112 protein-coding genes (1 of these 112 cut by a window edge) are annotated in these 115,343 nt (G+C 53.7%); 58 read left to right on the top strand and 54 right to left on the bottom strand.

The features are described 5' to 3' along the window. Positions 1-97, top strand: partial view of an arginyltransferase gene (locus tag DFR30_RS07705; RefSeq protein ID WP_132972106.1) — the 3' portion only. 674 nt of this gene lie to the left of the window's left edge; only the last 97 of its 771 coding nucleotides appear in the window; its start codon lies beyond the left edge, outside the window; it ends in the stop codon at positions 95-97. 91 nt (positions 98-188) lie between these two features. Then, positions 189-407, top strand: coding sequence for a translation initiation factor IF-1 (infA, locus tag DFR30_RS07700; protein ID WP_132972105.1), 219 nt, complete (start codon positions 189-191; stop codon positions 405-407). A 34-nt stretch (positions 408-441) separates the two neighbouring features. On the opposite strand, the gene clpA is transcribed toward infA, so the two are convergent. Together clpA and clpS are read right to left on the bottom strand one after the other, a co-directional pair. Further along, positions 442-2,703, bottom strand: coding sequence for an ATP-dependent Clp protease ATP-binding subunit ClpA (gene clpA, locus DFR30_RS07695; RefSeq protein ID WP_132972104.1), 2,262 nt, complete (start codon positions 2,701-2,703; stop codon positions 442-444). A gap of 40 nt (positions 2,704-2,743) precedes the next feature. Then, positions 2,744-3,064: an ATP-dependent Clp protease adapter ClpS gene (gene clpS / locus DFR30_RS07690; protein WP_132972103.1), complete on the bottom strand. Its 321-nt coding sequence runs from the start codon at positions 3,062-3,064 to the stop codon at positions 2,744-2,746. A gap of 294 nt (positions 3,065-3,358) precedes the next feature. Here clpS and DFR30_RS07685 point away from each other — a divergent pair, with 294 nt between their 5' ends. Continuing rightward, a complete protein-coding gene (locus DFR30_RS07685) occupies positions 3,359-3,583 on the top strand; it encodes a cold-shock protein (protein ID WP_132972102.1) in 225 nt (74 codons plus the stop codon). A 68-nt stretch (positions 3,584-3,651) separates the two neighbouring features. Here the strand turns inward: DFR30_RS07685 and icd are convergent, their stop codons facing one another. From icd to DFR30_RS14440, 3 genes are all read right to left on the bottom strand, one after another. Beyond that, positions 3,652-4,908: an NADP-dependent isocitrate dehydrogenase gene (gene icd / locus DFR30_RS07680; protein WP_132972101.1), complete on the bottom strand. Its 1,257-nt coding sequence runs from the start codon at positions 4,906-4,908 to the stop codon at positions 3,652-3,654. Between the two features lie 121 nt (positions 4,909-5,029). Further along, positions 5,030-5,608 (bottom strand): hypothetical protein, encoded by a 579-nt coding sequence (locus tag DFR30_RS14445; RefSeq protein ID WP_207891845.1) that lies wholly within the window; start codon positions 5,606-5,608, stop codon positions 5,030-5,032. Then, positions 5,541-5,951: a hypothetical protein gene (locus DFR30_RS14440; protein WP_207891844.1), complete on the bottom strand. Its 411-nt coding sequence runs from the start codon at positions 5,949-5,951 to the stop codon at positions 5,541-5,543. Before DFR30_RS14440 ends, DFR30_RS14445 begins: the two co-directional genes overlap by 68 nt. A gap of 331 nt (positions 5,952-6,282) precedes the next feature. Between DFR30_RS14440 and DFR30_RS07670 the strand changes: the two genes are divergently transcribed. The 5 genes from DFR30_RS07670 (at position 6,283) to purB (ending at position 12,795) form a co-directional block, all read left to right on the top strand. Beyond that, entirely contained in the window at positions 6,283-6,726 is a 444-nt protein-coding gene (locus DFR30_RS07670; RefSeq protein ID WP_132972100.1) for an NUDIX hydrolase, read from the top strand. Further along, positions 6,719-7,819 (top strand): tRNA 2-thiouridine(34) synthase MnmA, encoded by a 1,101-nt coding sequence (gene mnmA, locus DFR30_RS07665; RefSeq protein ID WP_132972099.1) that lies wholly within the window; start codon positions 6,719-6,721, stop codon positions 7,817-7,819. The genes DFR30_RS07670 and mnmA overlap by 8 nt, the downstream gene beginning before the upstream one ends. Then, the gene (gene hflD / locus DFR30_RS07660) at positions 7,816-8,451 is read left to right on the top strand and encodes a high frequency lysogenization protein HflD (protein WP_132972098.1); all 636 of its coding nucleotides are present in this window, start codon (positions 7,816-7,818) and stop codon (positions 8,449-8,451) included. The genes mnmA and hflD overlap by 4 nt, the downstream gene beginning before the upstream one ends. Before the next feature lie 305 nt (positions 8,452-8,756). Next, positions 8,757-11,420 (top strand): aconitate hydratase AcnA, encoded by a 2,664-nt coding sequence (acnA, locus tag DFR30_RS07655; protein WP_132972097.1) that lies wholly within the window; start codon positions 8,757-8,759, stop codon positions 11,418-11,420. Positions 11,421-11,427: 7 nt separating this feature from the next. After that, positions 11,428-12,795, top strand: a complete 1,368-nt coding sequence (gene purB, locus DFR30_RS07650) for an adenylosuccinate lyase (protein WP_132974412.1) — start codon at positions 11,428-11,430, stop codon at positions 12,793-12,795. 59 nt (positions 12,796-12,854) lie between these two features. Here the strand turns inward: purB and DFR30_RS07645 are convergent, their stop codons facing one another. Next, positions 12,855-14,555 (bottom strand): putative bifunctional diguanylate cyclase/phosphodiesterase, encoded by a 1,701-nt coding sequence (locus DFR30_RS07645; RefSeq protein WP_132972096.1) that lies wholly within the window; start codon positions 14,553-14,555, stop codon positions 12,855-12,857. Between the two features lie 456 nt (positions 14,556-15,011). Between DFR30_RS07645 and DFR30_RS07640 the strand changes: the two genes are divergently transcribed. From DFR30_RS07640 to DFR30_RS07625, 4 genes are read left to right on the top strand one after another with little or no spacing between them, the layout of a single operon-like run. Next, entirely contained in the window at positions 15,012-15,542 is a 531-nt protein-coding gene (locus DFR30_RS07640; RefSeq protein ID WP_132972095.1) for a DUF7931 domain-containing protein, read from the top strand. Next, complete coding sequence (locus DFR30_RS07635; RefSeq protein WP_132972094.1) at positions 15,542-16,393, top strand: hypothetical protein; 852 nt, start codon at positions 15,542-15,544, stop codon at positions 16,391-16,393. The genes DFR30_RS07640 and DFR30_RS07635 overlap by 1 nt, the downstream gene beginning before the upstream one ends. 26 nt (positions 16,394-16,419) lie before the next feature. Then, positions 16,420-17,352 (top strand): SPFH domain-containing protein, encoded by a 933-nt coding sequence (locus DFR30_RS07630; RefSeq protein WP_132972093.1) that lies wholly within the window; start codon positions 16,420-16,422, stop codon positions 17,350-17,352. Then, positions 17,349-17,789: an NfeD family protein gene (locus DFR30_RS07625; RefSeq protein ID WP_132972092.1), complete on the top strand. Its 441-nt coding sequence runs from the start codon at positions 17,349-17,351 to the stop codon at positions 17,787-17,789. The genes DFR30_RS07630 and DFR30_RS07625 overlap by 4 nt, the downstream gene beginning before the upstream one ends. Positions 17,790-17,821: 32 nt before the next feature. Here DFR30_RS07625 and DFR30_RS07620 read toward each other — a convergent pair whose 3' ends face one another. Next, positions 17,822-18,628 carry a DUF4412 domain-containing protein gene (locus tag DFR30_RS07620; RefSeq protein WP_132972091.1) on the bottom strand — a complete coding sequence of 269 codons (807 nt, stop codon included), beginning with the start codon at positions 18,626-18,628 and terminating at the stop codon, positions 17,822-17,824. A gap of 137 nt (positions 18,629-18,765) precedes the next feature. On the opposite strand from DFR30_RS07620, the gene DFR30_RS07615 reads away from it, so the two are divergent. From DFR30_RS07615 to DFR30_RS07595, 5 genes are all read left to right on the top strand, one after another. Then, entirely contained in the window at positions 18,766-20,808 is a 2,043-nt protein-coding gene (locus DFR30_RS07615) for a DUF3857 domain-containing transglutaminase family protein (protein ID WP_132972090.1), read from the top strand. Between the two features lie 49 nt (positions 20,809-20,857). Beyond that, the gene (locus DFR30_RS07610) at positions 20,858-22,024 is read left to right on the top strand and encodes a hypothetical protein (protein ID WP_132972089.1); all 1,167 of its coding nucleotides are present in this window, start codon (positions 20,858-20,860) and stop codon (positions 22,022-22,024) included. Between the two features lie 70 nt (positions 22,025-22,094). Then, positions 22,095-25,799 carry a methionine synthase gene (gene metH, locus DFR30_RS07605; protein WP_132972088.1) on the top strand — a complete coding sequence of 1,235 codons (3,705 nt, stop codon included), beginning with the start codon at positions 22,095-22,097 and terminating at the stop codon, positions 25,797-25,799. 219 nt (positions 25,800-26,018) lie between these two features. Then, on the top strand, positions 26,019-26,879 hold the full coding sequence (gene tcmP / locus DFR30_RS07600; RefSeq protein ID WP_132972087.1) for a three-Cys-motif partner protein TcmP: 861 nt from the start codon (positions 26,019-26,021) through the stop codon (positions 26,877-26,879). A gap of 18 nt (positions 26,880-26,897) precedes the next feature. Continuing rightward, positions 26,898-27,638 carry a DUF5131 family protein gene (locus tag DFR30_RS07595; RefSeq protein ID WP_132972086.1) on the top strand — a complete coding sequence of 247 codons (741 nt, stop codon included), beginning with the start codon at positions 26,898-26,900 and terminating at the stop codon, positions 27,636-27,638. Positions 27,639-27,730: 92 nt separating this feature from the next. Here the strand turns inward: DFR30_RS07595 and DFR30_RS07590 are convergent, their stop codons facing one another. Genes DFR30_RS07590 through DFR30_RS14430 form a run of 3 tightly spaced genes read right to left on the bottom strand, consistent with a single transcriptional unit; the run spans position 27,731 to position 29,215 of the window. Beyond that, complete coding sequence (locus tag DFR30_RS07590) at positions 27,731-28,522, bottom strand: DUF4824 family protein (RefSeq protein ID WP_132972085.1); 792 nt, start codon at positions 28,520-28,522, stop codon at positions 27,731-27,733. Further along, positions 28,519-28,836 (bottom strand): hypothetical protein, encoded by a 318-nt coding sequence (locus tag DFR30_RS14435; protein WP_207891843.1) that lies wholly within the window; start codon positions 28,834-28,836, stop codon positions 28,519-28,521. Before DFR30_RS14435 ends, DFR30_RS07590 begins: the two co-directional genes overlap by 4 nt. Continuing rightward, a complete protein-coding gene (locus tag DFR30_RS14430; protein WP_207891842.1) occupies positions 28,820-29,215 on the bottom strand; it encodes a DUF2157 domain-containing protein in 396 nt (131 codons plus the stop codon). Before DFR30_RS14430 ends, DFR30_RS14435 begins: the two co-directional genes overlap by 17 nt. Before the next feature lie 235 nt (positions 29,216-29,450). Here DFR30_RS14430 and DFR30_RS07580 point away from each other — a divergent pair, with 235 nt between their 5' ends. From DFR30_RS07580 to DFR30_RS07570, 3 genes are read left to right on the top strand one after another with little or no spacing between them, the layout of a single operon-like run. Continuing rightward, positions 29,451-29,693: a type II toxin-antitoxin system RelE/ParE family toxin gene (locus tag DFR30_RS07580; RefSeq protein ID WP_341539294.1), complete on the top strand. Its 243-nt coding sequence runs from the start codon at positions 29,451-29,453 to the stop codon at positions 29,691-29,693. Between the two features lie 9 nt (positions 29,694-29,702). Beyond that, positions 29,703-29,999, top strand: coding sequence for a HigA family addiction module antitoxin (locus DFR30_RS07575; RefSeq protein WP_132972083.1), 297 nt, complete (start codon positions 29,703-29,705; stop codon positions 29,997-29,999). Positions 30,000-30,008: 9 nt separating this feature from the next. Continuing rightward, positions 30,009-30,614 carry a DUF6940 family protein gene (locus tag DFR30_RS07570; protein ID WP_132972082.1) on the top strand — a complete coding sequence of 202 codons (606 nt, stop codon included), beginning with the start codon at positions 30,009-30,011 and terminating at the stop codon, positions 30,612-30,614. On the opposite strand, the gene DFR30_RS07565 is transcribed toward DFR30_RS07570, so the two are convergent. Continuing rightward, on the bottom strand, positions 30,598-30,957 hold the full coding sequence (locus DFR30_RS07565) for an HVO_A0114 family putative DNA-binding protein (RefSeq protein WP_132972081.1): 360 nt from the start codon (positions 30,955-30,957) through the stop codon (positions 30,598-30,600). The genes DFR30_RS07570 and DFR30_RS07565 overlap by 17 nt on opposite strands. 2 nt (positions 30,958-30,959) lie before the next feature. Beyond that, positions 30,960-31,247 (bottom strand): toxin-antitoxin system TumE family protein, encoded by a 288-nt coding sequence (locus DFR30_RS07560; RefSeq protein WP_132972080.1) that lies wholly within the window; start codon positions 31,245-31,247, stop codon positions 30,960-30,962. Between the two features lie 116 nt (positions 31,248-31,363). Between DFR30_RS07560 and DFR30_RS07555 the strand changes: the two genes are divergently transcribed. Continuing rightward, a complete protein-coding gene (locus DFR30_RS07555; protein ID WP_132972079.1) occupies positions 31,364-32,275 on the top strand; it encodes an amidohydrolase family protein in 912 nt (303 codons plus the stop codon). Positions 32,276-32,342: 67 nt separating this feature from the next. Then, complete coding sequence (locus tag DFR30_RS14785; RefSeq protein ID WP_165869137.1) at positions 32,343-32,498, top strand: HVO_A0114 family putative DNA-binding protein; 156 nt, start codon at positions 32,343-32,345, stop codon at positions 32,496-32,498. 41 nt (positions 32,499-32,539) lie between these two features. On the opposite strand, the gene DFR30_RS07550 is transcribed toward DFR30_RS14785, so the two are convergent. After that, positions 32,540-33,655, bottom strand: a complete 1,116-nt coding sequence (locus tag DFR30_RS07550; protein WP_132972078.1) for a tetratricopeptide repeat protein — start codon at positions 33,653-33,655, stop codon at positions 32,540-32,542. A 422-nt stretch (positions 33,656-34,077) separates the two neighbouring features. Here DFR30_RS07550 and DFR30_RS07545 point away from each other — a divergent pair, with 422 nt between their 5' ends. The 4 genes from DFR30_RS07545 to DFR30_RS07530 all read left to right on the top strand — a co-directional run bounded on the left by DFR30_RS07545 (position 34,078) and on the right by DFR30_RS07530 (position 35,709). After that, positions 34,078-34,374 (top strand): HigA family addiction module antitoxin, encoded by a 297-nt coding sequence (locus DFR30_RS07545; protein WP_132972077.1) that lies wholly within the window; start codon positions 34,078-34,080, stop codon positions 34,372-34,374. Between the two features lie 116 nt (positions 34,375-34,490). Further along, complete coding sequence (locus DFR30_RS07540; RefSeq protein ID WP_132972076.1) at positions 34,491-34,670, top strand: hypothetical protein; 180 nt, start codon at positions 34,491-34,493, stop codon at positions 34,668-34,670. Positions 34,671-34,695: 25 nt separating this feature from the next. Beyond that, complete coding sequence (locus tag DFR30_RS07535; protein WP_132972075.1) at positions 34,696-34,902, top strand: DUF2905 domain-containing protein; 207 nt, start codon at positions 34,696-34,698, stop codon at positions 34,900-34,902. Between the two features lie 108 nt (positions 34,903-35,010). After that, a complete protein-coding gene (locus DFR30_RS07530; protein WP_165869136.1) occupies positions 35,011-35,709 on the top strand; it encodes a ParA family protein in 699 nt (232 codons plus the stop codon). Positions 35,710-35,798: 89 nt separating this feature from the next. On the opposite strand, the gene DFR30_RS07525 is transcribed toward DFR30_RS07530, so the two are convergent. The 3 genes from DFR30_RS07525 to DFR30_RS07515 form a co-directional block, all read right to left on the bottom strand. Beyond that, the gene (locus tag DFR30_RS07525; protein WP_132972073.1) at positions 35,799-36,542 is read right to left on the bottom strand and encodes a Mut7-C RNAse domain-containing protein; all 744 of its coding nucleotides are present in this window, start codon (positions 36,540-36,542) and stop codon (positions 35,799-35,801) included. A 130-nt stretch (positions 36,543-36,672) separates the two neighbouring features. Further along, positions 36,673-37,182: a DUF4124 domain-containing protein gene (locus DFR30_RS07520; protein ID WP_132972072.1), complete on the bottom strand. Its 510-nt coding sequence runs from the start codon at positions 37,180-37,182 to the stop codon at positions 36,673-36,675. Positions 37,183-37,265: 83 nt separating this feature from the next. Further along, positions 37,266-37,676, bottom strand: a complete 411-nt coding sequence (locus tag DFR30_RS07515) for a TusE/DsrC/DsvC family sulfur relay protein (RefSeq protein ID WP_132972071.1) — start codon at positions 37,674-37,676, stop codon at positions 37,266-37,268. A gap of 204 nt (positions 37,677-37,880) precedes the next feature. Between DFR30_RS07515 and ahr the strand changes: the two genes are divergently transcribed. Then, positions 37,881-38,882 (top strand): NADPH-dependent aldehyde reductase Ahr, encoded by a 1,002-nt coding sequence (gene ahr / locus DFR30_RS07510; RefSeq protein ID WP_132972070.1) that lies wholly within the window; start codon positions 37,881-37,883, stop codon positions 38,880-38,882. Between the two features lie 68 nt (positions 38,883-38,950). Here ahr and DFR30_RS07505 read toward each other — a convergent pair whose 3' ends face one another. After that, on the bottom strand, positions 38,951-40,441 hold the full coding sequence (locus DFR30_RS07505) for an ABC transporter permease/substrate-binding protein (protein WP_132972069.1): 1,491 nt from the start codon (positions 40,439-40,441) through the stop codon (positions 38,951-38,953). Further along, positions 40,438-41,190 (bottom strand): ATP-binding cassette domain-containing protein, encoded by a 753-nt coding sequence (locus DFR30_RS07500; protein ID WP_132972068.1) that lies wholly within the window; start codon positions 41,188-41,190, stop codon positions 40,438-40,440. The genes DFR30_RS07505 and DFR30_RS07500 overlap by 4 nt, the downstream gene beginning before the upstream one ends. A 105-nt stretch (positions 41,191-41,295) precedes the next feature. On the opposite strand from DFR30_RS07500, the gene DFR30_RS07495 reads away from it, so the two are divergent. Further along, a complete protein-coding gene (locus DFR30_RS07495; protein WP_132972067.1) occupies positions 41,296-42,084 on the top strand; it encodes a class I SAM-dependent DNA methyltransferase in 789 nt (262 codons plus the stop codon). 42 nt (positions 42,085-42,126) lie between these two features. On the opposite strand, the gene DFR30_RS07490 is transcribed toward DFR30_RS07495, so the two are convergent. After that, complete coding sequence (locus DFR30_RS07490) at positions 42,127-43,137, bottom strand: D-alanine--D-alanine ligase family protein (RefSeq protein ID WP_132972066.1); 1,011 nt, start codon at positions 43,135-43,137, stop codon at positions 42,127-42,129. Between the two features lie 298 nt (positions 43,138-43,435). Between DFR30_RS07490 and DFR30_RS07485 the strand changes: the two genes are divergently transcribed. The 3 genes from DFR30_RS07485 (at position 43,436) to DFR30_RS07475 (ending at position 46,321) form a co-directional block, all read left to right on the top strand. Further along, positions 43,436-44,467: an asparaginase gene (locus tag DFR30_RS07485; RefSeq protein WP_132972065.1), complete on the top strand. Its 1,032-nt coding sequence runs from the start codon at positions 43,436-43,438 to the stop codon at positions 44,465-44,467. Between the two features lie 277 nt (positions 44,468-44,744). Then, complete coding sequence (locus DFR30_RS07480; protein ID WP_132972064.1) at positions 44,745-45,440, top strand: SDR family oxidoreductase; 696 nt, start codon at positions 44,745-44,747, stop codon at positions 45,438-45,440. A 116-nt stretch (positions 45,441-45,556) separates the two neighbouring features. After that, positions 45,557-46,321, top strand: a complete 765-nt coding sequence (locus tag DFR30_RS07475; RefSeq protein ID WP_132972063.1) for a M90 family metallopeptidase — start codon at positions 45,557-45,559, stop codon at positions 46,319-46,321. A 17-nt stretch (positions 46,322-46,338) separates the two neighbouring features. Here the strand turns inward: DFR30_RS07475 and DFR30_RS07470 are convergent, their stop codons facing one another. Continuing rightward, positions 46,339-47,193, bottom strand: a complete 855-nt coding sequence (locus DFR30_RS07470) for a DUF4824 family protein (RefSeq protein ID WP_132972062.1) — start codon at positions 47,191-47,193, stop codon at positions 46,339-46,341. Next, a complete protein-coding gene (locus DFR30_RS07465) occupies positions 47,190-48,272 on the bottom strand; it encodes a DUF2157 domain-containing protein (RefSeq protein ID WP_132972061.1) in 1,083 nt (360 codons plus the stop codon). Before DFR30_RS07465 ends, DFR30_RS07470 begins: the two co-directional genes overlap by 4 nt. A gap of 206 nt (positions 48,273-48,478) precedes the next feature. On the opposite strand from DFR30_RS07465, the gene DFR30_RS07460 reads away from it, so the two are divergent. After that, positions 48,479-48,910, top strand: coding sequence for a hypothetical protein (locus DFR30_RS07460; protein WP_132972060.1), 432 nt, complete (start codon positions 48,479-48,481; stop codon positions 48,908-48,910). Positions 48,911-49,092: 182 nt separating this feature from the next. Here DFR30_RS07460 and DFR30_RS07455 read toward each other — a convergent pair whose 3' ends face one another. Then, complete coding sequence (locus DFR30_RS07455) at positions 49,093-49,941, bottom strand: NmrA family NAD(P)-binding protein (RefSeq protein ID WP_132972059.1); 849 nt, start codon at positions 49,939-49,941, stop codon at positions 49,093-49,095. 144 nt (positions 49,942-50,085) lie between these two features. On the opposite strand from DFR30_RS07455, the gene DFR30_RS07450 reads away from it, so the two are divergent. Then, positions 50,086-51,057 (top strand): AraC family transcriptional regulator, encoded by a 972-nt coding sequence (locus DFR30_RS07450; RefSeq protein ID WP_132972058.1) that lies wholly within the window; start codon positions 50,086-50,088, stop codon positions 51,055-51,057. A gap of 63 nt (positions 51,058-51,120) precedes the next feature. Then, positions 51,121-51,504, top strand: coding sequence for a Z-ring associated ZapG family protein (locus DFR30_RS07445; protein ID WP_132972057.1), 384 nt, complete (start codon positions 51,121-51,123; stop codon positions 51,502-51,504). An 8-nt stretch (positions 51,505-51,512) separates the two neighbouring features. Here DFR30_RS07445 and DFR30_RS07440 read toward each other — a convergent pair whose 3' ends face one another. Both DFR30_RS07440 and DFR30_RS07435 read right to left on the bottom strand, forming a co-directional pair. Beyond that, entirely contained in the window at positions 51,513-52,010 is a 498-nt protein-coding gene (locus DFR30_RS07440) for a YchJ family protein (protein WP_132972056.1), read from the bottom strand. A gap of 368 nt (positions 52,011-52,378) precedes the next feature. Beyond that, a complete protein-coding gene (locus tag DFR30_RS07435) occupies positions 52,379-52,792 on the bottom strand; it encodes an HvfA family oxazolone/thioamide-modified RiPP metallophore (RefSeq protein ID WP_132972055.1) in 414 nt (137 codons plus the stop codon). Positions 52,793-53,119: 327 nt separating this feature from the next. Here DFR30_RS07435 and trhA point away from each other — a divergent pair, with 327 nt between their 5' ends. From trhA to DFR30_RS07415, 4 genes are all read left to right on the top strand, one after another. Further along, complete coding sequence (trhA, locus tag DFR30_RS07430; protein WP_132972054.1) at positions 53,120-53,737, top strand: PAQR family membrane homeostasis protein TrhA; 618 nt, start codon at positions 53,120-53,122, stop codon at positions 53,735-53,737. Positions 53,738-53,859: 122 nt separating this feature from the next. Beyond that, positions 53,860-54,885: an HDOD domain-containing protein gene (locus tag DFR30_RS07425; protein ID WP_132972053.1), complete on the top strand. Its 1,026-nt coding sequence runs from the start codon at positions 53,860-53,862 to the stop codon at positions 54,883-54,885. 113 nt (positions 54,886-54,998) lie between these two features. Continuing rightward, positions 54,999-55,541: a hypothetical protein gene (locus DFR30_RS07420; RefSeq protein WP_132972052.1), complete on the top strand. Its 543-nt coding sequence runs from the start codon at positions 54,999-55,001 to the stop codon at positions 55,539-55,541. A gap of 22 nt (positions 55,542-55,563) precedes the next feature. Next, positions 55,564-56,445: an alpha/beta fold hydrolase gene (locus DFR30_RS07415; protein ID WP_132972051.1), complete on the top strand. Its 882-nt coding sequence runs from the start codon at positions 55,564-55,566 to the stop codon at positions 56,443-56,445. A gap of 103 nt (positions 56,446-56,548) precedes the next feature. Here DFR30_RS07415 and DFR30_RS07410 read toward each other — a convergent pair whose 3' ends face one another. The 3 genes from DFR30_RS07410 to DFR30_RS07400 are packed head-to-tail and all read right to left on the bottom strand — an operon-like array spanning position 56,549 to position 58,713. Further along, positions 56,549-57,301 carry a DUF4197 domain-containing protein gene (locus DFR30_RS07410; RefSeq protein WP_132972050.1) on the bottom strand — a complete coding sequence of 251 codons (753 nt, stop codon included), beginning with the start codon at positions 57,299-57,301 and terminating at the stop codon, positions 56,549-56,551. 30 nt (positions 57,302-57,331) lie between these two features. After that, positions 57,332-58,267: a PA2778 family cysteine peptidase gene (locus tag DFR30_RS07405; protein ID WP_165869134.1), complete on the bottom strand. Its 936-nt coding sequence runs from the start codon at positions 58,265-58,267 to the stop codon at positions 57,332-57,334. Between the two features lie 59 nt (positions 58,268-58,326). Next, on the bottom strand, positions 58,327-58,713 hold the full coding sequence (locus tag DFR30_RS07400) for a PA2779 family protein (protein ID WP_132972048.1): 387 nt from the start codon (positions 58,711-58,713) through the stop codon (positions 58,327-58,329). Positions 58,714-59,035: 322 nt separating this feature from the next. Here DFR30_RS07400 and DFR30_RS07395 point away from each other — a divergent pair, with 322 nt between their 5' ends. Continuing rightward, positions 59,036-60,478, top strand: a complete 1,443-nt coding sequence (locus tag DFR30_RS07395) for a hypothetical protein (RefSeq protein WP_132972047.1) — start codon at positions 59,036-59,038, stop codon at positions 60,476-60,478. A 68-nt stretch (positions 60,479-60,546) separates the two neighbouring features. Continuing rightward, the gene (gene yciA, locus DFR30_RS07390) at positions 60,547-60,951 is read left to right on the top strand and encodes an acyl-CoA thioester hydrolase YciA (RefSeq protein ID WP_132972046.1); all 405 of its coding nucleotides are present in this window, start codon (positions 60,547-60,549) and stop codon (positions 60,949-60,951) included. Between the two features lie 8 nt (positions 60,952-60,959). Here the strand turns inward: yciA and DFR30_RS07385 are convergent, their stop codons facing one another. Together DFR30_RS07385 and DFR30_RS07380 are read right to left on the bottom strand one after the other, a co-directional pair. Continuing rightward, complete coding sequence (locus DFR30_RS07385; protein WP_207891841.1) at positions 60,960-61,175, bottom strand: SlyX family protein; 216 nt, start codon at positions 61,173-61,175, stop codon at positions 60,960-60,962. Next, a complete protein-coding gene (locus tag DFR30_RS07380) occupies positions 61,175-61,687 on the bottom strand; it encodes a peroxiredoxin (protein ID WP_132972044.1) in 513 nt (170 codons plus the stop codon). Before DFR30_RS07380 ends, DFR30_RS07385 begins: the two co-directional genes overlap by 1 nt. 139 nt (positions 61,688-61,826) lie before the next feature. Here DFR30_RS07380 and DFR30_RS07375 point away from each other — a divergent pair, with 139 nt between their 5' ends. Continuing rightward, positions 61,827-62,321 carry a hotdog fold domain-containing protein gene (locus DFR30_RS07375; RefSeq protein ID WP_132972043.1) on the top strand — a complete coding sequence of 165 codons (495 nt, stop codon included), beginning with the start codon at positions 61,827-61,829 and terminating at the stop codon, positions 62,319-62,321. After that, positions 62,311-63,288, top strand: coding sequence for an NAD(P)H-dependent flavin oxidoreductase (locus DFR30_RS07370; RefSeq protein WP_132972042.1), 978 nt, complete (start codon positions 62,311-62,313; stop codon positions 63,286-63,288). Before DFR30_RS07375 ends, DFR30_RS07370 begins: the two co-directional genes overlap by 11 nt. Here DFR30_RS07370 and DFR30_RS07365 read toward each other — a convergent pair. The 10 genes from DFR30_RS07365 to DFR30_RS07320 all read right to left on the bottom strand — a co-directional run bounded on the left by DFR30_RS07365 (position 63,285) and on the right by DFR30_RS07320 (position 77,493). Further along, positions 63,285-63,692, bottom strand: coding sequence for a c-type cytochrome (locus DFR30_RS07365; RefSeq protein WP_132972041.1), 408 nt, complete (start codon positions 63,690-63,692; stop codon positions 63,285-63,287). The genes DFR30_RS07370 and DFR30_RS07365 overlap by 4 nt on opposite strands. 15 nt (positions 63,693-63,707) lie before the next feature. Next, positions 63,708-64,178, bottom strand: coding sequence for a hypothetical protein (locus DFR30_RS07360; RefSeq protein ID WP_132972040.1), 471 nt, complete (start codon positions 64,176-64,178; stop codon positions 63,708-63,710). Positions 64,179-64,210: 32 nt separating this feature from the next. Continuing rightward, a complete protein-coding gene (locus tag DFR30_RS07355) occupies positions 64,211-64,879 on the bottom strand; it encodes a thiol:disulfide interchange protein DsbA/DsbL (protein WP_165869133.1) in 669 nt (222 codons plus the stop codon). A gap of 51 nt (positions 64,880-64,930) precedes the next feature. Beyond that, on the bottom strand, positions 64,931-67,387 hold the full coding sequence (locus tag DFR30_RS07350) for a fused MFS/spermidine synthase (RefSeq protein ID WP_132972038.1): 2,457 nt from the start codon (positions 67,385-67,387) through the stop codon (positions 64,931-64,933). A gap of 6 nt (positions 67,388-67,393) precedes the next feature. Beyond that, on the bottom strand, positions 67,394-70,531 hold the full coding sequence (locus DFR30_RS07345) for an efflux RND transporter permease subunit (protein WP_132972037.1): 3,138 nt from the start codon (positions 70,529-70,531) through the stop codon (positions 67,394-67,396). A 13-nt stretch (positions 70,532-70,544) separates the two neighbouring features. Beyond that, complete coding sequence (locus tag DFR30_RS07340; RefSeq protein ID WP_132972036.1) at positions 70,545-71,852, bottom strand: heavy metal-binding domain-containing protein; 1,308 nt, start codon at positions 71,850-71,852, stop codon at positions 70,545-70,547. A 6-nt stretch (positions 71,853-71,858) separates the two neighbouring features. Beyond that, a complete protein-coding gene (locus DFR30_RS07335) occupies positions 71,859-72,845 on the bottom strand; it encodes a glutaminyl-peptide cyclotransferase (RefSeq protein ID WP_165869132.1) in 987 nt (328 codons plus the stop codon). A gap of 113 nt (positions 72,846-72,958) precedes the next feature. Beyond that, positions 72,959-75,010, bottom strand: a complete 2,052-nt coding sequence (locus tag DFR30_RS07330; protein ID WP_132972034.1) for a hypothetical protein — start codon at positions 75,008-75,010, stop codon at positions 72,959-72,961. Positions 75,011-75,113: 103 nt separating this feature from the next. After that, complete coding sequence (locus tag DFR30_RS07325; RefSeq protein ID WP_132972033.1) at positions 75,114-75,746, bottom strand: SCO family protein; 633 nt, start codon at positions 75,744-75,746, stop codon at positions 75,114-75,116. A gap of 52 nt (positions 75,747-75,798) precedes the next feature. Then, positions 75,799-77,493: a multicopper oxidase family protein gene (locus DFR30_RS07320; protein ID WP_132972032.1), complete on the bottom strand. Its 1,695-nt coding sequence runs from the start codon at positions 77,491-77,493 to the stop codon at positions 75,799-75,801. Between the two features lie 455 nt (positions 77,494-77,948). Here DFR30_RS07320 and DFR30_RS07315 point away from each other — a divergent pair, with 455 nt between their 5' ends. The 4 genes from DFR30_RS07315 (at position 77,949) to DFR30_RS07300 (ending at position 80,642) form a co-directional block, all read left to right on the top strand. Further along, positions 77,949-78,623 carry a Crp/Fnr family transcriptional regulator gene (locus DFR30_RS07315; protein ID WP_165869131.1) on the top strand — a complete coding sequence of 225 codons (675 nt, stop codon included), beginning with the start codon at positions 77,949-77,951 and terminating at the stop codon, positions 78,621-78,623. Positions 78,624-78,879: 256 nt separating this feature from the next. Continuing rightward, positions 78,880-79,584: a Crp/Fnr family transcriptional regulator gene (locus tag DFR30_RS07310; RefSeq protein ID WP_132972030.1), complete on the top strand. Its 705-nt coding sequence runs from the start codon at positions 78,880-78,882 to the stop codon at positions 79,582-79,584. A 178-nt stretch (positions 79,585-79,762) separates the two neighbouring features. Then, positions 79,763-79,966 (top strand): cold-shock protein, encoded by a 204-nt coding sequence (locus DFR30_RS07305; protein ID WP_132972029.1) that lies wholly within the window; start codon positions 79,763-79,765, stop codon positions 79,964-79,966. A gap of 409 nt (positions 79,967-80,375) precedes the next feature. Beyond that, positions 80,376-80,642 (top strand): EF-hand domain-containing protein, encoded by a 267-nt coding sequence (locus DFR30_RS07300; protein ID WP_132972028.1) that lies wholly within the window; start codon positions 80,376-80,378, stop codon positions 80,640-80,642. Between the two features lie 39 nt (positions 80,643-80,681). Here DFR30_RS07300 and DFR30_RS07295 read toward each other — a convergent pair whose 3' ends face one another. Next, positions 80,682-81,635 (bottom strand): PDC sensor domain-containing protein, encoded by a 954-nt coding sequence (locus DFR30_RS07295; RefSeq protein WP_132972027.1) that lies wholly within the window; start codon positions 81,633-81,635, stop codon positions 80,682-80,684. Then, entirely contained in the window at positions 81,635-82,156 is a 522-nt protein-coding gene (gene moaB, locus DFR30_RS07290; protein WP_132972026.1) for a molybdenum cofactor biosynthesis protein B, read from the bottom strand. Before moaB ends, DFR30_RS07295 begins: the two co-directional genes overlap by 1 nt. 148 nt (positions 82,157-82,304) lie before the next feature. Between moaB and DFR30_RS07285 the strand changes: the two genes are divergently transcribed. Further along, positions 82,305-83,228 carry an ABC transporter ATP-binding protein gene (locus DFR30_RS07285; protein ID WP_132974411.1) on the top strand — a complete coding sequence of 308 codons (924 nt, stop codon included), beginning with the start codon at positions 82,305-82,307 and terminating at the stop codon, positions 83,226-83,228. After that, positions 83,225-83,998: an ABC transporter permease gene (locus DFR30_RS07280; RefSeq protein WP_132972025.1), complete on the top strand. Its 774-nt coding sequence runs from the start codon at positions 83,225-83,227 to the stop codon at positions 83,996-83,998. Before DFR30_RS07285 ends, DFR30_RS07280 begins: the two co-directional genes overlap by 4 nt. Here the strand turns inward: DFR30_RS07280 and DFR30_RS07275 are convergent. The 3 genes from DFR30_RS07275 to DFR30_RS07265 all read right to left on the bottom strand — a co-directional run bounded on the left by DFR30_RS07275 (position 83,995) and on the right by DFR30_RS07265 (position 86,306). After that, positions 83,995-84,279: a hypothetical protein gene (locus DFR30_RS07275; protein ID WP_132972024.1), complete on the bottom strand. Its 285-nt coding sequence runs from the start codon at positions 84,277-84,279 to the stop codon at positions 83,995-83,997. The genes DFR30_RS07280 and DFR30_RS07275 overlap by 4 nt on opposite strands. A 135-nt stretch (positions 84,280-84,414) precedes the next feature. Then, positions 84,415-85,608 carry a ribonuclease D gene (gene rnd / locus DFR30_RS07270; RefSeq protein ID WP_132972023.1) on the bottom strand — a complete coding sequence of 398 codons (1,194 nt, stop codon included), beginning with the start codon at positions 85,606-85,608 and terminating at the stop codon, positions 84,415-84,417. An 8-nt stretch (positions 85,609-85,616) separates the two neighbouring features. Further along, positions 85,617-86,306, bottom strand: a complete 690-nt coding sequence (locus tag DFR30_RS07265; RefSeq protein WP_132972022.1) for a hypothetical protein — start codon at positions 86,304-86,306, stop codon at positions 85,617-85,619. A gap of 354 nt (positions 86,307-86,660) precedes the next feature. Between DFR30_RS07265 and DFR30_RS07260 the strand changes: the two genes are divergently transcribed. Together DFR30_RS07260 and DFR30_RS07255 are read left to right on the top strand one after the other, a co-directional pair. Further along, positions 86,661-88,367 (top strand): putative Ig domain-containing protein, encoded by a 1,707-nt coding sequence (locus tag DFR30_RS07260; RefSeq protein WP_165869130.1) that lies wholly within the window; start codon positions 86,661-86,663, stop codon positions 88,365-88,367. Positions 88,368-88,758: 391 nt separating this feature from the next. Next, positions 88,759-89,154: a fibronectin type III domain-containing protein gene (locus DFR30_RS07255; protein ID WP_132972020.1), complete on the top strand. Its 396-nt coding sequence runs from the start codon at positions 88,759-88,761 to the stop codon at positions 89,152-89,154. A 13-nt stretch (positions 89,155-89,167) separates the two neighbouring features. Here DFR30_RS07255 and DFR30_RS07250 read toward each other — a convergent pair whose 3' ends face one another. The 3 genes from DFR30_RS07250 to DFR30_RS07240 are packed head-to-tail and all read right to left on the bottom strand — an operon-like array spanning position 89,168 to position 93,699. Then, complete coding sequence (locus DFR30_RS07250; RefSeq protein ID WP_132972019.1) at positions 89,168-90,487, bottom strand: porin family protein; 1,320 nt, start codon at positions 90,485-90,487, stop codon at positions 89,168-89,170. Between the two features lie 43 nt (positions 90,488-90,530). Continuing rightward, positions 90,531-91,208: an XrtA/PEP-CTERM system exopolysaccharide export protein gene (locus tag DFR30_RS07245; RefSeq protein WP_207891840.1), complete on the bottom strand. Its 678-nt coding sequence runs from the start codon at positions 91,206-91,208 to the stop codon at positions 90,531-90,533. Next, entirely contained in the window at positions 91,189-93,699 is a 2,511-nt protein-coding gene (locus DFR30_RS07240) for an AAA family ATPase (RefSeq protein ID WP_132972018.1), read from the bottom strand. Before DFR30_RS07240 ends, DFR30_RS07245 begins: the two co-directional genes overlap by 20 nt. Positions 93,700-94,196: 497 nt before the next feature. On the opposite strand from DFR30_RS07240, the gene DFR30_RS07235 reads away from it, so the two are divergent. Both DFR30_RS07235 and DFR30_RS07230 read left to right on the top strand, forming a co-directional pair. After that, on the top strand, positions 94,197-95,393 hold the full coding sequence (locus DFR30_RS07235) for a LamG-like jellyroll fold domain-containing protein (protein ID WP_132972017.1): 1,197 nt from the start codon (positions 94,197-94,199) through the stop codon (positions 95,391-95,393). Positions 95,394-95,543: 150 nt separating this feature from the next. Next, positions 95,544-96,536, top strand: coding sequence for a VanZ family protein (locus tag DFR30_RS07230; protein ID WP_132972016.1), 993 nt, complete (start codon positions 95,544-95,546; stop codon positions 96,534-96,536). Between the two features lie 20 nt (positions 96,537-96,556). Here the strand turns inward: DFR30_RS07230 and DFR30_RS07225 are convergent, their stop codons facing one another. Genes DFR30_RS07225 through DFR30_RS07215 form a run of 3 tightly spaced genes read right to left on the bottom strand, consistent with a single transcriptional unit; the run spans position 96,557 to position 102,458 of the window. Then, complete coding sequence (locus DFR30_RS07225) at positions 96,557-97,495, bottom strand: glycosyltransferase (protein WP_132972015.1); 939 nt, start codon at positions 97,493-97,495, stop codon at positions 96,557-96,559. Between the two features lie 2 nt (positions 97,496-97,497). Beyond that, entirely contained in the window at positions 97,498-98,529 is a 1,032-nt protein-coding gene (locus DFR30_RS07220; RefSeq protein WP_132972014.1) for a glycosyltransferase family 2 protein, read from the bottom strand. Positions 98,530-98,573: 44 nt separating this feature from the next. Continuing rightward, positions 98,574-102,458, bottom strand: a complete 3,885-nt coding sequence (locus tag DFR30_RS07215) for an FG-GAP repeat domain-containing protein (protein ID WP_132972013.1) — start codon at positions 102,456-102,458, stop codon at positions 98,574-98,576. A gap of 503 nt (positions 102,459-102,961) precedes the next feature. Here DFR30_RS07215 and DFR30_RS07210 point away from each other — a divergent pair. Both DFR30_RS07210 and DFR30_RS07205 read left to right on the top strand, forming a co-directional pair. Continuing rightward, positions 102,962-104,662: a glycerol-3-phosphate dehydrogenase/oxidase gene (locus DFR30_RS07210; protein WP_132972012.1), complete on the top strand. Its 1,701-nt coding sequence runs from the start codon at positions 102,962-102,964 to the stop codon at positions 104,660-104,662. Positions 104,663-104,729: 67 nt separating this feature from the next. Continuing rightward, positions 104,730-105,719: an NAD-dependent epimerase/dehydratase family protein gene (locus tag DFR30_RS07205; RefSeq protein ID WP_132972011.1), complete on the top strand. Its 990-nt coding sequence runs from the start codon at positions 104,730-104,732 to the stop codon at positions 105,717-105,719. Positions 105,720-105,731: 12 nt separating this feature from the next. On the opposite strand, the gene DFR30_RS07200 is transcribed toward DFR30_RS07205, so the two are convergent. Next, positions 105,732-106,466, bottom strand: a complete 735-nt coding sequence (locus DFR30_RS07200; protein WP_132972010.1) for a class I SAM-dependent methyltransferase — start codon at positions 106,464-106,466, stop codon at positions 105,732-105,734. A gap of 205 nt (positions 106,467-106,671) precedes the next feature. Between DFR30_RS07200 and DFR30_RS07195 the strand changes: the two genes are divergently transcribed. The 3 genes from DFR30_RS07195 to asnB are packed head-to-tail and all read left to right on the top strand — an operon-like array spanning position 106,672 to position 110,623. Next, entirely contained in the window at positions 106,672-107,832 is a 1,161-nt protein-coding gene (locus DFR30_RS07195; RefSeq protein WP_165869129.1) for a glycosyltransferase family 4 protein, read from the top strand. Positions 107,833-107,858: 26 nt separating this feature from the next. After that, positions 107,859-108,608, top strand: a complete 750-nt coding sequence (locus DFR30_RS07190) for an acyltransferase (RefSeq protein ID WP_243640696.1) — start codon at positions 107,859-107,861, stop codon at positions 108,606-108,608. 50 nt (positions 108,609-108,658) lie between these two features. Further along, positions 108,659-110,623, top strand: coding sequence for an asparagine synthase (glutamine-hydrolyzing) (gene asnB / locus DFR30_RS07185; protein WP_132972008.1), 1,965 nt, complete (start codon positions 108,659-108,661; stop codon positions 110,621-110,623). A gap of 6 nt (positions 110,624-110,629) precedes the next feature. Here asnB and DFR30_RS07180 read toward each other — a convergent pair whose 3' ends face one another. Further along, positions 110,630-112,093 carry an oligosaccharide flippase family protein gene (locus tag DFR30_RS07180; RefSeq protein WP_132972007.1) on the bottom strand — a complete coding sequence of 488 codons (1,464 nt, stop codon included), beginning with the start codon at positions 112,091-112,093 and terminating at the stop codon, positions 110,630-110,632. Positions 112,094-112,261: 168 nt separating this feature from the next. Here DFR30_RS07180 and DFR30_RS07175 point away from each other — a divergent pair, with 168 nt between their 5' ends. After that, the gene (locus tag DFR30_RS07175) at positions 112,262-113,785 is read left to right on the top strand and encodes a GMC oxidoreductase (RefSeq protein ID WP_132972006.1); all 1,524 of its coding nucleotides are present in this window, start codon (positions 112,262-112,264) and stop codon (positions 113,783-113,785) included. Here DFR30_RS07175 and DFR30_RS07170 read toward each other — a convergent pair. Together DFR30_RS07170 and DFR30_RS14300 are read right to left on the bottom strand one after the other, a co-directional pair. Then, the gene (locus DFR30_RS07170; RefSeq protein WP_165869128.1) at positions 113,754-114,755 is read right to left on the bottom strand and encodes a DUF4185 domain-containing protein; all 1,002 of its coding nucleotides are present in this window, start codon (positions 114,753-114,755) and stop codon (positions 113,754-113,756) included. The genes DFR30_RS07175 and DFR30_RS07170 overlap by 32 nt on opposite strands. Positions 114,756-114,998: 243 nt before the next feature. Next, a partial coding sequence (locus DFR30_RS14300) for a dockerin type I repeat-containing protein (protein ID WP_207891839.1) occupies positions 114,999-115,343 on the bottom strand: 345 nt, incomplete at its 5' end.

Raw genomic sequence — 115,343 nt, 5'->3', positions numbered from 1 at the left:
CCGGTTCAGGCCCCTGCAGGTATTTCGCAATGGACGCTGGGAGAATTTCGACCCTGAAGCGAGCTACTCGGTGGCGCCGGAAACGCCCGATCGGTAGCCGCCGCTATCTCCAATGGGATAAATACCCCCACGGGGTGGAATTCGGTTATACTTCGCGGCTGATTCAGACAGCGTACGAGTGAGGAAAGGTGGCAAAAGAAGATCACATCGAAATGGAAGGCACCGTCGTCGAGACCCTGCCGAACACCATGTTTCGGGTAGAACTCGAAAACGGGCACGTCGTTACCGCACATATTTCAGGTAAAATGCGCAAGCACTACATCCGCATTCTGACCGGTGACAAGGTGACGGTTCAACTGACACCTTATGATCTGACCAAAGGTCGTATCACCTACCGGGCACGCTGATACCGCACATCACGTCAGCCGCTACCCAGCCCGGCTACAATGCCTCTTCTTCTTCCTTGATCTCGTGAATCAGCTCGCCGTCTTCCGAACGGATGATGAGCTGTCCACCATTTGCCAGCCGGCCGAACAACAACTCTTCCGCGAGCGGCTTTTTGACGTGTTCCTGGATAATGCGCGCCATCGGGCGTGCGCCCATCTTTGGATCAAAACCGTGCTCGGCAAGCCATTCCCGCGCTGAGTCCTCGAACTCGATCGTGACGCCCTTGTCCTGTAACTGGGCTTCCAGCTCGTAAATAAACTTGTCTACCACACGGGTAATGACAGTCGGGTCGAGCGAACGGAACTGGATGATGGCATCGAGACGATTGCGGAATTCCGGGCTGAAAAGCTTCTTGATCGCTTCCATACCATCGGTGGAATGATCCTGGTGTGTAAAGCCAATGGACGGGCGACTCATCTCGGACGCGCCGGCATTCGTTGTCATGACGATAACCACATTACGGAAATCCGCCTTGCGGCCATTGTTGTCTGTCAGGGTGCCGTGATCCATGACCTGCAACAGCAGGTTGAATACATCCGGATGTGCCTTCTCGACCTCGTCAAGCAGAACAACAGCGTGCGGGTGCTTGTTGATCGCCTCGGTCAGTAACCCGCCCTGGTCGAAGCCGACGTAACCCGGCGGTGCACCGATCAGGCGCGATACTGTGTGGCGTTCCATATACTCGGACATGTCAAAGCGAATCAGCTCTATGCCCATAATCATGGCCAGCTGACGGGTCACCTCGGTCTTGCCAACGCCTGTCGGTCCGGCGAACAGGAAGGAACCAATCGGTTTTTCTTCATTCCCCAGACCGGAACGCGACATCTTGATGGCACTGGCCATCGTTTCGATGGCTTCGTCCTGCCCATACACGACCATCTTGAGATCACGTTCGAGGGTACGCAGTGAATCCTTGTCAGAGGCTGAAACAGTCTTTGGCGGAATGCGCGCAATCTTCGAAACAATGGCCTCGATGTCATTGACACCGATGGTCTTCTTGCGACGTGACGGGGGCAACAGGCGCTGGCTGGCACCTGCCTCATCGATAACATCAATCGCCTTGTCCGGCAGGAAACGGTCATTGATATAACGTGAAGACAGCTCTACCGCCGTGCGCAGGGCTTTCAGTGAATACTTCACTTCATGGTGCTCTTCAAAGCGTGATTTCAACCCCTTGAGGATACTGATGGCTTCATCGATGGTCGGTTCCGGCACATCGATCTTCTGGAAACGACGTGCAAGCGCACGGTCCTTCTCGAAAATACCGCGGTATTCCTGGTAGGTGGTTGAACCGATGCACTTGAGTTCACCGGAGGCCAGCATGGGCTTGATCAGGTTGGAGGCATCCATCACACCACCGGATGCCGCACCGGCACCGATAATGGTATGGATCTCGTCTATGAACAGAATTGAGCCGGCTTCCTTGCGGAGCTGGCTGAGCACACTCTTCAGGCGTTTTTCAAAATCACCACGGTACTTGGTACCGGCGACCAGTGCGCCAAGATCCAGTGAGTAGATAGTAGCATTGAGCAGCACATCCGGGACATCGCCATCGACAATCAGCTTGGCCAGGCCTTCGGCGAGCGCTGTTTTACCCACGCCGGCTTCACCGACATACAGCGGGTTGTTCTTGCGACGACGGCAAAGAATCTGAATGGTGCGCTCCACCTCGTGACGACGACCGATAAGCGGGTCAATCTTGCCCTTCATGGCCATTTCATTGAGGTTGGTGGCGAAGTTTTCCAGCGGTTTTTTCTGCGGCGCTTCTGCATTACCGGCAGCTTCATTTTCAGGCGCCGATTCTTCCTCCGGGGCATCGCCGGAGACTTTCGAAATACCGTGCGAGATGTAATTCACAACATCCAGTCGCGTGACGTCCTGCTTGTTGAGGAAATAGGCGGCCTGTGACTCCTGCTCGCTGAAAATCGCCACCAGCACGTTGGCGCCGGTGACTTCTTTCTTGCCGGAAGACTGGACGTGGAAAACGGCCCGCTGCAGGACACGCTGAAACCCCAGGGTCGGCTGGGTTTCACGATTGTCATTCGGTGGCAGCAAGGGGGTGGTTTCCTCGAGGAAACTTGTCAGTTCTTTCTTCAGTACGTCGAGGTCAGCGCCGCTTGATCGCAGCACTTCAGCGGCGGCCGGGTTGTCCAGCAAGGCGAGCAACAGGTGCTCGACCGTCATGAACTCATGACGCTTTTCCCGTGCGTCCTTGAAGGCCAGATTGAGCGTAAACTCCAGTTCTTTACTTAACATCTTTTACTACCTCACTACCTCAGACTACTGCATTGCGCTTCTAGGCCTCCTCCATGGCGCAAAGTAACGGATGATCATTTTCGCGCGCATACTCATTTGCCTGCGCCACTTTTGTTTCCGCTACCTCTCGTGTAAACACTCCACATACGCCCTTGCCCCGGGTATGAACGTGAAGCATCACCTGTGTCGCTTTCTCTCTGGACATCCCGAACAACTGCTCCAGCAACAGCACGACAAACTCCATCGGCGTGTAATCGTCGTTGTGCAGCACGACCTTGTACATGGGCGGCTGCTTGAGCTTGGGCCTGGCTTCCAGTACTGAAAGCCCCTGATCCCCGGAATGTCGCGTTTCCTTTCCCATACACTGCAAGTTTAACTGATTAGACCATTGCCGGCGTCAGAATATCAACGCTTTTCGACACCATACACCTGAAATGAATATTAGCAAAGTACGTGCCGTTATCAGCCCCCCCCTCGGGGGAAACCCGCGACTTTGTAAGTACTTGACTAATTTTGTCAGGAGACTAACAATATTCTGATCCCTGTACGGGATAAAGGAGGAGTCGTCTTCAATCCTGGGGAGGAGAGAAGCGGCGCGTAAGCAATAAAATAAGGTGGGGCACCACCATACAGAACGAAGTGAGGATACAAGACCATGGCAACAGGTATTGTTAAGTGGTTCAGTAATGCAAAGGGTTACGGTTTCATCTCACCAGACGAAGGGGGCGACGATATTTTCGCTCACTTTTCATCGATTGAAATGGAAGGTTACAAGAGTCTGAAAGAAGGACAACGCGTCGAGTTTGACGTATCAGACGGCCCGAAAGGTTTGCAGGCCAGCAAAATCATGCTGGCGGCCGCTGCCGCTGCCGCACAGTAGGCAGCAGCACAGGAAACAGCTACCGCACTACCCGCCTGGCCAGTGTCAGGCGGGCAACTGTGTGCGTCCTACATATTGTTGATAATGGCCTTGCCGAAACCCGAGCAACTGACTTTTGTCGCGCCTTCCATCAGCCGATCCAGGTCATAGGTCACCGTTTTTGCAGCAATGGCGCCTGACAGCCCTTTCACGATCAGATCGGCCGCATCATTCCAGCCCAGGTGCCGCAGCATCATTTCAGCCGAAAGAATCAGTGAGGCCGGGTTGACCTGGTCCTTGCCAGCGTACTTGGGCGCTGTACCGTGCGTGGCTTCGAACAGGGCAACCGTATCCGAAAGGTTTGCGCCGGGTGCCATGCCAATACCACCGACCTGGGCAGCCAGCGCGTCGGAAATATAATCACCGTTCAGGTTAAGCGTGGCGATCACACTGTACTCGGCCGGACGCAACAGGATCTGCTGCAGGAAGGCATCCGCGATGACGTCCTTGACGACAATTTCGCGACCCGTATCCGGGTTTTTGAAACTGCACCATGGCCCGCCATCGATTTCCTTTGCGCCGAACTCTTCTTTCGCCAGCTCATAACCCCAGCTCTTGAAGGCACCCTCGGTGAACTTCATGATGTTGCCCTTGTGCACCAGGGTGAGTGACGCGCGGTCCTGGTCAATGGTGTACTGGAGCGCACGACGGACCAGGCGTTTGGTCCCGTCTTCGGAAACCGGTTTTATGCCAATACCCGATGTTTCCGGGAAGCGGATTTTAGTGACCCCCATTTCATTTTGCAGGAAGTCGATGAGCTTTTTGACTTCTGCCGAGCCGGATTCCCACTCAATACCTGCATAGATGTCTTCGGAATTCTCACGGAAAATCACCATATCGGTTTTTTCCGGTTCCTTGAGCGGGCTGGGTGTGCCCTGGTAATAGCGCACCGGTCGCAGGCAGACATACAAATCGAGATCCTGGCGCAACGCAACATTGAGGGAGCGAATACCGCCACCCACAGGGGTCGTCAGGGGGCCCTTGATAGCCACAACAAACTCGCGAATGGCTTCCATCGTCTCTGCCGGCAGCCAGGTGTTCTCACCGTAAACGGCGTTGGACTTTTCACCGGCATAAATTTCCATCCAGCTGATTTTGCGTTTTCCGCCGAAGGCCTTTTCAACGGCTGCATCCACGACATCACGCATCACCGGGGTGATATCCACACCAATACCATCACCTTCGATAAACGGCACAATCGGTTGATCGGGTACGTTTAATGAATGATCGGCATTGACTGTTATTTTTCCGCCCTGTTCGGGGAGCGTAATATTTTGATATCCCATGTGGATTCCTGGTCAGACTGAAAAGATCGCGCGATTGTACCAGAGGCTCGATGCGGCACAAATAAAAAACCCCCGCAGCCAGGGGCTGCGAGGGTTCAATGCGACGTTTAACTGTCGTTTTCTAGATATCGCCGCCAGCAGCGTCGATCAAAGCTTCTTCAATTGCGTTAGGTGCACACATGATGTTGAAGAAAGTAGCGCCGGTGTCGCTCTGGATCATCGGCAGGTGCGGCCAGCTGATCGCGATACGGAAACGGGCATACAGCGCATAGACATCGCCGTCGGAGACCAGGATCTCGTAAGGCAGGTGACCAGTGGAACGAATAGCTTCCTTGTCGACGCGGCTCATGATGTACTCGTCACCGCTGCAACCACTGTCATTCAGTGCTACACCGAACACCGTTTCGTTACGACCCGGGATATCGATGCGGTATACCTTGGTTGCACCACCACGACCCTGTGCCAGACCTTCCTCGACAGCAGCAACGGCTTCTTCGTAGCTGTCGTACTCAGCCAGCTCGCTGGGGTCGTCGAAGTACTCCATACCGAACATGTAGTGATACTTGCGCAGATCAGCAGCAGACAGCTGCTTCTCACCGGTACCGTAGGTCGTTTCCTTACCCAGCGTCGCTTCAAGGCTCTTCAGGGCATCGGCCGGACCGCTGGTATCTTCGATACGGTAGGTATTGGCAAAGTACATCGGGTTGGTGTAGCTGACTGACCTGGATTTCGTCACCCACTTTGGTCACGGTAACGCGCTGACCGGCTTCGTAACCACCGAACTCGGTGCTGGCAGCCGCTTTCTTCAGTTCATCATTGGTGATGGCCATAACGATAGCGCCATCATAGGGAGAGTAGGAACCGACCACTTCAAAACCGGCGCCTTCGACCTTGCCCTTGACTTCATCGGCTACAGCCTGGATATCGCCACTGGTTTTGTAACCCAGAACGAACGGCTTTAGAACTTCTTCGGCAAAGGCATTGCCGAACGTAAGCGCAACAAGTGCGCCGGACAGGAACAACTGTTTTACGACTTTTAGCATGATGACTCCTCCTCACGTTTTGTCGTGATAGATCTTTCTGGATTTAGGTTTCTGCGGGAATTTGCGCGGGGCAACTCCTGCATTATTATTATGGCCTTCGCCTCTTTGCCGGCTCCCCGAGTTCGTAAACCTGCAAACGTTCCTGAGGAACCGGAGGCGAACCCGCGCAAATCAGCGTCGGTCATGGTCGTTACTTTATGTGGCTCAGAGGTAATGTCAAGTCTATGACGCATACACTGGCCAAGTTTTTTCATGCATCAATATAATTACAATGCATAACTAATTGTTTATACTTTAAATCATCATCATTTACAGGCGTTTTGCAAATCTCATGACCTGGAAGCCACGCGCAACGGTTGCCGTTATCTGTGAAAAAAACAGACATTTTCTTATGGTTGAAGAAAACGTGTACGGGAAAACCCGTTTCAACCAGCCTGCCGGGCACCTCGAAGACCGGGAAAGCCTGGTCGAGGCTGCCAGGCGAGAATGCCTGGAGGAAACCGCCTGCCGCTTCAAGCCGCAGGCGCTGGTCGGCCTGTACCGCTGGCGTAATAATGAAAGCGGTGACACGTTCCTGCGCGCCACCTTCTGCGGTGAATGCGCCGGGCCGGAAGCCGGGCGTGCGCTGGATAATGACATCATAGCGGCACACTGGATGACACTGGACGAAATCCGCGCACATCAACCGGAACTACGCAGCCCGCTGGTACTGCGTTCACTGGAAGACTATATCGCCGGCAAACGCTATCCACTTGAACTCCTTGTCGATGTCTAGCGAAGCCCTGATCAAGAACACAAACCGGGTGATCGTCGGACTGTCCGGAGGCGTGGACTCCGCTGTTGCCGCACACCTGCTCCTGCAGCAAGGCTACGATGTAGAAGCCCTGTTCATGAAGAACTGGGATGAAGACGACGAAGCAGGCCATTGTCCGGCGGAACAGGATCTGATCGATGCTCGTGCTGTCGCTGACCGGCTGGGTATCAAGCTGCGTACCATCAGTTTTTCCAGTGAATACTGGGACCGTGTTTTTGAATATTTTCTGTCCGAATACAGGGCCGGGCGCACACCCAACCCGGACATCCTCTGTAACCAGGAGATCAAGTTCCGCGCCTTCCTCGACTATGCGCTGGCGCTTGGCGCCGACTGGATCGCAACAGGACACTATGCGCGGGTAACGGGCGACAGGGACAAACGCGAACTGCTGAAGGGACTCGACCCGGACAAGGACCAGAGTTACTTCCTGTACCGCCTCGGCCAGCGTGCACTTAACCACAGCCTGTTCCCGCTGGGTGAACGGTATAAATCCGAAGTGCGCGCAATTGCAGAACGTGAGGGCTTTCCAAACTTTGCCAAGAAGGACAGCACCGGCATCTGTTTTATCGGTGAGCGCAAATTCAAAACCTTCCTGGAACGTTTCATACCCGCACAACCCGGTGAAATCGTGGACACCGAAGGCAAGGTAATCGGCACACACGATGGCCTGATGTTCCACACCATCGGCCAGCGCCAGGGACTGGGTATCGGGGGCATGCAAGGCCATAGCGGTGAACCCTGGTACGTCTGTGGCAAGGACATCGACAACAACCGGCTGGTTGTTGCCCAGGGCAAGCACCACCCGGCCCTGTTCCAGCCTGCCCTGGTTGCCAGTGACACCCACTGGATATCGGGTCAGGCACCTGAAATCCCCCTGCGCTGCGAGGCACGTATCCGTTATCGCCAGCCGGTGCAGGCGTGTGAAATTCGCGCACTCGATAGCACGCATTGCGAGGTACAGTTTGATACACCACAACGCGCCGTCGCGCCCGGGCAGGCGGTGGTGTTTTATGATGATGACATTTGCCTGGGCGGCGGTACTATCCAGCAATGAGTGAACACGACATAAATGATCGCACACTGGCCTTTGCCGGCGTCCTGCAGGCGCTGAAACTGGTACAGGAAACCGCCCACGGACGACCCTGCGATCTGTCGGCCATGCAGGCCAGTGTTGGCAGCATCCTGGTAATTGATTCTGACTCGGTCGCCGATGTCTTTGGTGGCATCACCCCGTTGCGTACCGGATTGACCTTATTGAAAACACAACTCATCGGGGGGCAAGGCAGACCCGATGCCGAACTCAGCCGTTACCTTGTTACCCTGCTTCACCTGGAACGCAAACTCAGCAAGCGCTCCGATCTGCTTGACCGGTTGAGTGCGGGCATCGAGCGCGCACAAACACAGGCAACGCATTTTGATATCGTGCATGACAATATGATCGCGAGCCTCGCCGACCTGTACGCCAACACCGTCAGCACACTGTCGCCCCGGATCATGGTACGCGGTCAGCCGGAACGACTGTCGGACACCCTGGTGGCGAATCGCGTACGCGCACTGTTACTGGCCGCCATGCGCGCCACGGTGCTGTGGCGCCAGTGTGGTGGAACGCGAGTGGGCCTGCTGTTCGAACGCAAGAAGCTGGTGGAAACGGCCAGTAACATGCTGGCGGTGAACACCGGACAATAATACGATAACACATTAATTATATTCTATATCTTATTGTATATATTAAGGATACTTCGATTAATTCAGGATTCCTGTCATTGCGATGCCTTGACCCGTAAGAGTAAGGTTCCCGTTATGAAATCCGGAGAGATTCTATGGGCAAAGCGCGGCAATCTTAATACATCGGGATCAGTCTGTTAGAGATTGCCGCGTCACTACGTTCCTCGCAATGACGGATTAACCAGAGGTTCCTTGCACCCTACCCAGCGCAAATCAAATAGCTCATAATGTCGCGCTTACTTGAAATCGGGTCACGGGAGCTTTGAATGAGCGACAGTTTTTCCACACGGAGCACACTGAACTGCAACGGCAAGGACTATGAAATCTACCGCCTGCCGGCGCTGGAAAAGGATGTTTCCACACTACCCTGGTCACTCAAGGTGCTGCTGGAAAATCTGCTGCGCTTTGAAGACGGCAAGACCGTTACCCGCGACGACATCGAAGCCCTCATCAACTGGGACCCCAACGCGGAACCCGCTCAGGAAATCGCTTTCCGCCCTGCACGTGTGCTGATGCAGGATTTCACCGGGGTGCCTGCCGTGGTCGATCTCGCGGCCATGCGCGATGCCATGAAAGCGCTGGGCGGCGATCCGCAAAAAATCAATCCGCTGCAGCCCGCCGAACTGGTCATCGACCACTCGGTGCAGATCGACAGCTTCGGGCGCAAGGACTCGATGGATCTGAATGCCAAAATTGAATACCAGCGTAACCAGGAACGCTACGCCTTCCTGAAATGGGGTCAGAAAGGTTTCTCCAACTTCAAGGTCGTACCGCCGGATACCGGTATCGTTCACCAGGTCAATCTCGAGTACCTGGCGCGCGTGGTATTTGCGCAGGAAAATAACGGGGTGTTGCAGGCTTATCCCGACACACTGGTCGGCACCGATTCGCACACCACCATGATCAATGGTCTCGGCGTACTCGGCTGGGGTGTGGGCGGCATCGAAGCCGAAGCGGCCATGCTCGGCCAACCGGTGTCCATGCTGATCCCGCAGGTTGTCGGCTTCAAACTGAGCGGCGAACTGCCGGAAGGCGCAACCGCCACCGACCTTGTGTTACTGGTTGTCGAAATGCTGCGCAAGCACGGTGTCGTTGGCAAGTTCGTCGAGTTCTTCGGTGACGGCCTCGACCACCTGTCGCTGGCCGATCGCGCCACGCTGGCCAATATGGCACCCGAGTATGGTGCGACCTGCGGTATTTTCCCGGTCGATGAGGAAACACTGAACTACCTCCACCTCTCCGGTCGCAGCGAAGAACAGGTCGCCCTGGTTGAAGCCTATGCACGCGAACAGGGCATGTTCCGTCGCAAGGGACAAGCTGAAGCACGCTACACCAGTGTTGTGGAACTGGACATGCGTCATGTTGCACCGAGCCTTGCGGGGCCCAAGCGCCCGCAGGACCGCGTACCGCTTGATGCCTCGAAAAAGATGTTCAACGATGCCCTGAATGCACTGAAAGCCGAACGTAACCTGGAAAGCCATGCGGCTTCCGGCAGCATCAACGGCCAGGAGTTCGAGCTGGATGATGGTGCCGTGGTCATCGCCTCCATCACGTCCTGCACAAACACCTCCAACCCGTCGGTCATGATCGGTGCAGGCCTGGTGGCGCGCAAAGCGGCGGCCAAAGGCCTGAAAGTAAAACCCTGGGTCAAGACCTCACTGGCACCCGGCTCACAGGTTGTTACCGAATACCTTAACCAGGCCGGGCTGATGGACGATCTGGATAGTCTGGGCTTCAATGTCGTGGGTTATGGCTGTGCCACCTGTATCGGTAATTCAGGTCCGTTGCCGGAACCTGTTTCCAAAGCCATTGCGGATGGCAACCTGTCCGCCTGCTCGGTGCTGTCCGGCAACCGGAACTTCGAAGGACGTGTACACGCCGAGGTACGCATGAACTATCTCGCTTCACCACCGCTGGTGGTAGCCTATGCGCTTGCAGGCACAATGGACATCGATCTGGTGAATGAGCCACTCGGCAAGGACACCGGCGGAAACGATGTATTCCTGAAAGACGTATGGCCGAGCCAGGGCGAGATCAATGCACTGATCAGCAGTAGCGTCAACCGTGAAGAATTCACCCGTGTTTATGAAGACGTTTTCAAGGGCGAGAACCGCTGGAATGCACTGGCGTCTCCGGAAGGCCAGCTGTTCGGCTGGCAGGAAGACTCTACCTACATTCGCAACCCGCCCTACTTCGAAGGGATGAGCAAGCAGGTAGACGAGGTCCAGGATATCCACGGCGCACGTGCGCTGGCCATGCTGGGCGATTCTGTGACAACCGACCACATCTCTCCGGCCGGCGCCATCAAGCCTGACAGCCCGGCTGGCCAGTACCTGCTGGAAAAAGGTGTTCAGCCCGCCGACTTCAACTCGCTGGGTTCGCGGCGCGGTAACCACGAAGTCATGATGCGCGGCACCTTCGCCAACATTCGCCTGCGTAACCAGCTGGCGCCCGGCACCGAGGGTGGCGTCACCGTCCATCTGCCGGATGGTGAGCAGATGAGCATCTACGATGCCGCCATGCGCTACAAGGACGAGAACATTCCCCTGGTTGTACTGGCGGGCAAGGAGTACGGTTCCGGTTCATCACGCGACTGGGCTGCCAAGGGGCCCCGTCTGCTGGGTGTGCGTGCCGTCATTGCCGAAAGCTACGAACGTATCCACCGCACCAACCTGGTGTGCATGGGCATACTGCCATTGCAATACAACGAGGGTGAAACCGCCACCTCACTCGGTCTGACCGGCAAGGAAACCTTCCACTTCGAAGGCCTCGGTGACGGCTCTGCCAAACAGCTTGCCGTGCGTGCGGTGAGCGATGATGGCAGTGAAAAAACCTTCACTGTGCGGGTACGCATCGATACCCCACAGGAAATCGAGTACTACCGTCACGGTGGTATCCTTCACTACGTTCTGCGTCAACTGGCTGCCTGATATGAGCATGGAACTGACATCACTCACCGCCGTTTCCCCTGTCGATGGCCGCTATGGCCGGAAAACAGAAGTACTGCGTCCCATCTTCAGTGAATACGGTTTGATCCGTCACCGCGTGCTGGTTGAAGTACGCTGGCTGCAGGCTCTGGCCGCGCATGCCGGTATACCGGAAGTCCCGGTGCTCAGCGAACATGCCAGCAATCTGCTGGCCGCCATTGCCGACAATTTCAGTGAAGAAGACGCACAACGCGTCAAGAACATCGAACGTACCACAAACCACGACGTCAAGGCGGTGGAGTACTTCCTCAAGGAAAAGATCACCGGCAATAATGAACTGGAAGCGGTCAGTGAATTCATTCACTTCGCCTGCACCTCGGAAGACATTAATAACCTTGCCCATGCGTTGATGCTGCGCGAGGCACGTGGACAGGTATTGTTGCCCCGGCTTGACGAAATCATCCGCACAGTCACGCAGCTGGCGCACGACAATGCCGAGCTGCCCATGCTGTCACGTACCCATGGACAACCCGCCTCGCCGACCACGCTGGGCAAGGAAATGGCCAACGTGGCCTTTCGCCTGCACCGCCAGCGTGACCAGGTCGCCGCCGTTCCCATGCTGGGCAAGATCAACGGTGCCGTCGGTAACTACAACGCGCACATGATTGCCTACCCCGAGATCGACTGGCCGGCCTTCAGCCGTGATTTTGTCACCAGCCTCGGTCTCGACTGGAACCCCTACACGATCCAGGTCGAGCCGCACGATTACATCGCCGAACTGTTCGATGCGGTGGCACGTTACAACGTGATCCTGATCGACTTTGCACGTGACGTATGGGGTTATATCTCGCTCGGTTATTTCAAACAGCGAACCGTTGCCGGCGAAGTGGGGTCGTCGACCATGCCACACAAGGTCAACCCGATTGATTTCGAGAATGCCGAAGGCAATTTCGGTATTGCCAATGCGATCTTCGACCACCTGTCGATGAAACTGCCGATATCCCGTTGGCAACGGGATCTCAGCGACTCTACCGTGTTGCGCAACCTGGGTGTGGGTGTTGCACACTCCGTGATCGGCTATGACTCCCTGCTTCGCGGCATCGGCAAACTCGAAGCCAATCCCGCGCGCCTTGCAGAAGACCTGGATGCAACCTGGGAAGTCCTGGCAGAAGCCGTACAGACCGTGATGCGCCGCTACGGCGTGGAGCAGCCCTACGAAAAACTCAAGGAACTGACGCGCGGCAAGGGTATTGATGCGGCATCGCTGAAGACTTTTATCGAAAACCTGGACATACCACCGGAAGCCAGGAAGGCCTTGTCCAGACTGACACCCGGCAGTTATACCGGTAACGCCACCGAACAGGCGAAATCCATCTAGCAAAAAAATCCCCGCTTGTGCGGGGATAAATACATCGACACCATACTTCGCTTCGCGCTTTATTTGGCCAACTTCAGGGGCGTTACCCAACGCTCCTGTTTCCATTCACGGGAACAGATCCAGTCGGCCAGTTCGCGGGGACCCTGAGGCTTGCGTATAAAGTAACCTTGCGCTGTATCGCAACCCAGCATTTCCAGAAGATCCCACACGTCGGTGCTTTCCACCCCCTCTGCTACAACTTTCAGGCCCAGGTTGTGGGCCAGATCAATCGTGGCGCGAACAATGACGGCATCATTTTCATCGCGGTCCATCTGTGTCACGAATGACTTGTCTATTTTGATCTCGTCGACCGGTAACTGCTTGAGATAGGCCAGCGAGGAATAACCGGTACCGAAATCGTCGACAGATAACTGGAAACCCATGCTCGACAAACGCCTCATGACCCGGCGTGCCGTCAAAGGGTCGGACATAATCGCGCTTTCCGTAATTTCAAGAATGACCCGGGACGGATCAGCGTTATGCAACATGACCAGCCTCTGGACCTGTGCCGGTAGCTGACGGTCCTGAAGGCTGCGCACCGAGAGATTAATACTGATACTCAGATCAATACCAATTTTTGACCAACTGGAAACCTGTGCCAGGGCCCGGTCAATCACCCATAACGTCAGAGGCCGGATGACACCGGTCTGTTCTGCAGACGGAATGAACTCTTCAGGTGGAACCAGCCCATACTGCGGGTGGTTCCAGCGCACCAGTGCTTCGGCACAAAAAATCCTGCCGCTGGAAATATCCACCATTGGCTGGTAGTCCAGGATCAACTGATCCTGTTCTATCGCTTCCTTGAGTTCGGATGACAAACCCAGGCGGCTGATAGATTTGTTGTCACGGCCTGCGGCATAGAAGGCAAAGCCTTTTTGCTTCCGCTTGGCTTCATACATGGCAACATCGGCAAACCGCATTAACAGGTTTGCGTCCTGCCCATGATCCGGACACAAGGCAATTCCAATACTGATGCCGGCCCGCAGGCGGAGATTCTCGACTTTTATCGGCTGTTCAAGTGCAGTGGCAATCTTGCGACAAATCAATTTTGCATGGTCGCGGTCGGCGCCAGGCAACAATACGGCAAACTCATCACCACCGAGCCGCGCCACAGTATCTGTTCGCCTCAGAACGGACAGCAACCTGCGACCGACCTCCTGCAACAAACGATCACCGATATGATGACCGAGTGTGTCATTCACTTCCTTGAAGCGATCAAGATCCATAATAAAAAGTGCTACCGAAGCATTGCTGTCATGCGCTGATTGCAATTCGGATTCGAAACGCTCGAGAAAAAGCGAGCGGTTTGGCAGGTTCGTCAGGTTGTCATGGCGCGCCTGGTATTCCAGTGCATAATTCTCGGCAATGACTTCTTCACTGAGGCGCTCAAGACGTTGCTGTAACCGGTCAATTGAATTGCATCGATCAAACGCCGGCAAAGGAATACCAAGCCGCTGCGCGTAATTTTCGACAATTGCATGAACTCGTTCAATACGGGTTACGTAGCGCGCAGCCGCAACAAGCAGCAACACTCCGAACGCCAGCATCATCCAGGTACGCTGCTCTCGCATGGCACCCTGAAAGGTAATATCCAGCACCAGCCAGATCATTGCGCCGGCAAGCAACACCAGCAGACCTGTGCCCGCTGACAGATTCCCCAACCAGGTCTTCAATACCACCAAACCCTGCGACATAACGGTCGCGGCTTTAATGCGTTTCATTCACATGTCCCCATCCCTGAGCGCTGTAATAATTTCCGGGCACATCACACGAACACGCATCCGGAAGGCATTTTTGCCAATCCTCTACGCTCGGGATACAAAAAATGGAAAGCATCGGACTGATCAGTCCGACTAGCCGAATTTTCCTTATAATACGTAGACTTGCGTCCTATCCTTGATATACGGCTGCAAGTCCTTCCCACTCATAACGGCCAGGCGGGAAAAATACTTAACCTTTTTGCACCAGTCTGAAGCATTTACGCCAGCCGGAGGCAAGACAAGGAGGCTCTGAAACGGGTTGCAAGGCGGTTTTCCTGCACGCCCAACCCGGCACAGAACCCTTCTGCCAGCTGTCCGGTTTTGAGCCCGATGGGGATGCCTTCGAGGACGCCGGTATCCCCCACCGCACGCGGCGTGTGACTGTACAGTAGCCCTTCATCACAGTAGGCTTGGTGTATGAAGAACGAAGAAAACTTCCAGCGTTTTGTAAAGCTGCAGCTTGGACTGTCAGACCTTGATATCGAACTGGACAGCCGGGCTGACACCGCGCATGCCACCAACCTGATGGCCAAACAGGCGCAGGACACACTGGATATTTTCTCGCGCAATCTCGACCCCGGACTCTACGAGCAAAATGACTTCCTCGACAACCTCGGCAACCTGTGCCTGCGCAACCGCAAGGCGCGTATCCGTTTCCTGGTACAACAGCCGGAGGAAGCCGTTAAACGCTGCCAGCGACTCCTCGAACTGGCGCGTAAACTCAGCAGTTCTATCGAATTGCGTCAGCCTCATCCCGATTACCGGCATCACAACGAAGCCTTCATGATCGCTGACCAATGTGGCCTGGTTTATCGCAAGATGTCTGATCGTTACGAAGGCACAGCCAACTTCTATAACCCGGTCGAGGCAAAACGCAAAACGGATTTTTTCACTGAAGTGTGGGAACGCAGTGAAGTTCATCCCGAATTTCGGCGCCTGTATCTGTGATGAAAGCACCGTTCTTCATCGCCTTGCTGTTCGTATTCAACAGTGTGCTGGTGTCTGCCAGCGAGCTGGACATTATTGACCTCCACAACCGCCCTGCCGGGGAAATCATCCCCTTGATCAAACCCATGCTGAATGCCGACGAATCCGTCACGGGACGGGGTTTCCAGCTTATCCTGAAGGCCGATGCCACGCGCCAGGCACAAATCCGCGAACTGGTGAGCAAACTGGACCGCGCGGCGGCACAGTTAATGATTTCTGTCTTCCAGGGCAGCGAACGTGACTTGCAGGCGCTTGGTGCCGCAGCCGGCATCCACTACCGGGACAGTAATGCCGATATACAACTTGGCAGCAGCTCAACAGCACCCGGTGGCGCCAGCGCCACCCTCCAGGGGAACAGGACGACTGCCACGGGACGCATTTACGGCACACGGGCACACCTGCAGGACAACCCCATACACCGCTTGCGCATCATGGAAGGCACTGCGGGCTATATCGAAACCGGTCAATCCATCCCCTACTTTTCCGGCCAGGTTTACCAGCGCAATGGACAAAGCATCGTTGAGTCGAGCGTTGACTACAAGGATGTCACCAGCGGGTTTTATGTGCGCCCACGGGTCAGCGGAGAGCGGGTGATACTCGATATCAGCCCCCACCGGGATGCGCTTGACCCGGGTGGAGCAATCAACACACGCAGCGCCACAACAACCATCAGCGGACGACTGGGGGAATGGATCCCGCTCGGCGGAACCACCGGTGAACTGAAGCGTGGCGCTGCACAACCGGGAAAATACTATTCAACCCAGGATCGGCACAGCGAGAGTATCTGGATCAAGGCCGACCCGGTTCAATAAATATCAAAACAATACAAGGAGGCATCATGTTCGGATTTCAGGAATTTGTCATACTCTTTCTGGTACTGGCTGTAGTACTGGTCATCATGGGCGTCAAATCCGTGCCACAGGGCACCGAGTTTACGGTTGAACGTTTCGGTCGTTACACCAAAACACTGCGGCCGGGACTCAACCTCATCATCCCGGTGGTCGATCGCATCGGCGCCAAGCTGAACATGATGGAACGGGTCATGGATGTCCCCTCGCAGGAAGTCATCACCAAGGATAACGCCATGGTCACCGTGGATGGGGTGGTATTCTTCCAGGTACTCGACGCTGCCAAGGCCGCCTACGAGGTCAACCAGCTGGAGCTTGCGATCCTGAACCTGACCATGACTAATATCCGTACGGTGATGGGCTCGATGGATCTCGATCAACTACTGTCCCAGCGCGACAGCATCAATGCCAGGTTGTTGTCCGTGGTCGACGACGCCACAACGCCCTGGGGCGTCAAGGTAACGCGTATCGAAATAAAGGACATCACCCCGCCGCGTGACCTGGTCGATGCGATGGCACGACAGATGAAGGCCGAGCGTGAAAAACGCGCCAACATCCTCGATGCTGAAGGTTTCCGACAGGCCGAAATTCTCAAGGCCGAGGGTGAAAAGCAGGCGGTTATCCTGGACGCCGAAGGTAATCGCCAGGCGGCCTTCCTCGATGCCGAAGCACGCGAGCGCCAGGCCGAAGCCGAAGCCAAGGCGACGCAGATGGTTTCCACAGCCATTGCCAGCGGCGACATCAACGCCATCAATTACTTCATCGCCACCAAATATGTCGATGCCCTTCAGGCGATTGCCACTTCACCCAACGAGAAACTGGTGCTGATGCCACTGGAAGCTTCCGGCGTCATTGGCGCCATTGGCGGCATCGCCGAACTGGCCAGGGATGCCATGGCCAAAAGCAAGGATTCAGCCGCATGATCGAGTCCATCGGCCACTGGCACTGGTGGATCCTCGCAGCCGTGCTGATCATCCTCGAAGTATTCGCACCCGGCGCCTTCTTCCTCTGGCTGGGACTTGCTGCCGTCACCGTTGGCGGCGTGGTCTACGTATTGCCGGATATGATCTGGGAATACCAGTTGCTGCTGTTCTCGGTACTGTCAGTGATCAGCATCGTGATCTGGCGAAAGTATTTCCGCTCCACGCCTGCAGACACCGACCAGCCGCACCTGAACCGGCGCGGCGAGCAATACCTTGGCCGGACCTTTACCCTGGAAGCGCCGATCATCGATGGCGTGGGCAAGATTCACGTGGATGATTCCACCTGGAAAGTGCACGGTGATGACTGCCCTGCCGGAACCCGCGTCGAAGTCACAGGTGTCGACGGAACCATCCTGAAAGTCGAGTGCAAGCAGTAGTACCGGCCTCACTGCAAACCTTCTGCGGCGAACTAGCGCATTTTCGGCATGTCCTTCTTGCTCATCGAGCGGTATGCGTTGAACCGCGTTTCGTCCAGCTTGTCACCGGAGACCTTCACAAGGTGAAACTCACGGCCGTTCCTGAGATCTTTCGCGGAAACCGGTACGCCATCGACATCACCCATCGACATTTCCGTAGCGCCCATGCCAGCGCTTATTTCCTGTGCGCCTGCCGCCATCTCACGCATGAACTTCATCGCAGAACGGACGGTGGAAAAATCGGATTTCGACAGGCCCGCACCCGTACGGGTCGCCACGCAAAGCTCGGAAACGCGCTGCTTGTCACTCATCACATCGTAACGCTCGCATTTGAATCCGGCCACCTTGTCACTGCCTCGCTTGACCGAGGTTAGCCTGGCCGCCGGTTTGGCTTCCATTGCGCCGAGGCTCGCCATACCACCCATTTGCTGTTCAATCATGGCGCGTTGTTCAGGCGGGAGGTTCTTCAGTCGCTCACGCATCATCGCCATTTGCGGTGCCATTTCCTTCCTCACCCGGGCTACCGAGTCGGCCATCTCGGCCAGCGTATTACGATCAATTTCCATGTACTCGCGTTTGGCGCTGTTGACGTGTATCACCATGTCGCGTTGTGCGTCATAGAGCATGTATTCCGAATCACCGGGCGACGACATGCGCACCATGTGACCTTTTACCTCAATAACAGAGTCCATTTTACCGCTGCCATCTTTCATGGTCAGGGTCGCGTCAGCTTGTACAGCGGGGGTCATCAGTAAAGCGGGGATCAGGTAAACAAACGCTTTGAGGATTCTTCTGGTCATGGTTTTGCCCTCTTTTGTCCGGTTATGACGGAGTGATTGTAAACCTGTGAAGTAACAGCTGAAAGCGATTCTGCGCTCAAGTCGATGCGGGCAACGGCCGATCAGACCGGGAGGAATAACTCATTGGACCAGAGCGGATGCCATTTACCTTGTTTCCCAGCGTGTTACGCGGACTGTTCGTTGCCACCATCGTGGTGCTGTTTACAGCGCCAGTGCAGGCCCGGCAGTTTGATAAAAGCGGTTATTCGTTTTCCACCGAACCGCTGCCGGGCTGGGTCGACTGGGCGGACCTGGCCGAAGTGCCCGGGCAGCGCCCCGGACTGGCAGCCGCCTACCGCCTGGTGGATCACCAGGTGTATATATCGGAATCCGGCGAAACCCGCTTCAGCCGCATGGTCACCCAGCCATTGACAGAGGCCGGCCTGAACCAGGCCGCCGAAATCGAGATCAACTTCAACCCGGCTTACCAGACCCTTACGCTGCACAAGCTGGACCTGGTACGCGATGGACAGTTAACCAACAAGCTCCAGCCCGAGCAGGTTCGTCTGATTCAGCGCGAACAGGACTTCGATAAAAGACTGTATGACGGTGTCGTCACCGCGGTGATTATCGTTAACGACGTGCGACTCAAGGACTCGGTCGACCTGGCCTACTCCATCGAAGGCCGCAACCCGGTTTTCGGAAACAAGTATTTTTCTGCATTTTCCCTGGGCTGGAATGTCCCGGTAGACCGGGCCCGGGTACGGGTATCGGCCCCGGCCGAACGCAAACTCTATACCCGCTCATTGAATACAGACCTTGAGCCGGTCATCCGCCGCCACAACGGTCGCATTGAATACGAATGGTCACAGGAGAACACGCCTGCGATTATCTCTGAAGATGCCGTTCCCAGCTGGCACCAGCCTTATCCCGGTGTCCAGATCAGTGAATATCGCCGCTGGCGCGACGTTACGCGCTGGGCAAACAGCCTGTACAAACACGATGATGCATTGCCCGCGTCACTTGTCGAAATCCTGCAACAATGGCGCGACGAAGAACCGGACAAGAAACAACTTACCGCACGCGCCCTGAAACTGGTGCAGAATGAGGTTCGCTACTTCGGGATCGAACTGGGCCAGAACTCACACCGTCCCAGCCCGCCCGGTGAAGTCTACGAACGCCGCTACGGTGACTGCAAGGACAAGGCGACCCTGCTGGTGACAATACTTGACCAGCTGGGCATCAAGGCATACCCGGCCCTGGTTTCCACCGAATACCAGCGTGACGTCGACAACTGGCTACCCAGCCCCGGCCTGTTCGATCATGTCATTGTCACAACCGAACTGGATGGCAAACGCTACTGGCTGGATGGAACCAGTAACTACCAGCAAGGCAGCATCGACACACTGGGCGTACCCGATTTCGAGCGTGCGCTGATCATCCGTAAAGGCGAAAACCGCCTGGCAAAGATCGAAGTCGCCAACAGCGCGGCATCCAGTATCGACGTGGAAGAAGCGTTCCTGACCAGCAGTTACAGCACCCCGGTTTCACTCAGCGTCACGACAACGTATCGCGGCACCGTCGCCGAATCGATGCGCGAGTATTTTGCCACCAATACACCCGCTGAAATCGCCCGTGCGTTTATGAACTACTATGCAAAAATATATCCGTCCATCAGCCTGGACAACGATATAACCGCGAGCAATGACACCACTGACAACCGTTTGACCGTCGTGGAACACTACCATATCGATGACTTCTGGAAAGCGGACAACGAAAACAGAATCGCCTATGTCATAGGTTCATCCATCGCGCCCTACATCAAAAAGCCGGACACCATCCGCCGTACTGCACCGCTGGCTATTTCATACCCTGTCAACGTCCGGCATCAGTCAACCATCATCTATCCCGAAGACATCGACTACGAAAACAGGGAACCGTCGGTCGCCGTCAAGGGCAAGTTCATCGATTACCGGCGTGCGATCAATTACGCAGACCGTAAACTGACGGTCACGCATCATTACAGCTCCCGAAAGGAAGTTGTAATGCCCGGCCAGCTGGACAGCTACTACAGTGCTATTAACCAGGTCAGGAACACACTGGAATACACCACACAGCTGAACAACATCACCCCGAAAGGCAGCATCAACGCAAAGATCAATACCTTGCTGGATCGCCTGAACACAATTTCAACTAACTGAGTTGACGGCTGCAAACCACCGCATGCCACCACGAACCGGAGACCGCATCATGCGCGCATTACTTTGGCCACTGACACTGCTGGTCGTTCTGATAACGGGCTGCGCCAGTCAGCCTGCCAGCAACACGGTCACCGACACCCTGGCCTCCCGCCCTGATGCCGGCAGTTTTGAGCAGTTTGGCAAGGCACTGGCAGCGTCCATGGCTGCCAGAGACAGCACGCTGTTTACCCGTAGTCTGGACACCGAACAGTTTGCCCGCCGCTCACTCACATCGCTGGGTCTGGCGGCCGTAAAGAAACAGGCTGTGGCCAGCTATGCCAAGTCACTGCAAAAAATAGTGGATAACCGTTTCGGTGATACGTTTTCTTCAGTCCAATATGCTGACTTCCTTCGCCTCATGCCAAACGATACCGACCAGCCCGACCAGGCTGTCGCGCTGATTCGTATTGAACCTGAAGACGGCGGTATCAGTTACTGGAAAGTGTACCTGCGCCGTGCGAACGGCAAGGTCACTATCGTCGACTGGCTGAACTACGCTCTCGGTGAAATCGCCAGCAAGGCCATCGGTGGTTTTGCACTTAACGTCGGCACAATCGCCCAGAAACCGGATTCCGGTGGTGTAGCAGCGCTCAAAGCCTATTTCGCTGCGGTAAAAGGCACTGACCCACAACAGTTACTGCAAACCTACGATCAGCTCCCCCCGGGTATCCGGGAGAATTCATTGTTGATGTACACCTATTTCCAGGCCGCAAACCGTATCTCGCCGGCCACTTACCAGACAGTACTTGCCGACCTGGCGCCGATATACCGGAAGCAGGACAGTTATGCCCTTCTGATGTTCGAATACCACCAGGTCAATGGTGACTACGCCGAAGCCCACAAGTCACTCGATAAAACCGCTGTCCAACTGGGTGAGGATGCCGGCCTGGATACACTTCACGCCGGCCTTGCCCTGATGACAGAAGACTACAAAAGCGCCATCGCCTATGCCCGCGACGGCATCAACAGAGAGCCCGCTTTCATCAAAAACTACTGGGTGCTGCTGGATGCACTGGTGTTCACCGAGAACTATGCCGACGCCGTACTGGTGCTGAATATTCTGGAAGAAGGCTTCGGCTACCAGTTCGACGCGGAAAAGCTGGCCGGCCTGGAAGGCTACGAGGCATTCGGGCAATCCGCACCCTTCAACAGCTGGCGTGTTGCCTCGTCGCAGTGACCCGCCCCGGTAAAGCAGCCGGTTAATAGATCTGGTACAATGGGCGCCATTCGAACAATGGCACAACCCCATGAAAACACTAGAAGAGTTACTCCAGGAACGCATCCTCATCCTCGACGGCGCCATGGGCACCATGATCCAGCGCTACAAACTGGACGAAGCCGACTACCGGGGCGAGCGCTTTGCCGACTGGCCCTGTGATCTGAAGGGTAACAACGACCTGCTGTCGCTGACCCAGCCGCAGATCATCAGCGACATCCACAAGGCCTACCTCGAGGCCGGCGCGGACATCATCGAGACCAACACCTTCAACTCCACGTCGATCTCGCTGGCCGACTACCAGCAGGAAGACCTGGTGTTCGAGCTGAACTATGCCTCCGCGCGGCTGGCGCGCAATGCCGCGGATGCACTTTCCACCCTCGACAAACCGCGTTTCGTCGCCGGCGTACTCGGCCCGACCAACCGCACCGCATCACTGTCACCGGATGTGAACAACCCGGGCTTTCGTAACGTCACCTTCGACGAGCTGAAAGAAACCTACTACGAAGCCACCCGCGCACTGGTCGAGGGCGGCTCCGATATCATCCTCATCGAGACCATCTTCGACACCCTCAACGCCAAGGCCGCCGCCTTTGCCGTCAAGACCTACTTCGAAGACTCGGGCAACGAACGCCCGGTCATGATCTCCGGCACTATCACCGATGCCTCCGGCCGCACCCTGTCCGGCCAGACGGCAGAAGCCTTCTTCAACGCCATGCGCCATGTGAACCCGATCTCCATCGGCTTTAACTGCGCGCTGGGCGCCAAACAGTTGCGCCAGTACGTGGAAGAACTGGCCGGCACCGCCGACTGCTACGTCAACGCACACCCCAACGCCGGCCTGCCCAATGAATTCGGTGAATACGATGAATCCCCCGAAGACATGGCCAAAGAACTCGGCGAATGGGCCGAGAGCGGCTTCCTGAACATCATCGGCGGATGCTGTGGCACCACCCCGCCACACATCAAGGCCATCGCCGAGGCGGTTTCCCAATGCCCGCCGCGCAAAAAAGTCGACAACAACTTCGTACTGCGCCTGTCCGGCCTGGAGCCCCTCAACATCACCGACGAGTCGCTGTTCGTCAACGTCGGCGAACGCACCAACGTGACGGGCTCGGCCAGGTTCAAACGCCTCATCCTCGAAGAACAGTACGACGAAGCCCTGACCGTGGCACGCGACCAGGTCGAGAACGGCGCGCAGATCATCGACATCAACATGGACGAAGGCATGCTCGATGGCGAAAAAGCCATGGTCACCTTCCTCAACCTGATTGCCGGTGAGCCGGACATTTCGCGTGTACCGGTGATGATCGACTCCTCCAAGTGGCCGATCATCGAAGCCGGCCTGAAGTGCATCCAGGGCAAGGGCGTCGTCAACTCCATCAGCATGAAGGAAGGCGAAGCCGCGTTTATCGAACACGCCAGACTGTGCCGCAAATACGGTGCCGCCATTATCGTCATGGCCTTCGACGAAACCGGCCAGGCCGATACCCAGGCACGCAAGGTCGAGATCTGCACCCGCGCCTACAAACTCCTCACCGAGGAAGTCGGCTTCCCGCCGGAAGACATCATCTTCGACCCCAACATCTTCGCTGTCGCCACCGGCATCGAGGAACACAACAACTACGGCGTGGACTTCATCGAGGCCACGCGCCAGATCAAACAGACCCTGCCGCACGCCAAGGTCAGCGGCGGCGTCAGTAACGTATCGTTCTCGTTCCGTGGCAACAACCCGGTACGCGAAGCCATCCACGCCGTGTTCCTGTACCACGCCATCAAGGCCGGCATGGACATGGGCATCGTCAACGCCGGGCAACTGGCCATCTACGACGACCTGCCCGACGAACTGCGCGAACGCGTCGAAGACGTGGTACTCAACCGCCGCGACGACGCCACCGAACGCCTGCTGGAGATCGCCAACAAGTACAAGGGCGACGGCAGCACCGCGGAAAGAAAAGAAGACCTGGAATGGCGCAGCTGGCCCGTCACCAAACGCCTCGAGCACGCCCTGGTGAAAGGCATCGACAGCTTCGTGGTCGAAGACACCGAAGCATGCCGCCAGCAATACGAGCGCCCCATCCAGGTCATCGAAGGCCCGCTGATGGACGGCATGAACGTCGTCGGCGACCTGTTCGGCGAAGGCAAAATGTTCCTGCCGCAGGTGGTCAAAAGCGCGCGCGTCATGAAAAAAGCCGTCGCCTACCTGCTGCCCTACATCGAGGCCGAGAAAGCCGGAAACGCCGACGCAACGGGCGCCAAAGGCAAAATCCTCATGGCCACCGTCAAGGGCGACGTACACGACATCGGCAAAAACATCGTCGGCGTAGTGCTGCAGTGCAACAACTTCGAAGTCGTTGACCTCGGCGTCATGGTGCCTGCCCAGAAAATCCTCGACGCCGCCAAAGAACACAACGTCGACATCATCGGCCTGTCCGGACTCATCACCCCCAGCCTGGACGAAATGGCGCACCTGGCGAAGGAAATGGAACGCGAAGGCTTCGACATCCCGCTACTGATCGGCGGCGCCACCACCTCACGCGTCCACACCGCCGTTAAAATCGAACCCGGCTACCACGGCACGACCATCTACGTGAAAGACGCTTCACGCGCCGTCGGCGTGGCGCAGAACCTGGTCAGCGAAGACAACAAAGCGCCTTACATCGAAGAGATCAAGGCCGAGTACGAAAAAGTCCGCGCCATGCACGCCGGCAAACAGCGCAAGACCGAATGGCTGACCCTGCAACACGCGCGCGCCAACAAGATCCCCCTCGACTGGGACAACTACACCCCGCCGGTACCGAAAACCTGGGGTATCACCGTGTTCGACGACTACTCGCTGGAAGAACTGCGCCAGTACATCGACTGGACCCCGTTCTTCAAAACCTGGGAACTGGCCGGCAGCTACCCGAAAATCCTCGACGACGAAATCGTCGGTGAACACGCCCGCAACCTGTTCGAAGACGCCAAGGCCATGCTTGACCAGATCATCGACGAAAAATGGCTACAGGCCAAAGCCGTGTTCGCCCTGTTCCCCGCCAACCAGGTGGGCGACGACGACATCGAGGTCTATACCAACGAAGACCGCAACGAAGTGCTGACCACCCTGCACCACCTGCGCCAGCAAAACCAGAAACCCCCGGGCCGTCCCAACCAGTGCCTGGCCGACTTCGTCGCGCCCAAAGACACCGGCCTGAAAGACTACATCGGCGCCTTCGCCGTCACCGCCGGCATCGGCATCGACGAACACGTAAAGCGTTTTGAAGCTGACCACGACGATTACCACAGCATCATGCTCAAGGCCCTGGCCGACCGCCTGGCCGAAGCTTTTGCAGAGCGTTTGCATGAAAGGGTAAGGAAGGAATTCTGGGGCTATGCCAGTGATGAAGCACTCGACAACAACGGGCTCATTAAGGAGCAGTACAAAGGCATCCGCCCTGCTCCCGGCTACCCGGCCTGCCCGGACCACACGGAAAAGGCGTTGTTGTGGGAACTGATCGATCCGGAAGCCAACGCCGGGATCAGCATCACCGAGCACTTCGCCATGCTGCCCACTGCGGCGGTTTCCGGCTGGTACTTCAGTCACCCAGAATCGAAGTATTTTGGGGTTGGGAAGATTAATCGGGACCAGGTGGAAGATTATGCACGGCGGAAAGGGATGACGGTGGAGGAAGCCGAGCGTTGGCTGGCGCCTAATTTGGGGTATGATCCGGGTGTTTCGAAGGTGGCAGTGGGATAAAACGGAATAAACTATTTAGGTCTGACTCCCATGGTTTCACTTTCCTGGGAGTAGGATTTATTACTCATGTAATAGCAAATGACATCCGACACTCCTGCGCAAGAATGCACTTCTCTCTTCTTCTTATTATTCTTTTATCATTCAGGAGGTTGACAAATATCATAATACTGTATATAAGAACAGTATTGGTCATGTGTGTAGCCTGAACAAGGATTTGCTATGAGGCATAGTTTTGGCGGTCCGTGGACACGGAAAAAACTTGAAGTACTTGAGAAATATCTCAAGTTCTATTCAACAGCGCTACGCAATAAATCGTTTACTTTACACTATGTCGATGCATTTGCAGGTACGGGTTCTCAGGACCCCAAGGAAATAGAATTCCAAGAGCAAATGCTCCCCTCTGAAGACTTCCAGGGCTCGGTAAGAATAGCGCTTGATGTGAATCCAGGTTTTCACCAGTATCATTTCAACGATCTAAATCCTGAATACATCACACCTCTGAAACAGATCAGAGAAGAGTACCCGCATAAAACGATTCATATCACCCAGAAAGATGCCAATATATTTGTGCCGGAGTTCTGTAATACATTAAGTAGTACAGACAGAGCTGTATTGTTTCTAGATCCCTATAATACGGAACTAGATTGGCGTACATTGCAACATGTCACCAAATCTCAAAAAGTTGATTTGTGGCTGTTATTTCCTATTTCTGTCATAGCAAGAATGACACCACGGGACGGCGCGAAAATCAGGCCCGAATGGGAAAAAACGCTGACTCGATTGCTGGGAACCGGGGATTGGAAAGATGCTCTTTATAAACCTAAGCAAAAACCGCCAACGGGTGATCTGTTTAATTCTACAGACCCAGACGATGCAACTGAGCGGTTGAATATCCAGGAACTTGAAGAATGGGTAACAAAGCGTCTAAAACAGTCTTTCAATTACGTGGCCAAGCCACTTATGCTATACAATAATAACCGGCCACTATTCCTGTTTTATTTTGCGGTTTCTAATCCGAATGAAAAAGCCTGGCGACTCGCAGATAAAGTTGTCCAAGATATTTTAAAAAAACAACACTAACCCAATTTTGAGGTTCATATGAGCAAAATCGAGTGGACAGAGCAAACCTGGAACCCGGTTACTGGTTGTACAAAAATATCACCAGGCTGCAAACACTGCTATGCAGAAACCATGTCAAAACGATTGCAGGCAATGGGTGCGCCAGGTTATGAAAACGGCTTTAAGTTGAGCCTGATGCCAGATCGTCTATCTCAGCCTATGAAACGAAAAAAGCCAACGATGTACTTTGTTAACTCCATGAGTGATCTTTTTCAGGATGGGGTTCCTTTCGAATTCATTGAAAAAGTAATGGCTGTTGTCGAAGAAACACCTTGGCACACATACCAGATATTGACCAAGCGTAGCGCAAGGATGCACCAGTATTTTCAAAGTCATTCAGTTCCAGATAATGCCTGGTTAGGGGTATCCGTTGAAGACAAAGAATACGGCAAGCCACGAATTAGAGACTTGCAAAAAATAAAGGCAAGAACACGTTTCTTGTCTATCGAACCTTTACTTGAAGATTTAGGCAAGCTGCCTCTTTCCAACATTCATTGGGTGATTGTGGGTGGCGAGTCAGGCATTAGCGCAAGACCAATGCAAGAAACATGGGCTTTAAAGGTCAGGGACCAATGCAAAAAGGCCGGCGTAGAGTTCTTTTTTAAGCAATGGGGCACATGGGGCAAAGACGGGATAAAACGGAGTAAAAAAGCCAATGGCAGAAAGCTGGAGGGGAAAACATGGGATAGGATGCCAACTATAACTGTAGCGGTACAGTAATATGATAATATTTGGGGTCAGAGTAGAAACTCTTCGGAATCTTTTTTACTCAGAATAAAAGGGTAATCCCCCTGGAAAATAAAGGTGGCGAATTACTTTACCCCCACTGCCCATGGCTCCAACCACCGCCCAACTGCCAGAGTCACCTCGTAATCAGGGTCGCGGTCTCGTTCGAATACACTTCGATATTCAAGCGGTATATTGACCCGGCTGACGGCGACTTCATTTACAAGTCCCTGTACCACCCATTGATCATCGTCTTGCTGATTCACCCGGGCGCGTACCGTGCCGCGCAGCACGATGTTGCGCGCGGTATCGGGGTAGCGCTGGCGCAGTGTTTGTGCGTCCAGCCCGGCGTCGATGACAAACAGGCGTGAGGCTTTGTGCTGTTCACGTTGCAGGCGTTTCTGGCTGTCCCTGGCCGCTTTTTCCAATGCTTCGTCATCCGGGTTGCGATCAGCCAGCGCCTGTCGTTGTTCCGTTACTGCCTGCTGGCGTGCGAGTGCAGCCTGGTAGGCCGGGCCGTTGTATTCCAGCACCAGGAAGACTTCTTGTGGCAGGCTGTGGTTGAGGCGACGCCGGTTATCTGCGCGGCTTGTCGCGTCTTCTACCGGAAATCCCAGCGCGGCCAGTTTGGCCTGATCCAGCCAGGGGGCTGGCAGGTAGCGGGAGGGGTTATCACGCCAGTCGAGTCTCAGCGCCAAACCACTATTTTCACGTTCACCTCCCCAATTGTACGGGAGGTTCAGCTCACGCTCGCTGAGGGTAACGCGGGCGTCCGGCTCACCGGAGCGATTGTACGCAACACAGGCCAGTGCCAGTGCGTTGGTAAGGAGGATAATGCCGAGCCCGGCGATCCAGGTGTGCGGGTTTTTCCAGGTCATCCGGTGGCCACTCCACCGTCTTCTACGTTGGCGCTGCCGCGCAGCCGTTTGAAGATCACCAGGAACAGTAGCGCGGTCAGGCCGATGACGAGGAAGAACAGGTATTTCGGCATGATGTCCCACCACCAGTCGAAGAACTTGGTATAGAGGAAGATGACAAAAAACACATTACCGGTATTGGTCACTTCGGCATTGTGGTAGCGAATGCCATACCCGATGGCCAGCGCACTGAGTATAAACCCGGCCAGCTGGTAACCCCCTTCGATCAGGTCACGATCGGCAACCAGGTAACTCCCATCACCCCAGATAGCCACTCGTATCGCGTTTGGCGATCAGGCCGGTGGCGCTGAAGGTGGCGAGCGATGCCAGCACCAGAATGCTGACCTGTGCCGTGCTGCCGAAGCGACCCCAGAACTGGTAAAAGAGGAAAAATATACTGGCCGCCAACGCCAGCGCGCCCAGGAACGAAGCGATGCGCATACCCAGCGAGAGCTGCCTGGCCTGCCGGTTACGGTCAATGCCAAAGGTTTGCGAGAAGCCGGCAAGCAAGTCGTCATGGTAGGTGTGAATGGCACGCTGCTGGTCGGCGCTGAGCTGCATCACACCCTCGGCTTCCAGCCGGGCGACCTCTGCCTGGAAGGACCTGATCTGGTTGGCGCGTTGTTGTGCCTGTGCTTTGGAGTCGGGTTCCATGTGTTGCACCAAGGATACGGTTTTCTTCAGGGCAAGTATATAAACAGGGGGTTATCCGAATCCCGATTGATGTAACATCGTGCAGTTGAAGTAAATCACCGCTCAGGAGGCCAAGGATGGCACCCGTTCCATACTCTGTAATCCCGAAACTTTTCCGATGCCGCTTGACATATTACGTTTCCCGTAATATGTTTCCCGTATGATTCGGGCGTTCGTGTGCAAGGACACGGAATCCTTGTTTAACGATAACGTTGTTCCGCGTTTCAAAAACATTGAGCGAGTTGCCCGCCGCAAGTTGCTGTACCTGGATCAGGCCAGACGCCTGCAGGATCTGAAGGTACCTCCTGGCAATCGTCTGGAAGCCTTAAAAGGCAACCGTAAGGGACAACACAGCATCCGGATTAACGATCAATGGCGTATTTGCTTCTGCTGGAATTTCGGCGAAGTGACGGATGTTGAAATTGTGGATTATCACTGAGATTTTGTTATGGCTAAAAAACTAACACCCATCCACCCCGGCGTAATTCTCCGGGAGGACTTTCTGAAACCCATGGAGATCAGCATCAATCGGCTGGCACGGGATATCTATGTGCCGCCCGGCCGGATCAGTGAAATTGTGAATGGTAAGCGTGGTATTACTGCGGATACAGCGCTACGCCTTGGGCGTTATTTCAGCGTGTCCCCGGAGCTCTGGATGGGCTTACAGACTGAGTATGATTTGCGGATGGCAACACAGACGGTCGGGAAAGAAATTGAGAAGCGGGTTCATCCGCATGCGGCTTAGGGGTCGCCGATGTGGCACATGATTCAGGAGCAACTGCAACCGGGAAGTACTGACCCGTACCGGATTACCGCGGATGACGGCTCGGTACTGAGTTATGCGCAGGTTATCGAACACTGGGGAAATAACACGAGTTTCGCCCTGTTCTTTTCGAAGCAACTGGCTGCCAGTGCATTTGAAGCATTCTTGTGGGAGACACCGCCGATTACCCGTGACAGCTTACAACGCCCGTTTGAATACGTGCTGGTAGACAGCCCCCGGCTTGCCCGGGCATCACCCGATTCAACAGCGTTTGCTGAACACTTCGAAACAGACCGTGGACAGATGATGGTCAGTTTCGACAATCTTGGTGGCGATGCCCGGTTGATTGCACCTTGTCCACTGGAACCCGTGAGTGCCTGTACACACCTCGCCGCTTTTCTGCGCCAGGCGCCGGCTAATGCAGTGGTGGAACTATGGAGGTCAGTTTCCGAAGCGGTTTCCAGTGCTTTAAGTGACCAGCCGTTGTGGGTCAGTACCTGTGGTCTTGGTGTCTATTGGTTGCACGTCAGGCTGGATAGTGTTCCAAAGTACTACCGGTATGCGCCCTATCAAACCTATACTATGCAGCCTCTGTAAGGCCGGCATGAATAACGATCTCATCGTAGGGAACGGTTAACACGCCCTTTTCGCCCTTCTCGATCAAACCCAGTTCGTCCAGCGCGCTGACATCGGTGTGGATGTTTTTATAATCCCTGCCCAATGCCTGCGCCAACTGACGGGTATTCAATGTGCCTTGACGCTCTGCCACGTAACGCAGCAGTTCAAGACGTTTCTCTGTGATGGCTGAGAACAGGTCCTTGATACTGCCAAATGACAGCCTGGGGGTGACCTTCTTTCCGGCCTTGGCTTTATGCCAGGTTTCAACGGCTGCCTTCAATGCGTCACTGGAACGCATAACTTCAATCTCAATACGCTTCATGGTCACCACTCCCAGTCCGCAAGTCGGACGCAGTCGCTGCGAAAATCTTCAACCAGTCTCTCTATAGACTGGAAAGGATAATGCTCTTCCTGAGCGCCATAGTGACGGTGATCGCCTTTACCGGTCTCATTGTCGTAGCGCACATAACAACTTTCTGCGGTACCGCAAAAGAATCGGTATTTAAGGCTATGCGGTCTTTCCACGGAGTTTTCCGGCAATTGCCAGATCACCATTTCAACGATCACATCACCACGGGTTGCCTTGTGGTAGAACAGCTTCCTTGCGTTCATATGGTCTTTTACACCATAATTATATATGGCGTCAAGCACCATAACTTCTTAAGTGTAACCAGGGATCAATAGATGGGGACAGACACAATTATCCCCGCCTCCAGGGACTTTGTTCTATGCTGCAACCCATGCGCTTCCTTGTTTACTTGCTGTTTGGCCTGTTGTCACTACCCGCCTGGAGCGCGCCGCCGCTGGCCGATGTACACGTTCATTACAAGTGGAGCCAGGAGGATGTAACCAGCGCACAGCAGGCGGTAGCGATCCTGGAGGAAAACGCGGTCGCACTGGCGGTGGTGATCGGCACCCCGGCAGAACTTGCGATTGAGCTCCAGAGGTTGGCGCCGCAACGTGTCATTCCGATCTGGAGCCCGTACCGGAAACCGGGCGACTGGTCGACCTGGGCGCACGATGCAGACGTGATAGACCAGGCACGAAAGGCGCTTGAGTCCGGCCAGTATCATGGCATCGGCGAACTGCACCTGGTCGGCGGCTTTGCACCGCCACCGCACAGCCCGGTCATTGCCGGTCTGGCCGCTGTCGCCGAAGACTTTGACGTACCGATGCTGCTGCACACCGAATTCAGCACAGCGGATTACATGCTCAAGCTCTGCCTTCGCTATCCCCGTGTGAAACTGCTGTGGGCACACGCCGGCGCCATTCTCACACCCGCGCAAGTGTCGGATGTGTTGCAGCGTTGCCCCAACGTTTGGGCCGAATTGTCTGCGCGCGACCCCTGGCGTTTCGTCAATAACCCCATTACTGGCGATGACGGCGCCCTGCTCCCCGAGTGGCGCGACCTGATCGGCTCCTTTCCCGATCGATTCATGGTGGGTTCAGACCCTGTGTGGTCAGTGGAACGACTGGACAGTTGGGACGAACCGGACAGTGGCTGGCAGCAGTACGGTCGTTTCATCGCTTTTCACCGTGGCTGGCTGCGCCTTCTTCCGCCCGACCTGGCGCAAAAATTACGCAGGGACAACGCGGCAGCTTTCTTTAGAAAAACGGGACCAGTTAAAGGGGGGCGGTGACGGACATCACCCTTTGAGGCGGATAAAGTACTTCGGTAAATACAATGCGGAGATGTAGCCGGAGTCATTGAAGGCACTTGCTGATGCGGTAGGCCGCGAGCCCAGCAACCTTTCAAGAACGCTGAAAACAATGGTGCATTATGGCTTTGTTGAGCTTGTTAAGAAGAACAGGCCGGTGAAACCTGTTGTAAAAGCAACGGAGTTTGAGATTAACGCTGCATAATGCGCTTCAGCCCCCTTCTTTCTCTCCCCTCGCCGTCGGGCTCAACCCTGCGACGGCGGGCTGGTGAAAGGTTTGACCGGCTTCTTCTGCGCGGGATGCTTCTTCAGCCAGCCCAGCAGCTTCTGCAGCCTTGCCAGCTGCGCTATCGCCTGTTCGTGTTCCGGGTCCGCTTCGATGGCACGTTTGTAATAGCCTTCGGCCCTGTAGAGTTCGACCTGGTCTTTTGACTGGTGGCCTTTACGGTAGTAGTACAGGCCCAGTCCGTAAAGGGCGTTCGCGTGGTCGGGATCATGGCGCAGCACATTCTTGAAAGACTTCACGCCCTCCGCAGGTTTTCCGTCTTCCCAGTACAGCTTGCGACCCTTGCCGTACCAGGCTTTGGCGAGCAGGTGATGTCCCATGCCGGATTCGGTGATTTGCATCGACCGGTTGAGGATATCGATGGCCTTGTCGTACTCCCCTCGTTTGACCAGGAAGCTGCCGTAGTTGATCAGGCTCCAGGCCGAGTCGGGTTTGAGTTCGATGATCTTCAGGTAATAGTGTTCGGCTTTTCCATACTGCTTCGTGACCCTGTAGGCGTTGGCCAGGTCGCTGTAGGCGAAACCGGTAAACAGCGGGTCGTCTGTGGACGCAAGAACCCGTTTCGCCAGTCGAATCTCTTCTTGCCAGTCTTTTTCCTTATGGGCGATGTCCCCCTGGAGAAAAAGCAGGCGCACCGCGTCCGGGTCGATTTCCGCGGCTACCCCGGCGCGTCGTTTCGCATTTTCCAGGTCCCCTTGATAGAGATAGGGATAGGCGCTGAAAACCATCGTATCAAGGCTGTCGGGGTTGATTGCCAGCGCCTTGTGGAAATACTGAACGGAAAGCTTCAGGGATTCCTCGCTGTAGTTGGTGCGGTTGATATAACCGGCCTTGAGGATCAGGCGTCCCGCCAGGATCCAGGATAGTTCGCTTTCGGGGAATTTCTGTTGCAGTTCGGAGAGGATCTCTGCGGCCTGCAGCAGCTTCGCGCGACTGCCCTCGGCCTCGTCCATCAACCGATGGGCCTGTTCATAGAGTCGCGATGCTTCCCCGCTGTCACCCGCGGCGTTCCAGGCCGCAGCGAGAACGAGGAAGAGGATCGCGAAAGCTTTTCCCTGCCAGTGAGCGAGTCTCATCCCGTAGCTTCCCTGTGTGGTAAAGAGCCAACAGGGGATGTTTCGGCGCCGGGCGCGGGGGGCTTTAGCATTCGACGGAATTTCAAGGTAAGCGGAAAAGCCTCTGCCGACGTGGCTGAGTATCAGAACCTGGCAACAGTTGATACTAATAGGCTTTACTTACCTCCGCGTGTCGCCCTTTATGCGTAATCGCCCGTAGAACGATTTGTTCCGAATGATGTAATATCGTGCAGTTGAACTAAATCACTGCTCAGGAGGCCAAGGATGGCACCCGTTCCACACTCTGTAATCCCGAAACTTTTACCATGCCGCTTAACATATTATGTTTTCCGTATGATTCGGGCGTTCGTGTGCTTTGCTTCTGCTGGAATTTCGGCGAAGTGACTGATGTTGAAATTGTGGATTATCACTGAGATTTTGCTATGGCTAAAAAACTAACACCCATCCACCCCGGCGAAATTCTGCGGGAGGACTTTCTAAAACCCATGGAGATTAGCATCAATCGGCTGGCACGGGATATCTATGTGCCTCCCGGTCGCATCAGTGAAATTGTGAATGGCAAGCGTGGTATTACTGCAGATACAGCGCTACGTCTTGGGCGTTATTTCAGCGTCTCACCGGAACTTTGGATGGGTTTACAGACTGAGTATGATCTGCGAGTCGCGACACAGACTGTCGGGAAGGAAATTGAGAAGCGGGTTCATCCGCATGCGGCTTAAGCTAAGGCACGTTAAGCGATTGGCGGGAGTATTGTCTGGGTCCGGAGGACAGCGGCTTCTGGCGGGACCACAAGTCCGCCAAGGTGAGCATAATCCGTAAATAACAGGGGTCGCCGATGTGGCGCATGATTCAGGCACAGCGGCAACCGGGAAGTACTGACCCGTACCGGATTGCCGCGGATGACGGCTCGGTACTGAGTTATGCGCAGGTTATCGAACACTGGGGAAATAACACGGGTTTCGCCCTGTTCTTTTCGGAGCAACTGGCTGCCAGTGCCTTTGAAGCGTTTCTTTAGTAATAATTAAGGTAGCATTCTCGATATGGCACGTTTGCTCATCATTGCAGGTTCAATCATTCTGGTCCTGGGGCTAATCTTACAGTTCGCCCCCTGGTTGCTGAACTGGTTCGGCAAACTGCCGGGCGATATCCGTGTCGAGAGCGGTCGCAGCAGGATCTTTATTCCCATTACATCGATGTTCATTGTCAGCGTCATTGTTACGGCGCTGATTAATATCTTCAGGCGGTGACGGTAAATACATCTGACTGGCGTACTCACTTTCATGTGCCGGCAAACCTGTTATTATCTTAAACCCCTGAATACACCAAAAACGACTTGCGACGAGGTACGTCCCACTGTGCTGCGAATCACCGTCATGAATACCAAGGGTGGTTGCGGAAAGACCACCGTGGCCACCAATCTGGCCAGTTTCTGCGCAGCTCAGGGCTATGGCACCGCCTTGTTCGACTACGACAAGCAGGGCTCCAGCAGCCGCTGGCTTAAAGCGCGCCCCCCCGAACGGGCGCCCATCCACGGTGTGACTGCGTTTGAGCCGCCGCGCGAAGGCATTACCCGCACCTGGCAAATGAAGGTCCCGGAAAACACTCGCTTTGTTATCACGGATACGCCGGCCGGCTATGCCCTGGTGGATATCGAAGACCGTGTGGCCGAGGCGGACATCATTCTGATCCCGGTGCTGCCCTCCTCCATCGACATTCACTCCACCGCGGATTTTATCCGCGACCTGCTGCTGGTCGGTAAAGCGCGGGTGCATAACACGCGCCTGGCGATTGTCACCAACCGTACCCGTATCCGCACCAAAGCCGTCGAAAAACTGGAGCGTTTTCTGAAAAACCTGGATATCCCGGTGATCGGCAGAATCCGTGACACCCAGTACTATGTCACGGCCACTGAACAGGGACTCGGCATCCATGAACTGGGCGAACGCGATGCGAAAAAAGACATCGAGACCTGGGCGTCATTACTAAAGTGGCTGGAAGGTGATGCGTTGCCGTTTCCCGATGAACAGACGGTATTGAAAAAAGTTTCCGGTTAACAGCGCCCCCGTTATGTGGATGCCATTACCCACAGCTTGCCGGGTGCCCTGGCGGCACACCATTTCGATGCCACGGTGGCCGGGAAAATTCATTTCAACCTCTCTGTAAAGCTGTCCAGTAAAGCCTGCATGCGTTTGTGATGGCTGCCTTCCCAGTAGACCTGTCCGCAAGATTTACAGACCCTGAACGTGTCATAGAACTGCCTGGTTTTCGGCTCCAGTCGTTTTGATACAGATTGTTTGTCTGTATCACTCAGCTCACCGTTGCAACGGGCGCAACGCGTAAACGGTTTTACCTGTCGATACAAATCAAAACGTGCCAACACTTCCCTGACCTGTTCCCTGGGTTTTGTGGCGCGAACAAAATATCCGCGAGTGATGATTTTATGCTGTAACAGAGCCCGGTCGCGCGTTAGTACAATGCGGTTTTCATTCCGGGCGATGTCGGCAATGGATTTGTCGGTATAGTCATTGCGGTACAGACTGTCAAAACCCAGCAGACGTAAATAGCGTGCCAGCCGACCCAGGTTGCAGTCGATCACAAAGCGCGCCACCCGCAAGGGTTCAGGCCGCAGGCGAATCAGTGGACTGATATCCAGGCTTTCAAACACCGGATAGACGCTGATCTGGTCACCGTCTTTGACAATATAGGAAAAGTCGACCGATTTCCCATTGACCAGAATCAGTTCGACCTCGGGATGGGGTACACCAAAGGACTCAATCATATCCTTGACTGAAGTGCGCCGGTCAAACGTGTGATCAATGCTCGTTTTGCGCAATGCAGGCGCCAAAAAATCGTTCAGCTCTTCATAAAACCGCAACTGCACGTGCATTGTGAAACGTCCTGGGAAAAAGGGAAAAGAAGGAAAAAGGGGACAGATTTATTTTAGTCCGGCTGGCCGTTGATACGGGCCAGGTGGCGTACCCTTTCGATAACGGCATCCCCTCACCGCCCGCCAATAGCTAGCGGTTGAAGAAGGCGCGTGCCGAACCGCCATCTCTGCCCGGTCGGTCACCGCCTTGATGTGGTGTCGGCATCGGATAGCGCCAGTACCCTGGTGGGTAAGGCCGGGGGGGATATCGGTAGCGAGGCGGGTAGTAGGCAGGACCCACCGCATTGTTTCTATAGTAGCTTGGTTGCGCAGCCAGCTGCGATTGCTGTAACTCTCGTTCTTGCAGAAGTATTTTTTTTCGTTCGAGCCGCGCACGTTCACGTTCCAGTCGGCTGGCTTCAATGCTGTTTGCGACGTCGAGTACTGGCTGATAAATCGTAGTGGCAGGTGGAGCAGGCTCGGGGACAGAAACATCCAGAATTTCAAGGCTGGAAAAACTGGTTTCAGGTGGCGCTTCTGCGTAGTGTGTAACGCCGTCATCCCCTGTCCACTTGTAGATCTCCGACCCACAGGCCACGCCGGCAACAAGCGTTAACAAGGCAGATAGTATGGCTGCAATCAGGTGCTTGTCTGGTTTCATACTCCGATACCTCACATTACCCCTCGTCTAAGTATAGCCCCCATATCGGTAAATATATCACGGTGATAACCAGACACCCCAGCCTAACGCGCCGTTCCCTGTCCCTTGTTCTCAGTCAGGTTCGGTACCGGCAAACCCGCTATCCTCATGCCCTGGGCGACCGGCCCGTTCGGAAACAGGCGTCGCAGGTACTTGCGACCACCGGCATCTTCGAACCGTGCGTCGAGCATGTCTCCCAGCACTCTTCCGGCTTTCGCGAACCCGTGTTCAAGAAAATGGTCGCGCAGGCTGTAAATAACGGCCAGATGGGCGTCATCGAGCTTCAGGTCCTCGTTCGCAGCCAGCGCACGTCCGATGTCTTCGTTCCACATATCCAGTACGCGTTGACGGCGTGTGCGCTGCTGGCTGTCGGTATCGGTATCCACACTTACATCGCCCGCTTCCTGCATGGCTTTCTGGAAACCACGACTGATTTCTTCAATATTGTATGTCATTGTTTTTTACCTGGCTGAGGAACAGTGGTGTAAGTGTATAGGTCAATGGGATCAGAGTCGATTGATCGACAAATGGCGACAAATGGAACGGAGGGGATAATATTATATCCCTCCGCCCCCTTTCCGTACCCTTTCCATAGGCTAAACTCTTGATTGCGCGGTGCATGCAGAGAGCATGGATAATTCGCTCACAGGAGAAGCGTAATGATAAAAGCTTATGCGGCATTCAAACCTGGTGGAGAGCTAAGACCCTACGAATATGACCCCGGTCCACTCGGTGCCCATCAGGTCGAAATCAATGTCGAACACTGCGGCATCTGTCACAGTGATCTCAGCATGTTGGATAACGAATGGGGGATGACAGAGTACCCCCTCGTACCCGGGCACGAAGTCATCGGAACAATCGCTGCAGTCGGCGGTGCTGCGACACACCTTGAGGTTGGTCAACGCGTGGGATTGGGCTGGCATTCCGGCTACTGCATGTCCTGCGACTCCTGTATGTCGGGCGATCATAATCTCTGCGCCAATTCCGAGGCTACAATTGTCGGACGCCACGGTGGGTTTGCCGAAAAAGTACGCGCCAGCGCGGTCAGCGTGTTTCCGCTACCGAAGTCGCTCGATTCAGCGACTGCCGGACCGTTGTTCTGTGGTGGAATAACGGTTTTTAATCCACTGACTCAGTTTGACGTTTCTTCGACCGCCAAGGTCGGTGTGATCGGTATTGGCGGGCTCGGCCACATGGCGCTTCAGTTTCTTAACGCATGGGGTTGCGAGGTTACGGCTTTCACTTCGAGCCTGGCGAAACAAGAGGAGGCACTCAAACTTGGTGCGCACCATGCGCTCAGCTCCAGAGACTCCTCGGCACTTGAATCTGTGACTGGCCACTTCGATCTGATCCTTTCTACCGTAAACATCAAACTGGACTGGAATGCCTATATGTCTGCCCTTAAGCCCAGGGGCCGCCTCCATTTCCTTGGCGCGACATTGGACCCCCTGGATCTGCAGGTGTTTCCCATGATTTTGGGACAGCGTTCGGTGTCGGGATCGCCGGTTGGTAGTCCGGCTACTATTCGGCGCATGCTGGATTTTACAGCACGCCACCAGATCAAACCGGTAACAGAGCAATTCCGTTTAGAACAGGTGAACGAAGCAATCGCGCGGCTCAGGAGCGGACAGGCACGCTACAGGATTGTGCTCAGCCGCTGATCGTTAATTGGGGAACAGACCAGAATGGCACTTACTTAAGCAATCGGCTCCAGGGTCTTGAAAAGACATCACGGAGACAACCTTCGCTCGACGAGTTCAAATATCCCCTGCACCAGTAGCGCCAGCACAGCGGCCGGGACTGCGCCTTGCAGGATCAGGCCGGTGTCGTCAAGACGAATACCGGTAAGGATGGGTTGGCCATACCCGCCGGCACCAATGAGCGCGGCAAGTGTTGCGGTGCCGACATTGATAACCGCCGACGTTTTGATGCCCGCGAGAATAGCACCCGTTGCCAGGGGCAGTTCTACAATGCGTAGCCTGGCACGCGATGGTAGTCCAAGCGCCTGGGCAGACTCTACAATAGCCGGTGAGATGCCTCTGATGCCGGCATGGGTGTTACGAATGATCGGTAGCAGGCTATAGAGAAACAAGGCCACCACCGCAGGTGGCCCACCGATGCCAAGCAAGGGTATCAGAAATACGAACAGCGCCAACGAAGGAATGGTCTGGATAATACCGGCGATGCCAAGCACGATATGGCCCACGCGCGCATGGCGTGCCGCCACTATGCCCAGCGGAATGGCCACGAGGATAGCCGCAGACAGTGAGATACCCACCAGTACAAGATGTTCCCGCGTATGTTGCCAGAACCGTTGCCAGGTCGTTTTTACCTGGGGGTCTATATCCAGCGCCAGATTTTCTTCCAGAAAACGGGCCGCCATCACGGCTTCGGCCTCACCGTTCAGTTTGACCCGGGCGTTCAGTTCCCGCATTGCCGGTGCGTCGATACGGCCGACCAGCCGTTTGAACAGGGCTACCGCTTCCGGTGCGCGTTGTTCCAGATCGGCGCGATAGAGAATCACGGCATTGTAGGCGGGGAAATAATGCAGATCGTCCTCGAGTGTACGCAAATGATAATAGCTTATCTCTGCATCGGTCGCGTAAAGATCGGTTACCTGCAGTGTGCCCGATTCGATGCCACGATAGGCCAGGTCATGGTCCAGGCCCCTGACGTTCTGCTGCGGTAGCTGATAGCGTTGTTGCAGACCAGGCCAGCCGTCCGCCCGATCCATGAACTCGTTACCGAAACCCAACACGAGTTCGGGATGGTCGCGCAAGTCAGAAATCTTGCGCAGCTTGAGCCGCGCAGCCAGTGTCTCTTTCATCCCGATCGCATAGGTGTTGTTAAACCCCAGTGGACGGGTCATTCGCAGGCCATGTGCGGCAAGGGCCTGCCTGAGTTGCGCCTCGGTCTGTATATTCTCCTTGGCCAGAGTCTCCTGCATCAGGGTGCCCGTGTATTCCGGGTAGGCGTCGATCTCGCCACTGAGTAACGCATTCCACACGACGCGGGTGCCCCCCAGTTGTCGCTGGTGACTGGCCTCGATGCCGGCACGCTGAGCCAGGTGACTGAGCATGTCACCCAAAATGACCGACTCGGTAAAACTTTTGGATCCAATGGTGATCTTGACGGGCTCACCGGCCGCGAGAACCGGGTGAGCCAGTGTCGTGGCCAGTAACGCTGACAGCAGCATGCCTGTCCATCGGCTGATGCTCATTGCAGCACCCTGGCGAGTTGCTCCATGGGCCCACGCTGGGCATTGATAAACTGCGTAACAAACGCTTCGGCCGGTGTCCGGGCCAGTGCCTTGAAGGGGCCTGTCTGCACGATGCGTCCCTCGCGCATCAGCACCAGGGTATGCCCGAAAAACGCCGCTTCGGCGATGTCATGGGTGACCATGACGACCGTCTTTCCCAGTTTGGCGAAGATGGATTTGAGCTCTTGTTGCAGCTCATATCGAATCATCGGGTCCAGTGCCCCCAGCGGTTCATCCAGCAGCAGTAGCTCCGGGTCAAGCATCAACGCACGCATCAGGCTGACGCGCTGGCACTGCCCGCCGGAAAGCTCTGCGGGAAAACGGCTCATCAGGTTCAGGGGCAGACGTACCAGTTGGGCCAGATCGGCAAGCCGGTGTGAAATCCAGTCGGCATCGCGCCGCAGGTAGCGCGCCATCACGGTCACATTGTCACGGACCGTAAGATGCGGAAACAGGCCGCCCTCCTGGATGACGTAGCCCATGCGCTGCCGCAGCTCGAGAAGGTTTGATGGCGCTAATTGTGTCCCTCCCAGCGTGATGTCACCGGTGTCTGGCTGAATGAGGCCTACGATCAAGCGTAGCAGTGTGGATTTTCCACAGCCGCTGGGTCCGATGAGCACCGTGGTCTCGCCGGCTGGCACCTGGAGATCGGTCGACGCCAGGACCAGCGTGTCGTTATAGCGTTTAGAAACGCCGGAGAGTATCAGCATCAATAGAGTGTGTTGGATTTACCCATGGGACTCAAGGAATCTGCGTATAATGGCGCTTTTGCCATGCCTGTCATGGCCAGATTGATTCATTGACGTGGGAAAGTTATGCCGAAAAGACACAGAATACAATTTCCGAAATCCGGGGTAGACAATCTCAATCAGGATGAGGCTTTTTTCTATCTGCAAGGCTCGGGGGGGCGGCGGAAAATCAGATTTCACGATTATGACGAGATTTATCAGGTACCCGGTTTGTATGAGCAAATCTTTTATGATCGCCTGAAATGCACCTCTCCGGTAAAAGTGGCGACTATTCTCGAGTCCGCTGTCAAACAATCTCAGGACAATTTCACAGAATTACGGGTACTGGATTTAGGTGCAGGTAACGGGATGATGGGAGAGGAGTTGAAAAAGCACGGGGTATCACGTCTGGTAGGCGTGGACATCATCCCGGAAGCTTATGACGCCACTATCCGTGACAGACCCGGTTTGTATGATGAGTATTATGTCGAGGATTTCACAACCCTTGATAAAGAAAAGAAAGAAGATATTGCCTCATGGCAATGTGACTGCATGGTTACTGTTGCTGCCCTGGGCTTTGGAGATATTCCGACCAATGCTTTCATTGAAGCATTCAATATTATTTCTGCTCAGGGGTGGGTGGCATTTAACATCAAGGAAACCTTTTTTAACGAAAGCGACAAGACTGGATTTTCATCCATGATCCGTGAACTGCTTTTCTCGAATTTTATCCATGTCTATCACATCGAGCGATACAGGCATCGGCTTTCTATCGAGGGTGAACCTCTTTATTATTACGCGATTGCCGGGCGTAAAAACGCGGATGTTCCGCAAGCGTTTCTGGAATCGAAAGGCATCATACCCGCCATGCAATAATGGAATAGCGGGCAGCGAAGTTCCGTCTGCCCGCTATTTCGCTCACACCGCCAGAGGCAAAGGATCTGCGGCAGTGTTATCGGCCAGGTTACCGGATGTCCTGCGAAGCCCCTCATCCAGTATCAGCCCGATCATTTTGTCGTAGGATATTTCGCCTTCTATTTCACACGCTTTAGGGAAATAGCTGGAATCGGCCGTCATTCCGGGAACCAGGTTGGCTTCCATAAAATAGCATTGCCCACTTGCGTTGACTTTGACATCGATGCGCCCGAAATCTCTTACCCCTAAATGAACAAACGCATCAACAGCAAGTTTGTTTACCCCGTCAATTAATGCATTATCTTCGGACTTTTTGAGCTCTTCTGAATCATCCCGTTTTGCCTGTTCACCAAGAATGCGAAGGCCATTGGTTGATTGGGGTGGTACCACTTCAACTGCTGATACCAGTAAACGATCACCTGGCGTATTAATGACAGCCGCGGTGAATTCCCTGCCATCCAGGTACTCTTCGACGAGTACAGGAAGATTGAATGAGGTATATAAAGACGCTATTTTACTTTCGTAGTCTGCGAAACTTGTGACAAAGGACAAATCATCAATCCCGTTTCCGTTTGCCGCATCCAAGGGTTTTAAAAACAGGGGAAAGCGGATGGGTAACTCACTTTCATCGTTATACTGCCCGGGTATTGCAGTAAAGTAATCAGCCGTTTTAATGCCCATTTTTCTTAAATGAGATTTCGCGAGGACCTTGTCAGAATCAAACTTCAGGGTCTCTCTTGATGAACCTGAAAAGTTAATCCCGTTGTTCGCAAAATAATCGGACAACCAGATATCATTCCCCTTTTCGACTGAAATGTACTTTACGGCCAGAACCACTAAATCCGGCTTCCTTTTCGTGACCGCATCCAGATCTCCAGCCGTTTCACACACATTCAATGTAGCGGTGTAACCCAGGCGCCTGATTGAATCCAGAACGTTATTACAAGCTTTAAGCGTACCAAACCCGGTCTCTTTAAGCGTCTCATTGGACGTGGTGATAATTTCTATTCTCATACTGAATCTCGTTAGTTATTCGCGAACACGCAGACACCTGACATGAATAAACTCACGTCATGGCAACAGGGTAAACAACCCTTGAAAATCTCCTGGCCAGGCCTGAAACGAAAATACCACCAGGTTGGCAAGCAATGGCACCGTTTGCCAGTGTGTGTGGGACGGGGAAATATTGGTCTGGTGACTATACCACGTTTCGGGTACCAGGACCTGAACTGCATTTGACGATACCTGTCATCGGCCGTAGAGTTGTCGACGGTTATTTATCAGAATTGGATCGTATTCAGGGTGTTGCTGCATGTCTTATGAGCTTTTCGTCGAAGTTACACGAAATGGTACCGTGGAAAGTCGACATTTCGGTGCAGCCGTCGTGTGTGATTTCAAGGGTGACGTTGTGGATCGCTGGGGAGATATCGAAAGCCTGATATTTCCGCGTTCTGCGCTAAAGCCGCTGCTGGCAATTCATCTGGTTGAGAGCGGCGCCAGTGACCGATATGCCCTCAACAATGCAGAATTATCACTGGCCTGTTCGTCTCACCAGGGCGAACAAATGCATCAGAATCTGGTGGCATCATGGCTGAACCGCCTGGGGTTAACCGAGGAACACCTGGCCTGTGGTGCGGTGCTGCCTGAACACACTGAGAGTGCTCACCAGCTACTGGCTGCCGGGCAGGCAGGCTGTCGACTTCACCATAATTGCTCGGGCAAGCACACCGGGTTTTTAACCACGGCACTGTATCTGGAACTGCCATTGGATAACTACCACCAGCTCGAACATCCATTACAGCAGTTGTCGCTGGATATACTTTCCGACCTGGCTGATATTGATCTTGAGCAGTATCCCATGGGTGTCGATGGTTGTGGGTTGCCGGCCCCCACGATGCCTTTGATCCAGCTCGCGCGTGCCACGGCCCGCTTCGCTAACCCTGTCGATCTGTCAGATGATCGCGCGCAGGCCATTTACCGTCTTCATGAAGCCATTACCAATGAGCCACTGTATATAGCCGGGCATGGCACTATGGTCAGTGAGTTGAACGAAGTCACCAGGGGTTCTGTGCTGGCGAAAACCGGTGCCGAGGGTATTCTCACAGCGGCCTTACCCGAGCGAGGCCTGGGGATCGCATTGAAAATTTCGGATGGCAGTGCGCGTGCGCGTTCAGTCGCGTTATTGGCAATCCTTGATTATCTGGGTGCATTATCTGACGAAGAGAAAAATAAACTTCAGGCGCATATCTCTCCAACTATCGAAAACTCGCGAGGTCTTGTCGTGGGAGAAATCCGACCAGCCGCGTCCTGGTTGCCGGGACTCGACCGCGAAAGGGTTCTCTGACAACAAAGTAGTAAAGCAGTAAAGGGGACAGATTTATTTTAGCTTCTGCTCCCCTTTTTGCGTTGTGTATCGTATTCAATCAATAAACACTTTTGACATCACCACGAACTTCTCCTGGTATTGCTCGTTAAGATAGAATTTGCGTGAGCCTTCATTTTCAGCCGCAACGCGCAATAGTTTTGTAGGGCGATATCACGCAATGGCGTCTCATCTTGAGGCTCATACAGTCGAACGATTGTCATTAATTTTTACCTTATAGCATTTATGGGAGACCGCAATGACTGAAACCATCCTTATCACCGGCAGCAACCGGGGCATTGGCCTGGAACTCGTTCACCAGTATGCGGCGCAGGGGTGGCGGGTACTCGCCTGCTGCCGACAGCCTGATCAGGCAACTGCGCTTGACCGGCTTGTCGAACAGTTTCCTGATGTATCAGTTTACGCACTCGATGTTGCGCAGCAAGACCAGATACTGAAGCTCGCCCGTGATCTTCAGGAACACCCTATCGATATTCTGTTCAATAATGCCGGGATTTATGGTCCCTCCGATGCCGTGTTCGGAAACACCGACGAAGCAAAGTGGCTGGAATGTCTGCGCATCAATGTCATCGCACCGATGAAGATGATGGAGGCATTTTTGCCCCATGTGGCCGCAAGCAAGCACAAGCTGATAGCCGCCATGAGCAGCAAAATGGGCAGCATGGCAGATAACGGGTCCGGGGGAAGCTACATCTATCGTTCATCGAAGGCTGCTCTCAATGCCGTTATGAAGAGCGCCGCCATCGACCTTGCCCCCAGGGGGGTGAAAGTGGCCATCCTGCATCCCGGGTGGGTAAAGACCGACATGGGCGGTCCCAACGCAGAGATTACGGTGGCGGAGAGCGTCGGCCGGATGAGGGAGATTCTTGGCACGGTCACACCCAAGAACTCAGGTACGTTTTTTGATATCGATGGCAGCATCATTCCCTGGTGATGTTGACTGTCAGTATGAAAGAGTAATCCTTGATTACCTCTGTTAAAACAGCATAATAAACGAACATCATCATTCTGCCTGACGCCACGGGGCCTGTCGGGATTCCTGGCGGTTAAATGTTCAAGCTCTTCAAAAAATGGCGGCAGCAGCAAATTATCAGCCGCAGCACGGTTTCTCCTGCCAGTTGGGACAAGGCCTTCCAGCAGTTGCCGCTACTCGATTATTTGTCTGAAGCGGAACGCAACCAGCTGCGTCGTCTTGCGATTTTGTTGCTGCATGAAAAGTCATTCATCGGCGCACATGACCTCGACGTCAGTGAGGCAATGCAGCTGCTCATTGCACTGCAAGCCTGCCTGCCCATCCTGCATCTCGGTCTTGACTGGTATTCGGGATGGACGACCATCATTATCTATCCGGCCGGCTTTGCACCGAAAAGAGAGGTGGTTGACGAATTCGGCCTGGTGCACACTGTCAAAAACGAATTGATCGGTGAAGCATGGCAACGCGGGCCGGTTATCCTGTCGTGGGAGGACAGTGAAACCGCAGGCATAGTGGATGGACACAACGTGGTTATCCACGAATTCGTCCACAAACTGGATATGCTGAACGGTGCCGCAGACGGGTTTCCTCCCCAGCATAAGCGCGCGCAAGCCGAGGCCTGGCCCGAACGCTTCAGCACGGCGTATGAAGATTTTCAAAAAAATCCGAAACCGGGACTTAGCCGCTATGGCGCCACTGCACCGGCCGAGTTTCTTGCCGTACTGAGTGAAGTCTTTTTTGAAAAACCCGAGGTACTCTATGACGCCTACCCGAAGGTGTACGAAGCGCTGAGTCTTTTTTTCAGGCAGGACCCGATCAAACGGGCCAGGTCTTCCGGTTAAGGAACCGTTAACACACTCTATTTACCAGACTCCACCCTCACAACCCACGGCTCCAGCCGCTGCCCATACGCCAGCGTTACCTGGTAGTTCGGATCACGCGCTTGCTTACCCGCATCATCGATCATGAATGGCTCGAAGGCACTACGATATTGCAGTGGTATGTTGACCCGGGTGATGGCGATCTCACTCACAAAGCCCTGCACCACCCATTGTTGATCATCCTGCTTGTTGACTCGGGCGCGTATGGATCCGCGCTGCACGATATAGCGAGCGCTATCGGGGTAGTGCTGGCGCAGCACCTGGGCATCCAGCCCTACGTCGATGACAAACAGACGTGAGGCTTTGTACTGTTCGTGCTGCAGACGCTCCTGGCTGTCTTTGGCCGCTTTGGCCAATTTTTGGTTACCCGGGTTGCGATCGGCCAGTGCCTGCTGTTGTTTCGATAACATCTGCTGGCGTGTGAGTTCAGCCTGGTAGGCCGGGCCGTTGAATTCCAGCACCAGGAAGGCCTCCCGTGGCAGGCTGTGGTTCAGACGACGCCGGTTCTCTGCGTGGCCAGTGGCCTCCTCTACCGGAAAACCCAGCAAGGCCAGTTTTGCCTGATTCAACCACGGCGCCGGGGAGTAACGGGAGGAGTAGTAAGATTTATTGTCACTGGCACTATTCATTCGCCAGTTGAGTGTCAGTGCCAGACCACTGTTTTCACGCTTGCGCCCCCAGTAATAGGGTAACTTCAGCTCCCGTTCACTGAGCATGACGCGGGCATCCGGTTCCCCGGAACGATTGTAGGCAAGACCGGCCAATGCCAGTGCGTTAGTCAGGATGATAATGCCGAGTCCGGCGATCCAGGTATGCCGGTTTTTCCAGGTCATCCGTGGGTTACCTCGCCATCTTCTACATTCGCGCTGCCACGTAGCCGCTTGAAGATCACCAGGAACAGCATTGCTGTCAGACCGATGATGAGAAAGAACAGGTATTTCGGCATGCTCTCCCACCACCAGTCAAAGAACTTGGTATAGAGGAAGATGACAAAGAACACATTGCCGGTGTTGGTCACTTCGGGATGGTGGCGACGGATGCCATACCAGATGGCCAGTGCACTGATGACAAACCCGGCCACCTGGTAACCAGCTTCGATCAGATCGCGACCGGCAACCAGGTAACTTCCATCGCCCCAGTTGGCCAGGATCAACACGGGCAACAACACGGTGAGCAGGCCGAACACCCGGTATATGGGACCAAAACCTGACAGCCTCCGATGATCCACCAGGGCGGGAAAGAAAAACAGCAATAGTCCGGCCGGCAGGAAATTCTCCGGGCGCTCGCCGAAGTGTAACCAGTAGCCACCACCCCAGGTGCCGGTTCGGGCGGATAGATAACCGATCAGGCAGAAAATACCGGCGGCCAGCAACAGCCGCACATCCAGCGCATAAGCCAGCAACAGAGCGAATGCCGCCCACACCAGCAGCGCGTTGTCGGAGGGTGTGATGTTGAAGATCTGCCCGAGCATAAAGACATTTAGCACAAAACAGGCAAAGGCGACCATGGCGGCCAGCTTTACAAAATAGCCACTTTCGTCGACTCTGGTGATCAGACCTGTGGCGCTGAAACTGGCAAGCGATGCCAGTACCAGGATACTGACCTGTGTCGTGCTGCCAAAGCCGCCCCAGAACTGGTAAAAGAGGAAAAACACACTGGCCGCCAGCGCCAGCGCGCCCAGGAACGACGCGATACGCATGCCCAGCGAGAGTTGCATGGCCTGCCGGTTACGATCGATGTCAAAGGCTTGCGAGAAGTCGGCAAGCAGCGCGCCGTGGTAGCGGCTAATGGCACCCTGCTGATCGGTACTGAGTCGCACTACACCCTCGGCTTCCAACCGGGAAAGCTCCGCCTGGAATGACCTGATCTGGTCCGCACGTTGTTGGGCCTGTGCTTTGGAGCCTGGTTCCATATTCCTTGTGCTTTCCCTGTCCAACAGATTATTAGTATGGTAATGGCTAATTGCACTAGTATAGCCACATAATCAACAAGAAAACACAAACTGGACCTGTGTCTGACCGTGATTTTCACGCGCAATATACGTGGCCTTCTGTGAGCCGTACAATGACAAGCATGCTTTGACAATGACTATAAGCCTGACAAGAGGATAAAGTGATTATGAATCTGACAGTCTGCAAAAAAATATGCACGGAATGTCCTTTCAGTAAATCTTCTCTACGTGGATGGTTGGGGTCGCACACACTGGAAGGTGTATTGGATGCACAGCAACAAGAGAAATTGTTCAGCTGCCATCTGCAAAGAAAGGACGGGATGACGGTCGATGATATCGAACAAGGTGACGTAAAAATATGCCGGGGATTTTTGGTCAGCGCTTCCAGGTCAGGTATCACCTATGGACAGGATTCCGAAACAGGAAGTGCCCTGGGAAAACTGCAACAACTCGTCGCCAGTGAAGGAATGGAAAATACGGATACTATTTTGTCCCGGGAGGAATTCGAAGCACATCACGGGTCACTCAAACTCTCCCGAAAAATAAATCTCCCTCAGGATGTATTGAATCGGCGCCTTGGATACCCGGACTCGAAATAAAAGATCAGTGGGAGCCACTCCCTGTACATGCGTTCCCAGGGGTAATCCAGGATGTCATAGAACAGGGCCGTAATATTATATTTGGCACGCAGAGACAGGTTCTCTTCTCTCACGATAATCCTTACTCATGTGTTGATTCGGGCAGCCTGGAAGGTTCGACTGTTCGAATGACTTGATCCTGATCAAGCAACAATCTCCCTCTGTATGACGGCATCCCACACACCGGATTGAAGTGTCTTCTGCACATAGGTTTTGAAGTCCGTCGCTGGCCGGCCAAGTACATCTTCCACCCCCGGCATGACATGACAGTTTCTGCCGTCAAACACGACGGTGAACAATTCATGCAACAACCCCTGCAGGTCTTCGGGGATGCCTTGTTCCTGTAACGCGTTCATGTAGGCATCGATCGGGACACAGGTATACTTGAGTGGCCGGCCGAGTGCCCCGGAAATTTCCTCGACACATTGCGCAAAGGTCATCGCGCGTGGACCGGTGACTTCGAACAGCCTGTTCCGATGCCCGGGTTCGGTTAGCGCGGCAACTGCAACATCAGCAATATCATCGGCATCGATAAAGGGCTCAACGGTGTCGCCTGCCGGCAATACCAGTTCTCCCGCCAGGATCCCTTCGAGCATGAAGCTCTCACTGAAGTTCTGGCTGAACCAGCTGGCCCTGACGATGTTCCACGCAAGGCCGCTGGATTTGAGTATCGCCTCTGCACGCTCGGCACCCTGCTCTCCCCGGCCCGACAACAGAACGATGTGTTGCACGCCGGCTTGTGCAGCGATTTGCACAAATGCCCTGATGGTCGAGGCTGCACCGGGTACGGCCAGGTCCGGCTGGTAGGTGACATAGGCCACCTGGGTACCCTCGATGGCCGATTGCCATGTTGCGGGGTTGTTCCAGTCGAACGCGGGTTGGGTACTGCGGGATACGGGGCGCGTTGCATAGCCAAGGGCCTGCAGCCGCTGGTTGACCCGGCTGCCCGTTTTTCCGTTTTTACCGATGATCAGAATGGGTGACTGTTTCATGGTCTCTACTCCCGGTGTGTGTTGATCGTGTTGTAGAGTATGGGCGGACAGAACTGGATTTATAATCACTTATCGTCTATATCTATTTGCAATTCGTCCATTTCTACTGGATTCTCCTGCGGGAGGCATGGCAAGCTGCTGAATATGAAACGACGCACGAATGGCACGATCCCCGCGTTCTCCGATCCGCTCGGCGAAACGCTGCACTTGCTGAAACTGACCGGCACCCTGTATTGCCGGTCCGAGTTGACTGCGCCCTGGGGGATCGACATGCCTGCCTTTGAAGGCCACATGATGTTCCATGTCGTCACCGGCGGTCATTGCTGGCTCGACGTCGAGGGCGAGGAACCACGCCTGCTGCAACAAGGTAGTCTGGCACTCGTTCCCCAGGGCCACGGTCACCGTATCCGTAGCGACCCCGGCGACAACGTGGTGCCGTTGTTCGATATACCGGTCGAGTCAGTCAGCGACCGGTACGAGATCATGCGTTATGGCGGCACCGGTGAACTCACCCATTTGACCTGCGGTGTGGTGCGCTTCGACCATGTGGCAGGACGGCAACTTATTACCCTGCTCCCGCAGGTGCTGGTAATCGACACCTGGGGCGATGAAGAGAGTAGCTGGCTGCAAAGTACGCTGCGTTTTATTGCCCGGGAAGCCAGGGAACCGCAACCGGGAGGAGAAACGGTCATTACGCACCTGGCCGATATTCTCATTATTCAGGCGATCCGTTCGTGGATCGATTCGGTGCCTGAAACAGAGCGCGGCTGGTTGGCAGCCTTGCGTGATAAACAGATCGGCAAGGCACTCGCAGCGATGCACCGCGAACCCGAAAAAGACTGGACCGTCGTGTCGCTGGCCAAAGCCGTCGGCATGTCGCGCTCGGGATTCTCGGCGCGTTTCACAAGCCTGGTCGGCGAATCTGCAAAGCGCTATCTCACCCGGTGGAGAATGCAGCTTGCACGCCTTGAGCTTCAGGAATCGGCCGACTCGCTCGCGGTGCTCGCAGACCGCTTCGGCTATCAATCCGAAGCGGCATTCTCAAGGGCGTTCAGGCGGGAGTTCGGGGTTCCGCCCGGGAGTGTTCGCCATAGACACAGACAGAGTCTGGATTGAGGTATAAATAGTTGCCAATTTCACCTATGATTTCATTCAAACCTGTAATGGGAGTGCTGTTTGATGACTGGTGATGAAACTGGCTGGATGTGGTCTACTGGATTGATTTCCTTTGCCTTTGGTATAGCTGCCGGCTATGCCATTCACTTCTTCGTAAATTCCGATAACAAGCACAGTGAAGAACTGGAAGCGGAACTGGACCAGCTAAAGGAAGAAATGGAGCAGTACCGTGGCGAAGTCGCAGAACATTTCCAGCGCACTTCGGAACTGGTACAGGAAATGACCAGCAGCTACAAGAATGTCTACGAGCACCTGGCGAGTGGCTCAGCGCACTTGTGCAGCGATGCTATCCAGACACCACAGCTGGATTTTGCGATGCAGCAAGAAATCACCAGGGGCGAGTCCGGTACCGAAGCTACCGCGACCAGGCCCGCTGACAGTCAGTAACCAGGCCTTCATTTACCACAGCATTTTTTATACTTCTTGCCACTTCCACAGGGACAGGGATCGTTTCGACCCGTCTTTGGTGTGTCTCGCTGAAACTGTACCGGGCCTACATCCTTGCCGCCACTGTACAACCAGCTACCATTGATTTTTCGAAACCGTGAGACTTCGTGGTGCTCCTGCATCACACCGTCACGCTCGTAGTGTGCCCTGAATTCCACGCTGCCGTCCTTGTCATCCGGACCACCCGCAGACGTTTTTACTATTTCAAGTCCGATCCATGTGGAGTCTCTCGCCCACACCGTCGTACCGTCCCTGTCAAAGCCCTGTAACTCGCCAGCGTCCAGGGTTGCTCCAAGGTAGTTGATATTGTGCAAGGTGTAAGCGGTATACCGGGAGCGCATAAGTGCCTCGGCAGTTGCTGCCTTTACCGTGCCGTCGATCACAGGCTTGCAGCATGCATTCAGGGGCAAACCGGAACCACAGGGACAGGGCGTGTCTTCGCTCATGGGCAGCAGACCAGAACTAGCTGACAAAAATATGACGAAATATTCAGATTTTCTTCCTTTTTACGACACTAAATAATACCGGTTAATTTCCTGCATCACGCTAACTCACTGACACAAATATAGTTACGCACATTTTCACCAGGTTGGCATCAGCTTTGCATCGTCTTTTACCAGGACAAAAAACGGTACGTTTTAGTCCCTTGTGGCATGAGTCCGGTGAAATTTGGATCCTAAATTTTCCGAACCATGCCGGGCGGTTGTTGACATGGTGTGTAGGTCCGCTAGACGGAACTCCTGAAATGTCACTCGGCCCATACAGGTGAGTCGCACAGGTTCAAATACTCGGACTCATGCCACAGGGGATCTAATTATTTCTTTGAACCACCGCATTTGCCTTCGCCGCATTTTCCCTCTTTCATGAAGCCCATCATTTTCTTCATGTGAGCATCATGTTCGGCTTTATCGATTACACCATCACTGTTTTGATCGATTTGTTCAAACTTGGCTTCGTGCCCTTTCATGAATTCATCCTTGCTGACTTTTCCATCACCATCAGTATCCATGCGCTCCATGCCGCACATGCCTTCACGGCCTTTTCCTTTTCCTGCGCCGCATTTTCCTTCACCGCACTTGCCTTCTGCCAGTACCATGTAACCGCTATTTACCGGCTGCATGCTGAACGGGTTTTCAGCGGCACTGGTGATGGTGCTGTTTGCCAGGGACACGGTGAATACAGTGCCGAGGGCGACTGATAGTGGGTTGATCGCTGCTTTCCTTGACATGTTATTTCTCCTGCTTTGGGGAACATTAACTTAGACAGTCCTGCCCCTGAAATCAACCAAATACTGCAGTACAGGCAAGAATGTCTTTATGTCCATGCTGTCATTCACGTTTCCCGGTGCATGGAATGCTGTTTTACACTAAACTCCCGGTTCAAAGTCATTACGGAAAATGTGAAGCATCGAGATGCAAAAATTTATCAAACTGGTTGTTATTGTTATTTCACTGTCAATCGCTGGTGGCTGCTGTGTATTACCTGATGTGCCGGGTCCGATTGGCATTCCAGGTTGTTAAGACAGTAGCTCCGGGCAAGCTGTTACTACCTCACTATGTATTATGGAGAACGCTTTAACGGCATCAGCCATCTGATCGGCGCAGCACTGGCGCTGGCAGGCATGGTCGTTCTCGTCGTGTTCGCCTCCTTGCAGGGCGACCCGTGGAAAATCGTGAGTTTCAGTATCTATGGCACAACCCTGTTCCTGCTGTATACCCTCTCTACGCTTTACCACTCACTGCGTGGTCGCGCCAAGGAGATTTTCAGGAAACTGGACCATGTTGCTATCTACCTGCTCATTGCCGGTACCTACACGCCATTTACGCTGATTACACTGCGAGGAGTCTGGGGCTGGACACTGTTCGGCATCATCTGGGGGCTGGCTGTGCTTGGTATTATTGTGGACAGTCTGCACCGGCAGGGGTCACGCGCCATTCAAATGGGGATCTATCTGCTGATGGGATGGTTGATCCTGGTCGCCATGTATCCGCTTGTCCAGGCACTGCCAGGAGGTGCACTGGCCCTGTTGACACTGGGTGGTGTGTTTTACACCGGCGGTACTGTTTTTTACAGCATCGATGACAGAATGAAGCATGCACACGGAATCTGGCACCTTTTTGTGCTGGCTGGCAGTATTTCACACTATCTGGTAGTACTGCTTTATGTTTTGTAAACTGCGCAAAGCGGTCAGTGGGCTCGGCTTTCTGACGGCCAGTTTCGTCCGGAGACAGACGTTGTTTCAGGAATGCGCCAAATATCCGGTTAGTCGGCCTGACATAAAGGATAGCCCGTAATATGTGGGAGCTGCTACGAAATTTTTTCTTGCCCGAGACGGCTGCAAAATCCGGAAAATCCCTCACCAGCCCGTCAGGGGCGTCGGTAGCACCCCTTCCATTGAATGACCCCGCCAGCAATCCAGGCAGTAACATTATTCGATCGGGCTATTACAGCCTGATACTGGGTGTTCATTCCCTGACAGATGTGGAATTAAACACGTTCGAATCCGAAACGGTAAAACGTGTCGATAAATTAATCAATTCCAGGGAATCGCGCCAACAGCTGGTACCCAGGCTTCCTGCGGTTATCCCGCAAATCATGAGCGGTTTACGAGACGACAACAGCTCCGGAAGTGACCTGGCGCGCCTGATTGGCAAAGATCCGTCTTTAGTAGCAGAAGCCATCCGCATGGCGAACAGCCCGTACTATCGCACCGTTAACAGCATCAAGAGTCTTGAACAGGCAATCCTGATACTTGGCCGAAACGGCGTCAGACAGCTGGTCAGCAAGGCTGCTTTCAAGCCATTGCTTCATTCACGGCAGGGACATTTCACAAACCTGGCCTCCGGGTGGGTATGGCAACAAGCAGAATATTGTGCTTTTAGTGCGCAATGTCTGGCACAGCGTCAGCCCATTGATTCGTTTGAAGCGTACCTGGCTGGCCTGGTACGTGATGTAGGCACTATAGTTGTGCTTAAAATGATGGACCGGATCGAGAACCTCGATGATGCGCCAAGGTCAAGCCAGTTCCAGCAACTTTTCACCAGGCAATCACTCAAATTGTCTGCCCTGATTGCACAGGAATGGGAATTCAGTGAAAATATCATTCAGGCAATTGATGAACAGGCCAGTGAATCCGATCCTGCACAGATGCCCGTGATGGGATCAGTACTGCATACGGCGTCATTGATGGCCCAGTTACAGGTCCTGATCACCGAAGGTCGGATTGATAGCGAAAAGTCACAAATCACCTGCCAGGCTGAAGGCCGTCTGACAGATAATTGTAAAAAATGCTTTGCTGAATTACAGCGCTATACCACTTGACCTGGCACTACCGGCCGCACAATCAACGTCCTGCCATGTGCCGGTAAACAGTTATACGCAACACAGTTCACATCATTATCGATCACCTAAAATCACAACAACAGGTCATCAGTATGCGTATACCCTTCTATACCCTGATCCTCATGGCTTATGTCCAACTTCTGACTGCCTGCAGTGAGTCCCCTGCCCTTGCGACAGAGTTCAACGCTACCCGTGTCAATAACGCGCACAGTGTTTTCATCCAGGATGGCATACTGAAGCTGCTTAAAGCGAACGAGCATACTGTCCTGTACGTGTATATACGTCCCGGGGACTCAGGTCTTTGGCTGGCAACGGGGGGTGGAGGCGGTATACAGGACAAGCCCTGGCTGTTTAAATCAGCAGCTTCCTGGACACTGGGCGATGACGGTCACAAATACACAAGGGAATCTCCGACAAGATCTTTCAGCTTTATCTTCGACAGCCGGAATATGACGCTCACAACAGAATCGGGGAGCTACGCCGTGCGAGAAGGAGATATGATCGTTATCACACTGGACAGCAACTGGAAGACCGGTTCGGTAAAATCCGGTATAAATGCCTTGTATGACTTTGATATCCCTGTTGAGAACAGCCAGCAGCTGGTAAAAGAAGCCCGGAAATACTACAGCAACTAACCGGCGAGGCTGATTTTTCTATATGCCTGACAATCATACATCCCTGACATTCAGACTCCCGGATGGTCGAAAACTGGGCTATGCGCGATATGGGTCCGTCAATGGCGATCCTTTTTTCTATTTCCATGGAATGCCCGGCTCACGCTATGAAGCACAATTACTGGAAGCCTCCGCCAGGGCGCTTGGATTATGCATTTGTGCAATAGATCGTCCGGGCTACGGTTTGTCCGACTATGTGGCAGACCGGTCAATCATCAACTGGCCAAATGATGTGGCTGCGCTGGCCGATGCACTGGATATTGAAACTTTCGGCATCATCGCGGTATCAGGTGGTGGACCTTACGCCCTGGCCTGTGCCCACGAAATTCCCGGGCGTATCAGCACCACGGGGATTGTCTGTGGCCTGGGTCCGGTCCATGTCGCCACTTTACGAAATGAAATGCACTGGCTGGCCCGCTCCGGTTTCTTTCTGGCCAGAAAATCCCCGACACTGCTCAGAAACCTGTATGGCCGCCCGCTGAAGTGGTTGTCCTGCTTGCGCCCCGATATTACGTTCCGCTTGCTTGCGCGCTGCCATGGCGAAGCTGACAGGCAGGTTTTATCCCGCAAGGACATACGTGACTTGTTGTCCGGAAGCCTGCGTGAATCCTTTCGCCAGGGACCCTTCGCCTCGACCCGGGATGTTGTCCTTTACCAGAGACCCTGGGGCTTTGAACTGGAGAATATCCACAAACAGATTCATTTGTGGCACGGTGATGCTGATCGCATCGTACCCTGCCAGCACAGCCAGTTTATCCACTCGAAACTACCGGACTCCATCCTTACTGTCGTACCGGATGAAGGTCATTTCTCACTCCCGATCGTACACACAAGAGCCATACTGGCCGCCCTCAAAAAAGACTGAAGGGATAACTTGCAGTCAAATCCTGTTGTAATACCATGAGCCTGTACCTCATTGAAAAGGATCAAGGGAATTGCCCGACACGCATCTGGCAGGATTCATCACCTTACTGCGTATAAGTGCCGAATACCTTTTTCAGGAGATCGCTGCTGCGCGCAACCGGGTTCTCGCGAATCTTTCTCTCTTCTTCGGCAATCATCAGGAACAGTCCATCAAGTGTCTTTTGCGTAACATACCCGTCCATATCCGTAACATCACGCGACATAAAAGAAGTCAGACCACCGGCTTTTGACATCATTTTTTTATAGGTTGATGTAACACCGGCTTTTTCAGTGCTCTGGACCACAACAGGGCGTATTTTTTCGGTTAATGCAGCTTCAGTCGTTTGCCGGAAATAACGCGTTGCAGCATCGTCGGGGCCTTTCAGAACAGACTTCGCATCTTCCAGCGACATGGACTTGATAGCATCACCGAATATCGCGGCCGCTTCCGGCACAGCCTGCTCTGCAGCATGGTTCATACTGGCGACAAATTCATCGGCAAGCTCTTCCTGACCGAGTGTTCTCAGTGACTTGTCGACCCACTTCAGGCTGTCCGGCATGGGTATCCGCACCTGGCTGTTATTAAGGAAACCTCCATCCTTGCCAAGCGAATCCACAGCGAAGCGGGTACCCTCTTCAAGCGCTTCCTTCAGACCTGCAACAATCTCGTTCTCTGTCAGCCCGGCAGCTGATGTGGTGGCACCGGGAGCAGTAACGCTTCCTTTGAGTTTATCGAGATAGTCGCTCCAGCCGGCATTTGCCTGCGGGAGGCTGGCGATTGAAGCCAGTAATACCGAAAAAACAATATTTTTCTGCATGAATTATCGTCCGTGGTTTGTATCAGGACTTCAGTATAGCGAACTCTCCGTACAATTGACGGGTTCGCAATGGCCAGGTTTTCCTTTGCGTTCGGCTCCATCACTCATGTCTTTCCGGGAGTCCCGCAGATTCTTGTCGTCAGGCGAAATATGCAATGCACACTGTATAGCTGTTCTGGCCTCGACCAGGCAACCCTTGTCCCGCAAGGCGTAGGCCAGATTATTCCAGGCTACCGGGTCGTCGGGCGCAAGCCTGGTTGCGGTCAGAAAGTCCGCTACAGCTTCATCTGTATGCCGGGTCGCAAAAGCCATGTTCCCGGACACCATCCAGACGCTGGCTTCCTGTGGCCAACGTTTTGTAGCGGCGCGATAGGCTGCAGCAGCCTGTTCTACCATCCCCGTCTCCTCGAAGGCGTGTGCTGTCCTGAGGTAGGTTGCCGGATTTGCTGTAACAGGTATTTTCCCGACCGGCAGGACAACCAGCGCCCATTGCCCCGACCTTCGCCAGGTGCGCAGAAAAACTGCAACCGGGGTTATTCGCTGTTTTAATGTACCGGATCGCAATACCAGCACCTGTCTGTCGAGGTCATAACCGACAACAACCGCATAATGCCAGCGCGGCAATACACTCAACCCCAGGTTCTGCAGCACCAGGACCGGGTTACCAGCTGCAAGCTCCTGTAAAAGTGCCGCGAAAGAGGGCTCCAGTACGTAGGGTAATGCCTGTAACCTGCGGGCCGCGGCAATCATCTCGACTTGCAGGCTGCCCTTGCGCGCGGGCAAATAAACGCCGCGTGACAAATCATCGGGTGTGGTACTGATACCCTGCGCCTGCAGGACAGTGGCCAGTGCCGCCGGCCCGCACTGGTAAGCGGTCTGTGGAAAAAAGGGGGTATCGTCCAGCTGCACCGCACGTGGCAGTGTGTGCGCAACATCAGCAGGAAGACTTGCCCCGCGAGGTGACATTGCACAACCGCCAAGGCACAGCAGGCAGATCCATCCTGCCTGCCAGACCCGGACAGAAATCATCTACTTCTGTTAACAGGATGTATGAAGGGGAAAATGTCGGTCGCCCCGATCACATCGGTGATGACGAATACCAGGAAAATGAGTACTACAAGCTCGACAATGCCACTGCCGGCAGGCGCCTCGGCTATTTGCCGGTTTAGCTGTGCAATTTCAGCATCACTGAGCTGCTGAATACGAAGTTCTACCGCTTCGGGCTGAACACCCATGGAAAGCAACTGGTCACGCACTTCTGCTTGCTGTAGTTGTTGGATCAATGACTGCCGTTCTGTACTCTGCGCCAGGATTGCAGTATTACCAACCATGCCCGCCATTGCAGTTCCAAACGACATATTAATCAAGATAATACTTAAAATAAATGCTGTAACTCTTTGGCCTATCTTCATTTTATGCGCTCTCCCTTGTCCGCCAATACAGCGGTTGCAGGGCATAGCTTAGCGGGATTACTGGTGCCGTGCCATAGCCGGCAGTGCTAGCCAAAGACACTGCAGGATACATCCCCGCCACTCATCCCGGCATTGTCACCTGCCTCGTTTCTGTGAATATGATACCAATCCCCACAAACCTGGCCGCGCAGTCAGTGCGTTATACATATGTCTATTTTACGGCAGCCGCCATTGTGGGTCACAGAAAAAGTATCTAGGTTTATAACTTACGGAAACTTGTTGTCTTCAAAAACAAACAAGCCGGTCGAGGAATCTCACAACTATGCGCTTTCATATTTATTCTCACCCTTTTGTCTTACTGGTAGTACAAATATGCGGATTACTGATTATCCCGGCAGCTGTTACAGCGACTGGCATCATGCCACCCGGTTACCCTGATGCAGAACTGATTAACGATGGACGCCGTATTTTTTTTAATGAAACCTTCGAGGGAAATGGTCGAACCTGTGGGACCTGTCATCCTCCGACCAACAACTTCACTCTTGACCCACGCTTTATAGCGACAATACCGGATAGCGATCCCTTGTTCCTGGCTGAGCGCCCAGCACCTAACCCATTATCAGAAAACTTCGAAAAACCAGGCCTGATGCGTGAGGCAGGCCTGATTCTTGAGAACACTAACGGCTTTGATGACCTGCAGAACAATTTCACGATGCGTAGCGTACCGCACCTGAATGCCTTGCGAACATCACTTCTTGCGCCAACCAATGGCAATGACGGCACTGCACTACCTCCGGACCAGCGTACCGGCTGGAGCGGAGACGGCGCACCATCCGACGCCAGTGGAGTGCTGCCAACTTCCGGTACTTTGCGAGATTTCACTGTCGGAGCCATCATTCAGCACATGACGAAAACCCTGGACAGAATGGTCGACAAGGATTTCCGCATGCCCGGCGAATATGAGCTGGATGCACTGGAAGCCTACATGTTGTCACTGGGACGACAGGAAGAATTTGACGATTTCCGTACCATTAAGATGAAAGACAAGCGTGCCGAGCGCGGGCGACTGAATTACATGGGCGTGGGCGTATCAGGCGCACTGAATTGCAATGCCTGTCATTTCAACGGGGGCGCCAATACCGATCCTGAATTTGATTTTCCTGCATCGATCACACCAGCGGCATTTGAATTCAGTAACCGCTCCTTCGGACCACGTGTCGAGGAACTTGTCGACCAGACAGGTGATATTATCGATGCTGATAACAACCCGTTTGATGATGGCTTTGGACACGGCAGCAGCCTGTTCAATGTACCCACGGTTATCGAAGCTGCCGACAGCGGGCCTTTCTTTCATGCCAACCAGATTGATACAGTCGAAGGCCTGATTGCCTTCTATACCTCGAAGCGCCACTTGCGTAACGGGGAGGTACTGCCACCCATTGTCGAGATGAATGGATCACAGGTTGCCAATGTCGGTGCATTTATGCGTGTATTGAATGCTGATGAAAATATTCGCTCTGCCATTGAATTGATCAAGCAGGCAGAGCTGCTCTACAACCGCAGTGACAGAAATACCAACCTGAAGATTGCCGTCTCGGAAATCGATGATGCAATTGAGGTGCTCCAGGGCGGGAATCTGCACTACAGTGACGCACTCCCGGCCCTGAAAAAAGCCCGCAGATTTTCTGCTTATTCTTTTACGATGTCGATAGCCAGGGGTATTCTCCAGGGTATCCGACCGATGATGATCGACCGCCCCGGCTGATAGCGTCTACCCTGCTCCGCTAACAGGTGCTACAGTCACACTGAAGCGTTAAACAGGGTAATCAGGTCATGGCAGGGAATGGGACACAACCTCGGGGTGATGTGCTGCTACGTACGCTCGCCATGCCGTCGGACACCAATCCAAATGGCGACATCTTCGGTGGCTGGATCATGTCGCAAATGGACATCGGCGGCGGCATTCTCGCCAAGGAGACCGCGCAGGGGCGTGTCGTCACCGTAGCAGTGGATTCCATCAAATTCATACAGCCGGTACAGGTTGGAGATGTGCTGTGCTGCTACGGTGAGCTGGAGCATGTGGGCAACACATCGATCACCATACGCATAGAAGTCTGGATCAATCCTGTCTTGCGCAGGAAACCCGGGGATCCGGAGCGTTTCAAGGTAACGGAAGCCACCTTTACCTATGTCGCCATTGATGAAAACGGTAACAAGCGACCGGTCAGGCCCGTATAGCGAGTACTTCAGTAGTGTGGCGGCTTCTCATCCGTAGCCTGCTCACCGTCCGCAGGCGCCAGTGCACGCACCTGTAACTCCAGACGTTGCAGGGTTTCGGTGTGCTCACGTATATGTGTTTCCTGTTTGAGCAGTGTATGCGTCAATTCATCGATGGCCGCTTCCTGGTGCGCCAGTCGTATTTCCAGCGCTTCTATTCGTGCCTGTGCGTCGTTATCAGTCATCATTTATCACGTTTTGTCGGGGCAGGTACCTGCCTTAACTCACTGAGTGCTTCCAATAATTCCCCGCTGTGCTCACCCGGTCTGACCTTGCGCCAGATTTTTGCGATACGGCCGTCCGGATCAATGATAAAGGTGTGCCTTTTTGCATAGCGGATCGGACCAAAACCGCCCAGTGACCCGTAGGCTCTGGCAACCTTGCCCCCGGGGTCGGAAAGCAGCGGGAAAGGCAATTGATATTTTCTGGCAAAAGCTTCGTGGCTCTCCGTATCATCAAGACTTACACCCAGCACCGCGACATCCAGTTTGCGAAAGGCGGAAAACTCATCGCGCAGCGAGCAGGCCTCTTTGGTGCAGCCTGGCGTGTCATCTTTCGGGTAAAAGTACAGTACCAGCCATTGCCCCCGGAAGTCCTCCAGCCGGTGCGTGTTCCCTTCCTGGTCGATCAGCATAAATTCAGGCGCCGGATCACCTGTAGAAAGCTCGACCGCCCTGGCACCGCCCAGTAACGACATCAAAATGATGCCCCATAACAATCTGTGTAAATACCCCGCCATTCTGCCACCCTGTTGGAACCCTCATTTATCGCTGACTATTGCGTAACATTCGCCGAGGCCTAACAATAGCGCCACCCTTTGCAAAAAGGAACAAGGTATGTCGCGTTCGATTGGCCCGGTCCTGAGGCAACGCTGGCGGTGGCTGTCCGCCCTGCCAGGCGGACGCTGGCTGTTCAGTCGAATTCTGGGATATATGGCGCCCTATACCGGTTCGGTCGGCGCCCGCATTGAGCAACTGGAACCGGGCTTCTGTCGGGTGAGACTGAAAGACCGGCGTGCGGTACGCAATCACCTGCACTCCATTCATGCCATTGCCCTGTGTAACCTGGGTGAAATGGCAACAGGTCTGGCATTGATGAACAGTTTGCCGGAGAACACGCGCGGTATCCTGGTCGGCATCTGTGCAAACTACCATCACAAGGCCCGCGGGATGCTGCATGCCGAGTGCCGTTGCGCAATTCCCTCTGATAACCATGAACAACAGTATGAAGTCGTGGCCAATCTGCATGACAGCAACGGAGAAACCGTCACAACCGTAACGGCAACCTGGCTGATTGGGCCAGACAAGCCCCGGGATGACAATGCAAACTGAATTTACACGCGCGCTCGGCATCGACGTGCCTCTCATCTGCGGGGCCATGTATCCCTGCTCCAACCCGGAACTGGTTGCAGCCGTTTCCGAAGCCGGCGGTATCGGTATTGTCCAGCCACTGAGCCTGACCTATGTGCATGGCTACGAGTTTCGTGAAGGACTGCGCTATATCCGCAGCATGACCGAAAAGCCGGTTGGCATTAACCTGATTATCGAACAGAGTTCCGAACGTTATCTGCGACGTGTATACGAGTGGCTGGATATCGCGCTGGAAGAGAACTTCCGCTTTTTCGTTACAGCGCTTGGCAACCCGAAGCAGGTGGTGTCACGCGCATCTGCTGCCGGCGCAATGGTCTACCACGATGTCACCGAACGCCGCTGGGCGGAAAAAGCACTGGACGGTGGCGTTGACGGTTTTATCTGCGTGAATAACCGTGCCGGCGGCCATGCCGGCACGCTGTCGCCCGAACAATTACTGGACGACCTTGCCCCACTGGGCAAACCCTTGATCTGTGCAGGAGGTATTGGGTCTCCCGGACAATTCGCCGAAGCCCTGCGCCTGGGCTATGCAGGGGCACAACTCGGTACACGTTTTATTGCCAGCAAGGAATGCAGTGCCCATGATGACTACAAGCGCGCTATCCTGAACGCCCATGAAAGTGACATCGTTCTCACCGACAAGATCTCGGGTGTTCCGGTGTCGGTGATAAAAACACCCTACATCGAACGCACCGGCACACAAGCCGGTCCGATCGCAAAACGGCTGTTGAAGAATCCCAGGACCAAACACTGGATGCGACTGATCTATACACTACAATCGGTCTGGTCACTGAAACATGCATCCCTGAAAGGCATCAGCTACAAGGATTATTTCCAGGCAGGCAAGAGTGTCGAAGGCATCTCGGAAATACTGCCGGCGAAAGACATCGTTGCAGAATTTGCCCGGGCTACCCAGAGGCTTGTCTAAAGCTTACCCTTCGCATCCGGCTCGATGCCGCTCTGCTTCAGAATATACAGGACCGCAGCTTTCAACTCCGCATCACTGCAATTTTCGCAGCCCCCACGGGGTGGCATCAGCTGCTGCCTGTAGCCGCCGATGGTATGCTCCATCAGCACCTTCAGACCCTGCCGGGCGCGCATACCCCACTCGATATCATCATCCGGCATGGGTGCGCCTTGCGTTGTCCTGGCATGGCAGGCACCGCAATATTGTGCATAAACCTGTTCACCGCTGCGTGGCGGACCTTTCCAGGGTTCCGGCGGGCGGTTGATCTCGTCACGATACCCCTGGGTGCCCTCTACGGCACCACAAGGGCCGACAGCAATCCCTGCCAGCAGAATAGCAGAATATAGCGTCACTAATGTCTTCATCTCTGTAACCTCCTTTCACTTGCACCAGGGTGTATCCGGGTCGATGCTGGCCGGGCGTGCAAGACCTTCTTTTATCAGTGCCGAGGACAGACTGCCCTTATCTGTCAGTATGAGTGAAACCGCCTCATCATCTGCACTGTTTTCCATGCGCATGTCCTCTACATAGATCTCTTTTGCGCTCTCGAGGAAGCCCTGTGCAAACGGCAAGGCCTTTTGCGCAGCCTCTCGCTCGCAGTCATCAGACTGCGGGGTATCACGGGCAACGACTATGCCAGGTAATTTGATGACCAGCGTGCGAAAGAATCCGGTCGCATCCGTGTTGAATGTTACAACCACACGATCGGGCGCATCCAGCCTGACCAGGGTCACTGGACGCTTTCCCGGGTAAGGTATAAATGTGGCAGCTATTGCCTGTATCGAAACCGACAGTGCCAGTACGCAAACCATTGCCCACCCTGTACGACGCCATAAACCTGTTGTTTTCATCACCAGCACTTCTCCTCTTTAAACCTGTTAAATTATTTTTCCTGCACGTTTGCAGTAGACATCTTGTGCCGTTCTTTCTCTACCAGACTGTCCACAACCTCAATCATCTCGTCCTGGTTATGTACAAAGAACGGCGCAGTCTTGTATTTTCCGTTAACAATCACCGCAGGAACACCGCGCAATCCATACTTGACCGTCTTGATTCGCGCCTGGTTGACGCTGGCAGCAATTTCCGGGGACAGATAAAGGTCGAGTGCCTTTTTTCGATCCACCCCCTGACTGGCAAAAAACTCGACCACACTGTATTCGTTGTAGATCTGTTTTCCATCTTCATGTATCGCCTTGAAAAGTGCCGCGTGCATTCGGTCAAAATCACCCAGTGCCCTGATCATATAGAAAGCACGGGCCTGATCCGCCCAGCTCGGGCCGATGATGGCGGGCATCCGCTGAAAGTTGACATAAGGTTTTTCCGCAAGCCAGCGGGTCATTCTGGGCTCCAGTTGGTAGCAGTGAGGACAGGCATAAAAAAACATTTCCACGACCTCAACCTTGTCGGTTTGGTCAGTCAGCGGTGCCGGAGGGTCGATGCGTTGGTATTGCGAACCTTCCCTGAACCTGTCTTCAGTGGCTCCGGCCATAGACAGCTGCCCGAAACCGAGAAGTATCAGTGTCAAGAGCATCCAGGATAGCGTGTTCTTCATCATTTCCTCCTGCAAACTTTGTATCCGGCAACAGGCTGTGCCGGCATTGTGTTACTTCTCATACCAGCTGTTTTTCAGATTCAGCCAGGCTTCATCTATTGCATCTGCTTCAGATGGTGATATCCCCAGAAGTTTCGCAATGGAATGACTGTCTGGTCGAAGCTGAATCATTTCTTTCAGTAAAGGCGTGTAATCATCATTGAACACTGGAACACGGTATTCTATTACCGGTAAGTCATCAGTCATAACCGCACTGCCACTAACCAGTCTTTCCAGCCCATTCTGATCGACAAGAAAATGTGCCGCCAGTTGTGCAGGCGTAAAGATATCGATATCTCCAAGGCTGCGTGCGACCTTTTTGTTCGATAGCAGGTTCTGTATATGCCCCGGCACCAGGGGAGTATCGCGCATTTTTCCGAGGATCAGTGCTTCGCCACTCTCCGTCCACCACAGACTGGAGTTCGGGAACGCCTTGAAAAAGGTCGCAATCAGCATGCGTGTGTCAGTATTGCTTTGCGTGTGCAAAGGTATCCACTGGACGATAACACCCTCGTCTGTCATACGGCTTTTTGCCAGCTCGTAAAAATCCAGGCTATAAAGATTGGCCATACCAGCCAGTACGGGTGGTGGCGGTTCCAGTGTTATAACGTCAAAACGCTGTCCAGGGTTACGTACGAGGTAATTACGTCCGTCATCAGTTACCAGAGTCACGTCAGGGTTAAGATGGACTTCTTCATTGACATCTGCGAAGAAAACACTCAAATCGACGATAGTGCGTGACAATTCAACTACCGTCAGCGCTGTATCCGGGTGTGTCGTGATCGCACCTGCCGTCAACCCGACACCAAGACAGATGACAAGCACATTTTTAACCGCTTTTTGTGACATAAATACAGGAAGATGACCCTGTAGACGCATATAACGTACGGCGTAGTCACCTGTACCTGAATACGAAGTCCCATTGACAAGGAGTCGCTTGAACTTGTCGCCATCGCCTTCTTCCGTAACCAGGATGGATCCGTAGTAATCCTCCTCATAGGCCAGGATGTCACCGGTTGTGTAATTTGTAACCCGGTCGCGTACCAGCCCGGGTGGAAGAAAGAACCAGACAAGGAGAGAAAGCGCAATTGGTATTATGGCCAGGCGACGACCCCGCATCAGGCCAGCGTCAGACTGGTATACAAGGACAGCGGCGACAAGCAGATATAGTGCCGATATGAGCGTTATCGACCCGTACACGCCTGCCATGGGCAATAACACGAAGCCTGTACACAGTGACCCTACAACACCCCCGTAGGTATTGATGGCGTACAATCTGCCCATGTTCTTGCCGACGGCGTGGCGGCTTGAGGTAATCAGGCGGGCCGCAATTGGCAGGCTTGCACCCAGTGCGATGGTTGCAGGCAGTAGCGCACCTGCCGCCCAGAGTGCCCACGTCTGAAAGAACGCCTGTTCAACGCTGTAGCCCAGCGCATCCATGACACTGGAAACGATCGCCGGCATGACCCGGTTCAGGATGGGTACCCCGGCAAGTGTAAACAAGGCTGCCAGACCTTGCGTCAGCGCAAGCGCCGAGTACAGATCCTTCCAGTGATCGACACGGCTGCGTACGATATAGCTGCCAATTGCGATACCGGCAAGAAAAAGGGCGAGCACAATCGAGAAAACGTACGCCGTTGAACCGATACCCTGGATCAGTAAACGCGTCCACAGGACTTCCAGCGAAAGACCAAGTGCGCCGGACAATCCCATCACCGGCAACACAATACGTGAGGCCTGCCGGGTTTCAACAGAGCCGGTCTCCGGTACGGCGGCTGAGCGGACGTTTACAGGACCGGCCCGCCAGTTGACCCGGATAGCCAGTAATCCAACGGCAACAGACAGCGCTGCAGCGAGTTGAGCGGTATGCATCAGACCTATCCGCTCAATAAGATAGAAGCCGGAAACCAGCACTCCAGCGACAGCTCCAAGCGTATTGGCGGCATACAGCGTCGCCATGCGTTTACCTATATGGCTGTCACTGGCCATCACTCCACGGTTCATGAAGGGCACCGTGGCGCCGAGCAGCGTTGTCGGGACAATCAGAACGCCCAGCGTCAGGATAAAGCGAGCCCCCTGAAGCAAGTAGAAATTACTGTTTAACATTTCGTTGAACGGCTGAAGCACAATATCGAGTTGATCGATCAAGGGAGTAACGACAAGCGCAGTTACACCAATGCCGATTTCCAGCAAGGCATATATGATGAGTGGACGCCTGGAGCGATCGCTGACTTTTCCACCCAGCCAGGACCCCAGCGCCATGCCCAGAAAATAGGCGGCAAGCACGGCGGCTATGGCATACAGATTTACACCGAATGCAATCTGCAGCTTTCGGGCCCAGACAACCTGATAGACCAGACCGCTGATGCCTGACAAAACAAAAAGGCTGGCAAATACCGCAAAGTGGTCTTGATGAGTCACCTCACCGGATCGGTCTTCAACAGAGGGATTGTGCGTGACAGTCGTCAATTTCGATCACGCATCAGCAGCCTGCCGTACAGGCTTGCCAGTCAGTTTGTTTCGATACCACAGGAAGTACATCACAGGCAGCAGTAACATGGATACCAGTGGCGCGGTCACCATGCCACCGATCATTGGTGCAGCAATTCTTTGCATAACCTCGGAACCAGCCCCGCCACCCAGCATAATAGGCATCAGTCCTGCAATAATGACTGCAGCCGTCATCGCCTTGGGTCTTACCCGTAAAACTGCGCCTTCGATGACCGCACTACGTAATTCCGCTTCGTTGATCGGCTGATTCCGGCTTATGGCCTCACGAAGATACACCAGCATCACAACGCCGAATTCTGCGGCCACACCTGCCAACGCGATAAAACCGACCGCCACTGCAACCGAGAGATGAAAATCCAGCAACCACAACAACCAGACACCACCTACCAGTGCAAGCGGTACCGAAAGCATAACCATGAGGGCTTCACTCAAGGTTCGAAAGCTCAGGTAGAGAAGAATAAAGATAATGAATAGTGTCAACGGAATAATATAGGAAAGGCGTTGTGCAGCGCGTTGCAAATACTGGTACTGGCCAACCCAGTTAAGGGTGTAACCCGCTGGAAGATCAAGCTGTTGCTGCAGCGCCTGACGAGCGGCCGCAACATAGGAACCGATATCGCGTCCATCGATGGTGATATAAACCCAGCCGTTTATGCGCCCATTCTCGCTTTTTATCAGCGGCGGTCCATCCGTAATCCGGATCTCGGCCAGATCCTGAAGCTGAATCTGGGTATCTTCGGTTACCACCAGCGGCAGCTCCTTGAGCTTGGTGATCGAGTCGCGCCATACCCGGGGATAACGGAGATTTACCGGGTAGCGCTCTCTTCCTTCTACCGTGTAAGTAACATTCTGACCGGCTACGGCAATATTTGCAGCTTCCTCGATCTCGGCAATACTTAACCCATAATGCCCCGCAGCCTGTCGATCGATATCAACGTCGATGTATCGTGCACCGGCAGCCCGGTCGGACAGCACAGTTCGTGTACCTGGAACCTTGAGCAGCACATTTTCGACCTGTTCCCCGAGCGACTGGATACCCGCCAGGTCAGGGCCGGCAATCTTGATGCCGACCGGCGTGTTGATGCCCGTTGATTGCATATCAATACGCGTCCGGATCGGCATCAACCAGGCATTATGCAGACTGGGCACCTGTACACGAGCATCGAGTTCAGCACGAATCTTGTCCATGCTCATACCCGGGCGCCACTGTTCTTCTGGTTTCAGTCGTATGACTGTTTCCAGCATGGTCAAAGGCGCCGGATCAGTCGCAGTTTCGGCTCGGCCGACCTTGCCGAACACGCTTTCGACTTCAGGTAGCGTACGGATCAGGCGATCGGTCTGCTGTAACAGTTCACGGGCTTTGCCTACCGAGATGCCTGGCAAGGTGGTTGGCATATAGAGAATATCGCCTTCATCCATTTCCGGCATGAACTCGGTGCCCAGCCGGTTCAACGGCCACAGCATGGTGACGACCAGCAGGCAGGCCAACCCGATCGTCAACCAGGGACGGGCCAGCGCCCACCTTATCAAGGGACGATAGGCCGCGATCAGGCCACGGTTGATCGGGTTGTATTCCTCTGGCCGCACCTTGCCACGAATCAGGAAGGCCATCAGTGCGGGTACCAGCGTAATCGACAGGCCCGCAGCTGCAGCCATGGCATAAGTCTTGGTATAGGCCAGCGGTGAGAAAAGGCGTGCCTCCTGCGCCTCAAGGGTGAACACTGGCAGGAAACTCAGCGTGATGATCAATAGCGAGAAGAACAACGGGGAACCGACTTCGACCGCTGCATCCTGTATGGCCTGTAACCGGCCGATACCACGTGCCTCTGCACGCTCCAGATGTTTATGCACGTTTTCTATCATGACAATGGTGGCGTCCACCATTGCGCCAATAGCAATAGCGATCCCCCCCAGCGACATAATATTAGCGTTAATACCTTGCAGGTGCATGATGACAAACGCCGTCAATATGCCTACCGGCAGGCTGATCAGGATGACCAGTGATGAACGCAAGTGCAGCAAAAACAGCGCGCATACCACGACCACCACCAAAAATTCCTCGACCAGCCGTTGACCGAGATTGCTCACTGCGCCATTGATCAGTGCGGAGCGATCGTACGTCTCAACCAGTTCCACGCCATCTGGCAGGCTACGCTCAAGCTGGTCCAGTTTTTCCTTGACAGCTTTGATCGTAGTCAGTGCATTTTCACCCGACCGCATCACAATGATGCCACCTACGACTTCACCCTCGCCATTCAGGTCAGCCACGCCGCGTCGCATGGCTGGCCCGATACGTATACTGTGTACAACGTCGTCGAGCAATACAGATGAAATCGACAAACGACGACGTATGGTGGGCACGCTTGTTACGCCGATGTCTTCCTTGTTTTTGACATACCCCTTGAAGCGAATCATGTATTCAGCTTCTGCGATTTCCAGCGAGGAGCCACTGATTTCGGCGTTGGATTCCTCTATCGCGCGCTTTACATTCGCCAGGGTCAGATAGTAGCCACGCAAACGGTCAGGATCGATGACTACCTGGTACTGCTTGACCATCCCGCCTATCGCCGCGACTTCGGAAACACCAGGCACCGTCTGAAGTTCATATTTCAGGAACCAGTCCTGCAGGGAGCGAAGCTCGGACAAATCGTGTTTCCCGGTACGATCCAGCAGCGCATACTGATAGATCCAGCCTACGCCGGTGGCATCCGGACCCAGTCGGGGTTGTGCACCCCGTGGCAACTGGTCGGTAACCTGACTGAGATATTCGAGTACACGTGACCTTGCCCAGTACAGGTCAGTATCATCCGAAAAAATTACATAGACGTAGGAGTCGCCAAAGAATGAATAGCCACGTACAGCTACTGCGCCAGGAACCGACAGCATTGCCGTAGATAGTGGATAGGTAATCTGGTCTTCCACAACCTGCGGCGCCTGCCCTGAATAGCTGGTACGGATAATGACCTGTACATCGGAGAGATCCGGTATGGCATCCAGCGGTATAGTGCGTACTGAGTAGACCCCCCATGCACTGAGCAGGGCTGCTGCCAGCAGTACAAGCAGGCGATTACGTACAGACCAGCGTATCAGTGCGGCTATCACAGCGTGTTACCGGCTAGAGACGGGATGCCGGTGTATAGGTTGTACGATGTGAATCGGCGTGCCGGGGTGATGGCTGTTGTTCCGGTCTGGTGGCTCCTGGCGTTGTTAAACGACGGAAACCGGCCAGCAGGCTGCTTTCCGAGTCAATCAGAAACTGCCCCGAAGACACTACCTGGTCGCCCTCCTTGAGTCCGGAACGTATTTCGATCAGTCCATTGGCGTCCTCTCCGGTGGTAACTTCGACCGGCTGAAAGCGGTTTTTACCCTGTACACGTACGACGCGGTCGCCCTGCCCTGTGCGTATCACGCTGTCCAGAGGTACCAGTAACACATGCTTGCGTGGCTGACCTGCAATACTGACATGTGCGAACATGCTCTGCGAGAGTTCGGGATTTTCGGACCTGAATTTCAGTGCGACTTCCAGTGATCGCGTCGTATACCCGACCGGTGGCTCAACTCGCACCACCTCACCCGTGAATACCGTACCAGGCAGACCTCGCACTGTCATACGTGCTTGTTGACCTTGCGCAACCCAGCCCCACTGACGCTCGAATATTTCTGCGGTCACTTCGATCACACGATAATTTCCACCTACATTGAATAGTGTAAATCCGGTATGCACTTTTTCCCCGACGCGTCCCCTTCGGGTATAGATATAACCATCTTCGAATGCAAATACATCGACCGGCATGTGCGGCATTGCACCATTCTGTAGTTGTGATATCTGTTCCGGCGTCAGCCCCATCTTGCTCAATTGCGGAATCATGGCATTGGCTGTAGCACGATCCCCTGACTGATAGGCATCCTGAAAAGCTTTCTCATGCTCAAACAGTTCGTCCGACTTGACGCTGAACAGCAATTCACCTTCGGTAACAAAGTCACCGTCCTGCTTGTCGGCAATTGCCACCAGCTCACCACGAATGGGTGGCGTAATGGTACGACGTGCCATGGGATCCACGCGCGTAATCTTGCCGATAGTCTCGATACTTCGCTGAAGGTCCCCCAACCTGACCCGGGCGGTGCGTACACCCAGATTATGTACAACCGAAGGATTGATGGTTACAACCGGCATTCCTTCTACCTTGTCCGTTGACTCCCCGGTCTCCTTTTCAACCAGATCCATACCACAAACCGGACAACTGCCACCCGGGACATTACTGATAATTTCGGCATGCATAGGGCAAACATAGTGCGAAGCGCCGGCGGGTAAAGCCACAACTTCCTCCAGCCCGGCCGTCGAGTGGTTTTCCGTAGAAAACTGACCTGCCAGGTAACCCAGAAATCCGGCTGCCAGCGCGGTAATAGCCAGTATTTTTTTCATTTTCTGTTACACCCCGTTTGTTATCATGTCACCAGCATCATCCGGGGCTTGCCGGTGATGCGGCCGTATGTCGGGAAGGGCTTTTCTTCTCAGCAACTTCAACTTGTAAATATAGGGCCATAGCTTCCCCGTTACAAACAATTCACCCGTTTCAGCGTTGTAGGCGATACCATTAGTCACCGCTGAACTGTGGCTGCGTGCAGACAAGGGCATTAACCCTTCAAGATTGATCCAGCCGACAACCTGCCCCGATCGCGGATCAATCTGCGCTATGCAGTCACCCGGATATATATTGGCATATATCAGGCCATCTACTGTCTCGAGCTCGTTTAATCCCTTGACGGGGTTTCCCTGGAATTTTACTTGCAATCTTTTCAGTTGATGATAGTCCCTGGCATCAAGAAAACGAAGCCAGGCAGACCCATCGCTGATAACCAGTTGATTACGGTATCCGGTGGCGCCCCAGCCTTCACCATTAATATTGAATCCACCTGTCTCCCGGAGTTCGTCGGGTGTGTACAGGAAAGCCTTGCCCGATTTCCAGGTCAGCTGTACCAGCTGCTGGCCCAGCACAGTCAGCCCCTCACCAAACAGATCATGACTGAGCCGTTGCTCCTTAAGCACGTTTCCTGTTTCAAGATCCAGCAAACGCAGGCTGGACTGACGGTATTTGCCCGTGCTCTCGTATAAATTACCGCGGTAAAATGTCAGTCCCTGGGTAAATGCGTCCTGATCATGAGGATAACGCGCCACGATTTCATAAGGACGGTCTGGCACCGTCCCGGAAAGCTTCGATGCTGTTGCATCGCACTCATGTGCTTCAAGGAAAGGTGTTTTTGATAGCGCGTAGCAACTGCCGTACTGACACAATGAGATTGTCAGGATGATCTGAAGAGCAAATGGCAGGTTATTCCGGCTCGATACTACCCTTGGCCTGCTTTTCTCCAGGCCATACCGGCAATCCCCAACACCTTCTGTTCGAAAACGTGACACTCGGTCAAACACCTGCGGTTACTGCATACTCCGGACATCATACTGTACTAACAGTCGGAGACGCCCCTCCCGAAAATTCGGGAGGGGCCCCAGCCCGGATGTTCAATCTACTGCTAATGCAAGGAGTATATTGCCACACCATGGTGTAGTGGATCGAACTGGTAAAGCTTCAGCCGGCGACTGGGCTCATAGTTCATTGTTATATCCACTTTATGCATACCCGGTGTACCGTCAGCCCCAACCGGCGGTACCGGAATCAGCCCCGATAATGCGCCCGCATTTGGCCACAAATAGTTGCGACCGAAGGTAAAGAAGCAACCCGAGCCCAGTTGCGGAAGGCCATTGACCGGGTCATCGGGATTACGCGGTGTCGGCTGAAGGAACTCCTCCGTGCCACTGCGGTTGATGGGGAACACATTGTCGTAACCGGAAATGATGGGGCTGTTACTGAAAGGCGGATAATTAGCCTCATGCCCTGGCGGTATTTCCGGGTGTGGACCGACAAGCGTAGTGGGATCGGTAAACTGGAACTGGTTTTCCCAACCACGTGTGCCACCGAAATCAACATTGCGATAGAAGTGCTGGAAGTGATCAGCATTAAGCACAGTCACCTTGAAGTTATACGGGCGGATATTCCAGTCATGAACACTCCCGTTCGCAACACCTTTCCAGCTTGCCGGACCCTGACCACTACCTTCACCTTGCAGACCCTGGCGAGAGCCATAGAAGGTATTATTGACATACAGCATGGTCATTGTTGCATCCGGATCCGCTTCTACACCGGCCGGCAGTTTGGTGCGGTCGGTCCAGTCGTAATAGGCCGCTCGCAGATCGGTCGCGATGTGTGCCAGATCACCCTTCTTGAGTTTCTTGTCTTTCTTGTCTTTCTTGTGTTTCTTGTGTTTTTTGTCTTTCTTGTGTTTCTTGCCTTTCTTTTTCATGTCTCCATGATCGTCATCATCCTCAAGCATGGACCTGAAAAGAGTCCACATGCGCTTGGCCGGTGACAATTCGCCAATCTGGGCAATGGCATAATCCTTGTCGGCCTGGTTACCCACTGGATCACAGTCGGGATCATTTGCACCACCTTCACAGAACGCCGACTTTTCCCATTGCACATAGTTCCAGCCATCCGGCCCCGCTTTCTTGAGCGAGTTTTCGATGGCCTGTACACGTGGCGGGTGAATACGCCAGCCCCAATGATAGATCAGGTTGAAGTACTTGCCTTTGGTCTGCTTGATCTTGACAGTGTACCTGGTGCCTTCATCGAGCATCGGGAAGAATGTCTGGTCCATCGATGCATGCGGCGGTCCAGTGACTTCCACACCCTTCGGATTGATGAACCGGTTGACGTGTGAGCCCATGGGCGAGAAGTCTTCCATCCCGTTGTTCAGGATGTGGACATTGTAAGTAACCGTCCAGGGTACTTCCTGTACCGCAGCAGGATTGATGAACATCGCGTCAGCTTCGATGTGCTGGCCCCAGTAAAAAATATTAACATCGACATTACCACCGACCAGGTTGCCATCGGCATCATACTCGGGAATCACCGGGCTATCATTGACCGGCCCCTGGTAATGCAGCATGGGCAATCCGCTGTAGGCTCGATCGATCGGGTTACCTTCGAGGATATCGATGGCAAATTTGACCAGGTCCTTATTGATCTTCTTTCTGCCTTTTTTCGCGGCCGCCTCGATCCTGTCGATTACCATATCGAGATCATCATCCGGACTTCTCTTGTCGATCTCCGCGGTCAGTACCGGCCCATCGTGCAGGTTATAGGGGTTCTCCGGCGTCGACGGCAGGGTATTGGGCATTTCCCGGTTTTCGTAGTCCCTCAGGTTTTCATATACCGTCATGAGGAAGTTACTGCCCGGCGGATTGGCAAACGGATCCACTGACGGGTGCTGGCCCGGCGGTGTGTTAATGATTGTTGTAACACCATCTGCAGACTCAGTGCGCTCTGACACCCCGGCCTCCGGTTGTGCACAGGGATGGCCCAACCATTTCATGACCGGATTCGGCGATCCCGTTGCCTTGGTCAGGAAGGGATCAAATTTAAATTCGCACTCCGCCGAGGCAGTGCTCGCCACGCACATTCCGCCGGCAAGCAAAGCCAGTGTCGCGGCCACGCGCGCTTTTACAAGTGGTCTTTTATGCTTCATTGATTTTTCACCTCCTCCCCGGCCGTGCATAGCATGTTGATGCGCACCACAAGGGATATTGTGTTGTATCACCAGATCAGTTTCCCGTAAGTCCGGCCGGTTATCAGACACTGTGGTCATCCACCAGGAACGGCTTGTGCTGCTTGCCGGTACTGAGACGCCCCACCGCTTCAGTAATAAACAGGGGTTGCAGCCGACTTGGCTTGTTCATCCATCGACCGGTCTTTTCGTTACCGATCCAGGACAGTGCATACAGGCTGCCGCGTGCATTGAAGGATGCCAGGATCTCCCTTATATCTTCAGGAGCGCCTGTCAGGAAACGCCACCTGGCACCATGCTTTTCAGCCAGCGCCTTGAGGTCTTCCGGTGTATCGTGGTAAGGATCGGTGGTTACGGTGTACATCTGCACTTCCTTGCCGATTCGATCCTCGATCATTTCGTGCACTTTGACCAGGTTACTGAGTAATGGGTAATACTTTTCGCCTTTCACCGAGGTGAAGCTGACCAGTACAACCTTGTCCGCAATCAGGTCCTCATAGAACCAGGCTTTCTCCTTGTGCTGGTCCTGGACGATCACCTGTGGGAAACGACTTGCATTCTTGCCACCCCTGGCACGGGGACAGGTCTTGAATGCCGGGTTGTCTTTAACTGCACCAGGCGCGACTGCGGCTGTTGCTACCGCCGGAATGGCTGCAGCAGCACTGGCCAGAAATGTTCTTCTTGTAGTCTTTTTCATCGTAGACTCCTTCAAGCTCCGTTAATCTGATTCACTGGTGCCACGCATCGATTCAGTCGTCATCATCACCACCATTCGGGATAATGTCCCAACGCGCCATCATGGCATTGTCTTCGTGCACGTTGTTGTGACAGTGAATCGGATAGCGACCGAGGAAGTCGTCGAAACGATAGAACACGCGGGCGGAATCGCCAGGTCCAAGGGTTGCGACATCCTTACGCGAGCGGAGTACTCCGGTTGGCGGCCTGCCATTCCATTCCAGCACCTGGAATTCTTCAAAGTGTACGTGCACCGGGTGCGCCCATGAGGTGCCCGCATTACGGAATGTCCAGATTTCAGCCGTACCCTGCCGGGGTGCCGCAGAAACCTTGGTCGGATCCATGAATTCATGGTTGATGGTCCACAAGCCCATATCGTGATCAAATACCCACTCACGCTCAGCCACCACTTCGTTAAGGTTGACGTGAGGCAGCTTGCGCATGAAATCCGGGATGCGGCTGTTATCAGGTCCTTCCAGTGGCTTGATACGGAACTGCATGACCGGCATGCGATCCGGGCCTTCAAGACGCCGTCCGGTAGGGCCCTGGCCATTGACCTGCTCCATAATATTGAGCAGGTTGACAGATTGCCCGACGCTGTAACGCGAGAAATCGATAATGACATCATGGCGGTTTGCCGGGCCAAGCACGATGCTGGTGACACTGACCGGTTCCTCCAGCAAATTACCGTCGTTACAAATCACAAACATCTCCGATTCATCCGCCAGTCCCAGCTCATAGAAGCGTGAAGGACCACCATCGTAGATGCGGAAACGGTATTTGCGCGGTTCGACTTCAAGGTAAGGTGAAACCTTGCGGTTGACCGTGATCAGGTCACCCAGGTGGCCGTCTGTATCAAACACGTTATAGGCAGGATTACCAAACTGATCAAAACGCACATCGTGCAGGATGATGGAAACATCATACTTGCCGTACGTACCAGGCAAACGCAATGCATCCGGGTTGGGATCGTTTTCGTCTCCGGAATCAATATCATCATAGAAGGTCGCCATCGCTGACAGGCCCGCGTAGACGTTGGTGGCCGTAAAATCAAGCATGTGGTCGTGGTACCAGAGACTTGCCAGTGCTTCATTCGGGTCGTTTCGCGCATACATCATGGCATGGTGGTGGTCCCAGTACTCGCCGGGTCCGACAAAATCGCCTGGCCAGCCATCACTCTCTGACGCCGTATGCGCGTTGTGAAGGTGCAAGGTGGTATAGGGAAGACCAAAGGGAATCAAGGCATCTTCTGTCATTGGCAAATCGTTATAACGGCGAATGAAAACAGGCTCGCCGTAACGCGCTACCAGTGTCTCACCGGGTGTAGCGCCATTGAACATCCAGGCCAGGGAACCAAATCCGAGCGGGTTGAGTACCGACAGGTCTTCATGGTAATTCCATAAACCTTCCGTCATGCGCTGAACGTAATGCTTGACGGGCTGGAATTCATCATATCGCTGGTGACGATTCGGATCAGGTGGCGGCGACAATGTGGCCGGATCTACTTCCGACATGGCAGGCGTTATGTAAAGTGGTTCGTGATAGTGCCTAACCGGCGGACTGTCCGGCTCTGTCAGCGGACTGCGGATACCCTCCGGCCGGCAAAGTTGCGCCTGTGCCGCACGTGGTATGGCAGCTCCTCCAAAGATTGCCGGTGTACTGGCCACAGCCACTGCACCCGCCTTGAGTACGTCTCTTCTTTTTGCCATTTTTCCCTCCAGCTCCTCGAGATAAGATTCTCTGAGAGCAGCGATGGCGCAGATAAGGCTTATATCCAAACCGCTGTTACACGCGGCTCAGCCATCAACGCTACAGAGTACCCTCATACTTAGAGGGGAATCCTGCGACACTTTGCCACACCTGTATGTAACTCAGGGCACATTGGCATAAAACTTTTTTGAACTTCCTGTTACATACCCGGTCACAGCTGCGTAAGTGAGCTGGACAACCAAGGAACCTCTGATTAATCCGTCATTGCGAGGAGCAAAGCGACGAAGCAATCTCTAAGCGTCTGATTAGTATCGAACAGATTGCCACGCTTCGCCCATAGAATCCCTCCGGGCATCATTGACTGAGACCTTATCCTTACGGGTCAAGGCATCGCAATGACAGGAATTCTGAATTAATCAGAGCTTCCCTAAATTTCTTGCCGGAGAATATGTGCATGGCACCACCAGCCGATAACAGGCAGTTACTGTCGCTTCCACCTGTTGTGAAACTCATTGAAAATACACCTGTATCCGGGTACGACACTGGCGACATGTTGTTTAACAGCGGTGAACCCTGCGCTGGCCTGCCAGTCATCATCTCCGGAAATGCCAGAATCTACGCCTCCAGTGAAGCCGGACGACAAGTGACGCTCTATCGACTCAAGGCCGGTGAGATGTGCCCGATTTCCCTGTCTGCCGTACTGAAAAACAGCGTGTACCCTGCCACAGCGATAGCCGAAAGCCCGATGGAGGTTCATTTCGTGTCCGGCGATGCCCTCAAAACGACCCTTATTGAGACACCGGAAATATTCGGCGCTTTTCTCCACACCTTCGCCGACTGCCTGTATGAATCAGTTTGTACTGCAAACAAGCTTATGTTCGAGCCTCTTGATGTTCGCCTGGCCGGCCTGCTGCACGAAAAACTGGCAGACAACCCCGAGCAGTCCATTAATTTTACCCACGAAGACATAGCAAAAGAACTTGGCACTACGCGTGTTGTAGTAAGCCGCTTGCTGAAAAAACTGGAACACGCTGACTGTATTCGTATGCAGCGTAGAAAGATCACCTTGCAGGATGCTAACTCCCTCAGAAAACTGGCAAAAAACATGACCCAGGGCAACGCTGCCTGAAATACATCAGGTATCACTCGACCACATTTTTTTTACCCTCTATTCAAAGTTAAGTCGAATAAAAATCGCACCAGAAGCATCGCTATGCTGTACGCAGCAGTTTGAAGTTTTTTCAAGGCTATTTACTTCCATGTGGAATGAAGAGTGACTATATTGCGTCACGCTCTTTATAGAGCGACAATGCGAAAAGCGTGCAGGCATAGCTTTCCTGCACCATAAACATAAAAATCAATAAATAAAATTGGGAGGGAAGCCGATGCGCGAAACTGAGGGGTGCGCATTTCCAAACCGAAACAAACCTGCCACGCTGCAATGCGAACTCACCGGGTTTGCAGCCATTGATGGCGAGGTTTGGCGCGAAGCTCTGAGCGTTTCAGAAGTTATCAGCTGTCCGGCCGGCACAAAACTGGTTGAATGTGGCAGTTCTGCTGACAAGTTCGTTATTGTTTTGCAGGGCGTTGTCAAGGTCTATGAGGCCTGTGAAAATGGTCGCGAAATCAGCCTGTACCGCGTCTGTAGCGGACAGGTTTGTGTCCTGACGCTGACCCGTCTGTTACTACGCTCGAATCAATGTGCCCAGGCCGTGGCTGAACAGGACGTCCGCCTGCTGGCTATGCCCCCGGAATATTTCGAACGCTTGCTGGCTGAATCCAAAGGGTTCAGAAGCTACCTGATGACCTCCATGGCACACTGCATCACAGACGTGGTGCAACTGACTGCCCAGGTCAGTTTCCGGCACCTGGACCTTCGCCTTGTCCAGCTTATCCGTAAACTCTCCACCCAGGAACCAGACAGCAGAATCCGTTGCACGCATCAGACCATCGCCAACGAGTTGGGCACAACGCGTGAAGTTGTCAGTCGCCTGCTGAAAGAACTGGAGCGATCCGGGCATATCAAGCTAAGTCGCGGCAGCATCCAGGTACTGGATAGCGAGAAGCTGGAAGACCTCTGCCTGGGCTGAAAACGGCAATCCACCCGCGCCGCTGGCAAACAATCCTCGTGCCTGAGTAGCCGTAACTGCATCAGGTAGCAGGCAAATGTTGCCAGCGCTGGCTATTAGAGATTAAAATCAGCTACAGGTGTCGGTGTGATCCGACACTTGATGCTTTCGTTCACTGATTCAGCAGGGGTTATATGTAATGGCAACAGGCACAGTCAAGTGGTTTAACGAGTCAAAAGGCTTTGGTTTTATCGCACCTTCAGATGGCAGCGATGATGTTTTTGTTCACTTTTCATCGATCCAGGGTGATGGATTCAAGACACTGGCTGAGGGTCAGTCAGTCAACTTTGATACCGAACAGGGCCCCAAGGGACTCCAGGCAACAAACGTTACGCCCCAGTAATACTTTAATAATTACACTCCCCTGAAACCGGCGCAGATCGGTACCAAGCCAGCCAATCAAGAACAACTTTTGGCTACTGGCGGAGATTTGTCGCGCTGTTTTTTACCGCATTCCTGAAAAATCAGCACGTCATAATGACTTTAGTCTGCTTCCCTCAAACGTCCAGAATTCCCTCCCGATGCGTAGCCTGCAGGCAACACCCCGAATTGCGGTTTTTCAATAACTTGGGGAATTCCTTACCTGACCTGTCTGCGAATCACTACACTTTGCCGCAATAAAAAAGCATGAAACTACATGATGTAAGTTTAGTTATATATTGTATTTGATAAGTATTTTTATATTCCCAGCCAGGTGGCATACGGCTTGCTGTGTATCAGGGTGCAGTTAAACTCAAATGAGGAGAACGAACATGAAGAAACTGGTTATCATTACGGCCATGGGCCTGAGCACACCCTTCCTGGCCCAGGCCGATAACGCAGCTCTGCTGAGTAGCGAAGCCGGAACACCCGCATTCGAAACTGTCGATGCCGACAAGGACGGCATGATCAGTCGTCAGGAAGCCAGTGCATTTTCTGCCCTGGAAGTAACGTTCGACAAGGCAGACAGCAACAAGGATGGCGCGCTGGATGCCGGTGAATTATCCCGTTCCCGTCAGGCGGCAGACGAAAACAAGTAAACCCGGCAATAACGTACCAGCCCGGGTAGTCCGGGCTGGTTACGCTTTCTGGCCAAACCAGAAATCCGCATCCTTTTCCAGAAAGTCGTAGTACGGCATATAGTGTGACCCGTCACACGAGAAGGTCAGACTGATCAAGCCGTTGAAAATGTTGATCGACGCCGCACGCAGGTAGATCGTGTCATCGGCGAAACGCAGTGCCTTGAGTCCTCTTAATATCGAACCAATTTTGTCTGCCGGAATTTCTGCATCTTGCGGGTATGCGCGGCGCGGGTAAGCCAGGCAAACATCAGGGTCAGACAGCGCATCACTCTGCAAGATCCGGTAGCGATACGGGTCATCGACCACCCACACCGTCACCCGGCTGCTGGAGAAGTGCAAGACCCCCTGAAACATACCCCGCTCCACGATCAACTCTTCCAGAATCGAAATAGCCTGATCGATATGGGTGTCGAATGTACTGTCAATGCGTGTCTGCTGAAATACCGTACCCCGAATGGCCGGGTCACCCTTGATCTGCTGCCACTCCCCGATTTCCTTATACAGACCCCCTTCAGTCGGCAGATTACGCAGGTCAAAATCTGCCCCCAGGTAACCAACCGGCTCGCCATCACGATACAGGGTTTGCAAGGCCGTAATGGACGGGCGGTGGGCCGACAGGGAGATATAGGCGTCTGATAGCATGAAATCCTGTTCTGGATCGGCCTCCTTCATGTAAGGCCGTGGTGAACGATCGCGACCGAAGTGCTCCGGCATACGACCCGCACTTCCAATATTATCGGACAACTGCATACCATTGAGGTCGACAACGTAGAGATAGGTGCAGTTCGGGATCGTTTCGAACAGGGTCAGTAAAGTCTGGCTCAGCGCTTCCCTGTCCGGAAAAACTTTCTGACACTCTGCAGCAACACGCCGCAATGGATTGACCAGCAACTCGAACAGCGACGAGCGCTGTTTGCGGATACTCTCCTTCCATGACGAAACATCGGTCATCAGATTTCCAGCAAGCGGGGGATCAGTTCAACAAAATTGCAGGGACGGGTACGATAATCCAGCTGCGGCTCTATCAGCTTGTCCCAGGCCGTGCGGCAGGCACCACTCGAGCCCGGCACACAGAAAATCAGCGTGCCGTTGGCAACTCCGCCAAGCGCACGGGACTGAATGGTAGAGGTCTGGATCTCCTCCCAGGAAATCATGCGGAAAATCTCGCCGAAACCATCGAGCTTTTTATCGAGCAAAACTTCAATGGCTTCCGGAGTACCATCACGACCGGTAATGCCGGTGCCACCGGTTGAGATCACAACATCCACTCCGGGGTCTGCTATCCAGCCGGATACGGTGGCACGCAACTGGTAGCGGTCATCCGGCACGATGCGTTTATCCGCCAGTTGATGCCCGGCTGATACGAGTCGTTCTCCCAGTGTTTTTCCGGACGTGTCATTATCCTCGGTGCGTGAATCAGACACGGTAAGCACCGCGATATTAAGGGGCTTGAATTCACGTTTATCAGACATTGTCTCTCCGGTATCTGGATGGGCGTTCACTAATATTCTAATGAAACTCCAGGTAATTACCATGTACTTGTCATTACGACGGCATGCCTTGCACCGGAATCTCTGTGGTAGACTGCCGATCGACAAACCAGGCAGTCTGAATAACACCATGTCTCATGCATTAACCATCGAAAACCTGAAAAAAATCTATGAAAACCGGTTCGAGGCGCTGAAAGGCGTCAGCCTCAGTGTGGAAGAAGGCGATTTTTTTGCCCTGCTGGGTGCCAACGGCGCCGGCAAGTCCACGCTGATCGGTATTATCACGTCGCTGGTGACCAAGACAGCGGGACATGTGGAAATCTTTGGTCACGATATCGACAAGGACTTTTCGGCGGCAAAACGACTGATCGGGCTGGTGCCGCAGGAATTCAACTTCAACGTGTTCGAACCCGTCGAGGAGATCCTCGTTAACCAGGCCGGGTATTTCGGTATCCCGCGCAAGACCGGCTTCGAGCGCGCGGAACAGTACTTGTCCCAGCTCGGCTTGTGGGACAAGCGCCGCTGCCAGGCGCGAGAATTGTCCGGCGGCATGAAACGTCGCCTGATGATTGCCCGCGCGCTGGTACACCGGCCCAGATTGCTGATCCTCGACGAGCCTACGGCTGGCGTGGATATCGAAATTCGCCGCTCCATGTGGGTATTCCTGCGTGAGCTTAACAAGAATGGTACGACCATCATCCTGACGACCCATTACCTGGAAGAAGCGGAAAGTCTGTGCCGGAATATCGCCATTATTGACGAAGGAAAACTGGTCGAGCAGTCCAGCATGAAAAACCTGCTCTCCCAGTTACAGATGGAGACCTTTATCCTCGACCTGAAGTCGCCGATCGAGGCGTTACCGGAGTCCTTGCCGGACTGCCTGCGCCGGATAGACAGCACCACGCTTGAAGTCGATATCACACACAACGAAAGTATCAATTACCTGTTTGCAGAACTGTCACGGCATAACATCGAAGTCCTGAGTATGCGCAACAAGACCAACCGCCTGGAACAGTTGTTCATGCATATCGTGACCCAGGATTCGGCTGCATGACCCTGAAAGAAAAATATATCGGCTTCGAGACAATCCTGATCAAGGAAATCCTGCGCTTTGCGCGCATCTGGCTTCAGACGATTGTGCCCCCGGTGATTACCATGTCGCTCTATTTCATTATATTCGGCAATCTTATCGGCTCGCAAATCGGCGATATGGACGGGTTTCGTTACATGGATTATATCGTCCCCGGCCTTATCATGATGGCTGTGATCAATAACTCCTATGCCAACGTGGTGTCGTCTTTCTACGGTTGCAAGTTTCACCACCATATCGAGGAAATGCTGGTCTCACCGCTACCGAACTCACTCATCATCGCAGGCTTTGTTACCGGAGGTGTTGCGCGTGGACTGGCAGTCGGACTGGCGGTGACACTGGTTTCGATGCTGTTTACCGACCTGAGCTGGCACAATCTTGCCGTTGTCATATCAACGGTTGTACTGACCTCTACGGTGTTTGCACTGGCAGGCCTGATCAACGGTATATTTGCCAAAAGTTTTGATGATATCTCGATCATCCCGACCTTTGTTCTCACTCCTCTCACCTACCTCGGCGGTGTGTTCTACACCATCAGCATGCTTCCGGAGTTCTGGCAGAATGTATCGAAGCTGAACCCGATCCTGTACATGGTCAATACATTTCGCTATGGCTTTCTGGGCATATCAGACATCAGTCTGACCGTGTCCTACACCATTATCAGCATCTTCATCGTGGCACTGTTCAGCCTTGCGCTGTACCTGATGAACACCGGTTACGGCATTCGTCGCTAATCCTTCATCCAGCCTTCAAGGGCCTCGATGATGGCGCGTGCCTGATCCGGGCTGGAGATATTGAACTTGGACTTCTGCTGGTACTGGCCATTGCGCTTCTGGTAGCGGCGGATGGTGTACTTGTCCTTGCTGTATTCTTCCTTGCGACGATCCCAGTCCTGGTAACGGTAAATAATGGTAGACCAGGCACCCTTGGTCAGTACCTTTTTATCCAGTTCCTTTACCGTTACGAGTCCGTCTTCTTCGTACTGGACTGTCAGTTCATCTATTTCAGAGGACACGCTGTTTCTCCTGTATTTTTCAATTCGGCCGGTTAATTGTTACGTACTTGTCATTGCGAGCGTAGCGCGGCAATCTGTTTGGGCCTGGCACTAAACTGCGGGAGATTGCCGCGCTACGCTCGCAATGACGATACATCAGGGGTTCCCTTCGTCATTATCAGCCACCTTCTCAATAACAACATGCCGGTTGCGCACAGAGACTAGCCGCTGACCATCGCGTAGTGCAAGCAGTTCTTCGCCGGCGATCTCTCGACGCCAGCCACTCAGTAACGGCGTCTTTTCGTCACGGATCAGCGCCAACAAATTTTTCCGGCCGGCGATCAGGGTGCTGTTGATTCCGTGCTTGTCTGCCAGCAGCCGCAATTGCGCATGCAGTACGTCGGTCAGGGCCTCTTCCTGCGCACTGGCACGCTCACGGCGCCCACGGGCTTCCAGGGGCTGTAGAGGCTGGTCGGCAGCCAGTGCGACCTGCTCGATCAATTGCTGGCCATAGCGGCTTACCGATTTGGGTGGCATACCCCGAATAGTGGACAATTCATCGACCTTCTGCGGGGCCAGCCGTGCAATATCGATCAAAATCTCATCCTTGATAACCCAGTTGCGAGGTAAATCTTTTTCCTGGGCCGTTTGCTCGCGCCAGGTGGCCAGTTGCTGGACAACCGACAACGCCCTGGGACGAAGCTTCTCGAGACCACGGATACGTTTCCACGCATCGGGCGGATCGATCTGATAGCGCTCCAGTTGCTCGTAGGGTGAAAATTCCGCATCCAGCCAGGCCAGCCGCCCTTGTTCAGCGAGGCGAGCCCTGACCAGCGGGTAGGCTTCTGCCAGATAGCGAACATCGTCAGCAGCATACTCGAGCTGCCCACCGGACAAGGGGCGCCGTGACCAGTCGGCACGGGCATGCGCCTTTTCCAGCGAGACGCCCAGCACTTCTTTAATGAAATTACCGTAACCAATCTGCTCGGCAAACCCCAGCAAGGGCGAAGCCAGCTGGGTATCGAATATCGGTGTTGGTACTTTCCCGGCGAGGTTGGCAAATATTTCCTGGTCCTGGGAGCAGGCGTGTAACACCTTGGTAATCGAAGTATCGAACATCAAATCGTACAGAGGTTCCAGTGACTCCAGCGCCAACGGGTCGATACAGGCGCAGCGGCCAGGTACGCCAACCTGTACCAGGCACAACTTCGGGTAGTAGGTTTTTTCTCGTATGAACTCGGTATCCAGCGCCAGCCATTCACATCCTTTGAGCGCAGTACAGAACTCCCTCAACGCCTCCGGCGTATCAATATATTCCATCACCGGATGACTACGTTCGCCGTCGTTCATCACGTCGCTCAATTGACCGGCAGCTTTTCGCGCAAGGCATCGCGATCAAACCACCAGCTGTCGCCCACCAGCACATCAACGATCAGTGCCAGGCGTTTAAAAAGTTCAGGTACATCATTCAGCTTGTACATCTCGATCCAGGTATTCAGTGTCTCCTGGTCTTCGATACCACGCTGACGTTTGGCGACACGCGCAATCATTTGTGTAGTGAGAAAGCCCAGGCTTTTCTTTTCTTCGCCTTCGGTGCGCAGGTCGACAATATAGTGCGCCGCCATCGCGGCCACCGCTGCGCCGTCCGAGTCAACCGGCGTTTCATCAATGACATGGTCCAGCAAGGCGACCGTGGACTGCGCTCTGACCGGATAGGTCACTGCCAGCCAGATACCCTGGCCCAGCGCACTGATTGAGTCCTTGTGTTCACACTGATACAGAATATCTGCCGTTTCTACCGCGTCCTGCCACTGTTCATAATCCACAAACACACTGAAAGCCTCGCGCGCATGTTGCCAGGCCTCATCGCCCTGCCCAAGCCCCAGCAAGGGCTCGGCGACATCCAGTAGCGCACGGGCGCGGTCAACGGGGATGGTGTCATCCGGCATTGTTCTCAGGTGTTTTCTGGCCTTGGCCAGAACCTTCCGAATTTCCTCAACCGACTCGCTTGGGTCAATTGCCTGCAGGGTCGTGTTATCAAGCTTCATTGAATTGTTGCCACTCAATCATTCCGAAAAGCGGCATTGTATCAGACTTCCCGTTTTACACAGTTACCGTGAGTGCGCCGCGACAAGGTGGGGAAACGCTGACGGGTTCTTCTCTCGTTATTCCGATTATCTCTCGTCATTCGCAGGAATGACGGGTTGATCACACATCTATAACGCATTGTTTTATATTTCATTTATCCGATCCAGCAAAGACATTGTCTAAATCGTGAACCGGTTCGCACCCGGGGTGCGACCGCCAACACGAAGAAATTCTCCCGTATTTCCGATGATTCATCTCAAGCAACGGACCTGATTTCCGGTTCGTTCATGACAGCAGTTTTCAGAGGTAGAATCATGCTCCAGCGTATTATTCCGGTCACACTAAAAGCCCTGTTGGCAATCATTTTGGCATCCCAGCTGTTTGCTTGTGGGGGTGGCAGTGTTAATGAAGATATTTCACAGGTTGTCCCGGAAGCTGTCATCAGCGGCAGTGTAGGTGACGGTCCGATTGTAGGTGCGACGCTGAATATTTATGACAACAGCGGAAAACTGATTCAGACCGAAACAAGCGACAACAGCGCCAGATATTCAGCTCGCATCAAGGCCAAGGGCAATGCCTACCCACTCACCATAGAAGTGACAGACGGTATCGATCTGGTGACGGGTCGGGCCCCCGACTTCAAGCTTGTTTCAGTCGTTGCTTACCCTTCGGAAAAATGGGTGAATATTAACCCCTACACCACCCTGATTGTTGAAGCTGCACGTTCAATGTCTGGCGGGTTGAATGAACAAAACATAACCACCGTTAAAGCTGCTGTTGTTGACCAGCTTAACTTTGGACTGGATCCATCTCTCGTTGCAGACCCTTTCAGGACAGAAATTACTGACAACAATATCGCCAATATCATCAAGGCCAGTGAAGCGCTGGGTGAAATGATCCGGCGTGCTCGAGATAACTTGATGGCAACCGGAACTGTCAATAATGCGGATGATGTTGTCATGGCAATCGCTGATGATATGTCCGACGGCACGTTGGACGGTCTGGGTGGTAATCGTGCCAGTAGCCGGATAACTGCAGTTGCAATTATTACTTCAGCCCAGGTGCTGATTGAGTCCCTGACTAACAGTCTCAGAGTTGACGGAGCCAGCGCAACGGACAAGCTGGATGCTTCCATCCTCACCACGCGACCAACATCAGTAAACATGACGTCAGATGTAACCCTTAATCCGGGAATGCTGCAACAGACACGAGCAACTATTGCTGCAGCACGGATACTCGCCCCCGGCATCGAACTGACCACAGTTGCTGACATGCTTGACCTCGTTCAGGCCGGTAGTCTGCCATCTGACGTTGACCAGATATTGCCTGTCAATAGCAGACAGTACCTGGATCAGGCCATTGCATTAACAACCTCAGCTACAGATGAACAGCTGGTTAGCGTTAATGATGCCATGGGCAGTGACCCCGCTGGCAGTAGTGATGGGACGACCGGTAGCCCACCGGCCATCAATGCAGTACCGGTTATCTCCGGAACTGCGACTTCATCGATTGATGCCGGCGCATTCTACCGCTTCCAGCCTTCGGCCAGCGATCCGGAGGGTGGCATACTGACGTTCAGTATTGTAAACCGTCCAGTCTGGGCCAGCTTCAACACCAGCACAGGACGTCTGACAGGTACGCCTGGAAGTACCGATGCCGGAAGATATAACGACATCATAATTTCGGTGACGGATGGCACTGCGGCAGCATCTTTGCCTGCATTCAGTATTTCGGTCAACAGTGTTACACCGACACTGGGATCAGTCTCGTTGAACTGGGCCGCGCCCGTTAGCCGCGAAGACGGGAATGCCCTGGCGGTCGGTGAAATTGCGGGATACACCCTCTACTACGGCACTGCGCCGGGCGATTACCCGAATTCAGTCGATATCAGTGATGCCAGCACCACATCAGCCACTGTCACTGGCTTGCCCCTAGGTACATATTATTTCGTACTTACCACCACGGACATCAGCGGGCTGGAAAGTGGCTACTCCAGCGTAGCAACCCGGACAATTCAATAGCTTCAGGGTTATGCCGGGAAGTCAGCGTGTCTCTAACCTCACGTTTTCATTATGAATTAAGGCTCATCTGATTTGAGTTCGACATAGCTCTCGATTTACAGGCAGGCAAAGCAGGGCCCACTTTTGTACCCGCCTTAGCAATTTGTCGGGTAAACGCAACAGGATTATAGAACGACAAGACAATAACTTATGTGATGCCACGGCTATTCTGTCGTCGATCGACGACGATGGCTGTATTTATCAGCCGGCAAAGCCCGTTGGCGTCCAGGCTAAGCTATTGTAATTATTTATAATAATGAAGAATTATACGTCATGGCACGGTGGTTGCTTTGTATTCCAGTTATATGAATTTTGAACCCGTTGTGTAGCACTTTCCAGAGGTAACGTATTTGTGATTAACCGGTCAGGCAGTATATTTCTTGCATTATTTTTTATGTTTCTAAGTGCGTGTGGCGGTGGTGGCAGCTCCACAAATACAGGCAGTAATACGAGTACAGGCACAGTTGCACCACAGAGTTCGGGCGCAATAAATCTGACATGGACAGCACCGGCGTCACGCAGCGATGGCAGCGCCCTGGCTTTAAGTGAAATTTCCGGCTACACCATTTATTTTGGCAGTTCAGTTGGTGACTATCCTTATTCTGTCGCGATAGAGGATCCCTCGACAACACAAATCGACATCACCGATTTACCGGTAGGTACGTATTACCTGGTTATGACCACCACGGATTCGAACGGGCAGGAAAGTGGTTACTCAAACGTAGCAGTCAAAGAGGTTGCCTCATAAAACTCAGCCTGAGTCAGAAACTTCCAGACCGTTTTTTCCGTGCAACCTCACCATACCCGTAAACCAGATTTACCAGCCCGTTAAATTCGCTGAACTCCTGGACACTATCAGTACTGTCCTTGTTCTGGTACTGAAGCTTGAATAGCGCGTAGAGTTCGCGTGATATTTGATAGCCAATCTCGCCGCCAACAACATACTGCTTGTCCGTACGGTTCTGCTCTGTTCGTTCGGTTCGCTTATAGCCTCCGAACAAGCCGGACGAAACCAGTCGCCGCATTTGATAGTTGAATTTAAAGCCCAGGTTCAGTACCTCCTGATCCTGAGGGGTTTCCTTATAGTCAAGGTCGCGTAACTCGACCCAAAGTTTTGATTTCAGAGTCGCGCCCTTTCTTAACAGGACAGCCCTTAGAATATTATTTCTGAACACGTCGCTGGATATCTGCACGTTATTTATATCGCCATGCTCCGGGGTTATTGCTGAATCCAGCGCAGTGAAACTGTGGTCAGTCAGATCGGAAGCAAGATACACACTGGCTTCAGATCGACCGCCCAGACCAAGTGCCCAGTCCAGACTCCCGGTAGGCGCGCTCCGGTCCTCCAGTTTATCTCTGTCAAACTTGGTAAAGCCCAGATTCAGCTTGTATTTTGTTCGTGCAAGCCGCCCGGAAACAATTGCGTGTATGTTTTTGGCCAGAAAATTCGGATTATTGTCTTCATCTTCGAAATCGGTTTTGCTGATTACCCCACCAAAGCCGACCTGGTTTACTGCAGATGTATCGTAAAGCCAGTCAATAGACAGCGAATATTGCTGGTTATCTATATCGGAGCGTTCAAAATAGAAATCACTGAATTCAGGATTGATAACCAGCTTCTGCACCTTTGATACAGGAACAGTGAGATCGGGACTGACGTTGAAAATATTGACATCCTCGATATTGTTGGGCGTGGACCTGTCAATCGTATTACTCAGCCGCTGGGTAAAGAAGTCCCGCAGCCGCACGTTCAGACGATCCCGGATCATTTCCCAGCCAGCTGTTGCGTTCAGATCGAAGTAGTACTGGTCATCAAATGTATTATCCGTGTAGTTTTCATAGGTCAGGGAGGTGGTTCCCCTGAAATCCAGCGGTCCACTCTTTTGATCCAGACTGGCCCCGACATAACCAAGCGCAATCAAGTCATCATTTTCATTATTTGCTGTCAGTCCGGCATTGTCGGTGTACTGCAGACCAACACCGACTCCTGGTTCAAACAGGGCCAAGGCTACCGGAATATGCAACAACGTGCCCGCAAACAGAAACAGGCCTGGCAATTTCAGCTTTAATTGATACCTCATTGGCTTACTCCAATCTCAAATTATTTTCGGTTGTTCAGACAGCTCAGAAAAAGCGCTCAGGTACTGTAATAATATCGCCAGGCATCAGTAATATATTCGTTTTCATATCACCTTTTTCCATAATATCCTTGACGCGTATATCAAACGTTTGCGTTCCTTGCTCTGTCTTGCGGTGCAGTTTGGTGCCATTGGCGTTTGCATAAAGGTCAAGACCACCGGCTTCCAGAATGGCATCGAGCACAGTCATCCCCTGCTGGTACTCTATGGACACATCTTTCTCGACGGAACCGGTTACCCGGATACGCGAGAGGAACTCCTGCCCCTTGATGCTCGTCAGCATGACAGTGACATTCGGGTATTTCACATAAGCCTTTAATTTGGCAGTAATGTCCTCAGCCAGCTGCTTTGGTTCTTTTCCGGCTGCCATAACTTCGCCGATCAGCGGCATCGCTATTTTTCCGTCTGGCCGAACGGGCGTTTCGATTGAAAGCTCGGGATTTTCCCAAACATTAACCGATACCTTGTCACCTACACCCATTTGGTAGGATCCGATCAGAACACTCGGTCCTGGCCCCTTTCCCGACGCTGATTCACTTGGAAGATTTGGCGTGCCGGATGTACCTGCACAGCCAGTCATCGCCACGATCAACAAACATAAAAGTGTCTCAAGGAAATGTCTCATTAATTTAAATACCCCGGTTTCACAGTTGACGATACTCACGTTTCGTACCTTTTTCGTCCTGGCACAGTATCCGGGATAACTGCGTCAACTGGCAAGTCATACTATGCTCTGAAACCTGCTCACGATCATTACCAGAACCCGTGTTATTTGGAGAATCTGCCTCTACAAGCCTTACCAGGGTCCGGTATGAAAGCTGGAACTCTCCTGTTGCAGTAAAATCCTGAAGCGTTGCCTCGACTTTATACGTCGCCAAACCGTACCTGGTACTTACGCTTTGAGGAATACTGAAACAGGTAATGCTCTCCCCTTTCTGCTGGCATTGGGTAATTTCAGAAGGAAGCAGCGTTGCAGGTTTGTTCTGGCTGGTCCAGTAGCCTGCCAGCAGCATGGACTGGATGCGACCCGGTGCGGGTATTGATGAGACGGGTTTACGCTGTGGAGCCGTGGCAGGCACAGGCGGGACTACTTTTGTATTTTGATCGGGCAATCTCGCACTTAATGGTTGGATTTTCTTCGCCGGTTGCTTCAGTGCAGGAATGCCAGGCTTGACAGCAACAGTTGGCTGAGCACCTGATACGGGTGCACGTTTACTGTTTTTTTTAACGGCGGTCTTTCGTTCTGATAAACGCTGATTCAACCGTTCTTCCGCTTCAGCACGCAGGCGTGCTCGTTGTGCTTCAATTGAAGACGTCGAAGCTGTCACACCTTCTTCCCTTGTGTCATCTTTCTTATCAATCGCGGCGGCAGTGGTAGCGGGCGCAGTCAATGTCTCAGGAGATGCTACGTCCACCGTCACTTGCCTGGCTGGTGAGCGTATCCCGACGGAGGCAGTATCGCTTTCTGTGGTCAGAGGAACCTTTGAATCGAAAGGCGTGGAGCTCCTGATGACAGGCTCAATCTCAGGCTCTGTGGCCACAGGGACCTCTGAATCTGGAGGGAGGGTGCTCTTTGTGTCAGGTTCTACCTCAGACTGAGGGCGCTCAGGCACAGAGTCAACCATAACCGGTTGTTCAGGGACACCGGCCTCTTGTGTTGGACCACTTTCCCTTGAAGACTCATCCAAACTTTCAGTGAACTGTGTATCTCTCTGAACAGTGCCTTTTTGTTCAACGACAATCTTTTCATCAATGGCCGCAGTCGTTCGTACGGCATTGTCTGTCCTGAAATCGAACATCGCGATAAGACCCACCACCAGCAGGGCAAGAATGACTACTGCGGTAATTGCAGATTTCTGCCAGTGGCTTTGTTTGCTTGTACGCGTGCGTGGTATATGGCGAGCTTCAACAGCCATCAGGTTTTCAACAGGCGCAGGCTCTACTGTGCCGACGGGGGGCGTTGTATTCTCCACAGGTGTGTTTGTGGCCTGTACTGTGGCCTCATTCGATGGCTCAGGTTGCTCGATCGATGCCTCGAGATTCTCAATATCTTCGCAACTGTCCCTGAGCTCCTGTTTGAGCTCCTCAATCTCGGTCCACGTATCCTTTGCCTCGCTTGTCCCGGTACCGGCCTCTTGCAGATCAGCATCTTCCTCCACTTTTTCTGAACGCTGCTCAGCCGAACGGGTCTGAGCGACTGACCTGGGTCTATCGGGCGAACTTGTTTTGCGCGGCAAACTGTGGACAAATGCTGTTGTAAACCCTTCGTCCTGCGCACCGATGCGAGAGACTGCCGCGGCAGCACTGCTCCCCTGCACGGCCATGGATGACATTAAATGTTCCTGCTGCAAATCCCCGATCACGCTCTTTGCATCAGCGCCAACCAATTCGTGTTTCTTTTCCATGGCGCCAAAGAGAAATAGACGGCTGCAGATTAAATTGATCTTGCGCGGAATGCCTCCACTGAAATTGTGGATCAGCATGAGCGCTTCCGCGTCAATTTTAGGATCGCCCTTCCAGCCCACCCGATTCAGCCGGTGCTCCACATAATCCACGGTCTCATCCGGGTTTAGTGGATACAGGTGCGAGGCTGCCACGATGCGCTGACGCAAGTGGTCCATGTCCGGTCTATCCAGAAGGTCTCGCAGGGTTTCCTGCCCAACCAGGAACACCTGTAGTAACAGTCGATTATTGAATTGAAGGTTGGCCAGCAGGCGTAATTCCTCCAACGCACTCTGGGACAGCCCCTGAGCTTCGTCAACGATGAGAACTGCACGCCGTCCTTTCTTGCCCTGCTGCTTAAGAAACTCTTCCAGTTCGAGCAGAATAGCGGCTTTATCGACTGCTCTCAGCGGTAACCCGAATGAGGAGGCCACCATATGCAACAGGTCTCGAGCCTCCAGCTGCGTACTGTTCAGCGTGGCGACCTGGATTTGTGTTTTATCGAGCTTGGCAAGAATCTCGCTAATCAGGGTGGTCTTGCCGGTTCCTGCACCGCCGGTAATGACAATAAATCCCTCACCCCGATGTAGCGCATACTCCAGGTAGGATCTCGATTTAACATAGCTGTCATGATCCAGAACAAAACGGTGGTCCGGGCTCAACCTGAACGGATCAGCAGTCAGCTTGTAGAAAGTTTCATATAAGTCGAGCATGCAATATTACGACTCCTGCGACGTGTCAAAGCGGCAGCCGTCTGTCCCCCTGCATCTAAAGATTCCTGGCATGGCACTATGCAATATCAATGCCTCAATAAAGTCACAATCCACACCAATATTTTAGCGTAAAACCCTTAAAAATCATCATAAATTCACAATAAAGGCGAGCAATAAATACTCCGGCTGCTTGTGTACCTTTAACCTGGCTTTCATTTTCGCACTGCTTTGTAGTCGTTCTGAGACGTAAAGAATTTATTATATATCAATTGCTTATCGATATCCACTTATCCCCTTGTTGTCATATTGCAGCATAAACCCGGTGTAATAAAAGCATCACTTGCCTGGGTTTCTCTCGGATTCTGAATAATTCATAGCAAAATCATTGAGTAGCAAACACTGGCACGCCAATTGCCATAAGGCTGGTGAGATAGAAAATTTTAAGCCTTTACGGGCTTCCAGGTAATACAAACACAACGCAGCCAGGGTTTTTGTTTATGAGTTTGTCGCATCATTCAGTATTTTCGACCAAATCTGTTTTCGCCGTATTTTTCCTGTGCGCATCCATTACTTCGCAAGTCGGGGCCGCTTCCAGCGCACCGCTTGTGCTCTACAACTTCAACGAGGGGAGTGGCTCTCAGGTATTTGACGTCAGCGGCAACGGCACTCCCTTAAATCTGAGTATTGATAAAACAGCCAACACCCGTTGGCTTCTGGGGGGAGGACTGGCTATCGATAGTCCCACGCTGGTCAGGTCGACAGGTTCGGCGCGTAAAATTACAGATGCAATAAAAATCAGCGGCGCTTTTACGATTGAAGCATGGGTTAAACCTGCCAGCGAAATACCAGATCACCCTGCTCGCATGATCACCCTGTCCAGTGATGCACGTAACCGCAACGTGTCGCTCGGACAAGGCAGGACTACGTATCATACCCGCCTGCGCACAACCAGAACCAATGCCAATGGCGCACCGTCACTGTCCAGCATGAAAAAATCTTTTGATGCCGGCCTGGCGCATGTGGTTTACACCCGTAACCGAAAGGGTCTGATCCAGCTCTACGTAAATGGTATTTTACAAGCAGAAAAACGCGATCAAGGAAGACTGGATAGCTGGGACCAGAACTACAGCCTTGCCCTGGCTAATGAGATAACAGGGAGTCGGCCGTGGTTGGGAGATTATTACCAGGTCGCGATGTACAGCCAGGCGCTAAGCCCGTCAGAGATTAATCAAAGCTTCACGTCCGGGCCTGTTAGCAGCGAAAACACAACACCTTCAGACGCCACCAATACAACAACTACCACCAGCAGCAGCAACAGCAGCAACAGCAGCAGCAGCAGCAACAGCAGCAACAGCAGCAACAGCAGCAACAGCAGCAACAGCAGCAACAGCAGCAACAGCAGTTCCACGGCAACCCCGCCGGCGACAACCGGATCGGTGTCTCTGAGCTGGAACGCCCCCGTGTCGCGAACTAACGGGGAGGCGCTGGCGATGAGCGAAATTGCTGGATACACCATCTACTACAGCAACACCACGACCAACTACAACCGCTCCATGACCATTAATGATGCTTTTAACATGTCAGCCACACTTACAGGACTACCACCAGGAAGCTATTATTTCGTTGTGACAGCACGCGATACAGCTGGCAGAGAAAGCAGCTACTCAAGTGTTGCCACCAGGCTGGTGAATTAACGACCTGAAATCCATAACGGGCTCGGGGTCAGAACCGATTAAAGCGCAATGACTTTAATGCAAACATGAAGGAACGACTGTCCTGCTGACTAAAGGCTTGAATTACGGCACCATACAGGTGACGTAATTCAAGCCTATCGGGGCAACTTCATGGCAGTATTGAATCAACTGAAAGGTGGCCGCCGCTGGCTGGTGATGGTGGCGGTCTCTCTTTTGTATTGGGCTTTTGGCTTCTATCCCTATCAGTTGCCCCCCTATCACAACGGTGCCGTACACACGGCGAACAACACGCTACGTTTCGATGCCCCGGGTATTGCATACACCCGTGAACCACCTGCCTGGCTACCGACCGTCATTGGGTCGTCCTTGTTACGGGTAATACTGGAAGTACGCTCCGAAACCCACCAGAAGCATCGTTGGGCGCGCATCTTAAACCTGTCACGGGACTCACATCACACAAATCTTTCCATTGGCCAGAATGGCAGCGACCTGGTCGTGAACGTACTCAGCACTGAAGCCCGTCATGCCGGCAAAATCAGAACCGTGATCAAGGAAGTCTTTGCGCAACCGGGCTGGCACCGCATCGAATTAAATATCTTGCCGCGCCTCCTGACCGTTACGGCAGATGGACGCGAGGTCTTGCATCAGCGCCTGGCGATCGACCCGTTGTCAAAGTGGTCGCCCGACTATCGGTTGGCATTCGGTAACGAATTCGGCTTCAAGCGACCCTGGCTCGGTGAAATACGCAAGGCAATCATATTCGTCCCGGGCGAACGCTACGACTACACACTGCCGGATGTACTGGAAATCCCGGCCAGTTACCGGCTACCGCTCGCAAACCGCTACGTTCGTTGGATCCCGTTCACCGATTACCGCAATGGCATCTCAACAGTGGCCGACAACATGCTGAACCTGTTCGGCTTTATTCCCTTTGGCATAATCCTGGCCATGACGCTGCACAAGCCCCGTTCTGTGTGGGCACTTGGTGCAATATGTGGTGCAATGAGCTTAAGTATCGAGGCTGGACAACTGTTTCTTGCGCCGCGCACGCCATCCATGGAAGACCTTCTTCTTAATACGCTGGGTGGTGCGCTGGGCGCCTGGCTGGGACTAAAACTCCGGGCTCGGAGTAGTCACGGCTAACGGGTATGGCTTTTGTCCTGTCAGCCTACTATCTCTTCGACCGTGTATTCCTTCATATCGCGGGCATGAGTGAAGATGATCAACTCGCCAATCAGACCCAGCGCAAGGATTTGCACGCCCAGTACCACCAGCAACGAGCTCAGCAACAGGGCCGGACGTTCCGCCAGCGGCACACCCATAAACAGACGATCGAAAAGCAGGTAAGCCAGAAATGCGGCACCAATCGAGAGCGTTATGGTGCCGACCATGCCAAAGAAACGCAGCGGTTTCTTGGTGAACCTGACAAGGAAGAATATCGTGAAGATATCCAGCAACCTGTGTAGATACTCCCGCACACGGTAGTGCCCGTGGAATTGGTCCCTGGACGACTGCGATACCTGAACTTCGTGCACTTTAAAACCAACACGGCTTGCCAGGACCGGCAAAAACCGGTGCTGGTCGCCATATATCGTTACTTCCTGTGCGATCTGTCGTTTGAACGCCCGCACCCCACAGCCCAGATCATTGTAAGATGCGCCAGTAAATGATTTAAGAATTTTATGGAACAACTTGCGTCGAATCATCTCGAATCTTGAACCAGCGCGTGGCCAGCGATAGCTGATAACCATGTCGCAGTGCTCGAGTTCCGTAATCAGCCTGGGGATTTCCGATGGTTCAACCTGATAGTACGCGGGCAGCGTGAGGATAATGTCGCCGACAGCATGATCAAAGCCGGCTGAAAGCGCAGTGGCTTCGCCGAATGACTTGGACAACTTGACGATCTTTAGGCGATCGCCCTGTTGCTGTAATTCTTTCAGCTGTTCCAGCAGTTCCGGGTACTCTCCATCGAGAACGAAGATGAACTCGAAGGATCGCCCCAGTTCGCTTAACCCTTGCTTGTAGTCTTCATACAGTTCCCGTATATCATCGTAGCGATCTGTTACGGGAATAACCGCTGAAATTTCTGTTTTATCGCTCATGGTCAATCCAATTGTTCCGTTTGCTGAACATTATTATGGTTCGCGGATACGCTGCCTTCCTTGCGCGTCAGAAACCGCGCAGTAAGAGAAGAAAGCTGTCCCAGCTTCAGATCACCCGTCTTGTAAATCAGTTCACCAACGGCCCCACCCATCAGTAGAAAAAACGCCAACGCCCCGAACAAGACACCCGTGCCGGCGATCGGAACCGAGAAGCGGCCGACATCAGAGAACAATCCAAAAAGACTGGTCAGCAACAATGTCACACTCAGCAATGCGGCTGGAATCGCAAGAATCGCAAACCATAACAAGGGTCTCGATGCAAACGAGACGATCGTTTTTATGGTCAGCAGATCCAGCAGAACCTTGTAGATCCTCGACAGACCGTACTTGGACTCACCGAATTTGCGTGCATGATGCCTGACCTTGATTTCAGCTATCCGCGCACCGGTCAGTGAGGTCATCGCCGGAATGAATCGATGCATCTCCGAATATAGCGGTACACCCTTGATGACATTCGCGCGAAACGCCTTGAGCGAACAGCCATTATCCTTGATCGGCACGCCGGTCACTTTCCCGATTAGCCAATTGGCAATCTGCGACGGAATTTTGCGCGTAATGAGCTTGTCCTGCCGGTTAAAACGCCATCCAACCACGATATCGTAGCCTTCATCCATCTTCTCCAGAAAGAGAGGTATATCGCCCGGATCGTTCTGGAGATCGCCGTCCATCGTAATGAGAACACGCCCTCTCGCATGATCGATCCCTGCAGCCATCGCAGGCGTCTGACCATAATTTTTTCGGAATTTTATAACTCGCAGGTGTGGATCTCGCTCGCTTAAATCACGAGCCATGGCAAAGGTTGAATCCTTGCTACCGTCATCCACGAAGACGATCTCATACTCCAGCCCAAGCCCCCCCACACTCTTGACGATTGATTCGTACAGCGGAACCAGGCTTTCTTCTTCGTTGTATAACGGAACGATAACAGAGATATCGAGGGTAGTTTTATCGCTCTCGCCTGGTTGCATAGCCATGTCTCAAAATCGGGGCGGCCACGAGGGCCGCCCAAATCTGTTTATCACGCCACGTTTCGCATGTGCTTACGGCGGCGCAGATACCACAGCGAGAACAAGGTCAGCAGCGGCAGCATCGGATCGAACCCGGTACGACCCGGAACAGCGCTGAGACTACAACCACCGCCGCCACCGCCGCCAGAAGGCACCGGCACCGCCACACCAACCGGGTCGCGTATGATACCCGCTGTGTTATCGAGGTCGAACACCGCGTCGTTGTCGGTCAGTGTCAAGGTGATGGTGTTGGCGACACGATCGATGACCGCCGCAGTGGCACCCAGGGTCTGCCACTGATTGCTGACATTCAGCTTGCGTACTACGGCATTATCCGGGATCACGGTACCGGCAGGTAGCGTGAGTGTGACTGTTGCGGTACCGCCAGGAGCAGCAACGTTGAAGTCATACACGCCGAACGGGTACGTGAACGCGTTGTCAGCCACCGCAAGGTTGCTCTCTGCGTACAGCGGCAGCCCGGTCGTGCCGTTATTGTTCGCCGTAATCGAAGCTCCGTTGCCTGACAGCGTTACCTGCTGGCCTGACAGATCCGGCAGTGATAGCGTCAAGGCCGTTGGTGCCGGCACGACAAACTCCAGCGTGTTGGGATCCGCAGCAGCAAACTCCAGCGCATCGATGACGCCATCACTGTCCGTGTCGAGCGGATTGGCAGGATCGCCGCCAACTTCGACAGCGTCACTGGTTCCGTCACTATCAGTGTCAGTCAGCTGTGGGTCCAGCCCGATTGCCGTAGCGCCGGCATCAGAGATGCCATCGCCATTGCTGTCGGCTTCTACCGTCACAGCAATGTCCTGTGCATCAGTCAGCGTACCGGCTCCATCATCGCTTGCGGTAACCTGTACATCATAGACATTGTCAGCACCGCTATCTGTTGGCACGTCGAAATCTGGTGCTGACGCAAAGGTCAACACACCACTGCCGCCGTTGATGCTGAAAGCAGCCGCATCAGCTCCACCGCTGATACTGTATGTCAACGTCTGTCCTGCATCGACATCACTCGCCACCACGGTGGTTACCGCTGTCGTACCTTCGACAACCGACACAGAAGCCGTGGCGCCGCCGCCGTCACTGGTGATCACCGGGGCCTCATTCACATCTGCAACCGTAACGGCAATATCCTGCACGTCGGACTGCGGAACAGTACCGTTATCGGTTACCGTGACCTGCACATCGTAGACATTATCAGCACCGGAATCCGCCGGTGCCTCAAAGTCAGGAGCAGATACAAAGGTCAATTCACCGGTACTGCTGTTAATGCTGAATGCGGCAGCATCAGCACCACCGCTGATACTGAAACTCAGCGTCTGCGGTGGCAAATCCTGGTCGGTCGCGGTTACTGTGGTTACTGCGGTCTGGTTTTCATCCGCACCAACCGTCGCGCTGGCACCGCCACCATTGCTGGTAATGACCGGTAGATCGTTCACGCCACCAACCGTTACGGCAATATCCTGCACATCAGTCAACGCACCAGCACCATTATCGGTTACCGTAACCTGTACGTCGTAGACATTGTTTGCGCCGGAATCCGCCGGTGCTTCAAAGTCAGGTGCTGATACAAAGGTCAATACACCACTGCTGCCGTTGATGGTAAAAGCAGCCGCATCGACACCACCGGTAATGGTGTATGTCAGCGTCTGGCCTGCATCGACATCGGCCGCCACCACAGTCGTGACTGCTGTCGTACCTTCGAATACCGCCACAGTCGCCGTGGCGCCGCCGCCGTCACTGGTGATCACCGGGGCCTCATTCACATCTGCAACCGTAACGGCAATATCCTGCACGTCGGACTGCGGGCCGGTACCGTTATCGGTCACCGTGACCTGCACATCGTAGACATTATCAGTACCGGAATCCGTCGGCGCCTCAAAATCAGGGGCTGATGCAAAGGTCAATTCACCGGTACTGCTGTTTATGCTGAATGCAGCAGCATCAGCACCACCACTGATGCTGAAGCTCAGTGTCTGCGGTGGCAAGTCCTGGTCGGTCGCGGTTACTGTGGTTACAGCGGTCTGGTTCTCATCCGCACCAATCGCCGCGCTGGCACCGCCCCCATTGGATGTAATTGTCGGCGCATCATTGATGTTTACTACCGTTACGGCAATATCCTGGCTGTCGAAACCGCCATTGCCATCTGCTGCCTGCACCTGAACATTGTAGACGTTGTCTGCCCCGACGTCGGACGGTGCTTCGAAGTCCGGGGCGCTGGAGAACGTAAGTACGCCAGTGCTGCCATTGATGCTGAACGCAGCCGCATCGACTCCACCGGTAATGGTGTACGTCGGTGTCTGGCCTGCATCGACATCCGTTGCAACCACCGTCGTCACAGCCGTTTGATTCTCATTCACACTGACAGCTGCGCTGGCACCCCCGCCATCCGAGGTGATCACAGGCGGAGCATCATTTTGCGTAATCTGGATTGTTGCTGCAGCTGATGCACCGGTGCCATCATTAACCGTGAAGGTGAAGGAATCTGGCACATAATTACCGGCAGTCGGCGTATAGGTGTAAGCGCCCGTTGCTTCGTCAGTAATTGTGACCGTTCCGTTTGTTGCCGGGCTCGCCACAACATAGCGCAATAACGCACCGTCCGCGTCGGTACCAACCAGCGTACCGCTCTGGACATTCGTCGTAGGAACATCCGCTGATGCAACCTGAAGGAAGCCGCTATTTGCGACAGGCGCATTGCTGGTTGGCACACTCAGCAGCACATCCACACGGCTTGTATTTCCGTTTGCCACGGCCAGGTCGACCTGATTCACACCATCCAGATCAGCGCTGACAACCGAATTAGGTGCTCCACTGACCGGGTACTCGGCCGCGGTAGAAAACGCCCCGCTGCCATCGCCCAACAAGACAAAGACGGCAGACTTCGGAGATACACCCGTGCTGTCGCTGGCGACAAGAAGGTCGGCATCCGCGTCACCATCGAGATCTGCGACATCCACAGAGTGCGGTCTGCCCCCCAGGGCGCCGCTTGTGAACATGGAGGTGAAGGTACCGTCACCGGCCCCCTTGAATACCCTGACGGTCTGCTCCGGATCTGCGTGGTTGACCAGTGCAATATCAGGAAAACTGTCCACCCCGGTATCTATAGATCCTATCTGGACAGAAAATGGCTTGTTACCGGCGGCAAAGGGTGAACCCGTGGCATCGGTGAATGCTCCGGTTCCGTCACCCAGGAGCACGTTGACTGAATTCCCATCCAGATTTGCCACGACGATGTCCGTCAATGCGTCGGTAGTCGTATCAACGCTGCCCGCCGCAATGGAGATCGGTTTGAGCCCCACTGCAATTGTAGCTCCGGTGGTGAAGGTGCCATCGCCCACGCCGAGCAGTATCTGAACATTATTGGTGACGTCGTTAGCGATTGCGATGTCGGCAAAGGCGTCGGTGCCGCTATTGAGCTGTGCAATGACCGCGGCAGACGGTTCGGCTCCTGCCCCGGCCAGCGCTTCGATATCAATTGGAGAGCCGGTAGCCTCCGTAAATGCACCGGCACCATCGTTAAGAAATACGGTAATACTTCCGGTTCCAGGGGTGTCGGTGTTGGTAACGACCAGATCATTGTCTGTGTCGCCGTCCAGATCTCCTATTGAGACTGTCCGGGGCTGGGTGCCAACGGTGTAGTTAACCCTGGAAAAGCCACCAGTGCCGTCACCTAGCAGGACCGATATCGTTCCTCCGTTTGCATTGACGGACACGAGATCGATATTGCCATCGGCATTGAGTTGACCTTCGGCGATGAACTCAGGGCCGCCACCGGCCAGCTCGGCACTGGGTGGTGCATAACTCACGGCAGCCTGTATGCTGCCTATGTGCATCACTGAAAAAAGTACACCCAGAGTCACGTTTACCGCAGTATTTTTCACAACCATAGTCTCACCCTAGTTACGCCCTGGTTCCGGGCACCGCTGAAATCCGTTTAAGTGTTATCTGTACGCTCACGAACCTTCATTTTTCGCAGCGCATTGTAATGCATTATCAGTGCGATAAACAGTCTTGAATTGATCGATACACGATAGTGTTACGCACATCCTGAAGTATATCGACCACCGTCCCGGAAACTTTTGCTCCCAACCACCGGGCCGGACGCCACAGGAGATGCCGAGGCAGGCCAGGAGATGAAGACCCGTGGCTGACCGGACGCGGGAAAGCCGGCAACTGCACCCTGCATTGACCCGATGACTGACGCCCCCAATGCCCGTATCATACCGACCCGAAATACAGGAAAACCCTCCCCCGGCACTGGCACGAATCATGCTCGGTTGAAGCCGTGCGGTCGCGCCGCACCACTCTGGGGCGCTCCAGTTTTGTCGCACCCTGCGAGCCTGAATACGCATTACGCAGGAAATGGAAACTCAATGAACACAGGTGAGGAATGAAGAGAAAGCTCAACGAACTGGAAGACACCGAATTCGACATCGTCATCATCGGTGGCGGTATATTCGGGGCATGCGCGGCATGGGATGCCACCTTGAGGGGATTGCGCGTTGCACTCATCGAGCGCGGCGATTTCTGCGGCGGAACATCGGCGAACTCATTTAAAATGATCCATGGGGGCGTTCGCTACCTGCAGCATGCCGATATTTATCGACTGAGATATTCGTGTAAGGAGCGCAGTGCGTTGCTACGCATCGCGCCGCACCTGGTACAACCGCTCCCCATTGTCATACCAACCTATGGTCACGGGGCATCCGGCAAGGCGTTTCTGGGTGCCGGTCTGTATCTCTACGACCTGCTGACGCTGGGCCGAAATCGTGGCATTAGTGATAATGAGCGCAAGATTCCCGTAACACGGTTTCTTGGTCGCAAGGAAATACTTGAGCTGTTCCCCGACCTCAAACAGAAAGGGCTCACAGGCGGCGCCATGTTCAGTGATGGACAAATGTACAACCCGACACGCCTGGTGCTGGCCTTTATTCAATCTGCGGTCGCATCAGGAGCCAGCGCATTCAACTACCTCGAAGCCGTGGGTTTGATGCGTGACGGCGACCGCGTTACCGGCGTGCAGGCACGCGACGTTCTGACAGGTGACCTGTTGTCCATTCGTGCAAAGGTTGTGCTGAACACCGCTGGCCCCTGGGCAGAACACTTCCTGGGTAATTCAACGGGTGTCCCGTTGAAAGCTAAAGGTACATACTCCCGGGACGCATGCTTTGTCATCAACAAACGTTTGCCGGGGAAACAAGCAGTGGCGGTTCTCGGTCGCACGCGCGACCCGGATGCCGTGCTGAGCCGGCCGGCACGTCATTTGTTTCTCGTACCATGGCGCAATTTCACTCTCGTCGGGGTCTGGCATGTAGTCTGGGATCGCAGCCCGGACGAAGTCACCGTAACCGCCGATGACCTGGAATCCTTCATTGATGAAATCAACTGGGCCTATCCATCACTTGATCTGACGCTGAAGGATGTCCGGATGTGGAATGCCGGCCTGGTACCATTTGGTATCAATGAACCGGGGGCCACCAACCTGAGCTACGGGAAGCGATCTAATCTGATTGATCACCGGAAAACAGACAATGTAGATGGCCTGGTCACACTGATCGGAATCCGGTACACCACTGCACGCGCGGATTCTGCCAAGGCAATCGACATCGCTGTTGCCAAGCTTGGTGCACAAAAACCCCGCCCCGACTCTTCCGCCATACCGATCATGGGTGGTGATATTCCCGATTTCGAGGATTTCGTACAAAGGTCTTACGAAAAACAACGCCTTGGCATCGACATTAGTGTGATGCGCGCACTGGCACATAATTACGGCACGTGCGTGGACCAGGTACTTGCCTATGCGGAAAAGGATCCTGACCTCGCGCAAACACTGGGGGACACCACGGTCATCAAGGCCGAAGTGCTCAACGCCATAGAGCACGAAATGGCCGTTACACTTGCCGATGTAGTGTTTCGACGCACCGATCTCGCCACCGCTGGCAATCCTGGCGACGAGACCTTGCGCGAGTGCGCCAGCCTTGCCGCCCGTGAACTGGGCTGGACGGACGACCAGACGGAAACCCGGTTGCAGGAAGTCTATAAGCGCTTCCCTTCGTTCGTGACTGACACCGCTGAAAACAAATCAGCATGACAACCGTTTAAATCGCGGGTTTTCTGATAACACCGAAAGAAATTACAAGAAAATTGAGGACTGCAATATGAAAGTATTTATTACTGGCGGCACCGGCTTTATCGGATCGAGGCTGGCGATTGCAAGTCGAGAGAAAGGCTACGAGGTGGAACTGCTTGGCCAGACCAACACCCAGGCCGAGCTTGAGAACCACCAGTTACTGGAAAAACACGGTATCAGGACAACACTGGGGTCGATACTCGAAAAGGACAAGCTTAATGAGCTGGCACGGGGCTGCGACATTGTGTTTCACCTTGCCGCGGCACAGCACGAGGCAAATGTCCCGGACGAGCACTTTTACAATGTGAACGTGGAAGGCACCCGTAATATGCTCGACGCCAGCGTGCAGGGTGGCGTCAAACGCTTCGTTCATGGCAGTACCATCGGGGTTTACGGTTCTGCGATGGAGGGCAGCCTTGACGAGAACACACCGCTGCGCCCGAATAATATCTATGGTGTTACGAAACGTGAAGGTGAACAACTCGCGCTTTCCTATAACGAAAAATTACCGGTTTCCGTCGTGCGCATCTCGGAAACATACGGCCCAGGCGACCGACGGCTGCTGAAGCTCTTCAAGGCCATACAGAAGAACGTATTCTTCGTTATCGGGAAAGGTGACAACAAGCACCAGCTGATATACGTCGATGACCTGATTGACGGTATGTATCTTGCCGCAACCGAATCGAAGGCGGTCGGGGAGGTATTTGTGCTTGCCGGCGAGGAAATACTTACCACGCGGGAAATGGTCGATACTGTTGCCGAATGCCTGGGAACGCGTGTCCCGGGTATACATGCACCGATGCTGCCCTTTCTGACAGCTGCCGTGGTGTTCGAAAAGACCCTGGGGCCACTGGGTATCCAGCCACCGCTGCACCGGCGCCGGCTGGATTTCTTCCGCAAGAGCTTTTACTTTTCCCGGGAGAAAGCCGCCTCGGTCCTTGGCTTCAGCCCCAGGACCGACTTCCGGCACGGCGTTGCCCGGACCGCTGACTGGTACCGGGAAAATGGCCTGCTCTGAATAATGGAGGGTTCAACCGCGCCCTTTCTGACAGACCGCCCCGATCTTCTTGGTAAAGAGCTTGTTGGTCTTTCCGTACATGATGAAACTCACACGGAAGAACAACGTATAAAGGGCCGACATCGCTATCAGCGCATAATTGAGCGGGTTGGTCCAGAAGACATAAAGGCTTAGCGGATATACCCTGATATCCTGGAAGTTCGAGTATTCGAGCATCTGACCGAACGTGTACTCGGTAAACGTGTTGTAGTGGTCGAAATTCTGCGCCAGGGCTTCAGAACCAGTGATCGGATTAGCCCCATTCAGCCCGTGTGTCACGAGCCTTCCGCCCTTGCGGAGACTGTTCCAGCATAAACCCAGAAAATCCAGTATCTCCTGCTTGGTCAGGTGATTGAGTTCCTGCTCACAGAAAATCGCGTCGAAGGCCTCGCCATTCTCTTGCAGAAACTCAAAGGCCCGGGCAGTCTCGCAGTTCAGGCCATGCCTGGTAGCGTGCTCGATTTTTTCCTGGAACGAATCGATTCCCAGCACATTGGTATAGCCTTCCCTGTTCAGCATATTGACAAAATATCCCGGCCCACAGCTGATAACCAGAATACGTGCATTCCGGTCTTCCGGCATGTGTTTCAGGTAATTGTGTTTATAGAACTTGTAGAAGCTCCCGTATCCCTTTTCGATGTCGTGAGGCCCTTCCCAAAACGAATCGAACGGCTCCATTTTTGCGGTTAATTCTTCTGATGAAATCATGTGTTGCAACTCCAGTGTTATTAACAGCCGGTTTTTCCCGGATTGCCTGCATCCTGTCCGTCAATCTACCGGCTTTCGTTATTCCGGCGCAATTATACTGTATTCTTGCTACAAATTGATCCAGACACGCCGTTATCTGATTGCCTCATCTGGCATAATAGTAAATAATGAAATATACCAACATAAACCATGTAAATTCTCCCAAATGAACATACTGTTCTGCAACTACGAATACCCCCCGCTGGGCGGAGGTGGGGGAGTGATCAATGCCCTGCTCGCCGAGGAACTCGCAACGCGTCACGAGGTGACCGTTTTGACATCCCAGGGACTGGGCTTACCCGCCGAGTCTGTGGTCAACGGTGTTCGCGTCGTCCGCGCCCCGGTTTTCTTTCGCAGCCAGCAAGCGGCGGCGAATGTACCATCGATGCTGGCATTTCTTCCGATGGGAATTGCTGCCGGGAAGCGCCTCATCAAGGCTAACCGGTATGATGTCATCAACACCCACTTCGTATTACCGACCGGCCCGGTCGGGGCCGCGCTGGCCAGATTCGGAAAGTTACCACACGTCCTGTCCGTTCACGGTGGTGACCTCTACGACCCCAGCAAGTGGATATCCCCCCATCGGCATTTCGTGCTGCGCACATGGATCAAACGACTGTTACGGCAAGCTGACAGTCTTGTCGGACAATCCCGCAATACGATCGACAATGTACACACCTATTATGACGCTTCACTTGACGTTGCACGAATTCCCCTTGGAATAAAGCGCCCCGCCGTTGATGCTGCCAGGCGTGCGGATTACGGTTTTACCGACGACCAGGTTCTCCTGGTTACGGTTGGCCGACTGGTTGCCCGCAAGGCCATGGACCAGCTCATTTCGGTTCTCAAAGACACCGACAGACCGGATGCACATCTTGTGATCATTGGCAGCGGACCACAAGAACAAGCGCTACAGCAGCAATCCCGTGAACTGGGGGTAGCCGATCGGGTGCACTTCATGGGGCAAACCGATGAACGTGACAAGTTTCGTCTCTTGCAGGTAAGTGATATTTTCGTATCGACCAGCCAGCATGAAGGGTTCGGACTGGTTTACCTCGAAGCGATGGCGTCCGGCTTGCCGGTCGTATGTTACGATTATGGTGGCCAAACCGACTTCCTGACAGACGGTGTTACGGGCCATGTTGTGCCGCTCAACGATACTGCTTTATTCACCGAATGCTGTCGCAAGCTGATTTCAGACCGTGAAGCAAGCCAGAAAATCAGCGACAGGAACCTTGAGCTGGTAGAAGATTTATATATTGAAAATTGCGCCAGACAATACGAGCAACTCTTCGAAGACCTGATCAAAAAACAACAGGTGCAGTGAACCCATGAAGACTCTGGAAAACTGAAATGAGCAACGAAATCGAAAAGGGGCATCTTTTCCGCGACAAGCTGGCTGAGGCACAGACTTCGCCCTTCCGTACGTACATGGACCTCACCGTTGGCAGTGACGCGAGTTTTGCACACTTCGCACTTTACGAGTTCCTGACCATGTTTCTTGGTCCGATGCCGGGGGGGCTTGGTTTCCTGCTACGGAAAAAACTCTACCGCCGCCTGTTCCGGCACTGTGGCCGCAGCCTGATTCTTGGACGCAATGTAGTGATTCGCCACGGCAAGCACATCGAGCTCATGGACGGAGTAACCATAGATGATAATTCGCTGATTGATGCACGCGGCGCCGGTGATGACGGCGTGGTACTTGATGACGGCGTCATCATCAACCGAAATTGTATGGTGCAGGCCAAATCCGGACCGATACATTTCGGACCTCGAACGTCCATTGGCAGCAACTCCGTGATTATATCGACTGCCGGAGTAGAATTGGGTGAAGCGGTCCTTTGTGCCGGCGGCTGCTATATCAGCGCGGGCGCCTACCACATGGAGAGCAAAGATGCTGCGATCATGGACCAGGGCGCTTACTCGAAAGGTCCAATCAGGATTGGTGATCGTGTATGGATAGGCACCGGCGCGATCATTCTTGATGGCGTAACGATTGGCCCTGGCGCAGTTATTGGCGCTGGTGCGGTGGTCACGAAAGACATACCCGAAAATGCTATTGCCGCCGGAGTTCCCGCCAGGGTGATCCGCACTCGCGACTGATGTGGTATCTGTCAGTATAATCTATCGCAACAACCCGGAGCCCTCCCACCATGTGCGGAATTGCAGGTATTGTCAGCCCACAACAAAATGAACCGCACGCCATCAAGCGCATGCTTGATGCGCTCAGATACCGCGGTCCTGACGACGAAGGGACATATTTCGGGCAGGGTGCCGTTCTCGGCCAGCGCAGACTCTCGATCATAGATCTGGAAGGTGGTCACCAACCTATTCCCAACGAAGACAAGTCCATATGGATCGTCTGCAATGGTGAGATATACAACTATCGTGAGATACGCGAGGAATTGATTGGCAAGGGCCATACCTTCTCGACAAAAAGTGACAGCGAAGTTGTTCTTCATTTGTACGAAGAAATGGGCGAGCGTTGTGTAGACAAGTTGCGGGGTATGTTCGCGTTCGCGATATGGGACGAAAAACGTCAGCGTCTGTTTGCAGCGCGTGATCGACTGGGACAGAAGCCCTTCTATTACGTACACCGGGGCAACGAGTTCTTTTTTGCCTCGGAAATAAAGGGACTGCTTGCATTTGACCCGGCGCTGGCAGAGCTGGACCCGGAAGCGCTGGATCAATACCTCAGCTTGCGCATCATTGCCTCGCCGCGCAGCATGTTCCGAAATATAAAAAAGCTGCCCCCCGCGCATAGACTCACATTCGACAGCAGCAACGGGTTAAGCATATCGGAATACTGGACACTGCACTACGAGCCCAAGCTGCAGGGTAGTGATGAGGATCTTGTCGACCAGATGGAAGAGAAGATCATCGAGTCGATCCGGCTTCATATGGTCAGTGACGTACCGGTGGGGGCGTTCGTGAGTGGCGGTCTTGATTCCACGCTGGTTGTTGCCATGCTGATGAAGCATGTCGCGAGTGAACCGATCCAGACCTTCACAATCGGCCTTCCCTACAGTCAGTTCGACGAATCACCTTATGCGCGTATGGTGGCAGAGCAATATGGAACAAAACACCATGAGAAGATTGTCACCCCGTCGCTGCTCGATACACTGCCCACCCTGGTTTCGCACCTGGATGAACCATCTGACCCGCTTTCAATCTGCACCTACCTGATCGCCAAAATGGCGCGCGAGCACGTCAAAGTAGTACTTGGCGGTGATGGTGGCGATGAACTGTTCGGTGGCTACGATCGTTACTATGGCAACCGCTACGCCAGTTATTACGCCATGTTGCCCGCTTTCATACGCGACTACCTGATCGGGCCTGCACTGAAACTTGTACCCGATGGCGGCTGGTACAAGAGCAAATCACACCAGGTCAAGTGGCTCCACAAACTTTCCTATATGGGTGGCAGTGAACGCTACGCACGCAGCCTGAGTTACTTTTATTTCGGGCCGGAGTGGAAAGACTCGCTGTATGGACCGGCCATGGACACCGTCAGAAATACTTTCGACCCCGAGAGCTCTATCCGTGACATGTTTGACGGTGCTCATGCACATGACATCGTTGACCGCATGCTCTGCGCGGACAGCTTCGTGCGACTGCCCGATCATCCCGTCATGATTCTGGATCGGATGACCATGGCCAATTCCCTGGAAGCGCGCGCCCCTCTGATGGACCATGTGGTTGCCGAATTTGCCGCACGCCTGCCGGCCCGAATGAAGGTGCGCGGCCGCTCTCTGCGCTACATTCAATACAAACTTGCCGAACGTTACCTGCCACGCGATGTCATCGACCGACCCAAACAGGGTTTCTCATCCGCACTTCCCTACATGTTGCGTGACGAGTATCGGCTGCTTTTCAAACTGTTTTTACGTGACTCGGAACTGGCGCGCGACGGGTACCTCCAGCAGCCGGCAATCGACAAACTCCTGGGTGAACATGAAACCGGCCGCGTCGACCACGGCAACCGCCTCTGGCTGCTGCTGAACAGCGAGACGTGGTATCGAATGTTCATCAAGGGGAACTCGACAGATGAACTGTATGCGCATATTTCCGCACATACAGGCGCTTCAGCGGAAACACTGAATGCGGCTTCGATGTGAGGCAAATCAGGATAAGCGCGCCCGAAGATGCAGGAAAAGCTGTTTGAACAGCAACAACTCATCATCGGAAAATGCCCTGAATAACAACAGAAAGGCCACATAAGCACCCGCCGTTACCGGCAGCACAATTGCCAGCCCCTGGTCGATAAGTACAACGGCGACCAGGCCGGCAGACAACGCGCAAAGAAAAGGTTTCCAGGCAGCCTGTACAAGATTGATTCTTGCTATATGTCTTCCTACATATCCTGCATTCAGCGTTAACAGGAATGCACTCGCAAGGACGACGGCCACGGCTACACCAAGCATCCCCCATGTCTTGCCAAGCACTATAGTCAAAGCGACACTCACGATCAGGCCAAACGTTGAATACCAGACCATTGTGCGTTCGTTATCACTGGCAATCATTTTCTGCTTCATCACAGAATCCGCCGCGAAAAACACCTGTGACCAGATCACAATCTGCAGGACCGGCACCGATGCTTCATACCCTGGCCCGAATAACAGCAGAATTATCTTGTCAGCGGAAACCGTAACAACGAATGCAAACGGAAATATCAGTACCAGCAGCATCTTGAGAACCTTGTGTGCCATGAGCGCTGACTTTTCCCTGTCCTTGCTGTAGCTTCTCGCGAATACCGGCAACAAAGTTAACATCATAATGGGGATGATCGTCGAGGTAGCCTGGGTAATCTGCATCGCAGCATTGAACTGACCAACCGCCGCCAGCGTAATCAGTAACGGTAATATAATGATATTGAGGCGTTGCAGGCCCTCGGTCAGGAATCTCTGCAGAGCAAACGGTATGGCCACCAGGAAAGTCGACCGGCACAGGGAAAAGTCTGGCCGCCACACGCGCTTCACCTTCTCCTGGTCCGCGCACCGCAGAATGTACCTGGCCAGAATCACCAGCGATACAACGTGGAACACAGTGCGACTCAGGAAAGCCGACCAGACTCCGGCACCGGATTCCAGGAGCAGCCACAGAAGCAGGAGTCCGGATACAAGACCGACGAACGTGGCCGTAGTCTGGTACTGCATACGCTCCACACCCTGCAATACCGCCTGCGCAATAAATTTTAATCCTGCAAAAGGCAGCGTAGCCGCAACGACATACACCGCAAGCTCTGCGTCGGCCCGGGGACCGGTTACATACACATAGAGAACAAGTCCGGCACTGAACAAAACAGAGGCCAGCAACGTGGTAGCGCTCGCGTTGACCCAGTGGACGAGCATCTGCGAACGATCACGCGCAATTGCGCGAACGATCACTTCCTGGTGACCTACCGGGGTCATAACCTCAAGTAGCAGTGCAACTGCCAGAACAACGGCATAAACACCCAGGGATGTGGCTCCCAGGTATCGCGCCACCAGAATGGTGACAATAAGCCCGCCACCTTTCGCCAGGATCGAGGCGGCGAACATCGCAGCTGAATTCATCAGGATTCTGACAGTACCGTCTATGCTTTTCATCTTGTGCGACAACCTGCCTTCAGCGCTATGGGTTGATATCCGATTTGGACGCGGAGTGCCCCGCCCGGCAGGGTAGCACCAAATTCCCAAGGTGATATGATGCGTAAGAAATACTGACGAAACAAGCTTCGGCGTACGATCATATCACTGTATGGAAATTTTCGAATTATGGCTGACAACACTGTAAAAATTGACGCTCTGGACACCACTGAACCTTTCGACGTCTGCATCATAGGCTCGGGGCCTACAGGCACCATAATCGGCAAAACGCTCGTGGAAAACGGTATCCGTACCGTGATTCTTGAAGCGGGATCGTCCATGTTCAACTGGCTGACGGACTCACAGATCAAACAGTACGCGGACTTCGAATCGACGGGTAACACCAATTACCCCGAGAAGCACACCAAAGCATCTTTATTGGGCGGGACAGCCAATTTCTGGACCGGACGCTGCGAACGCTTGCACCCCTCGGACATGGAACCTCATGCCTACACGCCGCCCGAGAATCCCTGGCCGATCACCTATGACGACCTGGACCCCTATTACGAGAAGGCCGAGCGCATCATGCGCGTTCGGGGAAACAGTCAGCGCTCGAAATATTCGCCACCCCGCAAAACACCGCTGCCATTACCACAGACCAAGGATATTTCATTTCTCACCGAGTTACTCGACAGTATCGGCGTGGAAGTCGACGACTCCCCTACCGCCATCCCGCAAAAATCAATCCGCTTCTTCAAGGTGCAGAAGGAAATCCTTCCCGGCTTTGCGGCGTCACCAAACCTGACGCTGGTGACAGGCGCGATCGTCAGGCGTCTTGTTTCAAATGCCGATAAAAACATCGTCGGAGCGGAAGTCCAGTCCTTCGAGGGAGAAAAGAAAGTTGTACGTGCACGCATCTATGTCCTTGCTGCGGGAGGGATTGGCGCACCCCGCCTCCTGCTGATGTCGAAATCCGAGCACCATCCCGAGGGGATCGGAAATACCTACGATCGCGTCGGTCGCGGGTTCAACGAACACCCCGCGGTGAATTTCTATGCACAAATTCCGCACCAGCGGAAAACAATCTACCCACTGAGCAAAATTGCCCGCACCCACCAGTTCTACAGCACCTACAGGGAAGAGGGCCTGGGCAGCATTATGCCGGTTTTCCGTCAATCCTGGATTCTGCCGCACCACAACATGCCGCTGAAGATCTCGAAGATTCCACACAATATGCTGGCGATTGCGCAACGCCTGTTGCATGCCACCCTGTACATGGGCGTGGTCATCGAAATGAAGATCTCGGACAGCAACCGCGTGACACTTTCGACGAAGAAAAAAGATCCTTTCGGCGACCCGCTGGCGCGCGTACACATGGACTATGCAGACGAGGACATTGCCCTGCTAGAACGCAGTCGTGAGCTGGTAAGGGATTTGTACGCAAAAGTAGGTGCCGGCAATATCTATGAAGACCAGATCACCTTTTCACGACATCTGCAAGGAACCTGCAGGATGGGCACCGACCCGAAAACGAGTGTCGTGGATCCCGATCTGCGTGCGCACGAATCGCCAAACCTGTATATCAGCGGTTCAGAGGCATTTGTCACAGGTGGCGCAATGCAGCCGACACTTACGATTGCAGCGCTTGCATCACGACTGTCCGAGCACCTGGTGACAAGGTTCAAGGAGGGTTCTGTCCCTCCTGCAGGCTGATGTCACGGTTCGATACATTAAACCGGCCTTCCACGGTATTCCAGGAGTCATTGGCGTCCCGACCCGTGAACAACAGCGTAAAATGCTCACCCCCGGCACGGGTCCACTTGCTGGAGAAATTCCAGAAGAAGGTATTGGCCTGCACGTGAGGGCTGCCAAATCCCGTCTGAAAAAGCACGGTTGACCAGGGCCCCCAGGGTTCCGGGGCTTCGTATATACCGATATTCCCCCTGGAGCGATGGCTGTGCTCGGTAACCAGCAGGTATCTGCCAAGCCCACGATTGTAAATTGCACTGGTGCGCATAACACCATTGATCTCATCGACGAAAACAGGCTTTCGATGCTCGACCCGGGCTGTCCAGCCAGGTGTGCCGTCGGGCTCTGTGCCCGCATAGAACGCGTAGGCCTTGCGGTCGAATAGCCGATCCCCCGGAACCCTGATCAATACGATTTCGCCTGGCTTGTGAACCGCCCATTTATCCGTCTTCAGATTAGGGGCGAAAATATACACATAACCGTCGCGTGCACCGGCGTTGTCCTTGCCAAATTGCAGAAATGTCGGGACAAAAAAACCGTCTTCTCTTGTGAACTGCCAATCCGCGCCAACCCATGTTCTGCCGTGGTCAGTCGATTTATACAGCCGCTGGAAATCATAGGCCGTGGAATTGGAACCCGCCCCGCTTCTCCAGAGATAGAGTGTGTGATCGACTGAAATAATGCCGTAGGATTTTCCCGTAAACTGTGCCTCACGTTCGGCGCCCACACCACCCCATACGTTATACCCGCGATAGACATCGGCCGGGCCTTCGATACGGGCAATACCGAGGCTGACACGACCTTTGCGGTTGCTACCTCCAAACCCCCCGCCATCACCCCAGCTTGTATACTGATTGTCGTCGTCGGCCCAGGTGATTGGCCAATTGTCACTGCCATCTGCGAAGCGCAAGTGAGTGGACCAATCGAAGGACACACTATTGATCAGGGTGCTCTGCGGGTAAGGCGGACGGGCATCTGAGGGTAATGCGCCTGGAGATGTATCACCACACGCAACCAAAGCCACACAGACCACGAGTACAGGAAGCCTGTGGACAGCACCCGAACAACCGGGCGGCCCGGAAACCCCTGAACACCAATGCGATATCACCCATTTAAACGCAGTCGTCAAAATTGTCCCAGCTCCTTTTAGTGCGCGTCAAATTTTCGCTAGCACCAATCAGAAATCTATTATCCCGAGCGCTTTCCTCTGGATAAGCAGCAAGTCAGCAACATTAACTGTATTGTCGGGCGAAGGCACACCACCAATCAGCGGCGCAACATCACCGCGCTCAAATTCGACTGCTGTCGGAATGTATTGTCCAAATATAATGCGTTGAGCCAACAAGACATCTGCAGCATTTACCTGTCCATCACCGTTAATGTCACCATCTGCGATAACCGGTGCCGCAACTGTTATGACCACTATCGCACTGTTATTGGTGGTATTCGTGTCGGCCTGATCCGAGGCTGTAATGCTCGCCGTGTTACTGATCGTACTGCCGCCCGTCCCCGCATCCACCGT

Source organism: Thiogranum longum, from assembly GCF_004339085.1.
In the GTDB taxonomy this organism is placed as follows: domain Bacteria; phylum Pseudomonadota; class Gammaproteobacteria; order DSM-19610; family DSM-19610; genus Thiogranum; species Thiogranum longum.
Note: the sequence above shows the minus strand (reverse complement) of the source record. Positions and strands in the feature narration are given on the sequence as shown.

Excerpts from the sequence above, each read along its gene's own strand:
- metH (WP_132972088.1), top strand. The coding sequence starts at position 22,095 with ATGAAAACACTAGAAGAGTTACTCCAGGAACGCATCCTCATCCTCGAC.
- DFR30_RS07470 (WP_132972062.1), bottom strand. The coding sequence starts at position 47,193 with ATGACCTGGAAAAACCGGCATACCTGGATCGCCGGACTCGGCATTATC.
- DFR30_RS07670 (WP_132972100.1), top strand. The coding sequence starts at position 6,283 with ATGACCTGGAAGCCACGCGCAACGGTTGCCGTTATCTGTGAAAAAAAC.
- DFR30_RS07405 (WP_165869134.1), bottom strand. The coding sequence starts at position 58,267 with ATGTCACCTCGCGGGGCAAGTCTTCCTGCTGATGTTGCGCACACACTG.
- DFR30_RS07265 (WP_132972022.1), bottom strand. The coding sequence starts at position 86,306 with ATGAAGCTTGATAACACGACCCTGCAGGCAATTGACCCAAGCGAGTCG.
- DFR30_RS07175 (WP_132972006.1), top strand. The coding sequence starts at position 112,262 with ATGGCTGACAACACTGTAAAAATTGACGCTCTGGACACCACTGAACCT.
- DFR30_RS07595 (WP_132972086.1), top strand. The coding sequence starts at position 26,898 with ATGAGCAAAATCGAGTGGACAGAGCAAACCTGGAACCCGGTTACTGGT.
- DFR30_RS07565 (WP_132972081.1), bottom strand. The coding sequence starts at position 30,957 with ATGAAGCGTATTGAGATTGAAGTTATGCGTTCCAGTGACGCATTGAAG.
- clpS (WP_132972103.1), bottom strand. The coding sequence starts at position 3,064 with ATGGGAAAGGAAACGCGACATTCCGGGGATCAGGGGCTTTCAGTACTG.
- DFR30_RS07490 (WP_132972066.1), bottom strand. The coding sequence starts at position 43,137 with ATGAGAATAGAAATTATCACCACGTCCAATGAGACGCTTAAAGAGACC.
- DFR30_RS07220 (WP_132972014.1), bottom strand. The coding sequence starts at position 98,529 with ATGGCTATGCAACCAGGCGAGAGCGATAAAACTACCCTCGATATCTCT.
- DFR30_RS07190 (WP_243640696.1), top strand. The coding sequence starts at position 107,859 with ATGAGCAACGAAATCGAAAAGGGGCATCTTTTCCGCGACAAGCTGGCT.
- DFR30_RS07495 (WP_132972067.1), top strand. The coding sequence starts at position 41,296 with ATGCCGAAAAGACACAGAATACAATTTCCGAAATCCGGGGTAGACAAT.
- DFR30_RS07370 (WP_132972042.1), top strand. The coding sequence starts at position 62,311 with ATGCAAACTGAATTTACACGCGCGCTCGGCATCGACGTGCCTCTCATC.
- DFR30_RS07535 (WP_132972075.1), top strand. The coding sequence starts at position 34,696 with ATGGCACGTTTGCTCATCATTGCAGGTTCAATCATTCTGGTCCTGGGG.
- purB (WP_132974412.1), top strand. The coding sequence starts at position 11,428 with ATGGAACTGACATCACTCACCGCCGTTTCCCCTGTCGATGGCCGCTAT.
- DFR30_RS07385 (WP_207891841.1), bottom strand. The coding sequence starts at position 61,175 with ATGACTGATAACGACGCACAGGCACGAATAGAAGCGCTGGAAATACGA.
- DFR30_RS07425 (WP_132972053.1), top strand. The coding sequence starts at position 53,860 with ATGTGGGAGCTGCTACGAAATTTTTTCTTGCCCGAGACGGCTGCAAAA.
- DFR30_RS07380 (WP_132972044.1), bottom strand. The coding sequence starts at position 61,687 with ATGTCGTTACTGGGCGGTGCCAGGGCGGTCGAGCTTTCTACAGGTGAT.
- DFR30_RS07410 (WP_132972050.1), bottom strand. The coding sequence starts at position 57,301 with ATGCAGAAAAATATTGTTTTTTCGGTATTACTGGCTTCAATCGCCAGC.
- mnmA (WP_132972099.1), top strand. The coding sequence starts at position 6,719 with ATGTCTAGCGAAGCCCTGATCAAGAACACAAACCGGGTGATCGTCGGA.
- acnA (WP_132972097.1), top strand. The coding sequence starts at position 8,757 with ATGAGCGACAGTTTTTCCACACGGAGCACACTGAACTGCAACGGCAAG.
- DFR30_RS07200 (WP_132972010.1), bottom strand. The coding sequence starts at position 106,466 with ATGATTTCATCAGAAGAATTAACCGCAAAAATGGAGCCGTTCGATTCG.
- DFR30_RS07500 (WP_132972068.1), bottom strand. The coding sequence starts at position 41,190 with ATGCTGATACTCTCCGGCGTTTCTAAACGCTATAACGACACGCTGGTC.
- DFR30_RS07420 (WP_132972052.1), top strand. The coding sequence starts at position 54,999 with ATGCGTATACCCTTCTATACCCTGATCCTCATGGCTTATGTCCAACTT.
- DFR30_RS07400 (WP_132972048.1), bottom strand. The coding sequence starts at position 58,713 with ATGAAGATAGGCCAAAGAGTTACAGCATTTATTTTAAGTATTATCTTG.
- DFR30_RS07305 (WP_132972029.1), top strand. The coding sequence starts at position 79,763 with ATGGCAACAGGCACAGTCAAGTGGTTTAACGAGTCAAAAGGCTTTGGT.
- DFR30_RS07570 (WP_132972082.1), top strand. The coding sequence starts at position 30,009 with ATGTGGCACATGATTCAGGAGCAACTGCAACCGGGAAGTACTGACCCG.
- DFR30_RS07455 (WP_132972059.1), bottom strand. The coding sequence starts at position 49,941 with ATGAAACAGTCACCCATTCTGATCATCGGTAAAAACGGAAAAACGGGC.
- DFR30_RS07365 (WP_132972041.1), bottom strand. The coding sequence starts at position 63,692 with ATGAAGACATTAGTGACGCTATATTCTGCTATTCTGCTGGCAGGGATT.
- DFR30_RS07590 (WP_132972085.1), bottom strand. The coding sequence starts at position 28,522 with ATGACCTGGAAAAACCCGCACACCTGGATCGCCGGGCTCGGCATTATC.
- DFR30_RS07625 (WP_132972092.1), top strand. The coding sequence starts at position 17,349 with ATGATCGAGTCCATCGGCCACTGGCACTGGTGGATCCTCGCAGCCGTG.
- DFR30_RS14440 (WP_207891844.1), bottom strand. The coding sequence starts at position 5,951 with ATGCTAAAAGTCGTAAAACAGTTGTTCCTGTCCGGCGCACTTGTTGCG.
- DFR30_RS07475 (WP_132972063.1), top strand. The coding sequence starts at position 45,557 with ATGTTCAAGCTCTTCAAAAAATGGCGGCAGCAGCAAATTATCAGCCGC.
- DFR30_RS07450 (WP_132972058.1), top strand. The coding sequence starts at position 50,086 with ATGAAACGACGCACGAATGGCACGATCCCCGCGTTCTCCGATCCGCTC.
- DFR30_RS07300 (WP_132972028.1), top strand. The coding sequence starts at position 80,376 with ATGAAGAAACTGGTTATCATTACGGCCATGGGCCTGAGCACACCCTTC.
- DFR30_RS07415 (WP_132972051.1), top strand. The coding sequence starts at position 55,564 with ATGCCTGACAATCATACATCCCTGACATTCAGACTCCCGGATGGTCGA.
- DFR30_RS07325 (WP_132972033.1), bottom strand. The coding sequence starts at position 75,746 with ATGAAAAAGACTACAAGAAGAACATTTCTGGCCAGTGCTGCTGCAGCC.
- DFR30_RS07610 (WP_132972089.1), top strand. The coding sequence starts at position 20,858 with ATGCGCGCATTACTTTGGCCACTGACACTGCTGGTCGTTCTGATAACG.
- DFR30_RS07555 (WP_132972079.1), top strand. The coding sequence starts at position 31,364 with ATGCTGCAACCCATGCGCTTCCTTGTTTACTTGCTGTTTGGCCTGTTG.
- DFR30_RS07685 (WP_132972102.1), top strand. The coding sequence starts at position 3,359 with ATGGCAACAGGTATTGTTAAGTGGTTCAGTAATGCAAAGGGTTACGGT.
- DFR30_RS07395 (WP_132972047.1), top strand. The coding sequence starts at position 59,036 with ATGCGCTTTCATATTTATTCTCACCCTTTTGTCTTACTGGTAGTACAA.
- DFR30_RS07540 (WP_132972076.1), top strand. The coding sequence starts at position 34,491 with ATGTGGCGCATGATTCAGGCACAGCGGCAACCGGGAAGTACTGACCCG.
- rnd (WP_132972023.1), bottom strand. The coding sequence starts at position 85,608 with ATGAACGACGGCGAACGTAGTCATCCGGTGATGGAATATATTGATACG.
- DFR30_RS07215 (WP_132972013.1), bottom strand. The coding sequence starts at position 102,458 with ATGGTTGTGAAAAATACTGCGGTAAACGTGACTCTGGGTGTACTTTTT.
- DFR30_RS07465 (WP_132972061.1), bottom strand. The coding sequence starts at position 48,272 with ATGGAACCAGGCTCCAAAGCACAGGCCCAACAACGTGCGGACCAGATC.
- DFR30_RS07435 (WP_132972055.1), bottom strand. The coding sequence starts at position 52,792 with ATGTCAAGGAAAGCAGCGATCAACCCACTATCAGTCGCCCTCGGCACT.
- moaB (WP_132972026.1), bottom strand. The coding sequence starts at position 82,156 with ATGTCTGATAAACGTGAATTCAAGCCCCTTAATATCGCGGTGCTTACC.
- DFR30_RS07360 (WP_132972040.1), bottom strand. The coding sequence starts at position 64,178 with ATGAAAACAACAGGTTTATGGCGTCGTACAGGGTGGGCAATGGTTTGC.
- DFR30_RS07575 (WP_132972083.1), top strand. The coding sequence starts at position 29,703 with ATGGCTAAAAAACTAACACCCATCCACCCCGGCGTAATTCTCCGGGAG.
- DFR30_RS07320 (WP_132972032.1), bottom strand. The coding sequence starts at position 77,493 with ATGGCAAAAAGAAGAGACGTACTCAAGGCGGGTGCAGTGGCTGTGGCC.
- asnB (WP_132972008.1), top strand. The coding sequence starts at position 108,659 with ATGTGCGGAATTGCAGGTATTGTCAGCCCACAACAAAATGAACCGCAC.
- DFR30_RS07640 (WP_132972095.1), top strand. The coding sequence starts at position 15,012 with ATGAAGAACGAAGAAAACTTCCAGCGTTTTGTAAAGCTGCAGCTTGGA.
- DFR30_RS07225 (WP_132972015.1), bottom strand. The coding sequence starts at position 97,495 with ATGAGCGATAAAACAGAAATTTCAGCGGTTATTCCCGTAACAGATCGC.
- DFR30_RS07240 (WP_132972018.1), bottom strand. The coding sequence starts at position 93,699 with ATGCTCGACTTATATGAAACTTTCTACAAGCTGACTGCTGATCCGTTC.
- DFR30_RS07615 (WP_132972090.1), top strand. The coding sequence starts at position 18,766 with ATGCCATTTACCTTGTTTCCCAGCGTGTTACGCGGACTGTTCGTTGCC.
- DFR30_RS07260 (WP_165869130.1), top strand. The coding sequence starts at position 86,661 with ATGCTCCAGCGTATTATTCCGGTCACACTAAAAGCCCTGTTGGCAATC.
- DFR30_RS07340 (WP_132972036.1), bottom strand. The coding sequence starts at position 71,852 with ATGAAAAAAATACTGGCTATTACCGCGCTGGCAGCCGGATTTCTGGGT.
- DFR30_RS07205 (WP_132972011.1), top strand. The coding sequence starts at position 104,730 with ATGAAAGTATTTATTACTGGCGGCACCGGCTTTATCGGATCGAGGCTG.
- DFR30_RS07545 (WP_132972077.1), top strand. The coding sequence starts at position 34,078 with ATGGCTAAAAAACTAACACCCATCCACCCCGGCGAAATTCTGCGGGAG.
- DFR30_RS07195 (WP_165869129.1), top strand. The coding sequence starts at position 106,672 with ATGAACATACTGTTCTGCAACTACGAATACCCCCCGCTGGGCGGAGGT.
- DFR30_RS07330 (WP_132972034.1), bottom strand. The coding sequence starts at position 75,010 with ATGAAGCATAAAAGACCACTTGTAAAAGCGCGCGTGGCCGCGACACTG.
- DFR30_RS07250 (WP_132972019.1), bottom strand. The coding sequence starts at position 90,487 with ATGAGGTATCAATTAAAGCTGAAATTGCCAGGCCTGTTTCTGTTTGCG.
- DFR30_RS07620 (WP_132972091.1), bottom strand. The coding sequence starts at position 18,628 with ATGACCAGAAGAATCCTCAAAGCGTTTGTTTACCTGATCCCCGCTTTA.
- yciA (WP_132972046.1), top strand. The coding sequence starts at position 60,547 with ATGGCAGGGAATGGGACACAACCTCGGGGTGATGTGCTGCTACGTACG.
- icd (WP_132972101.1), bottom strand. The coding sequence starts at position 4,908 with ATGGGATATCAAAATATTACGCTCCCCGAACAGGGCGGAAAAATAACA.
- DFR30_RS07230 (WP_132972016.1), top strand. The coding sequence starts at position 95,544 with ATGGCAGTATTGAATCAACTGAAAGGTGGCCGCCGCTGGCTGGTGATG.
- DFR30_RS07485 (WP_132972065.1), top strand. The coding sequence starts at position 43,436 with ATGTCTTATGAGCTTTTCGTCGAAGTTACACGAAATGGTACCGTGGAA.
- DFR30_RS07635 (WP_132972094.1), top strand. The coding sequence starts at position 15,542 with ATGAAAGCACCGTTCTTCATCGCCTTGCTGTTCGTATTCAACAGTGTG.
- DFR30_RS07505 (WP_132972069.1), bottom strand. The coding sequence starts at position 40,441 with ATGAGCATCAGCCGATGGACAGGCATGCTGCTGTCAGCGTTACTGGCC.
- DFR30_RS07315 (WP_165869131.1), top strand. The coding sequence starts at position 77,949 with ATGGCACCACCAGCCGATAACAGGCAGTTACTGTCGCTTCCACCTGTT.
- DFR30_RS07375 (WP_132972043.1), top strand. The coding sequence starts at position 61,827 with ATGTCGCGTTCGATTGGCCCGGTCCTGAGGCAACGCTGGCGGTGGCTG.
- DFR30_RS07515 (WP_132972071.1), bottom strand. The coding sequence starts at position 37,676 with ATGACATACAATATTGAAGAAATCAGTCGTGGTTTCCAGAAAGCCATG.
- DFR30_RS07480 (WP_132972064.1), top strand. The coding sequence starts at position 44,745 with ATGACTGAAACCATCCTTATCACCGGCAGCAACCGGGGCATTGGCCTG.
- DFR30_RS07645 (WP_132972096.1), bottom strand. The coding sequence starts at position 14,555 with ATGAAACGCATTAAAGCCGCGACCGTTATGTCGCAGGGTTTGGTGGTA.
- DFR30_RS14430 (WP_207891842.1), bottom strand. The coding sequence starts at position 29,215 with ATGGAACCCGACTCCAAAGCACAGGCACAACAACGCGCCAACCAGATC.
- DFR30_RS14445 (WP_207891845.1), bottom strand. The coding sequence starts at position 5,608 with ATGTACTTTGCCAATACCTACCGTATCGAAGATACCAGCGGTCCGGCC.
- DFR30_RS07355 (WP_165869133.1), bottom strand. The coding sequence starts at position 64,879 with ATGAAGAACACGCTATCCTGGATGCTCTTGACACTGATACTTCTCGGT.
- tcmP (WP_132972087.1), top strand. The coding sequence starts at position 26,019 with ATGAGGCATAGTTTTGGCGGTCCGTGGACACGGAAAAAACTTGAAGTA.
- DFR30_RS07295 (WP_132972027.1), bottom strand. The coding sequence starts at position 81,635 with ATGACCGATGTTTCGTCATGGAAGGAGAGTATCCGCAAACAGCGCTCG.
- DFR30_RS07560 (WP_132972080.1), bottom strand. The coding sequence starts at position 31,247 with ATGAACGCAAGGAAGCTGTTCTACCACAAGGCAACCCGTGGTGATGTG.
- DFR30_RS07630 (WP_132972093.1), top strand. The coding sequence starts at position 16,420 with ATGTTCGGATTTCAGGAATTTGTCATACTCTTTCTGGTACTGGCTGTA.
- DFR30_RS07280 (WP_132972025.1), top strand. The coding sequence starts at position 83,225 with ATGACCCTGAAAGAAAAATATATCGGCTTCGAGACAATCCTGATCAAG.
- DFR30_RS07445 (WP_132972057.1), top strand. The coding sequence starts at position 51,121 with ATGACTGGTGATGAAACTGGCTGGATGTGGTCTACTGGATTGATTTCC.
- DFR30_RS07520 (WP_132972072.1), bottom strand. The coding sequence starts at position 37,182 with ATGAAACCAGACAAGCACCTGATTGCAGCCATACTATCTGCCTTGTTA.
- DFR30_RS07180 (WP_132972007.1), bottom strand. The coding sequence starts at position 112,093 with ATGAAAAGCATAGACGGTACTGTCAGAATCCTGATGAATTCAGCTGCG.
- DFR30_RS07210 (WP_132972012.1), top strand. The coding sequence starts at position 102,962 with ATGAAGAGAAAGCTCAACGAACTGGAAGACACCGAATTCGACATCGTC.
- clpA (WP_132972104.1), bottom strand. The coding sequence starts at position 2,703 with ATGTTAAGTAAAGAACTGGAGTTTACGCTCAATCTGGCCTTCAAGGAC.
- trhA (WP_132972054.1), top strand. The coding sequence starts at position 53,120 with ATGTATTATGGAGAACGCTTTAACGGCATCAGCCATCTGATCGGCGCA.
- hflD (WP_132972098.1), top strand. The coding sequence starts at position 7,816 with ATGAGTGAACACGACATAAATGATCGCACACTGGCCTTTGCCGGCGTC.
- DFR30_RS07525 (WP_132972073.1), bottom strand. The coding sequence starts at position 36,542 with ATGCACGTGCAGTTGCGGTTTTATGAAGAGCTGAACGATTTTTTGGCG.
- DFR30_RS07440 (WP_132972056.1), bottom strand. The coding sequence starts at position 52,010 with ATGAGCGAAGACACGCCCTGTCCCTGTGGTTCCGGTTTGCCCCTGAAT.
- DFR30_RS07460 (WP_132972060.1), top strand. The coding sequence starts at position 48,479 with ATGAATCTGACAGTCTGCAAAAAAATATGCACGGAATGTCCTTTCAGT.
- DFR30_RS07550 (WP_132972078.1), bottom strand. The coding sequence starts at position 33,655 with ATGAGACTCGCTCACTGGCAGGGAAAAGCTTTCGCGATCCTCTTCCTC.
- DFR30_RS07235 (WP_132972017.1), top strand. The coding sequence starts at position 94,197 with ATGAGTTTGTCGCATCATTCAGTATTTTCGACCAAATCTGTTTTCGCC.
- DFR30_RS07285 (WP_132974411.1), top strand. The coding sequence starts at position 82,305 with ATGTCTCATGCATTAACCATCGAAAACCTGAAAAAAATCTATGAAAAC.
- DFR30_RS07310 (WP_132972030.1), top strand. The coding sequence starts at position 78,880 with ATGCGCGAAACTGAGGGGTGCGCATTTCCAAACCGAAACAAACCTGCC.
- ahr (WP_132972070.1), top strand. The coding sequence starts at position 37,881 with ATGATAAAAGCTTATGCGGCATTCAAACCTGGTGGAGAGCTAAGACCC.